Origin of the sequence: Photorhabdus hindustanensis, from assembly GCF_002968995.1 — a bacterium.
In the GTDB taxonomy this organism is placed as follows: Bacteria; Pseudomonadota; Gammaproteobacteria; order Enterobacterales; family Enterobacteriaceae; genus Photorhabdus; species Photorhabdus akhurstii.
Genome location: NZ_PUWT01000027.1, coordinates 1 through 115,343, shown reverse-complemented (window position 1 = coordinate 115,343; position 115,343 = coordinate 1). Strand labels below are relative to the sequence as shown.

67 protein-coding genes and 3 pseudogenes (1 of these 70 running past the window's edge) are annotated in these 115,343 nt (G+C 45.4%); 36 read left to right on the top strand and 34 right to left on the bottom strand.

Annotation, left to right across the window (positions count from 1 at the left end; all coding sequences use genetic code 11):
* The 6 genes from C6H66_RS11200 to C6H66_RS11180 form a co-directional block, all read left to right on the top strand.
* Nucleotides 1–322, top strand: the 3' end of a protein-coding gene (locus C6H66_RS11200) for an ATP-binding cassette domain-containing protein (protein ID WP_105395627.1). 1,331 nt of this gene lie to the left of the window's left edge; the window shows 322 of its 1,653 coding nt (coding positions 1,332–1,653); its start codon lies off the left edge, out of view; the stop codon is at nucleotides 320–322.
* 91 nt (nucleotides 323–413) lie between these two features.
* The gene (locus C6H66_RS25925) at nucleotides 414–581 is read left to right on the top strand and encodes a hypothetical protein (protein ID WP_181150187.1); all 168 of its coding nucleotides are present in this window, start codon (nucleotides 414–416) and stop codon (nucleotides 579–581) included.
* Entirely contained in the window at nucleotides 565–765 is a 201-nt protein-coding gene (locus C6H66_RS11195; protein WP_046397888.1) for a hypothetical protein, read from the top strand. The genes C6H66_RS25925 and C6H66_RS11195 overlap by 17 nt, the downstream gene beginning before the upstream one ends.
* Nucleotides 758–1,477: a nucleotidyl transferase AbiEii/AbiGii toxin family protein gene (locus C6H66_RS11190; RefSeq protein WP_046397889.1), complete on the top strand. Its 720-nt coding sequence runs from the start codon at nucleotides 758–760 to the stop codon at nucleotides 1,475–1,477. Before C6H66_RS11195 ends, C6H66_RS11190 begins: the two co-directional genes overlap by 8 nt.
* Before the next feature lie 254 nt (nucleotides 1,478–1,731).
* Nucleotides 1,732–1,917 carry a hypothetical protein gene (locus tag C6H66_RS11185; protein WP_105395626.1) on the top strand — a complete coding sequence of 62 codons (186 nt, stop codon included), beginning with the start codon at nucleotides 1,732–1,734 and terminating at the stop codon, nucleotides 1,915–1,917.
* Nucleotides 1,918–2,023: 106 nt separating this feature from the next.
* Entirely contained in the window at nucleotides 2,024–3,196 is a 1,173-nt protein-coding gene (locus tag C6H66_RS11180) for an alpha/beta hydrolase (protein WP_105395625.1), read from the top strand.
* An 11-nt stretch (nucleotides 3,197–3,207) separates the two neighbouring features.
* On the opposite strand, the gene C6H66_RS11175 is transcribed toward C6H66_RS11180, so the two are convergent.
* The 9 genes from C6H66_RS11175 to C6H66_RS11135 form a co-directional block, all read right to left on the bottom strand.
* Entirely contained in the window at nucleotides 3,208–3,438 is a 231-nt protein-coding gene (locus C6H66_RS11175; protein WP_046394789.1) for a phosphopantetheine-binding protein, read from the bottom strand.
* Between the two features lie 34 nt (nucleotides 3,439–3,472).
* Complete coding sequence (locus C6H66_RS11170; RefSeq protein ID WP_105395652.1) at nucleotides 3,473–4,696, bottom strand: ABC transporter permease; 1,224 nt, start codon at nucleotides 4,694–4,696, stop codon at nucleotides 3,473–3,475.
* Between the two features lie 2 nt (nucleotides 4,697–4,698).
* Nucleotides 4,699–5,364 carry an ABC transporter ATP-binding protein gene (locus C6H66_RS11165; protein WP_046394788.1) on the bottom strand — a complete coding sequence of 222 codons (666 nt, stop codon included), beginning with the start codon at nucleotides 5,362–5,364 and terminating at the stop codon, nucleotides 4,699–4,701.
* A complete protein-coding gene (locus C6H66_RS11160) occupies nucleotides 5,348–6,514 on the bottom strand; it encodes an efflux RND transporter periplasmic adaptor subunit (protein WP_236548179.1) in 1,167 nt (388 codons plus the stop codon). Before C6H66_RS11160 ends, C6H66_RS11165 begins: the two co-directional genes overlap by 17 nt.
* Before the next feature lie 15 nt (nucleotides 6,515–6,529).
* Nucleotides 6,530–10,921, bottom strand: coding sequence for a condensation domain-containing protein (locus C6H66_RS11155; protein WP_105395624.1), 4,392 nt, complete (start codon nucleotides 10,919–10,921; stop codon nucleotides 6,530–6,532).
* A gap of 17 nt (nucleotides 10,922–10,938) precedes the next feature.
* Nucleotides 10,939–11,433 (bottom strand): hypothetical protein, encoded by a 495-nt coding sequence (locus C6H66_RS11150; RefSeq protein ID WP_036779744.1) that lies wholly within the window; start codon nucleotides 11,431–11,433, stop codon nucleotides 10,939–10,941.
* The gene (locus C6H66_RS11145) at nucleotides 11,430–12,440 is read right to left on the bottom strand and encodes a hypothetical protein (RefSeq protein ID WP_040153484.1); all 1,011 of its coding nucleotides are present in this window, start codon (nucleotides 12,438–12,440) and stop codon (nucleotides 11,430–11,432) included. The genes C6H66_RS11150 and C6H66_RS11145 overlap by 4 nt, the downstream gene beginning before the upstream one ends.
* A gap of 525 nt (nucleotides 12,441–12,965) precedes the next feature.
* On the bottom strand, nucleotides 12,966–13,970 hold the full coding sequence (locus C6H66_RS11140; RefSeq protein WP_046394786.1) for a hypothetical protein: 1,005 nt from the start codon (nucleotides 13,968–13,970) through the stop codon (nucleotides 12,966–12,968).
* A gap of 4 nt (nucleotides 13,971–13,974) precedes the next feature.
* On the bottom strand, nucleotides 13,975–15,039 hold the full coding sequence (locus C6H66_RS11135; protein ID WP_046394785.1) for a radical SAM protein: 1,065 nt from the start codon (nucleotides 15,037–15,039) through the stop codon (nucleotides 13,975–13,977).
* Nucleotides 15,040–15,293: 254 nt separating this feature from the next.
* Between C6H66_RS11135 and C6H66_RS11130 the strand changes: the two genes are divergently transcribed.
* From C6H66_RS11130 to C6H66_RS11110, 5 genes and pseudogenes are all read left to right on the top strand, one after another.
* Nucleotides 15,294–16,928, top strand: coding sequence for a (2,3-dihydroxybenzoyl)adenylate synthase (locus C6H66_RS11130; protein ID WP_046394784.1), 1,635 nt, complete (start codon nucleotides 15,294–15,296; stop codon nucleotides 16,926–16,928).
* Between the two features lie 22 nt (nucleotides 16,929–16,950).
* Nucleotides 16,951–17,571: pseudogene (locus C6H66_RS11125) on the top strand (isochorismatase family protein); the annotation flags it as partial.
* Nucleotides 17,572–17,641: 70 nt separating this feature from the next.
* Nucleotides 17,642–18,412 (top strand): 2,3-dihydro-2,3-dihydroxybenzoate dehydrogenase, encoded by a 771-nt coding sequence (dhbA, locus tag C6H66_RS11120; RefSeq protein ID WP_046394783.1) that lies wholly within the window; start codon nucleotides 17,642–17,644, stop codon nucleotides 18,410–18,412.
* A 97-nt stretch (nucleotides 18,413–18,509) separates the two neighbouring features.
* A complete protein-coding gene (locus C6H66_RS11115; protein WP_011146947.1) occupies nucleotides 18,510–18,962 on the top strand; it encodes a DUF441 domain-containing protein in 453 nt (150 codons plus the stop codon).
* 5 nt (nucleotides 18,963–18,967) lie between these two features.
* Nucleotides 18,968–21,016, top strand: coding sequence for a tRNA(Met) cytidine acetyltransferase TmcA (locus C6H66_RS11110; protein WP_105395623.1), 2,049 nt, complete (start codon nucleotides 18,968–18,970; stop codon nucleotides 21,014–21,016).
* Here C6H66_RS11110 and C6H66_RS11105 read toward each other — a convergent pair.
* From C6H66_RS11105 to C6H66_RS11085, 5 genes and pseudogenes are all read right to left on the bottom strand, one after another.
* Nucleotides 20,967–21,155, bottom strand: coding sequence for a YpfN family protein (locus C6H66_RS11105; RefSeq protein ID WP_036779759.1), 189 nt, complete (start codon nucleotides 21,153–21,155; stop codon nucleotides 20,967–20,969). The genes C6H66_RS11110 and C6H66_RS11105 overlap by 50 nt on opposite strands.
* Nucleotides 21,155–21,817 (bottom strand): M15 family metallopeptidase, encoded by a 663-nt coding sequence (locus C6H66_RS11100; protein ID WP_046394793.1) that lies wholly within the window; start codon nucleotides 21,815–21,817, stop codon nucleotides 21,155–21,157. Before C6H66_RS11100 ends, C6H66_RS11105 begins: the two co-directional genes overlap by 1 nt.
* An 11-nt stretch (nucleotides 21,818–21,828) precedes the next feature.
* Nucleotides 21,829–22,956, bottom strand: coding sequence for a succinyl-diaminopimelate desuccinylase (gene dapE / locus C6H66_RS11095; RefSeq protein WP_046394781.1), 1,128 nt, complete (start codon nucleotides 22,954–22,956; stop codon nucleotides 21,829–21,831).
* Between the two features lies 1 nt (nucleotide 22,957).
* A pseudogene (locus tag C6H66_RS11090) lies at nucleotides 22,958–23,342 on the bottom strand (ArsC family reductase).
* Nucleotides 23,343–23,567: 225 nt separating this feature from the next.
* Nucleotides 23,568–24,203, bottom strand: coding sequence for a response regulator (locus tag C6H66_RS11085; protein ID WP_011146941.1), 636 nt, complete (start codon nucleotides 24,201–24,203; stop codon nucleotides 23,568–23,570).
* 592 nt (nucleotides 24,204–24,795) lie between these two features.
* Between C6H66_RS11085 and maeB the strand changes: the two genes are divergently transcribed.
* The 5 genes and pseudogenes from maeB (at nucleotide 24,796) to C6H66_RS27620 (ending at nucleotide 33,732) form a co-directional block, all read left to right on the top strand.
* Nucleotides 24,796–27,075, top strand: a complete 2,280-nt coding sequence (gene maeB / locus C6H66_RS11080) for an NADP-dependent oxaloacetate-decarboxylating malate dehydrogenase (RefSeq protein ID WP_105395621.1) — start codon at nucleotides 24,796–24,798, stop codon at nucleotides 27,073–27,075.
* A 98-nt stretch (nucleotides 27,076–27,173) separates the two neighbouring features.
* A complete protein-coding gene (locus C6H66_RS11075) occupies nucleotides 27,174–28,052 on the top strand; it encodes a ChaN family lipoprotein (protein ID WP_377312164.1) in 879 nt (292 codons plus the stop codon).
* A 277-nt stretch (nucleotides 28,053–28,329) separates the two neighbouring features.
* Nucleotides 28,330–29,130 carry an energy transducer TonB gene (locus C6H66_RS11070; RefSeq protein WP_105395620.1) on the top strand — a complete coding sequence of 267 codons (801 nt, stop codon included), beginning with the start codon at nucleotides 28,330–28,332 and terminating at the stop codon, nucleotides 29,128–29,130.
* Nucleotides 29,131–29,261: 131 nt separating this feature from the next.
* Complete coding sequence (locus C6H66_RS11065) at nucleotides 29,262–31,319, top strand: S9 family peptidase (RefSeq protein WP_105395650.1); 2,058 nt, start codon at nucleotides 29,262–29,264, stop codon at nucleotides 31,317–31,319.
* A 129-nt stretch (nucleotides 31,320–31,448) separates the two neighbouring features.
* Nucleotides 31,449–33,732: pseudogene (locus tag C6H66_RS27620) on the top strand (TonB-dependent receptor domain-containing protein).
* 31 nt (nucleotides 33,733–33,763) lie between these two features.
* Here the strand turns inward: C6H66_RS27620 and xseA are convergent.
* Nucleotides 33,764–35,137, bottom strand: a complete 1,374-nt coding sequence (xseA, locus tag C6H66_RS11055) for an exodeoxyribonuclease VII large subunit (protein WP_046396948.1) — start codon at nucleotides 35,135–35,137, stop codon at nucleotides 33,764–33,766.
* A gap of 172 nt (nucleotides 35,138–35,309) precedes the next feature.
* Between xseA and guaB the strand changes: the two genes are divergently transcribed.
* The 4 genes from guaB (at nucleotide 35,310) to C6H66_RS11035 (ending at nucleotide 39,226) form a co-directional block, all read left to right on the top strand.
* Nucleotides 35,310–36,776, top strand: a complete 1,467-nt coding sequence (gene guaB, locus C6H66_RS11050) for an IMP dehydrogenase (protein ID WP_105395649.1) — start codon at nucleotides 35,310–35,312, stop codon at nucleotides 36,774–36,776.
* Nucleotides 36,777–36,849: 73 nt separating this feature from the next.
* The gene (gene guaA / locus C6H66_RS11045; protein WP_105395619.1) at nucleotides 36,850–38,427 is read left to right on the top strand and encodes a glutamine-hydrolyzing GMP synthase; all 1,578 of its coding nucleotides are present in this window, start codon (nucleotides 36,850–36,852) and stop codon (nucleotides 38,425–38,427) included.
* 194 nt (nucleotides 38,428–38,621) lie between these two features.
* Nucleotides 38,622–38,933 (top strand): toxin HigB-2, encoded by a 312-nt coding sequence (locus tag C6H66_RS11040; protein ID WP_105395648.1) that lies wholly within the window; start codon nucleotides 38,622–38,624, stop codon nucleotides 38,931–38,933.
* A 2-nt stretch (nucleotides 38,934–38,935) separates the two neighbouring features.
* Nucleotides 38,936–39,226 (top strand): helix-turn-helix domain-containing protein, encoded by a 291-nt coding sequence (locus tag C6H66_RS11035; RefSeq protein ID WP_036805204.1) that lies wholly within the window; start codon nucleotides 38,936–38,938, stop codon nucleotides 39,224–39,226.
* 533 nt (nucleotides 39,227–39,759) lie between these two features.
* Here C6H66_RS11035 and C6H66_RS11030 read toward each other — a convergent pair.
* Both C6H66_RS11030 and C6H66_RS11025 read right to left on the bottom strand, forming a co-directional pair.
* Nucleotides 39,760–40,152: a DUF2335 domain-containing protein gene (locus tag C6H66_RS11030; RefSeq protein WP_181150186.1), complete on the bottom strand. Its 393-nt coding sequence runs from the start codon at nucleotides 40,150–40,152 to the stop codon at nucleotides 39,760–39,762.
* A 93-nt stretch (nucleotides 40,153–40,245) separates the two neighbouring features.
* Nucleotides 40,246–40,488: a hypothetical protein gene (locus C6H66_RS11025; RefSeq protein ID WP_228901878.1), complete on the bottom strand. Its 243-nt coding sequence runs from the start codon at nucleotides 40,486–40,488 to the stop codon at nucleotides 40,246–40,248.
* Between the two features lie 279 nt (nucleotides 40,489–40,767).
* Here C6H66_RS11025 and rlmA point away from each other — a divergent pair, with 279 nt between their 5' ends.
* Complete coding sequence (gene rlmA / locus C6H66_RS11020) at nucleotides 40,768–41,586, top strand: 23S rRNA (guanine(745)-N(1))-methyltransferase (RefSeq protein WP_105395617.1); 819 nt, start codon at nucleotides 40,768–40,770, stop codon at nucleotides 41,584–41,586.
* An 80-nt stretch (nucleotides 41,587–41,666) separates the two neighbouring features.
* On the opposite strand, the gene mntP is transcribed toward rlmA, so the two are convergent.
* The 5 genes from mntP to manX form a co-directional block, all read right to left on the bottom strand.
* Nucleotides 41,667–42,248, bottom strand: a complete 582-nt coding sequence (mntP, locus tag C6H66_RS11015) for a manganese efflux pump MntP (protein WP_146111044.1) — start codon at nucleotides 42,246–42,248, stop codon at nucleotides 41,667–41,669.
* A 425-nt stretch (nucleotides 42,249–42,673) separates the two neighbouring features.
* On the bottom strand, nucleotides 42,674–43,132 hold the full coding sequence (locus C6H66_RS11010) for a DUF986 family protein (protein ID WP_036781965.1): 459 nt from the start codon (nucleotides 43,130–43,132) through the stop codon (nucleotides 42,674–42,676).
* A gap of 65 nt (nucleotides 43,133–43,197) precedes the next feature.
* Complete coding sequence (locus tag C6H66_RS11005) at nucleotides 43,198–44,064, bottom strand: PTS mannose transporter subunit IID (RefSeq protein WP_046397536.1); 867 nt, start codon at nucleotides 44,062–44,064, stop codon at nucleotides 43,198–43,200.
* Nucleotides 44,065–44,077: 13 nt separating this feature from the next.
* Nucleotides 44,078–44,878: a PTS mannose/fructose/sorbose transporter subunit IIC gene (locus tag C6H66_RS11000; protein WP_036781969.1), complete on the bottom strand. Its 801-nt coding sequence runs from the start codon at nucleotides 44,876–44,878 to the stop codon at nucleotides 44,078–44,080.
* Between the two features lie 75 nt (nucleotides 44,879–44,953).
* On the bottom strand, nucleotides 44,954–45,937 hold the full coding sequence (gene manX, locus C6H66_RS10995; protein ID WP_105395615.1) for a PTS mannose transporter subunit IIAB: 984 nt from the start codon (nucleotides 45,935–45,937) through the stop codon (nucleotides 44,954–44,956).
* Nucleotides 45,938–46,512: 575 nt separating this feature from the next.
* Here manX and tnpA point away from each other — a divergent pair.
* Nucleotides 46,513–46,950 (top strand): IS200/IS605 family transposase, encoded by a 438-nt coding sequence (tnpA, locus tag C6H66_RS10990; protein WP_046394619.1) that lies wholly within the window; start codon nucleotides 46,513–46,515, stop codon nucleotides 46,948–46,950.
* A gap of 107 nt (nucleotides 46,951–47,057) precedes the next feature.
* On the opposite strand, the gene C6H66_RS10985 is transcribed toward tnpA, so the two are convergent.
* From C6H66_RS10985 to pabB, 3 genes are all read right to left on the bottom strand, one after another.
* Nucleotides 47,058–48,422: an L-serine ammonia-lyase gene (locus C6H66_RS10985; RefSeq protein WP_105395614.1), complete on the bottom strand. Its 1,365-nt coding sequence runs from the start codon at nucleotides 48,420–48,422 to the stop codon at nucleotides 47,058–47,060.
* Nucleotides 48,423–48,593: 171 nt separating this feature from the next.
* Entirely contained in the window at nucleotides 48,594–49,157 is a 564-nt protein-coding gene (locus C6H66_RS10980) for a CoA pyrophosphatase (RefSeq protein WP_046397539.1), read from the bottom strand.
* Nucleotides 49,154–50,524, bottom strand: a complete 1,371-nt coding sequence (pabB, locus tag C6H66_RS10975) for an aminodeoxychorismate synthase component 1 (protein WP_105395613.1) — start codon at nucleotides 50,522–50,524, stop codon at nucleotides 49,154–49,156. The genes C6H66_RS10980 and pabB overlap by 4 nt, the downstream gene beginning before the upstream one ends.
* 139 nt (nucleotides 50,525–50,663) lie before the next feature.
* On the opposite strand from pabB, the gene C6H66_RS10970 reads away from it, so the two are divergent.
* The 3 genes from C6H66_RS10970 to pip all read left to right on the top strand — a co-directional run bounded on the left by C6H66_RS10970 (nucleotide 50,664) and on the right by pip (nucleotide 52,352).
* Nucleotides 50,664–50,843, top strand: a complete 180-nt coding sequence (locus tag C6H66_RS10970; RefSeq protein ID WP_040153331.1) for a YoaH family protein — start codon at nucleotides 50,664–50,666, stop codon at nucleotides 50,841–50,843.
* A gap of 107 nt (nucleotides 50,844–50,950) precedes the next feature.
* Nucleotides 50,951–51,325: a protein YebF gene (yebF, locus tag C6H66_RS10965; protein WP_105395612.1), complete on the top strand. Its 375-nt coding sequence runs from the start codon at nucleotides 50,951–50,953 to the stop codon at nucleotides 51,323–51,325.
* A 73-nt stretch (nucleotides 51,326–51,398) separates the two neighbouring features.
* A complete protein-coding gene (pip, locus tag C6H66_RS10960) occupies nucleotides 51,399–52,352 on the top strand; it encodes a prolyl aminopeptidase (protein ID WP_105395611.1) in 954 nt (317 codons plus the stop codon).
* 49 nt (nucleotides 52,353–52,401) lie between these two features.
* Here the strand turns inward: pip and C6H66_RS10955 are convergent, their stop codons facing one another.
* Nucleotides 52,402–52,632 (bottom strand): DNA polymerase III subunit theta, encoded by a 231-nt coding sequence (locus C6H66_RS10955; RefSeq protein WP_040153323.1) that lies wholly within the window; start codon nucleotides 52,630–52,632, stop codon nucleotides 52,402–52,404.
* A 319-nt stretch (nucleotides 52,633–52,951) separates the two neighbouring features.
* On the opposite strand from C6H66_RS10955, the gene ftnA reads away from it, so the two are divergent.
* The 4 genes from ftnA to C6H66_RS10935 all read left to right on the top strand — a co-directional run bounded on the left by ftnA (nucleotide 52,952) and on the right by C6H66_RS10935 (nucleotide 55,414).
* The gene (gene ftnA, locus C6H66_RS10950) at nucleotides 52,952–53,455 is read left to right on the top strand and encodes a non-heme ferritin (protein ID WP_036782010.1); all 504 of its coding nucleotides are present in this window, start codon (nucleotides 52,952–52,954) and stop codon (nucleotides 53,453–53,455) included.
* A 194-nt stretch (nucleotides 53,456–53,649) separates the two neighbouring features.
* Nucleotides 53,650–54,036: a CopC domain-containing protein YobA gene (yobA, locus tag C6H66_RS10945; protein WP_036781988.1), complete on the top strand. Its 387-nt coding sequence runs from the start codon at nucleotides 53,650–53,652 to the stop codon at nucleotides 54,034–54,036.
* A gap of 2 nt (nucleotides 54,037–54,038) precedes the next feature.
* Nucleotides 54,039–54,932 carry a copper homeostasis membrane protein CopD gene (gene copD, locus C6H66_RS10940; protein ID WP_046397541.1) on the top strand — a complete coding sequence of 298 codons (894 nt, stop codon included), beginning with the start codon at nucleotides 54,039–54,041 and terminating at the stop codon, nucleotides 54,930–54,932.
* Nucleotides 54,933–55,072: 140 nt separating this feature from the next.
* The gene (locus C6H66_RS10935; RefSeq protein WP_105395610.1) at nucleotides 55,073–55,414 is read left to right on the top strand and encodes a YebY family protein; all 342 of its coding nucleotides are present in this window, start codon (nucleotides 55,073–55,075) and stop codon (nucleotides 55,412–55,414) included.
* Nucleotides 55,415–55,641: 227 nt separating this feature from the next.
* Here C6H66_RS10935 and C6H66_RS10930 read toward each other — a convergent pair whose 3' ends face one another.
* Nucleotides 55,642–55,884, bottom strand: a complete 243-nt coding sequence (locus C6H66_RS10930) for a DUF1480 family protein (RefSeq protein WP_036805241.1) — start codon at nucleotides 55,882–55,884, stop codon at nucleotides 55,642–55,644.
* 664 nt (nucleotides 55,885–56,548) lie between these two features.
* Between C6H66_RS10930 and C6H66_RS10925 the strand changes: the two genes are divergently transcribed.
* The 4 genes from C6H66_RS10925 to htpX all read left to right on the top strand — a co-directional run bounded on the left by C6H66_RS10925 (nucleotide 56,549) and on the right by htpX (nucleotide 61,158).
* On the top strand, nucleotides 56,549–57,046 hold the full coding sequence (locus tag C6H66_RS10925) for a GAF domain-containing protein (RefSeq protein WP_105395609.1): 498 nt from the start codon (nucleotides 56,549–56,551) through the stop codon (nucleotides 57,044–57,046).
* Nucleotides 57,047–57,141: 95 nt separating this feature from the next.
* A complete protein-coding gene (proQ, locus tag C6H66_RS10920) occupies nucleotides 57,142–57,849 on the top strand; it encodes an RNA chaperone ProQ (protein ID WP_046397544.1) in 708 nt (235 codons plus the stop codon).
* A gap of 19 nt (nucleotides 57,850–57,868) precedes the next feature.
* Nucleotides 57,869–59,920, top strand: a complete 2,052-nt coding sequence (gene prc / locus C6H66_RS10915; protein WP_046397545.1) for a carboxy terminal-processing peptidase — start codon at nucleotides 57,869–57,871, stop codon at nucleotides 59,918–59,920.
* Between the two features lie 350 nt (nucleotides 59,921–60,270).
* Nucleotides 60,271–61,158: a protease HtpX gene (htpX, locus tag C6H66_RS10910; RefSeq protein WP_036782002.1), complete on the top strand. Its 888-nt coding sequence runs from the start codon at nucleotides 60,271–60,273 to the stop codon at nucleotides 61,156–61,158.
* Between the two features lie 66 nt (nucleotides 61,159–61,224).
* On the opposite strand, the gene C6H66_RS10905 is transcribed toward htpX, so the two are convergent.
* A complete protein-coding gene (locus C6H66_RS10905; RefSeq protein WP_181150185.1) occupies nucleotides 61,225–62,616 on the bottom strand; it encodes an L-cystine transporter in 1,392 nt (463 codons plus the stop codon).
* Between the two features lie 187 nt (nucleotides 62,617–62,803).
* Nucleotides 62,804–63,352, bottom strand: coding sequence for a metal-dependent hydrolase (locus tag C6H66_RS10900; RefSeq protein WP_046397547.1), 549 nt, complete (start codon nucleotides 63,350–63,352; stop codon nucleotides 62,804–62,806).
* Nucleotides 63,353–63,771: 419 nt separating this feature from the next.
* Here C6H66_RS10900 and C6H66_RS10895 point away from each other — a divergent pair, with 419 nt between their 5' ends.
* Nucleotides 63,772–64,314 (top strand): YniB family protein, encoded by a 543-nt coding sequence (locus C6H66_RS10895; protein WP_105395607.1) that lies wholly within the window; start codon nucleotides 63,772–63,774, stop codon nucleotides 64,312–64,314.
* Between the two features lie 56 nt (nucleotides 64,315–64,370).
* Here the strand turns inward: C6H66_RS10895 and C6H66_RS10890 are convergent, their stop codons facing one another.
* From C6H66_RS10890 to C6H66_RS10870, 5 genes are all read right to left on the bottom strand, one after another.
* Complete coding sequence (locus C6H66_RS10890) at nucleotides 64,371–65,237, bottom strand: fructosamine kinase family protein (RefSeq protein WP_046397549.1); 867 nt, start codon at nucleotides 65,235–65,237, stop codon at nucleotides 64,371–64,373.
* A gap of 118 nt (nucleotides 65,238–65,355) precedes the next feature.
* Complete coding sequence (locus C6H66_RS10885) at nucleotides 65,356–66,243, bottom strand: metal ABC transporter permease (protein WP_046397550.1); 888 nt, start codon at nucleotides 66,241–66,243, stop codon at nucleotides 65,356–65,358.
* Nucleotides 66,240–67,115 (bottom strand): metal ABC transporter permease, encoded by an 876-nt coding sequence (locus C6H66_RS10880; protein ID WP_049581266.1) that lies wholly within the window; start codon nucleotides 67,113–67,115, stop codon nucleotides 66,240–66,242. Before C6H66_RS10880 ends, C6H66_RS10885 begins: the two co-directional genes overlap by 4 nt.
* Complete coding sequence (locus C6H66_RS10875) at nucleotides 67,112–68,008, bottom strand: manganese/iron ABC transporter ATP-binding protein (RefSeq protein WP_036775949.1); 897 nt, start codon at nucleotides 68,006–68,008, stop codon at nucleotides 67,112–67,114. Before C6H66_RS10875 ends, C6H66_RS10880 begins: the two co-directional genes overlap by 4 nt.
* Nucleotides 68,005–68,925, bottom strand: coding sequence for a metal ABC transporter substrate-binding protein (locus C6H66_RS10870; protein WP_105395606.1), 921 nt, complete (start codon nucleotides 68,923–68,925; stop codon nucleotides 68,005–68,007). Before C6H66_RS10870 ends, C6H66_RS10875 begins: the two co-directional genes overlap by 4 nt.
* 222 nt (nucleotides 68,926–69,147) lie before the next feature.
* Here C6H66_RS10870 and C6H66_RS10865 point away from each other — a divergent pair, with 222 nt between their 5' ends.
* Both C6H66_RS10865 and C6H66_RS25630 read left to right on the top strand, forming a co-directional pair.
* Complete coding sequence (locus C6H66_RS10865) at nucleotides 69,148–69,819, top strand: transglycosylase SLT domain-containing protein (protein WP_046397553.1); 672 nt, start codon at nucleotides 69,148–69,150, stop codon at nucleotides 69,817–69,819.
* A 902-nt stretch (nucleotides 69,820–70,721) separates the two neighbouring features.
* Nucleotides 70,722–115,343: non-ribosomal peptide synthase/polyketide synthase (locus C6H66_RS25630; RefSeq protein WP_146111043.1), on the top strand; the 44,622-nt coding region annotated here is incomplete at its 3' end.

The window sequence follows — 115,343 nt, the reverse complement described above, 5'->3', positions numbered from 1 at the left end:
GGCGCTGGAGGCGGTAGGTTTGACGCCCGGCTCATATGAATTGCCAGAAGGACTCGATACCGTTATTAATTCTGGCAGTGCCGGTCAATTATCTGGCGGCCAGCGTCAACGTTTAGCATTGGCCCGGATGTTATGTCGTCCCGCTGACGTTTATATTGTTGATAACTGCGATTCGTCATTAGATACAGATACGGCCCGTCGTTTATGGACTGTTTTACCTGAGTACTGGCCTGGTTTGTGGATTGTTGTCTCGCATAACGCAGATCTTCTCGCTAAAGCGGATCATATTGTTACCGTTCAACAGCGGAGAGAGTTGGCATAATCCATTGGATATCCACTCCTGGCTAAGTCGGTAGGAGTGGATGTCAATAATGAAATGGTATATATTTTTTTATATCAAACGAGGAGGGACTATGGGTAAACAAGCTGTTTTTACTATGAAACTTGAATCAGATCTGCGTGATCACTTTATGGCTGCTACTGCGGTGAATATGTGGGCATTTGCAATATGGTTGAGTTGGCAGTTCACTCTGCTATATTGTAAATATGAAAGGAGAGGTTATTATGATAAAAATCGCTGATTATCCACAAATGAAAAATTGTGCTTGGTATTTGGCTGAGGATACTGAGCTAACTGATCGTGATGCGCTTGCATTTTACGAACGCAATTGGAAATATGTCGAAGAAGATAAGCTTGAACCTCAAGAGCGTCAGCTGATTGAACGACTCATCCATGAGCAGGGGCACGGTTTTTTGAATGTCTAGTTTTCGCCTTGAGCATCATAATCGTATTGCTAAAGTATTAAGTTCTTTATCACATGGATTTCTTGATGACGCAGATTGCTATTTTGCTGGGGGAACTGCAATAGTTATGATGCTTTCTGAATATAGGGAATCGGTCGATATTGATTTTTTGTGCTCTTCACGTGAAGGTTATAGTAAGCTTCGTTCAGCCCTTTATGGGACAGATTTTTCCCCACTTTTTACATCATCTGTGCCCACCATTGGAGAGATTAAAAAAGATCAATATGGTATTAGAGGACGCATCAATATTGATGGTGTTCCTATTAGACTCGAATTTGTGAGTGAATCCCGACTGGATCTTTCGTTTGGTACCCGTATTCTTGGTGTGCCAACACTGGGTAAAGTAGATCTATTGGCAGCTAAACTCCTAGCTAACGTTGATCGTGGCCTTGATAAAGCCTCACAGAGTAAAGATCTCATCGATCTAAGCATGATGCAGTCCGAATGGGGATGTATCCCCGTTGAAGCTTGGAATAAAGCGCGCTCTGCATATGGTATTACGGTTGATAAAGCTTACGACTCTGCCATTCAAATGCTGAATAATAATCAAGCTTATTTTGATAAATGCATGAAGAATTTGGTTATTTCTGCTGAAAATAAGGAGAAGATAGTTAATACCCTGAAATTGGAATTTGTTCCCCCTGAGCGAGATAGTTATTATCACGATTATTAATCTATACCCTATGGACTTCAAGATGCATTGCGACGACAAGGGAGTGAATCTCCGGGAGCATACGAACTATGTGACCGAGGTGAGCGGGTACAGCCAACAAAGAGGTAACTTGAAAGATAACGGGTATACTTCTTCGTCATTAAGACTTTGCTTAAGAAGCAAGAGGTTCAAGAGCCTTCTGCAAACTGCTTTTCTTATTACTGTTTGTAGGTAATGAAATGGTATATATTTTTTATATCAAACGAGGAGGGACTATGGGTAAACAAGCTGTTTTTACTATGAAACTTGAATCAGATCTGCGCGAATATAAATATCGTACTTTCCTTCAGGAAAAGGTTGATATCGCACGCCAATCTGTAAAAGAGGGTAATGGTGTTGAACATAGCGACGTACAAGCGATTTTTGCGGCTCGAAGAGAACAGGTTAAGTCTCGTAAGTGAACGTAATTTGGACACTCAGGCGCTATTGACTGGTTTATGAGGACTATCTGGATTTTAGCTTTAGTACATATATCGCGGTTGTGGCCGCAAGAAGCTGAGTAATTACATGCTTATTAAGAACTTAATTACCACATTGGAAGATGAAATACAGATATTAATAACTACATTGCTTAATGAGCAATGGGAAGCCGCCAGGGAATTAATGAATGAATCATTGCGTATGGCGGCTGATGATTTGGCTTTAACTATATTGGCAGATAATCTGTATAACTCAGATATCGATATTATTTACCAGCAGCAAGGTGCTTGTCATCTGCGGCTAAATACCCTCAATGGAAAGTTCAATCTTTATATTGGGATTAAAGATCGGCAAATTGATTCTCTCACGTTATCTCGATGCCCAATACCTGATGCGTATGCAAAACAGGGTATTTTTATCGAAAAAACGTTAAAGACGTTTGGTCTTAGAGATGTCCCGGATGGTTTGGTATGTTTGCCGTTACCACATAATGTCAAAGCACTTGTTTTATTGCTTGCGGGTTCTGGTCCGCATTCGATGGATTATGATGTTGGGCCTAATCCACTGTTTCGTATGTTGGCGCATAAATTAAGTCAATATGGGATTGCGAGCGTGCGTTTTGAAAAACGTTATTACCGCATCCGGCAGGGAAATATGAACTCTGAGGTTGTCGATCTCAATACGGAAATTGTTGACGATGCTTGTAATATTCTGACCGGTTTAATGGGACATATTGAATTTCACGATATGCCAGTGTTTCTAGTTGGGCACAGTTTCGGCGGATATGTCAGCCCATTAATTGCAAAGAACTTACAGCAAAAATCGGGTTTAAATGTTACGGGTATTGCGATGTTGGCGGCGCCCTTCCGTAATTTACTCCGGGTGATTTTATCCCAATTACCCAGTGGGAAAGAGAAAGACGCAGTATCTCTTGAGAGCTTTTTGTCAGTGCCGGATAGTTATCTCAAACAGATTGAGAATTATCATGCATTTGATTGCTTAAACAGCTTGCCTGCAATGCCGTTATTTTTTGCCCAAGGGGATCATGACTTTCAGATTTTGCATAATGTTGATTTCACGATGTGGAAAACGGCACTGAAAAATAGTAGGCAGGCAGAGTTCAAGCTCTACACTGGATTGAATCATATTTTATTGCCCACAATGGGGTGCGATGGTGGCGAGGATTATCTGCAACCAGGTCAGATCCCGGTGCAGGTAATTGCAGATTTGGCTGCATGGATCATCCACCATTCGTCATGAAATAGACAGCGCTATTTATCTTTTGCGAGCAGTTTGATCCAATCGTTGATTGTCGGCCAGCGAGCTAAGTCTGCAAAGTTGATTGGATACCCTGCATCATTTAGCCGATCAACCAGCATCAGCATTTTTACCGAATCGAAACCGATATCAAAAAGATTTTCATCCTCCGGTATTGTCTCTACTTCCGGGTAAAGCGCTCTGATTTCTCGATGTAAGATCTCATGGATAAGCTGATTTTTCATTGTATCTCCAAAAAGTTTTATGAAACGGAACAAGCTACAATTCTCTGATACCTTCGATTGGCGCTGATGCGGCTGCGCGATGTGATGGATATACACCAAACACTACGGTGATAAAGCAGGCTGCTAGGGAAGCGAGTAAAAAGGAATAGAAAGAGAAGCCAACCGCAATATCAAATAGTAATAAAATTCTGAAACCGATAAATGAGAATAACAATCCTAATAGTGCTCCCAATAATGAAATCAAAAATGCTTCGGTAAGAAATTGGTAAAAAATATCGGAATAACTTGCTCCTACGGCAAGCCGTATACCAATCTCTCTTCTACGTTCTCTGACACTAATGAGAATGGTATTCATGACACTGACACCCGCGACAAAGAGGGTTACTGATGATATTGACAACAGGAAAAGATTAATTTTTGATTGAGTTTCATGCAACGTTTTTAACAATTCCGTGGTATTACGTATTTCATAGCTTTGTTGATGTTTAAACCGTGATAATCGTTGTTCAACAGCGTATTTAACCGGCTCAATATGAGTGGCGTCTTTGGCTTTCAGCACCATGCCGCCAGGAGGCGTGTGGCCGAACAGCCGTACCAGATAGCTGTTGCCTGGCAAAAATGCGGCATCATCGACACCTGCATCCATGCCTTCGCCTTTCTGTGTCAAGATACCGATAACTTGCATTGAGATGTCATTGATCTTGATGCTCTGCTCAAATGCGGTTTCTTTTTGTGGAAAAAGTCGTTCGGCCAGAGATGCTCCCAAAACAACGACATTTGCCAGAGCCGCATCGTCTTGTGGTGTGTAAAAACGTCCACGCTCAATTACCAGATTACGGATAATCGCGATATCTGCATTGGCGCCAATCAATTGAACATCAGCAGAGCCTTGTGGAGAAACTATCGTTCCTGGCGCAGTGTAAAACAGGGTGCTGTGGCTGATATGTGGATTATTTGCAAGTGACGTTATATCCTCTTGCGTCAGATAATTATTATGGGAATCGAAAGCGCCGTTTTTTTGTCCCTTGTATTTTACTGAAATGATATTACTTCCCATTGAAGAAACCATCTTAACAATATGATGCTTGGTTTCTATACCAATTGCTTGCATGATCACAATCGAAGCTACCCCGATGGCAATGCATAATAGAGTCAAGAAGACTCGTGTTTTATGAGCGGTAAGAGAGCGTACCGCCATTTTGAGGTTGAACAGGATAACGGTTAAATAAGCATTGAATTTTAAGGTTATTTTACTCATGTTCATTGAGTCACCAAACAACCATTATCCAGATACAGCTTGCGTTTGGCATATTCGGCGACAGCTTGATCATGTGTTACCAGGATGATACCGCACCCATTATGATGTAATTCAGTAAAAAACTGCATGAGATTGGTCGCATTAGTGGTATCTAACGCGCCGGTAGGTTCATCGGCAATAATAAACTTTGGGTTGTTAATCAAAGCGCGAGCTACAGCAACCCGTTGCTGTTCTCCCCCTGACAAATGGCGTGGGTATTTATCTAATAGATTATTAAGTTGGAGGCGATCAATTAAGTAATGGAAATGTTCTCTGTCATAATCGAAGTTTCTTTTTAAGTAATACATGGGCATCAAGATATTTTCATCAATACGGTAGTTTTCCAGCAAATTATAATTCTGAAAGACAAAGCCAAAATATTTTCGCCGTAGAAGCGCCAATGAGTGAATCTTTTGCTGAGTCACCGCGAGATCGTTAATAAGATATTCTCCCGCACTGGCGATATCCAAAAGCCCTATTATATTCAATAAAGTACTTTTCCCTGAGCCAGAGCGACCAAGAATAGCAACATAATCATTCTGGTCTATGGTTAAGCAAATATCTTTCAGGACAAGATGTTGTTTACTCTCATTGCCGTAGGTTTTGCAGATATTATTTAGCGTTATCATTGTTACTACCCCCAAGATTATCTTGTTTAGCAAGTACAACGATTTGCTCATTATTCTGCAATCCACTGACAACGACTGAACGTCTTCCGTCGTTATGGCCGATCAGCAATTTTCTTACTACGATGTTTCCATCTTTCATCTCACGTAAAAAATAGGTAGTTAGATCATCGTTCAAAGGTTGATGCCGTTTATTATTCAGTATGTCGCTGGATATAGTCACTACTCCGGTGCTTTCGTGGGTCACAATAGTGACATCCGCACTCATACTGGGTTTGAGCATGAAATTATCATTAGGGACATCAAATAGCACCGTATAATAAACGGCATTATTAATGAGATCGGGTTTATACATAATTTTCTTAACATTGCCGTGCCATATATGCTGATTTGCCCCATAGATCTTGAAAGAAGCTTTTTGCCCCGTCACGATTTGGTTAATATCTGCTTCGGAAACTTTTGCATAAACCGTCATGTTTTTGAGGTCGGCAATTTGCATGAGAACTGGTGTTTGTTGATTGACATTCAGCGTTTGCCCCGGATCGACATGAATTGCGGTCACTACGCCGGCAATGGGTGAATAGATTTGGGTATAACTGAGACTGACTTCTTCACTATGCAAAATATGTTCATTCTGCCTGATATCTGCCTTGAGGCTTTCAATTCTTGCCTGGCTTTTTTTGACGCCAAAAGCAGCCTCATCCAGCAGTTGTTGGCTGGTTGCGGAGCGCAGGTTAAGCTCTCTTTGGCGTTTTTCCGTGATGGCCAGAAGTTGATAGGCGTATTGTTCCTCCTGCAACATAGCCCGCAATTTTTCTAGCCGCGCTCGGCTGGCCTCAACTTTAGTACGATAAAAAGTATCATCAATGCTGGCGACCAGTTTACCTGCTTCAACGATATCCCCGACCTCAACATATAACTTGGTTAGCTGGCCTGAGATTTGGCTACCAACATTGACCTGTCTGGTTGGTTGTATAACACCGGCGGCACTCACCGTAGTAATAACGTCACCTAATGTTCCGGTGACAATTTGTTCTGCCATAACCGCAGATGTCTCTTTTTGGCGAAAGTTGTTATAAAGCACGGCAAGAAAAACGATCATGACGATGGTGATAACAACCCATTTCTTTTTTTTAACCAGCACAATCAGCATCCATTTTAATACTTGTTATCGTTCCGTATCGCCAGGCATCAGGTCATGCTGAGTGCCCATGCAATCCAATAAATCAATCAAAAATAGCCCCATATCACTGATGATATCTTCTGAGAAAATATCATCATCGTAGAGCCATTCCAGCCCTATTCCGGTTGGCAAATTGATCAGTTCGAGCGCAATATCTCCTTTAGGTTTGAGTCCCTTGATTTTTTCCTTGGTGCAGTGGGTTTCACCAAGATATAAACTGGTTTCAAATCCTATTTGAGAAGAAAAATAGTAGGTAATTTCCGGCAATTGCATACCGTGGTGGTGATGAAGGTGTTGTTTTAAATACGCTAGTGAGATATTGGAATGAGTATTCGCGTCTGCCAGAAAATCGCGGACATACCGGGATACGTTAATCAGCGAAGTTTCCGCAGTAACGTAGGGCAGCAGTAGTGTTGTCGCGAAGCTACCAACACTGTCAAACGATATGGGAGGAACGCGGTTGGCGCAAGGAATACCGACGATAATCTCATCTTTATTGAGTAATGAATTAATGGTCATCAGAAATGCGCCAATCACAATATGTTCCAGAGTCACCGCATATTTTTTTTGCGTGCTGGATAGCGCGGTAATTAATTGAGGAGATAACGGCATTGAATAACGTCGGCCCCGGCTCCTCTGATGAGCTTCTGATGTATCATTGCGCTGTCCGACAGCCGAAAGTACATTGAATAATTTTTCTGTCCAAAAATTTAATGTTTCATCCGACATGCGCTGATTGATGACATTAATACCTGTTTTCGTAGCGGCTTCAATTTTTGGTACATTATCGGCGTAAGCGGAAGATAATTTTTGCAGCACATGAGTAATCGACATGCCGTCACAAAATGCATGGTGGAAATTTAATAAAAGGTAGTGTTCATGCTCTGCTATTTTTAATAATTTAAAATATACCGGTGGATTATCTTGCAATGCCATCGGCTTGAATGCCATATCATTTAATATTTTGCGTAATGAAATCTCAATATTGATGCCGGTAGCATGAGTTAAATCAATATATTCGAAAGGCAGATTCTCTTCGGCAGCAGGTGAGAAGGTTAAAGAGAGTTGCCCATCTGTTATGGTGACTCGTTGGCAGAGGGCAGGAAAATATTGCATGATATACAGCAAAGCGTAACGTAATTTCGTTAAATCAATCTCGCCGGTCAGATGATAATATAGCGGGATATTATGAGCGCCGGATCGATTAGAGATAGTATCGATAATCCAATAATATTGGTCGTGTTGCTCTGTCAGGCAAGTGCTATTTTTATCGGTTAAAACCGGTATTTGCCCTTGTTGAATGATAGATTGTAATAGATAACCTACTCTTGGGGCGTGATAGAAATCTTCCAAGTGGAGAGAACAATTAAAGCGTTGCTGGATCTTATTAATTAACAATAATGCTTTAAGAGAAGTGCCGCCTGCGTCAAAGAAATTAGTCTCTTCATTAATAACGCTATCACTATCGCCAAAAACTTCCCGCCATAAAGTAAAAAATATTTCTCGTTTTTCCCCTTTAATCTGCGAAATATTGTCTTCTTTATTCAACTCCGACACTGAAGCAACATCGTTGGATGCTGCTAATTCGACAATAAAAGGTACCTGCAATTTTGGATAACATCCACGCAAGAATGAGACGATTTCGTGACGCGTGATTGAGTAGGAACCATCAGGTATAAATATATTAATATATTGGTACCCAGTTTCATTTTCTTTTATCGTTAAATGAATGTCATCAATATTAATTGCCGTTGTAAGTAATCTTTGCATTTCATCCAGATCAACACGTTTCCCGTCAATTTTACGCTCTTTATCCAGGCGGCCAATGAAATTTAAATTCCCTTGGTTATCGTAAAATCCACGGTCTCCAGTTAAATAATAGATTTCTCCATCGTTCAACTGTAAGAATTTACGTAAAGTTGACTGATTATCGTTAATATATCCGGTACAGATAGAATCGCCGCGAATGCATATTTCTCCATTACTGCCACTAATGATCTTATCAGTTCCATATTCCCGAATAACGATAGTGCTATTTGCTAGTGCTTTACCAATGATATTGCCGGGTTGAAATTTATCATCTATGTTGTGACAGCTAGCTACAACGCAACATTCTGTTGGGCCGTAAGAATTAATCAGGGAAATACCATATCCTACTTTTTCCAACCAATGATGAATGGCTTTATCCATTGCCAGATCGCCACCGATAATTGTCATTCTAATCGAAGGTGCGAGTTCTTTAATGGCTGCATGTAGGAAAAAGACAATTTGATGCCAATAATTGGTAGGAAAGTTAACTATAGTGACTGATTGTGCGTGGCAAAATGAAAATAGTGTCTCCAGTTCAACGATCATATTATCGTTAGCAATCGCTAATGTAGCGCCTTGATAAAAACAGCCAAACACCTCTTCAATATAAGCATCAAAAACCGGGGTGCTGAAATTGAGAATAACGTCATCTTGTTTAATACCATACTGCGCTGTCATCGCAGCTAAATAGGCATAAAGCCCCTTAAACGTTATTGGTACTGCTTTCGGTACGCCAGTGGTGCCTGAGGTAAAAAAGATATAGGCTTCGTCTTCTTGAGTCGCGGGACGTTTTATATCATTCCCCAGGAATATTTCAGAAGGGCGGGTCTCTATATCTTCAATAAAGAGAAAGTGCGTATTATTAATACCGTTTACTTTTTCATGATAGCGTCTGGCAGTAATTAATAAAGAAACATTCAGGCCATCTAATATGCTGTTAATTTCCTTTTGACTGAATGTCATATTGATTGGCACAAAACATAATCCCGCAGTATGGATTGATAATATAGATAATAATGACTCTATCCCTCTGGGTAATAATACAGCTACCCTTCGGTTTTGTAGCGGGCAGGATAGTAGTAGTTGGCTGAAAGTTAATAATTTGTGGTAAAGTTCGTGGTAATTGAGGTGATACACACTGCTTATTTCTGCTTGATCCCCATAAATGACGGATTTTTTATCCGGCGATATTTCAACGATTTGTGCTATTCTGGCAAGAATATTCTCTTTGAACGGCTGATAAGCGACAATATTTTCTGGATTCCATAGGATAGAGGTAATATTATCCATTGGTTCAATTTCTTTATATTTTTTCCAATATGTCTCGACCGTTTCATTAATATTTTCTGCAATAATGCTATAAATACGTAAATAATCGTCGATCAGAACATCAGCGGCAAAATGACTGTACAATCGGCTCCCCACATCCAATTCAACTAATGCTGATTTCTCATTAGGAGAAAATCGGATGTTAATACCATAATTATTGACTGCGCCGGAAGTCATACAACCGCGAATAGCGCGATTATCTTTCATAAGATCATGTTCAAGCTCATGCAGCAGATTAACATAAGGAGCGGCAGTGAATTGATCTGCTCGACTGATTGCTTCATCGTTTAAATCGTTTATATCAATACGGCTATGCTTGCTATGCAGACTCATTTGCGACTGCATTGCTACAAGGATCTGTTTTATTGTTGCCTGCGGAGTCAAAGAAACCATCAGAGGTAACGTGTTCATTGCCGGGCGATAATAGCGGTATTCTCCTTTATCGCGTCGATTAGAGAAAGGTAAATTGATGATACTTGTTGATAAGCGACCTCGTTTGTTCATTTGCAGACATAAAGCCAGTATCATCATTAATTTATCATTAAAGGTAAAACTACCGTTATTTACGGTGAGTGACCGGCTTACTTTAATTGCTTTTGAAGGAAATAGGCGTTTACGGGCGTAATCCTCTAATTTAGGTAGTTGGTTGAGATAATTATTCCAATACTCTTTGTTGTTGGCATAATGCGCGTTTGCTTTATATTTAACATCGTTAAGATAAGCTTGATAGGTAAAAACAGGTGCTGATGTTGGGTGGAATGTTTGCCGTTCATAGCAAGACAAAACATCGTGAATCAACTGACCTATGCCCCAATAATCTGTGGCGATATGGTGAGCGATGATTCCCCAAAAACAGCACCCAACATCATTAAAGTAAAGATAATGCTTTATCGTCACCCCTTTTTCAGGCGCTAGCGGTTGAGCTGTTCTCTTTGCAAAATCAGCTTTTGCCGCTGGTTCTACTGCTGGATCTGACAGTTTTATTGGTATAACTTCGACCGGCGTAGCGCTTTTTTCCTGAAAAATATTGTGTTCGGCAATACGGTAACGTAAGGAAAAACCATCATTGAATTGATGAATGGTAATAATGGCCTGCTTCAATTTTGCCAGGCTAATATTATCACTGAAGCTGACGAATTCACCGACATTGAAGACAGATTTATCGTCAGCAACAGTATTAGCGATAGCTAAGCGGAGCTGTGTATAATTCAACGGCCAATGATTGTCACGGTATTCCATTATTTTGTGGCTCCACGCTATATTTTATCTTGCAACTCGCCTTTTATTTTTTCAAAAATAGATTCATCTATGCATAACCCAATATTACCTTCTGAGTTAAAGCAAATCAGAGGGCGTTTGCTTACACGTAGAATGAAATATTTATTTTTTCCCTTGTGATAGTATCCAGACGAATAATGGATGATATGTATACCATTACTGCGACTAAAATCTTCCAGGGAAACGCCTTCTTCCCGGCGCAATGAGGAGATAACCCATTCGTGTGAATATACCCCGGACTTCATCAATAATTTTTCTTCCTTGACCACGGCTTTATTTGATAACAGTTGATAGCCTACAAATAAGGCAATGATGACAAAGAGAGTCGTCGCGATACTTGCCGCCAGCTTATTGGGATTATTGTTACTGAGCCAGTATGGTACAGGCAGAAAAACTAAAGCGATCAGGACGAGCATAGCGACATTCATTAATATGACTTTGAAGTCTGGATTTAATCCCACGATATTATTCATGCTGCTGCCATTCCTAAAGATAATTCGGTAAAGAGATGAATCACTTCTTTGCGTTCTTCACGTGTTGCGGGCAGATTGATATAACCACACTTTTGCGCTGCAAACAGGCAAGCGGTGATCTCCCTTCTGACAGCTTCTTTGACCAGTGTATCGACCATTTCTTGGTTGTTATAGAGTCTGGCAAGATGAAGAGAAGCCGTGCCGGTTGAAAGGTCGCTATGATCAATTTTGGGTAAATAATTTGCCATACATACAGTAACCGCTGTTTGTACCGCCAGGCTTAAGTAGGCTACTACGTTAACTGCCGCCGCCGCATTCACTGCTGCGACAACTCGGGTGCCGACAGCCACGTTGACCGCAGCGACGACATTGGCCCCTACCGCAAGGCGAGCAATCTCAATACTGGTGTCATCTTCACGGTTTAAGGGTTCCAGAATTTCTTTCAGCCGGATAAGAGGGGGACTGTTTGTATCTTGGAGCTGATAGGATTCTATGTTTTCTTTAAAATGTGCGAACAGGCTGGCATCTTGATTGAGATGGTGATTGATTCGGCTTCTCAGACTTGAGCCTCTTTCGTTTAAACCATAGGTTTTTAGGTGGGAAAAGAGGGCTTCATAGTCGTTGGTTTTTACCGCATTCATTAAGTCTTTATCATAAGTAATGAATAGCAGTAATTCTTCCGCGGAACCGGGGCTAACGATATCTTTGTCTATGCCAAATTCAGCCAACACTTTTTCCGGTGACTCCCGGTATTCTAATGCCAAATTGGGCTGCTGCTGTAGGGTTTCCCAGAATCGGTTATAGGTGATGATCTCTTCCCAAACTTCAACCGGAAGTTTGGCGTTTGACATTGACAACCTTAGCTTATTTTCTTCAACCTCTCCCGGAGAGAGTAATGAGCGTGGCACGCCAAAGAGGCGGTTACTATCAGTGCGAGCGTTAACGGTGGGTATAACACTGCCAATAGCTGCGCCGGCAGCCACGCCAATAAATGTACGTCTTTTCATAATTCATTCCTTTATAAGTTAACGGAATTCTTTTTTTATTGAGCGTTATATAAGATAAGATGTAACCTTTCCTTATTAAGTTTCTTCATTACTGAAATAATTATCTAATTGATATTTCTTACCTGCGATATTCATTGTGAGTATATATTATGATTACCATAACAGGATTTGGGTATCGTTCCTGATACTCAATGGAAAAATATTCAATAGGAAAACATGGAATAATTTACCCTCCGTTAAGTTAAAGGTCAGACGATACTAACTATTGGCTGGATGGTGACATTTTGCAATAGGTTAGTGGATTAAATTTATATTTTGAGCGTTTAGACTAAACATATTTTTTGACAAAAGGCACTTATTTAGAGTCCGATCACAAAATAGTAAATAAAAATATTCCTAAAGAAGAATAAGACCTTTCCTTGATTACCACCTCATTCAATAAAAATTTCCTAGCCGAAAAAGAGTTATTTTGCCGATATTCGTTAGTAATAACGTTAAAGTTTCGATTCAATCTTGTTGTATTTTTCATGTTGTCATCGTTTTTAAGGACAATTCAGTAAGAAGCTGCATGACTTCTTTGCGCTCTTCACGGGTCGTTGGCAAATTAATATAACCACATTTTTGTGCGGCAAACAGACAAGCAGTGATTTCTCTCTCGATTGTTTCTTTGACCAGTGTATCTACCATTTCTTGGTTATTATAGATTCTGGCAAGATGAATGGAGGCAGTATTGGCGGAAATCTCATTATAATTAATTTGAGGCTGATACTGCGCCACGCATTTTCCAGAGACCGAGACCGCTGTCAATATCAGGACATGTGCTATCACACTGGTTGTTGTTGATACATTGACGGTAGTAGAGGTGTGTGCGGTAACTACGGCCGCCATGTTAATGGTGGCTACGACACTTGCTCCTACCGCAAGATTAGTATCGTCTCCGTTGTTCAAAGGCTCCAAAATTTCTTTTAACCTGAGAAGAGGGGGAATATCTGACTCTTTGAACTTATCTGGTGCAATGTGTTCTTTAAAATGCGCGATCAGATTGGCATCTTGATTAAGGTAGTGATTAATTCGGCTTCTCAGGCTTGATTTCCTTCTATTTAAGCCGTAGCTCTTTAGCCGGGAAAATAATTCTTCATAGTCGTTGGTTTTTACCGCATGCATTAACTCTTTGTCATAAGTGATGAATAACAGTAATTCCTCTGCGGAACCGGGGCTAACAATCTCTTTATCTATACCAAATTCATCCAACACTTTTTCCGGTGATTCTCGATATGATAATGCCAAAGCCGGTTGCTGTTTTATCGTTTCCCAAAATCGGTTGTAGGTAATAAGCTCTTCCCAAACTTCAATGGGGAGTTTGGCGTTTGACATTGATAGCCTTAGCCTATTTTCTTCGACTTCTCCCGGAGAAAGTAGTGAACGTGGTACGCCGAAGAGACGGTTACTGTCAGAACGGGCGTTAACAGTGGGTATGATACTGCCAACGGCGGCTCCCGCCGCTACGCCAATAAATGTACGTCGTTTCATCAAGTTATTCCTCAGTTAAGTTAACGGCATTTTTCTCTGCTGAGTAGTAGATGAGATCCAGTCTTTCTTTAGCATTAAATTTCTTCATCACGGGAATGATTTCTTTGTGATAATTATCTAACAGATTCCGGCGTGTTCCTTCGTCTTTATGCAAATGAGCACAGGCTTGGCAGGGATGAACGATTTTTTCCAGATTAATGTTGCTATCCAGTGGGCGATATTTTTTTAGGATCTTGTATGGTCCTTCTGTCCTTAACCATACTTTCATAAAGTCTTCTTCCTGACCTTTAAAAAGTTGAGATACATCGCCTCCTTGCAAACGACCAAGTTTCATTTCGGGAATATGCTCTAATGTCAGCCCGCAACAAGCGGAAATTTCACCGTGTGGTGTTAGTACAATATTTTCAAAGACCTGATCGCACCCTTTTGCCAATTGCTGATCCCGGTTTGGCACATCTTTTCGTTCTTCACTGGTGTCATAGAACGGCATCCAGGTATTTCGTTGTAAATTAATCTTGTTTTGTTCTTTCAGGCGTTTAATGACCGGGTTCTGTGTGATTTGCGTTGCAATGGCAGAATCAGCGGTGTCCTGTTCTACTGTAATCAGTGTTGTAATGTTTTGTTCGGCCAATGCTTCTGCTGCTGCAACTACGCTGTCAAGAGGAATCCATTCACTGTGATCTTTCCCGGTGCTGATGTTCATTTCTGTGATGCCGGCATTGAGTAAATCTTGGGCGATTTTTTTCGCTTTCTCTCTATTTTTCCCCCAATAACCATTAGTCACGCAACGGGTTAATAAGCCATGATCTGAGGCAAAACGAATAGCTTCAATCAGATCTTTACCCAGTAGGAAACATTCACCACCACTGAAAACGACGAGCTTTAGCCCCGGAAAATTCGCTTTTGAGTGTGTAATAAATTGTTTGATTTCATCCAGGCTTAAACGTGCTTTTACCGAGGGATTACATTCAAAACAACATTCTTTGCAAGCTGCATTGCAAGTATATGTTGTGATCACAGTGGCAGTATTCGGATATTGCTCCCAATACCCGGGAGGAAAGCATGACATAATTTACCCCTTTTAAATTAAAGGTTATACGCTACTAACTATTAGCAGTATGAGTTTATTTTGCAATATATTTAGTCATATAAATTTGTATTTTGAGCGCTTGCGCTAAGTATGACTTGTTACGAAATGTATTTATTTAGAGGCGGCTCACAAAATAAGGATCGAAATATTTCTGGTTAAGGATAAAGTAAATATGTATAAACAGTAGTTGACGATTGTTTAAGGTGTTGAATATTATTGTAAGGAATAAAATTATGTCTATTGAATTTACACATTGGCCGGTTGAATTAGCAGAGCATTATCGTGAAAAGGGTTATTGGCTTGGTAAACCCTTAACTGACATACTTTATAAACAGTGTCAGATACAACCTGAAGCTATTGCTATTATCTGTGGTGATCGTAAATTTAGTTATCATCAACTTGATCAACAATCCTCTGCATTAGCCACAAATCTCACTTTAGCGGGAATAAAGCGAGGTGATACTGCTATCGTACAATTACCAAATATAGCTGAATTTTATATTACGTTTTTTGCGCTCCTGAAAATGGGGGTGGTGCCTATTAATGCATTGTTTAGCCATAATAAATTGGAGTTACTTGCTTATGCACAGCAAATTGATCCAAGTTTGATTGTACTTTCATCAGAACATTCACTTTTGCAGAATAATCATTTCCTGGAGCAATTAAAAATAGATTGTCCACGGCTCAGAAATATCGTCGTTGATGGTCGGAAAATACAATATAGCAATGAATTGTATACCAATGAATTAAAGCCGTGGTTAGAGCCAACAAATTTACCTTTGAATTTTGAGACGACACGTTCAGATGAGGTCGCTTTTTTTCAACTTTCAGGTGGGAGTACAGGAACACCTAAATTAATTCCAAGGACGCATGACGATTACTATTATAGCGTTAGACGCAGTGTTGAAATTTGTGAGTTGACACAACAAACCCGTTATCTTTGTGCTTTGCCGGCGCAACATAATTATCCGTTGAGTTCTCCGGGAGCACTCGGCGTATTTTACGCTGGCGGTTGTGTCATATTAGCGACAGATCCTGGGCCTACGACCTGTTTTCCACTAATACGTGAACATCAAGTCACAATGACCTCACTGGTGCCATCGGCTGTTGCATTATGGATTCAGGCGATTAGGAAATACGAATATTCACTGGAAAGTCTTCAACTATTACAAGTCAGTGGAGCAAAGTTAAGTGAAAGTGTGGCGCGAGTGATACCGAAACTTTTTTCATGTAAGTTGCAACAGATTTTTGGTATGGCCGAAGGGTTAGTATGTTATACCCGGCTTAATGACGATGATGAACGTATATTTACCACTCAGGGGCGTCCAATGAGTGAAGATGATGAGGTGCGTATCGTTGATGATAACGGCAATATACAAGCGCCGGGTTCAACGGGTATGTTAATCGTTCGTGGGCCATATACATTCCGGGGATATTATAAAAGCCCGGAGCACAATTCGAAAGTATTCGACAAAGAAGGTTTTTATTATTGCGGTGATTTAGCTTATATGACTAAAGAGGGTTATGTATGTATTATCGGTCGTGAGAAAGATCAAATTAATCGCGGCGGTGAAAAAATTGCTGCGGAAGAAATTGAATCTTTGCTACTCAAACATGAAGGTGTTATCCATAGTGCTTTAGTTGCGATGCCTGATCCTTTATTGGGGGAAAAAAGTTGTGCTTTTATCGTGGCGGCTGATCCGAATATAACCGGGTTGCAACTGCGGAAATATTTAAGGGGGTTAGGAATTGCTGAGTATAAATTGCCTGATCGCTTTGAGATGATTGATGTTATGCCTGTTACACCGGTTGGCAAGATTAATAAACTATTATTAAGAAAACTCATTCGAGATAAATTAGAAAATTAATTAATGACATGGAGGTATTGAGATGACCATTCCATCATTGAAAAATTATAGGCTACCTCAGCCGGAAGATTTTCCAGGCAATAAAGCCTCCTGGTTATTCGAACCCCATAAGGCAATTTTACTTATTCATGATATGCAGGACTATTTCTTGCAATTTTTCGGTAATAATAGCCCTTTAGTGAATAAATTAATTGAAAATATTCATTTTTTGAAACTATTTTGTAAAGAAAAAGAGATCCCCATTATATATACAGCACAACCTAAAGTACAAAGTGAGGAAGAGCGCGCGTTACTTAATGATATATGGGGAGCCGGCTTGAATAGATCACCCAATTTACAGAATATTAACCGTGATTTGGCCCCTGATAACGATGATATTGTGATAGTTAAGTGGCGTTATAGTGCATTTCAACGTTCTTCGTTGGAAAAAAATATAAAAGAGTTAGGGAGAGATCAATTAATTATTTGCGGAGTGTACGGACATATTGGTTGCATGATTACTGCGGTTGATGCATTCATGAGAGATATAAAGCCTTTTTTAGTGGGTGATGCGATAGCGGATTTTACGCTTGAAGATCACCTTATGGCTTTAAAATATGTTGCTGAAAAATCAGGCATGGTTATGAGTACTAAAGAAATAATTTCATCAGTAAATTTCGATAAATCGGATTTATAAAAAATGTGTAATAAATCGCTATCAAAGAAGAAATAATATGAAAAATAAACAAAATTTACAGATGGATTTTAGCCATAAAACCGTCTGGGTAACGGGAGCGGCACGTGGCATTGGTGAACAAATTGCCCGTGATTTTACCGCGCTTGGTGCTAACGTAATAGGTTTCGATCGCGTATTTGAGCAAGATGATTTGCCTTATCAATGTATACAACTCGATATTAGTGATCCAGAAAAGGTCGAAATGATTTGTTCCCAACAACTGTCTATCTCAGCCAAATTAGATATTTTGGTTAATGCTGCCGGTATATTGCAATTGGGAAATATTGATGAGCTAAATATTAGTGACTGGTATCGTTGTATTAATGTCAATGCTTCTGGGGCTTTTTATCTATTGCGTGCCGTGGTTCCCCATTTTAAATGTCAGCGCAGTGGCGCTATTATCAGCATCAGCTCTAATGCGGCACATGTTCCACGTGTGCGAATGGCGGCTTATTGTGCATCAAAATCAGCACTGGCAAGTTTAACGCATTGTGTTGGGTTAGAACTCGCGCCGTTTGGTGTACGTTGTAATGTTGTATCGCCGGGTTCGACGGATACGCCTATGCAGCGTTCCATGTGGAAAACCGATGATGATGAAAAAAATATGATTAACGGGTATCCTGAGCAATATAAATTGGGTATTCCCCTTGGTAAGATTGCAAGCGTTAATGAAATTTCACATACCGTACTCTTCTTGTCTTCTGATTTGGCAAGCCATATAACGCTACAGGATATTGTGGTTGATGGTGGTGCGACGTTAGCTTGTTAATTGTTTGAATCAATACGAAAATACCCGTTGTTTCTGTAATATAAGGAAAAATTGCCCTAGCCTAATAGGATTAGGCTGTTGTAGGGTATTGAAATCTATGAGTCATCTCGATCCTACTTTACTGGTGCTGCTAGTGTTGGCAGCACTGGGCATCATCAGCCACAACATGACCGTCACTCTTGCAATGCTGCTCTTGCTGGTTATTCGCATAACGCCACTAAATCATTTTTTCCCGTGGGTGGAAAAATATGGGTTGACTATTGGTGTACTTATTTTGACTGTGGGAGTAATGGCGCCTATCGCCAGTGGAAAAATTACGGTACAGGCTGTCCTCAACTCGTTTATGAATTGGAAATCGTTACTTGCGATAGTGATAGGTGTATTAGTGTCATGGTTAGGTAGTCGGGGTGTTTCACTCATGTCTAATCAACCATCGACAGTTGCGGGTTTGTTGGTCGGGACGGTATTAGGCGTTGCCCTGTTTAAAGGTGTTCCTGTGGGGCCGCTGATTGCCGCGGGGATTTTGTCATTGTTGATTGGTAAATCATAGCCGTTATGTTGTCAGAATTGAGTGTGATACAGGCGGAAATGCAGCAGCAAGGGTTTCGTCGTTTGCTGGTATTGAGTGGAGATTATCATTGGTGCTATTTACAGGCTAATGAGTTACAGCAGAGATTTACTGGTGATTGGTTATGGATCTCTCATCGTAAACAGAATGCTGTGTTGCCAGAAAAGGCGGTCAGTTTATTAGGTCAGGAATATCTACACGGAATATTTGACGCTACCGAAGGTTTTAATGCGGAAGCTCTGGCGATATTAGCAGGCACATTGAAAGCTGGGAGTTGGTTGGTGATGATGGTTCCATCTTGGCGCCAATGGCGTTATCAACCAGATAAGGATAGCGCGCGTTGGAACGAACAGTTAGATGCTATTCCAACGCCGAATTTTGTTCAGCATATTCAGCAGCAAATTGTTAGCGATTCCCAAGTTTTGCTCTGGCGGCAAAATGATCCCTTATGCATTCCTGAATTTCCACAGTACAGCGCGTGGCAACTGCCTGATGGCAACCCAACTGTCAGCCAACATGCCATTTTGGTTCGACTTTTGCGGGCAAATCGGGGGGTATGGGTCATTACTGCGCCAAGAGGGCGAGGTAAATCGACACTTGCTGGTATGTTAATGCAGCAATGGCAGGGAAATTGCTGGTTAACCGCACCGGCGAAGGCGACAACCGAAGTTATCAGGTGCTATGCGGGGGACAAGGGAAAATTCTGGGCCGTAGATAGTTTGCTCAAATATTGTAGACAAAATAGCGTATCAGATATTGATTGGTTGCTTATTGATGAAGCCGCTGCCATTCCAATGCCGCAATTATCTGAGTTGATCAGCTATTTTCCCCGAATATTATTGACCACAACGGTACAAGGATATGAAGGTACCGGGCGCGGATTTTTACTTAAATTTTGTGTTGGGGTCCCTGATAGCCATATTCTGAATCTAACGGCTCCTGTGCGTTGGGCAGAAAATGATCCACTGGAAAACTGGTTGGAAAACGCTTTACTGTTTGAGGATGCCATTCCTGCCAATAATTCTGATCAGGCGATCAGTTATCAAGTCTATCATCAGCAACAATGGATTAAACAGCCTGAATTATTGAGGCAGTTTTACGGCATATTAACCAGCGCTCACTACAAAACTTCACCTTTGGATTTACGGCGTTTACTTGATGCCAAAGGGATGCAATTTGTTGCCGCTCTTAGAAATAATGCCTTGATGGGGGCTTTATGGATGGTTGAAGAAGGTGGGTTGTCGCTTGAATTAGCCCATGAAATATGGGCAGGCAGGCGTCGTCCAAGGGGAAATCTGGTTGCGCAATCGTTAGCTGCCCATAGCGGTTTACCACAGGCGGCGGTGTTGAAATCTCAACGCATCAGCCGGGTTGCTGTACAGGCTAATAATCGCAGACAGGGTATTGCTCAGGGAATGATCGCGTATCAACGGGAAAGGGCAGAAAAACAAGGCGTGGATTTTATTTCTGTCAGCTTTGGTTATACCTCGGAGCTATGGGCATTGTGGCAGAAATGTGGCTTCCAATTAGCGCGAATGGGAACTCATCTGGAAGCCAGCAGCGGTTGTTATACGGCAATGGCTATTTTTCCCCTGAGTGAACAGGGAATTGTTCTGGGGATTCAAGCTCAGCAACAGCTTGCCCGTGACGCACATTGGCTAGAATCCCAGATTGGATTTAGCTTGCCTGTTGATTACCAGACTGACCATCATCTTAATCGGCATGATTGGCAGGAACTATCAGGTTTTGCATTTGCTCACCGGCCACTTTCCGCTTCATTGCCAGCCGTGCAACGATTGTTGCTGAACAGTGATTTGCCGTTGATTGCGCTGAGAAATCATCTCCAGCAGGAAATGAGTGTTGAGCAATGTGTCTCTGTATTGAGGTTGAGTGGTTACAAAGCATTAGTGCAACTCTGGCGGCGAGAAACCGCACAGGCGTTGTTAAGTCTTGATGAGAAACTTGCCAGAGACTGGCAAGAGTGGACTACGGCTTTTTCTGTGGCCAATCATCTTCATCATCCCACTTGTTATTGAGATCCCGATGAGGAGGCAGTTCCGGTTTGTTGTCCAGAAATTTTTTCACATCCAGGCGACGTAACTCTTTAATGGCATTGAGAAGAACGCCAACCAATAAAATTAAAATAATCCACCAGTAATCAGCTAACCATTGCATTAGGTTATCTCCTGCTCAACGTGGAGGTAATTTTCAAATATATAAGGTAAGTTAGCAGATAACCAGTCAATGCCTGCGATGTCATGCTGTTGCCATACATCCAGTAATATTTGTGGAGTCAGCAATTTTTCCAATTGCTTGGCTAATGGTTGGTAGCTGATATGCCACGGTTCATAAGCGATGCCGCTATTGTGACCGACAAAGGGACGGTAAAAACCGAAATGGGCCATATTCTCGGTTAACCAGTGAGTTAATGGTTCGAAATAACCGCCATTTTCATATTCCCAAGGCTCAAGTAATAACTTCTGGTTATCCGGTAGCATTGTTGGATCATAAATATCCAGCTCTGTTCCCCAGTGATGGCGGCTACCACCGGGCAAGGCGGACCAACGAAGAATTGCCTTACAGCGTTCTCCTTCTGATAACTGGGTGATATCCATTGGTTGGCTGTTTTCATCCAACACCGGGCGTTCACCACGAAATTTTCCATTCCAGATAGCTTGCTGACGCTGAAAATCACGGAACGTGCTGGCAGGTTGCAGATTAATGCCAGCCTTTTTAGCGGCTTGTTGCATGGCAAGAAAAGCATTGGCGGCTTCTGGTTGTAATCGGTGATTGCTGGAGAGAGAAATCAAGTGACCAGTAGCCAAGCCGGTTAACATATTTGCTGTGATCACTGGATTAGCTGCTCCATAACGCGTTGATAAATCCGGCTGAGTTGTTGCAGATCGGCGGCGCTAACAGACTCATTAACTTTATGAATTGTTGAATTGAGTGGTCCCAGTTCGACAACTTGAGCACCCATCTGAGCAATAAATCGCCCATCTGATGTACCACCACTGGTAGATAATTCAGGTTGATAGCCGCAATATTGGTCTATTGCCTGTATGACAGCATTGACTAATTCACCTTTGGCCGTCAGAAAGGGCTGGCCTGCCAGTATCCACTCAATTGTATAATTCAGGTTATGATTTTTTAGGATAGTTTCAACTTGTTCACGAATTTGGCTATCAGTCAGTTCTGTACTGAAACGGAAATTGAATTGAACTTGCGCATTCCCAGGGATCACATTATGGCTGCCTGTTCCTGCGTGAATATTGGCAATTTGCATACTGGTCGCCGGGAAAAATTCGTTTCCTTCATCCCAGTGTGTATTGACCAGTGTCTGTAAAGCAGGAAGGACACGGTGGATTGGGTTATCAGCTAAATGCGGATAGGCAACGTGGCCTTGAATACCGTGGACGGTGAGATTCGCAGTAAGGGAACCGCGACGGCCATTTTTCACCATATCGCCAAGGCGATGCTGGCTAGAAGGCTCGCCGATCAGGCAATAATCTAATCGTTCATTGCGGGACATCAACGCTTCAACCACTTTAACGGTGCCGTGGGTGGCTTTTGCTTCCTCGTCTGAAGTAATAAGAAAGGCCAGACGACCATTATGGTGGGGGTGGGCGGCAATAAAACGTTCAGCAGCGACAATCATAGCCGCTAATGAGCCTTTCATATCTGCCGCTCCCCGGCCATATAACATGCCATTGCGGATAGTTGGCTCAAATGGGGGATATTCCCATTGAGATTCATCGCCCGCCGGGACGACATCAGTGTGTCCGGCAAAGGCTAACGTCGGGCCTGCGCCGCGATAGGCCCAAAAGTTGTTCGTATCGCCAAAGGGCATCCGTTCAACGGTAAAGCCAATTGCTTGCAAGTGGGCGATCATAATATCTTGGCAACCTCTATCGTCCGGGCTGACAGAGGGTTGCTTGATGAGTTGTTGTGCAAGTTCAATTACAGGACAAGTCATTTCAGAGTGCCTCAGCAAAAAATTGCTGATATTCATCCACTTTATAGCCTAATAGGCAATCACCTTTTGCAGAAATTAATAGTGGACGTTTGATAATAGCGGGTTGTTCCAACATCAACGCTTTTGCCGCGTCAGCATTATTAATTGTCGCTCGTTGTTGATCGGTCAGTTTACGCCAAGTTGTACCGCGGGTGTTAATCAATGATTCCCAACCAAGTTTGTCAATAAATGACTGCAAAAGTGTTGCGCTTAATCCATCAACACGATAGTCATGAAACAGGTAAGTAATTTTCTGCTCTTCCAGCCAACGACGGGCTTTTTTTTATCGTGTCACAATTCTTAATCCCATAGAGAGTAAAAGCGGGTTGAGAAGATTTATCCAACATCATTTAACAGATCCTTAAAGAAAATTTAAATACCTAAACATAATGCTGGAAAATGCTAGTTTTATCCAGATGATATCCTGATTTTTATTACCGGAGATACCAAAGCAGGAGACTCAATTTTGTTGGCTGGTTTCATAGGAGGTATTTGCTGCATAACATTTGCTACATAACGACGATAAGAGCCGATCCTCGGTAATAAGCTCAAGGATCGGTTCGGGAGAAGTATTAGGCTACTCCATTTTTCCTATGTTGCAAATACATGATTGTTGCAGCCAGGCGGGAACGTACATTCAGTTTTTTTAACAAGTTTCTGATGTGTACCTTCACGGTCTCTTCAGAAATAAATAAGACATCAGCAACTTCCTTATTAGTCATGCCACTGGAAACTTCTTTTAATACATCTAACTCACGTTTAGTCAATTCAGATAAAGGATCAACATGTTTATGACGGTTAGCGAGATGTTGGTATATTTTTTCGCTAAATACAGTTTGTCCACGAGCAGCGTGGCGAATACTGCTTAATAACGAATCTAAATCGCTATCTTTAAGTAAGTAGCCATTGGCTCCAGCGTCAATAGCTGCGTAAACATCATTTCGATCATCTGAAACGGATAATACCAGTACATAGGAATTGATCCCTTTTCTACGGATAGATTTAATTGTGTCCACGCCTGAAAGACCATTCATATTGAGATCTATCATAATGACATCAGGTTTCAGCTTGCATGCAATATTTATTGCTTCTTCACCATTGTCAGCTTCTGCTGTCACGGTAAGCGCTCGATCGAGCTCTACAATCTGTTTCAAGCCATGGCGAATGAGAGGGTGGTCATCAACTATCATCACTGAATGGTTATACATTTTCCTTCTCCCTTAATAAGTAAAGCCACGAAATGCAGACTTTGAATTTGATTAAAAGGCAGTAATGAATGGGTCTGCCATAAATTAAATTGCTATGAAAAAATTTTACCAAAACCGATTGATTTACAGAATTGATAGCTCTGTAAGTCCAGAAAGCACATCCTGATATAAAAATATAAATAGCGCAAATTAGTTTGATAAGTAAAAAAAGAAGATGAGTAATTTTCACAAAAAACACATAACTTCCTGACTTAAAATGATGTTAAAAATCAATAAATTAAATTTGTGATTATTAGATTTGTTTTCTTTTATAAAATTTATTTTAATTGAATTTATATTGAGAGTTTTTTTATGTGATAATTATTTTCGTTATTATAATTTTAGTGATATTGTATGAATGATAATGTTTCTCTCTTTATTTTCCTATATAAAGTAGGGTCGTTAGTAGATAACTTGGGTAGTGTTTTTTATGAGCAAATAAAGTGCTACTTTATTGATAAGGCGCTGTCAATGTTATGATTTGACACACAGTACCTATTATACTGCTCCCGCCCTTACTCCAGATTGTAGATTGTATATAAAGGATCCGACGATGGATGAAAAATTAAAACAGAGTGCATTGGATTTTCACCAGTTTCCACAACCAGGGAAAATCACGATTACTCCGACTAAGCCCCTGACAACTCAGCGAGATTTAGCCTTAGCTTATTCACCAGGTGTTGCCGCGCCTTGCCTGGAAATTGCAGAAGATCCATTAGCGGCTTATAAATATACGGCGCGTGGCAATCTTGTGGCCGTGATATCTAATGGTAGTGCGGTCTTAGGATTGGGGAATATTGGCGCACTGGCAGGTAAGCCAGTGATGGAAGGAAAAGGTGTACTGTTTAAAAAATTCTCAGGTATTGATGTATTTGATATTGAAGTCGATGAGTCTGATCCTGATAAATTGATTGATATCATTGCGGCGCTGGAGCCGACATTTGGGGGAATTAACCTCGAAGATATTAAAGCACCGGAGTGTTTCTATATTGAGAAAAAACTCCGGGAAAAAATGAACATTCCGGTATTCCATGATGACCAGCATGGCACAGCGATAATTTGTACCGCTGCTGTTTTGAATGGCTTGCGGATTATGAAAAAAGAGATTTCAGCGGTTCGCTTAGTTGTTTCTGGTGCCGGTGCTGCCTCAATTGCCTGTATGAACTTACTGGTTGCGCTTGGGTTGCAACGCAAAAATATTGTGGTATGCGACTCTAAAGGGGTGATTTATCGCGGTCGCGATAAAAATATGGAAGAGACTAAAGCTGCTTATGCGATTGAAGACAATGGCAGCCGCACATTAGCTGATGTTATCCCAGATGCGGATATTTTCCTCGGATGTTCCGGCCCTGGCGTGTTGACTCAGGACATGGTGAAAACGATGGCCAAAGATCCACTCATCATGGCATTAGCAAACCCTGAACCGGAAATTTTGCCGCCATTGGCGAAACAAGTTCGCCCTGATGCCATCATTTGTACCGGCCGTTCTGATTATCCGAATCAGGTTAATAATGTGCTCTGTTTCCCGTTTATTTTCCGTGGCGCGCTGGATGTTGGCGCAACAACCATTAACGAGGAGATGAAGCTTGCTTGTGTTCATGCGATTGCTGATTTAGCGCTGGCGGAACAGAGCGAAGAAGTGGCTTCCGCTTATGATGATCAGGATCTGTTTTTTGGTCCTGAATATATTATTCCTAAACCATTTGATCCACGCCTGATTGTGAAAATTGCCCCAGCAGTTGCCAAAGCCGCAATGGATTCTGGCGTGGCAACCCGTCCGATTAAAGACTTTGGCGCATATATTGAGAAGCTAAATGAGTTTGTCTATAAAACAAACTTGTTTATGAAACCTATTTTTTCTCAGGCTAAGAAAGCGAAAAAGCGTATCGTTTTGGCCGAAGGAGAGGAAGTACGTGTATTGCATGCGACTCAGGAATTGATCTCTCTTGGGCTGGCTTACCCAATTCTAATTGGTCGCCCTAGTGTTATCGAAATGCGTATTCAGAAACTGGGATTGCATATTGAAGCGGGTAAAGACTTTGAAGTCGTTAATAATGAGAATGATCCGCGCTTCAAAAAATACTGGCAGGAATACCATAATATTATGAAACGTCGAGGTGTTTCTGCTGAACAAGCTCGCCGGGCGGTTATCGGTAATCCAACCCTGATTGGGGCGATTATGGTGCTGCGTGGTGAAGCTGATGGTCTGATTTGTGGTACCGTTGGCAGTTACAGTGAACATTACGAGGTTGTGAGAAACGTATTTGGTTTCCGTGATGGGGTTCATACTGCCGGTGCAATGAATGCACTGATGTTGCCAAGCGGTAATACTTTTATTGCGGATACTTATGTCAATAATGATCCAACGCCTGAGCAATTGGCCGAGATTACCCTTATGGCGGCAGAAACTATCCGCCGTTTCGGTATCGAACCAAAAGTTGCGCTGCTTTCTCATTCAAGTTTTGGTTCCACTGATTGCCTCTCAGCACGGAAAATGCGTCAGACGCTGGAGTTGGTGAATAAAATGTCGCCTTCACTTGAAATTGATGGTGAAATGCACGGTGATGCTGCATTGGTTGAAAGTATTCGCCGTGACATCATGCCAGATAGCCCATTGAAAGGGGCTGCCAATCTGTTAATTATGCCGAATATGGAATCTGCCCGTATCAGTTATAACTTGCTACGTGTCACCAGTTCTGAAGGCGTTACCGTTGGTCCAGTTCTGATGGGGGTTTCCAAACCGGTACACATTCTGACGCCAATTTCTTCTGTACGCCGTATCGTCAATATGGTCGCTCTGGCGGCAGTTGAAGCGCAAACTCATCCGCTGTAACACCTACTGCCCCTGTTTCCTGTACGAGCAGGGGCTGTTTGTTGTAAACGATTCTTATCATCTATATGATGCGCAAAACATTAATATGGATAATGGACATGATAAAATTTCTCACGACTGTAAAATCTTTTCTGATTATCTGTGGTTTACTGATCTTATCTGGATGTGTATCTGTACAACAAAAACCAACTCTCCAAACGCTTTCACCGGAACTAACTCAGCAAGGGGCTATTATCGATCTTAAAACAGGTCACGCCCTGACCCCTGATGAATTGCTCAATCGATTGGCGCCACATCAGCGGATAGTAGTGGGTGAAAAACATGATAATCCATATCATCATCAGATAGAGCTTTGGCTGGTTCAGCAACTTCCGCTCAAAAGAGAACAGGGTTCGGTTCTGTTAGAGATGATTAACCCTGATCAGCAGCAAAAAGTGAATAAAGTTAAGAGTTGGTTGCAAACTAAGCCTATTGTACGTGAAAGCCGTATAAAAGAGCTTCTTACATGGCGAGAGGGGTGGCCGTGGGAGTTGTATGGCGGATTGGTCATGGAGCTGATATCTCAGCCTTATCCGTTGCTGTCTGCAAACTTGGATCGCAGTGAAATTAAAGCGGCTTACAGTAACCCTCCGCTCCTCCAGGGGAATATTTCTGTTGCTGAAAATGTTAAAGCGCAGATTAAAGCGGTGATTGAAGATGTCCACGGTGGTGAAATAACGGAACAACAGTTATCTGCCATGACAACTATTCAGCAAATGCGGGATCGCAGAATGGCGGAACAGTTACTTAAAGCGCCGGTTCCCGCCACATTGATTGCGGGTGGATACCATGCAACGAAAGTAATGGGTGTTCCTCTGCATGTTAAAGAGCTATCGCCCCAAGAGGATCTTGTTGTGTTGATCATCGCTGAGAAAAGCAATGTACTGGATGACCAATATGCTGATTATGTCTGGTATACACCAGTAAAGAAACCATAGATATTTTAAACAAATATCCCCGTTATCTTTCAAGTTGTCTCTTTGTTGGCTGCACTCGCTCACCCCGGTCACATAGTTAGCTATGCTCCCGGGGATTCACTCCTTTGCCGTCGCGATACATCTTGAAATCCATAGGGTATAGTGGTCTTTTCCCTTATATAAAGGGCTTTGGCACAAGGATGTGCTCAAGTTAACGATACATGTAAAAATAATTTTCATTAGCATATGAAATTAATTATCATTACTAAATGATAATTAAAATTATGCGCTATCATCCATGTTGACGCTGACACACCCGGCCTTTCAAACGAGTCATTTTAAAAAAGGGCTCGTTTCTGCTATTGCTGCTCATCTCATTTTGGCTGGCTGGATTATCTACCAGCCAGAAGAAATTGCCGTTGATGAACTGATGCCGCCGCCAGCGGTGATGATGGAGCTTTCATTGTTGACAGAAGCGACGCATCAGGTACAAAAACAACCTATTGGTCTTGAACAGCAACTTTCTGTTGCCAGCCGACAGCAGGAAAGTGAGGTTAATGAGATTAAAACGCCTGAGCTTATTAAAGATGAACAGGCGCAGATTCTGGTGCATAAACCTAAAAAGCAGAAAAAGCGCCATGAAGAGATTAAAAAGATACCATTGGTGAAGCACCAGCAGGTAGAAGAACAAGAGAGTGAAAAATCTCAAAGCAGTGCTGCTATGGTAAGCAGTACTGCCACTTCCACTAATCTGACTTCGCGGGTTGCCGCTGCTTATGACAGTGATTCAAAGGCGGTTGCTGATGCGGATGCGCTATGGCGAGCGGAAGTTATCGGGCATTTAAATCGATATAAACGTTATCCAGAGGATGCACAGAGAAGAAACCGCACGGGTCGGCCTACAGTCAGATTCACGATTGATAAACAGGGCTATGTTACTCACAGTGACTTAGTTCGTCGTTCCGGAACCCATTCTTTAGACAGGGAAGCGAAGCAAGTTCTGGCAAGGGCGCAGCCGTTGCCAGCTCCCCCCAATACCGTTTTAAACGGTAATGAAATTACGATAGAACTTCCGATTGATTTTAGTTTAGTTAATTAATATTTTTGAACGATTTAAGGACAGCATATATGTTAAGGCAGCAAGCGCGATTTGCCCTGAAAACTAAAGGGCTGTTATTGATATTTTTATTGAGCGGCTGGTTGAATTCTGCCGCCGCAGAGGAAGAAATTATGCCGCCAAAGGCGATGAAGCAACCACACCATATAACTATTCACGATGATACTCGTATAGATGATTATTACTGGATGCGGGATGATACTCGTAAGGATCAAAAAGTTATTGATTATCTGACCGCCGAAAATAAATATACCGAACAGGTGTTAAAACCCGGTGAACAGTTGCGGGATACGTTATACGAAGAAATGGTTGGCAGGATGAAGCAGGATGATCAATCAGTACCCTATACTTATAATGGGTATATTTATCGGACAACTTATGAAACTGGCAAAGATTTCCCGATTTATCAGCGTAAACCTGCTGATGGCTCATCAGATTGGCAGGTGCTGGTCGATGGTAATGAGAGAGCCAAAGGGCATGAATATTATCAATTGAGTAATTTTGCGATTACTCCAGATAATAAACGTATTGCGATTGCTGAAGATACGCAGGGGCGCCGTAATTATCAGATCTCTTTTAAAGATATTGCTGACAAACAGTGGAATAACGATGTAATAAACAATACTTCTGGTAATATTGTTTGGGCGAATGATAACAATACGTTGTTTTATGTGCGCAAGCATTCACAAACATTGTTGCCATATCAGGTATTTCGTCATCAATATGGTACTAATACCAGCGAAGATCAGAAGATATATCAGGAAGAAGATGAGCGTTTTTATTTAGGCATATCTAAAAGCACTTCCCGTGATTATATTATGTTGTCGATAACCAGTAATTCGACTTCTGAATATTTGCTGATTGATGCAAACAAACCACAAGCGGAACTGCAACTCTTTTCTCCTCGTCAAGAAGGCCGAGAGTATTATATTGACCATTTCCGCGATCATTTCTACATCCGTTCAAATCATGAAAATGAAACCTATGGGCTTTATCAGACGGACGCCATCAATACGCCGTGGAAAATAGTCATTGCTCCGCAGCAGGATAGTGATCTTGAAGATTTCGATCTGTTTAATGACTGGTTAGTCGTACAGGAACGAACAAAAGGATTACCGACAATTCGTCAGATTAATTGGCAGACACAGCAAGAAAAACAGATTAAGTTCGATGATCCAAGTTATATGGCATGGATTGATTACAACCCTGAACCCGATACTGATTTTGTCCGTTATGGTTATTCATCCATGACGACACCAAGCTCAACATTCCAATGGAATATGAAAACAGGTGAGCGGGAATTACTTAAGCAGCAAGAAGTAAAAGGTTTCGATAAACATCATTATGAGAGCCAGCGTATTTGGGTGAAGGCTCGTGATGGCGTTGAAGTTCCTGTCTCTCTGGTTTATCGAAAATCACTGTTTAAAAAAGGCCAAAACCCGATATTAATATATGGTTATGGGGCTTATGGTATCAGCATGGACCCTTCATTTAGCTCACCGCGATTGAGTTTATTAGATCGGGGCTTTGTTTACGCATTAGTACATGTACGTGGTGGCGGAGAACTGGGTAAGAAATGGTATCTACAAGGTAAAGTCGAAAATAAAATTAATAGTTTTAATGACTTTATCGATGTGACTAAGGCACTGATTGCTCAGAAATATGGTGACAGTAAACGTGTTTATGCGATGGGAGGGAGTGCTGGTGGTTTGCTGATGGGCGCTGTGATTAATCAGGCACCGGAATTATATCGCGGCGTGGTTGCTCAAGTTCCCTTTGTTGATGCCGTGACAACCATGCTTGATCCTTCTATTCCTCTGACAGTAGGAGAATATGAGGAGTGGGGTAATCCTGAAAATAAAGAGGATTATTCCCGGATTAAATCATATAGTCCGTATGACAATATAAAACACCAACGTTACCCAAATTTATTGGTGACGAGTGGATTTTATGATTCCCAAGTGCAATATTGGGAACCGACTAAATGGGTAGCAAAATTACGGGATATGAAGGAAGGTAACTCTATTTTATTATTAGAAACTAATATGAGCGCCGGGCATGGTGGTAAGTCAGGTCGATTTAATCGATTAAAAGATACTGCAATGGATTACAGTTTTATTTTGATGCTGGATGATGCTAAAAAGTATTTTCCGCAATTAAAAGATAACTGAAATAAATTATAAATAATATAAATTTGTTATTTAAAGCACTGATAATAATTTATCAGTGCTAAATATTTTTATTCTCTAAAAACTGGTATGTGAGCAAATATTGATTTGTATGCATTTAGGATAATTGAAATGAAAATAATGACAAAGATAGCAGGGGCTGGTGTGGTTTTAATTGGGCTGCAAGGGTTTGCTTATGGTGAGGAAAAGCAAGAGAGGAAATCAGATAAGGTAATGAAGTTCAGTAGCCTTAAGGTTTCTGGTTCGCAGGATGATGCCGAAGTGAGGGCAATGGAAAGGCCCGGTTCTTACAGTTCTAAAGGTGAAGATACAAAACTTCAATCAATGGATAGCATATTACGTAGTATGCCAGGGACTTATACCCAAATAGATCCGGGGCAGGGAACGGTGAGTGTGAATATTCGTGGATTAAGTGGATTTGGTCGAGTAAATATGATGGTTGATGGTGTTAGCCAGAGTTTTTATGGTACATCACCCACCAGCATAACCCACGGTAATAGCCTTCAGAGTCAGTTTGGTTCATTAATTGATCCTAACTTTATTGTCGGTGTGGATATTAGCCGGGGACAATCTGATGGATCTGATAGTGTCAACGCATTAGCAGGTAGTGCTAATTTCCGTACAATTGGTGTTGATGATGTGATATTCAGTGGTAATACACTGGGAATACGTACAAAAATGCTCTATGGCGATAATGGAATTGGTCATAATGGCATGATAGCCGTCGCCAGTAAAACTCAGGCTTTTAGTTCTGAAGGATCAATTGGCGCTATGTTGGCCGCCAGTGGACATTCAATTGATGCAAATTATAAAAATGGGGATGGAATATCAAGTGATGAATTTGGTACTAATAAATATTTTAAACAGAAACCAAATTCGCAATTAATGAAATTAAATATTAAGCCAAATGAATTTCATGATATGGAATTAAATGGTCGCTTGTATCACAATAAATTTACCCATCGTCATATTGATAGCGAGGATTTTTATCTGAAATACAACTATAAGCCGTTCAGTGAATTGATTGATATGAAATTGTTGGTTAGCACTAGTGGAAGTGATCAAATATATAATACTGCACTTAATGCGTTAATAAAAAGTAAAACTAAAAATAAGTCAAACACTATTAATCTCAGTAACATCAGCCGTTTTAATTACGGAGATACAGATTTTGATCTGATATTCGGTGGTAAGTTGATGAAAACTGAATATAGTAAGACGAATGATAGTATTTACTCTGATATAGAAGAGGAAGAAAAAAAAGAAGGAATATAAAAAGAAAGATAGTGAAGCAAAAGAAAATAATAGTTTCGCACCAAGTGGTAAACAAGATATTGCCAGTATTTATAGCGGATTGAAAATTACTCGTGATATTTACCAAGCTAATATTAATCTTAATTATATTGATTACAGTGTAAAGGGCCATAAACCAGCCTGTGAGCCACGAGTTAACTGTTTCCCTCAAGGTAAAGCCGAATTGAATTTGAAAGAGCGTGGATTTAATCCAAGCGTTCTGCTATCAGCGGAAATCATTCCTGAATTCCAGCCTTTTGTGAGTTATACTCACTCAATGAGAGCGCCGAACGTACAGGAAATCTTCTATGGCAATGAAGGTGGCGCATCAATTAATCCATTCCTGAAAGGAGAAAAAGCAGATACTTATCAAATCGGCTTTAATAGTTACCGTCCAGACATGATTGTAAAAGGAGATACTTTCCGTCTGAAAGCAGCCTGGTATCATACTAAGATAAAGAATTACATCAGTAGTGATTTATATGCTCTGTGTAAAGATGGTAGGGTATGCCAATCTTCGAAATTATCAGAAGAAGATTGGAAGCATGTTGACGCAAATTTTGGTATACATATTTATAGCAATAGCATAACTCCGGTAAGAATGCGCGGTTATGAAGTCTCTGCTGATTATGATGTCGGTGTATTTTATAGCAAGTTGGCTTATAGTCGACAAAAAACAAGCCAACCGACTTCTATTTCTACATCGATTTTTGGGGCAGATCCTGCATCACAATTACCTGAAAGTTTTATGACTTTGGATACAGGGGTTCGCTTATTAGGCGAAAAACTTCGTATTGGAGCGATAGTTAAATATACCGGTAATTCCTATAAGCTAGATTCAGATCCCTATAATCAGGATAGTGATGGGCGAACGGTGATGGAAAAGGAGAAAAAAATTCCAACCGTGGTCGATTTTTACAGTGATTATAAAATAAATAAAAATGTGCTACTTAAATTCTTGGTACAGAATTTGACAAACAGAAACTATTCTGAAACGCTTAATCGTATGAATAATACGGCTGCATTAATGAATGAATCCACTTCTGCTAATCAAACCGCTCGGGGCCGGACCTATATTGCCGGTGCAGAAATCCGTTTCTGACATAGGAAAAATAAGTGGCAAAGGAAGGCCGCTATTTCAGATTTGCAGATCGTCTTTTCCGTTCTTTCTTGATTTTCAATACCTCACTCTCAATCCAGCCATCTTGTAAACGGATATTCAGGACATCACCAACATGCACTTGTTTGGTTTGTTTCAGTAATTTTCCATCCGATGTTTGATTAATGCTATAACCGCGGGCCAGGGTTGCCAAAGGGCTAACGGCTTCCATCCGTGAACAAGAAATGGCAAATTTTTCTCTGGAACGACTAATTTGCCTTTCAATTGCTTGCCTTAACCGAAAATCTTGTTGTTGAATCTGTTGGCTATACTGGTGGATCTGAGGACTAGGTTCAGCGTACCAGAGCCGTTGCTGTAATTTCTCATAAGCCAGGCTGCTTTGCTTTAAGTACCGTTGCAAACTGTCAGTGAGTCGCTGGCGTAAACTGATCAGTAAATTTTGCTGACGCGCTAATCGTAAATGAGGATGTTGTTGTTGTAAACGATGAGAGACCAGACTGAAAACACGCTGTTTCTGGGCAAAGAAGTAATCCATTGCCATTTCCAGCCGTTGTTGCTGCGACTGAATGTGACGTAACAATTCGAGCTGATTACGGCTGACTAACTCAGCCGCCGCTGATGGTGTCGGGGCGCGTAAATCTGCTACAAAGTCAGCAATGGTGACATCTGTTTCATGACCGACCGCACTGACTATCGGAATATCACTGTGAAAAATGGCTCTGGCGACGTGTTCGTCGTTGAAACTCCATAAGTCTTCTAAAGAGCCGCCTCCACGTCCGACAATCAGTACATCACACTCCTGCCGTTCATTGGCTAATTCAATAGCTCGGATAATCTGTAACGGTGCTTCTGTTCCCTGAACCGCTGTCGGATAGATGATGATGGGCAGTGATGGATCACGGCGCTTTAAAATATTCAAAATATCATGCAGGGCTGCGCCACTGGTTGAAGTAATTACACCAAGCTGTTGAGCCGGGGATGGCAATGGTTTTTTATGGCTTTGGTCAAATAACCCTTCTGTACTGAGTTTTTGTTTCAATAGTTCAAACTGTTGCTGTAACAGACCATCACCGGCGGGTTGCATACTTTCAACAATAAGCTGATAGTCCCCTCTTGGCTCATAAAGCGTAATTGCCGCACGAACTAAAACTTGCTGACCATTTTGCGGCCTGAATGTTACCCGTTGATTGCTATTGCGAAACATCGCCGCTCGCACTTGGGCACGTTCATCTTTTAGCGTGAAATACCAGTGCCCGGAGGAGGGCTGAGAAAAATTGGATATTTCAGCGCTTAGCCAAATTCTGCCCATTTCCATTTCAAGCAGTTGCCGAACCGTCTGATTAAGACGGCTGACAGAAAAAATTCCAGTATTAAAAAGTAGTGACATGTGAGAAAGATCAAATTTCAAAACAATAACTTAATGTGCTGATACTAACCTGCATCATGAAGTAAGCAAGAAATTTTTTAATAAAATGCTGGAGGCAACCGATTACGTTCTGTATAATGCCGCGGCAATATTTTATCCCTTAAATTTTCAGCAGCTTGGTGAGATATTGCTTATGTTACGAATTAAAAAAGAAGCTTTAACCTTTGATGATGTTCTGTTAGTTCCTGCTCACTCTACTGTTCTACCTAACACTGCTGACCTGTCTACTCAACTGACCTCCACCATTTGTCTAAAAGTTCCAATGTTGTCTGCCGCTATGGATACTGTCACTGAATCCGGTTTGGCTATCGCATTGGCTCAAGAAGGTGGCATGGGTTTCATCCATAAAAATATGTCTATTGAGCGTCAGGCAGAAGAAGTTAGCCGAGTCAAAAAACATGAGAGTGGTGTTGTGACAGATCCAGTCACTGTGGCACCTGAAACAACGCTGCGTGAAGTTAAAGAATTGACAGAACGTAATGGTTTTGCGGGTTATCCGGTTGTCACTGGAGGAAATGAGTTGGTTGGTATTATTACTGGCCGTGATGTCCGTTTCGTTACCGATTTGGATCAGCCTGTTACTGCGGTAATGACGCCTAAAGAGCGTCTGGTGACAGTAAAAGAAGCTGAAGCCCGTGAAGTTGTGTTGCAGAAAATGCATGAAAAACGTGTTGAGAAAGCGTTGGTAGTTGATGAAAACTTTCATCTGCTGGGCATGATCACAGTTAAAGATTTTCAGAAAGCAGAACGTAAACCTAATGCCTGTAAGGATGAACGTGGTCGTTTACGTGTTGGTGCCGCGGTTGGTGCTGGTGCTGGCAATGAAGCGCGTATTGATGCATTGGTTGCCGCTGGTGTTGATGTTCTGCTTATTGATTCCTCGCATGGTCATTCAGAAGGGGTACTGCAACGTATCCGTGAAACTCGTGCTAAGTACCCAAATCTACAAATTATTGGTGGTAACGTGGCGACTGGGGAAGGTGCAAAAGCGCTGGTAGCGGCAGGCGTCAATGCGGTTAAAGTCGGTATTGGTCCCGGTTCTATCTGTACTACCCGTATTGTTACCGGTGTAGGAGTGCCGCAAATTACCGCTATCTCTGATGCTGTTGAAGCGTTGGAAGGCACTGGTATTCCAGTTATTGCTGATGGCGGCATTCGTTTCTCTGGCGATATTGCCAAAGCTATCGCAGCGGGAGCGTCGTGCGTTATGGTGGGTTCTATGTTGGCAGGGACAGAAGAATCACCAGGAGAAATTGAGCTGTACCAAGGACGTTCATTTAAATCTTACCGTGGCATGGGATCATTAGGGGCGATGTCCAAAGGCTCTTCTGATCGATATTTCCAAACTGATAATGCCGCAGACAAACTGGTACCGGAAGGTATTGAAGGTCGTGTTGCCTACAAAGGCTTGCTGAAAAACATTGTCCATCAGCAAATGGGAGGCTTGCGCTCCTGTATGGGACTGACCGGCTGTGCAACTATTGATGAATTGAGAACCAAAGCAGAATTTGTTCGCATTAGTGGTGCTGGCATTCAGGAAAGCCACGTTCACGATGTCACCATTATCAAAGAGTCTCCAAACTACCGGTTAGGTTTGTAATCCATATTTATTGTGGCCCATATAAGGGCCGCTTATCTTTATTTGTTACTTGTTTTTTTGGAATTCACCGCACATGACAACTAATATCCATCAGCACCGCATTCTTATCCTTGATTTTGGTTCGCAATACACTCAATTGGTTGCTCGCCGTATCCGTGAAATCGGGGTTTATTGTGAACTTTGGGCATGGGATGTCACTGAAGAGCAAATCCGCGAATTCAACCCAAGCGGTATTATTCTTTCCGGTGGTCCGGAAAGTACTACAGCACAAGGAAGTCCACGGGCTCCTGAATATGTTTTTAACGCGGGCGTTCCGGTTCTGGGCGTTTGCTATGGCATGCAAACGATGTCAGTACAATTCGGTGGTAAGGTAGAAGATTCTACTGAACGTGAATTTGGTTATGCTCAGGTTGAGATTAAAGCGGAAAGCGCATTATTCCGTGGAATTCAAGATTCATCAAATGAGCAAGGTAAACCATTATTGGATGTATGGATGAGTCACGGTGATAAAGTTACGGCAATTCCTGAGGACTTTATCACTATCGCCAGCACTGATACCTGTCCATTTGCCATTATAGCGAATGAAGAAAAACGTTTTTATGGCGTGCAATTCCACCCGGAAGTCACCCATACCCATCAGGGGCAGCGTATATTGGAACGTTTTGTACTGGATATATGCCAATGTGAAGCGTTGTGGACACCTGCTTCTATTATCGAAGATACCGTTGTACGCCTGCGTGAACAGGTTGGTGAAGATCACGTTATTCTGGGGCTGTCCGGTGGTGTTGATTCCTCTGTCACCGCATTGTTACTGCATCGTGCAATTGGTGATCGCCTGACCTGTGTATTTGTTGATAACGGCTTACTGCGTCTGAATGAAGCTGATCAGGTAATGGAAATGTTTGCCGGCAAATTTGGGTTGAATATCATTCATGTCCCAGCAGAAGATCGCTTCCTTGCTGCACTGGCCGGTATCCATGATCCGGAAGAGAAACGTAAAACGATTGGTCGTGTATTTATTGAAGTCTTTGATGAAGAGGCAAGTAAACAGACTCAGGTCAAATGGCTGGCACAAGGTACTATTTATCCAGACGTCATCGAATCAGCGGCATCTGCGACAGGCAAAGCACACGTTATCAAATCTCATCATAACGTAGGTGGTTTGCCGGAAGAGATGAAATTGGGTCTGGTGGAACCGCTGAAAGAGCTGTTTAAAGATGAAGTACGCAAGATTGGTTTGGAATTGGGATTGCCTTATGACATGTTGAACCGTCATCCATTCCCTGGCCCAGGTTTGGGTGTTCGTGTATTGGGTGAAGTGAAGAAAGAGTACTGTGATCTGCTACGTCTGGCTGATGCTATCTTCATCGAAGAGCTGCACAAAGCTGATTTGTACAATAAAGTCAGCCAAGCGTTTACCGTATTCTTGCCGGTTCGCTCTGTGGGCGTAATGGGGGATGGTCGTAAATATGACTGGGTTGTTTCGTTACGGGCAGTAGAAACGATTGATTTTATGACCGCACATTGGGCGCATTTACCATACGATTTCTTGGGCCGGGTTTCTAACCGGATCATCAATGAAGTCAATGGGATATCAAGAGTTGTCTATGATGTCAGCGGTAAACCACCTGCGACTATTGAGTGGGAATGATTTAAAGCCTCCCCATATCATGCCAAATCGTCACATTTCGTTAATTCAAGGTCCTGACTTTAGGGCCTTTTTATTTCCAACGCTCACCAAATTAAACCATATCAGCATTGTTTTTTAGAGACATCTATGCGTCATTGACTTACTGTGTGATGGGGTATATGATGGCTTCACATACACTTATGACGCACTTAAATATGATATTTATTGAAACTGATATTTTTACTGAGGACTGTAAAGAGTTATTAAGTGACGATGAATATCGTGAGTTTCAGCAATATCTTGCAGATAATCCCACGGCTGGAGATATTATCCAGCGTACTGGCGGGTTGCGTAAAGTCAGGTGGGTCTCTTGTGGTAAGGGAAAGCGTGGTGGTGTACGTATTATTTATTACTACAAAGTGGACGTTTCACATATCCGATTGTTGTTGATTTATAAAAAAGGTACAAAAGACGATCTGAGTGAATCAGAGAAGAAAATCCTGAGAGACTTAAATGAGAGGTGGTAGAGATGGATAGTAAATTATTTGCCAGGCTGACTGAAAGTATGACTCAGATGAATGAGATTATTAATGGTGAACGTGCGCCCTCTCGTGAAATTAATGTTGAGGCGATAAAAGTAAAAAATATTCGCCAAGCGACAGGATTAAGTCAAACTGGTTTTGCTAAATTGATTTCCGTTAATGTTGGGACTTTACGCAATTGGGAGCAAGGAAGACGTGAACCAACCGGGCCAGCAAAAGCATTGCTGAAAGCAATAGAAAAAGATCCGATTCATGTTTTAAAAGCGTTGTCTATGTAAATTAATTATTCGTAAGGTATCAAACCTCGTCCCAAGCGGGGTTTTTTCATATCTAGCCGCTTAACTGTGTTTTTTTATTTTTAACCAATCTGCTCCGACAGGTTTTTTATAAGTGAAACATGGCAATAAAAGAATTTATATCCGTCATCTTTCAAGTTGCTTCTTTGTTGACTGCGCTCGCTCACCCCGGTCACATAGTTCGCAATGTTCCCGGAGATTCACTCCTTTGCCGTCGCGATGCATCTTGAAATCCATAGGGTATATTAAGACATTTCAATCATCAATTTATATGATATTTGTAACTATTCTATTAATGAAGACGATGAAATTAATGATAAAAATTTAATATAAAAACATTATATTAATTTCTTATGAAATAAAATTTTCATAAATGATGAAATAATAGGGTGATAATGATATATAATCATTAATAATTTACTGATGGTGATTTTCTTTTACTAAGCCTAATTATTAGGTAGAGTAAAATTTTATGACAATATAAAAGAATACATTTTTCCCTGACCTATATTGATTCATTTTACAAATGGTTGTGGATTTCTATTTAAAACATAAATAACTAGAATCGTTGTTACAGTACCGCATCCGATAATCCCTGCTAACCAATTATGCCCATTTAAGCCCAAGATTAAAGCGACAAACAGAGAGGTAAAAGTGAGTAATAATCCATAACTGTGTCCTCTTATACTTTTTCTTACCATTTGCTCTAAGGCAACTCTTTCTATCTCGTGTCTGTGCTTCTGTTGTTGTTCGATCAGAGTTAGAAATCGGTCAGCAGCTCCTTTGGTGTGTTGTTCATAAAGCGTTAATATCTCTGAATCAAGCAATTGATAATATAATGGATTGATATCACCTTGATTAGATTGTTTAACTATTTTCGGATGTTTTCCGGTGGCTCTTTGGCTCATATATTGTCTCTTTCCCTGTAGATAATATATACCCGTCATCTTTCAAGTTGCCTCTTTGTTGGCTGCACTCGCTCACCCCGGTCACATAGTTTGCTATGCTCCCGGGGATTCACTCCCTTGCCGTCGCGATGCATCTTGAAATCCATAGGGTATAATTTCGTCATTGAATTGCTTTAGTACAGCGGCAAAGTCCGCACGGACTTTATCCAGATCATCCGCTAAAGTATCAACGTCACTTTTCTGTGGGATAAAATCCAAATAGTTTGTATTGGGCATAATATCGAATTTCGGTGAAATTGATCTTAATTTATTAAAATATTGTATGAAAATATTCATTATATTATCCGCATTATTAGTTGTTTCTATTAGTTAAGTAATTTATTAGCAATGATGTTTTCTTAAGTTTTGATTGAAGAATCATACCTGATAAATAGATTTATGCCATAGAAATATTGCGAGCCGTTTCAAAAAAAGGACTGAAAATAATGGAATATAATTTCATTCAAGATAATGATTAGTCGTTTATATAGAATCATTAATTAGTATGATTTACGACGAAAAGTATCAGAATATGCTATAGTGCCGGCTGGTTTTTGCTTATATTTTTGGAATCTTATGTCTTATCAATGTCCTTTATGTCATCAATCTTTATTGCTCGCTCGACAGCAATGGCGCTGTGAGAATAATCATCAGTTTGATTGTGCTAAAGAAGGGTATGTTAATTTGATGCCCGTTCAGCATAAAAAATCCAAGGAACCGGGGGATAGTCCGGAGATGATGCAATCAAGAAGAGCGTTTTTAGATTCAGGGCATTATCAACCATTACAACAACGGGTTTCGGAATTACTGGAAAAGTATCTGCCAGAAAATGTAGAGAGTTTGTTGGATATAGGATGCGGTGAAGGTTATTACACCGCTGCGGTTGAAGCGCAATTAAGCAAGAGACGTAATCTTAAAATCTATGGGTTAGATGTTGCTAAGATCGCAGTTCGTTATGGAGCTAAGCGTTATCCGGCTGTTAGCTTTTGTGTTGCGTCGAGCCATCGTTTGCCATTTGCCGATAAATCGCTTGCCGGGGTATTAAGGATTTACGCGCCTTGCAAAGCGGAAGAACTGGCAAGGGTGGTTAAGCCACAGGGAATTGTTTTGACAGTCACCCCTGGTCCTCGCCATCTTTATCAGCTCAAGGAGTTGATTTATCAAAATATTCATCTTCATCTATTGAAGGCAGAACCGTTGGAAGGATTTGAATTGATAACCGAGGAATTGTTATCTTACCCAATGAAATTAGATGGCCTGCAAGCGTATCATTTATTACAGATGACACCATTTGCCTGGCGAGCAACGGAAGATGTGAAAAAAGGATTGGCAGATAGAACTCTGTTTGAATGTGAAACTGATTTTATATTGCGGGTCTATCAACGCCTTAATTGATCAAGATTTCAGCCCAAAATATAGCGTTTAACAGATATACCCTATGGACTTACGGGCATAAATATTTTGGGCTGGCGGCGCTATTTGGCGTACATAAATAATTCGAGATGTTCAAACAAGATATTGAAGCCAATTGCAATCAGAATTAGCCCACCAATAAGTTCAGCACGTTTGCCTAACCGTGGGCCAATATAACGGCCAATTAACATGCCCAATGTTGCCATAATCATTGTCATCATTCCGATAGCCATCGCAGTATGCACGATATTGACTTCAAGGAACGCTAGCCCAATACCAATTGCCATTGCATCCAGACTGGTGGCAATGGCTGTTGTTATCAACACAATTGAATTATGGCGGCAGGGTGATTCACACTTTTTTTCCTGCTTTGCTTTGAAACTCTCTGTAATCATTCTACAACCCAGAATGAATAACAGAGTGAAAGCAACCCAGTGATCCCACTCCATAATATATTGGCTGGCATAAAGCCCTAGAGACCAGCCAATCAATGGGGTACAGGCTTCTGCCAAACCAAATATTAAACCTGTACGGATTGCTTCACGAAAATGCGGTCTATGTAGTGCGGCCCCTTTACAAATTGAAGCAGCAAAGGCATCCATTGAAAGTGCTAAAGCTAGGATGATGGTTGCGTACATATTCATTAATATAGCCTCGGTTGGGTGTTTCCATATACATATAACCCACCCCCAACCAATGATGGTGCTATATGCAATGGTCTTGCCAACCGAGTTAATAGCTATCTCATTAGACTATTTCATTTGCTATTTTGAGCAACAATAATGCCTATTAAGATAGCAATAAGGCTACCCGCACCACGTTTATTTTGTAACGAGCGTGTTGATACGGGCTTTTCAGAGAAATTAACTAAATCGCTTCTCTGAAACAGGCTACTCCCCATGACAATTTAAAAGATAGCACAATAATTCAAAAAGGGAAAATAATATTATTTTTAGGGTTAATCAATGATATTGATAATAATTATCATTATCTATTTTATGGGAAAAATAAAAGCCAGCGTATAGCTGACTGTTTATTATTTATTTCTTTATATATTATTATTTCTTATCTATCTATTTTCGATGAGGAATTTGTAAATTCTTTCTAAATCATCAATTTGGCTTACTGATATATATAATTTCTTGTTTTCTAAACCAATAACCAGGATGCCATCTTCAGATAAATTCATGGTTTTTATCCGGTTATAGGAAATAAAGGTGTTTGCATAGAAGAAACCGTTATTCTTAAACAATAATTTAGGCGAACGTATATAGGAAATATAAATAGTCACCAGGGTAGTAAACAACAATAAATATGTGGTTAAACGGCTACCATAGGTGGTAATATTGTTATAAACAACAATAAGAATAAGGATAATAAAGATGAGTGCATCAATTTTGTGTTTTCTTTTTAGCTGTATTTGTAAGTAGGTTTTCCCTTTCAGCAAATTAACCACGAATTCATCATAAACAGCAAAAGCTAGCATTAGTACGATTAAACCAGCTAATACTATATCATTAAGGCTCATTCCTTATCCCTATATTGTTATAAAAAAGAAAAGATGGGGAGGAGCTCCTCCCCGAATGATATTTACTAGAGACCAAGGAAACCAAATCTGGCGCCAATAATCCCTAGAATAAAGAAGCCAATAATGATCCACAGGGCATTGACTTTATGCCGTAATAGCCACATACAGGCAAATGTCAGCAAAAGGGGTACCAGGCCCGGCATCAACTGATCGAGGATATTCTGAACTGTGGTTATTGTCGTTTCACCCGTCTGTTGGTTAGGAATTTCTGATACAACCAACGGGATATTGACTTTCGTCCATTTATTGACTAATGCCCCCATGACAAATAGGCCAAGGATTGACGCTCCTTCCGTCATTTTTTGCAGGAAGCCACCACCCATATCCTGAACGATATTGATTCCTTTCTTATAACCATAAGAGATACCTGAATAGAGAACCAACAGGCGTACAAGGTTGAATAAGAAGAAGAACAAGACAGGCCCAAGCCAGCTACCGCTCATTGCGAGGCCAGCACCCAAAGCAGCAAATACTGGGCGGGCTGTTCCCCAGAAAATAGGGTCGCCAACACCGGCCAATGGTCCCATCAGACCAACTTTGATACCGTTGATTGCACCATCATCGATGGTTGCACCGTTAGCACGCTGTTCTTCCATTGCCATAGTGACACCCAGTACAGGCGCAACGACGTAGGGGTGGGTGTTAAAGAATTCAAGATGGCGTTTGAGTGCCTGTTTACGTTCATCGGTATTTTCTGGATACAAACGACGAAGAGCTGGCACCATAGAGAAGCAGAAGCCTAGGGCCTGCATACGTTCAAAGTTCCATGAACCTTGAAACACATTAGAACGGAGAAATACACCGCGGATATCACTGGGCGTCAGTTTTTTCTGGTCTGCTGTCTGAGCAGCCGTTTTTGTTGTATCTAACATGTTGCTCATCCTTTTAATCTAATTCGTTATCAAGATCGTTATTGGTGTGTCCGGGGGCAGCAACTACCTGAGATTTGTTATATTTAGGGCTTAGCTGAATGTACAGCACGGCCATAACAATACCAATAATGCCCAATGCAACCAGGTTAAATTCAGTGAATGCCGCTGTGACGAAGCCGAGGTAGAAGAAAGGCATTAGGTAGCCGGCACGCATCATGTTGATAACCATTGCATAACCTACAACGACGATCATCCCTCCTGCGATGTTCAAGCCATCTGTTACCACTTTTGGAATAGAGGCAAGTAACTGCTGGACTTCGTTGGTGCCAACCGATAGTGCGACGATCAGGGCAGGGATGGCGATACGCATAGCCTGGAGTAGTAATGCGGATAGATGGATAAAGCTAATCGCACGCAGGCTGCCACGTTCTGCTGCATTGTCAGCCGCATGCTGGAAGGCGACTGTGATGGTACGTACAATGATAGTCAGAACTTGTCCTGCTGCTGCTAGTGGAATGGCCAAGGCGATACCTTCACCGATATCACGACCACCGGCGATGACCAGAATCGTTGAGATGATTGATGCTAAGGCCGCATCCGGGGCAATTGCAGCACCGATATTCATCCAGCCAAGGGCGATCATCTCTAGCGTACCACCGATAATGATACCAGTTGTCATATCACCAAGAATGATCCCGATTAAGGTGCAGGCCACGAGTGGGCGATGGAATTGAAATTCATCAAGAATGGAATCCATTCCCACTATACAAGCTACGATGAATATCAATGTAATTTGAACAACGGTAATTTCCATTGTTTGTCTCCTGTAACCAAATTAAATTTGGTGAGAAATTTTTATCATTGAGAAATTTTTGTCATTGAGTAATAGTTAAATTGCTCTGATCTGGTTTTCGTTTTTAACCTTCTGGAGTAGATCCATCATTTGTAGACGGCTGTCACTGGCAACCTTACGGGCTTCAAGCTCAATACCTCGTTCATCTAGTTTTTTGAAGGCTTCAATATCGGTTTCATCAACGGATATTGCGTTGTTAACTTGTGTTTTCCCCTGACGGAAAGCCATTCCTCCGATGTTGACAGAAGTGATAGCGACACCATCCTTGACTAAACGCAAAACATCTGTTGGGTTTGTAAACAGCAACATGACACGTTCATTGGCATATTTCGGGTTGTTATAAACGCGAACACATTTTGCAACATCAACAACGTGAGCACTGATCCCCGGTGGAGCAACTTGTTTTAGCAAGGTGGTACGAACAGTATCAGCAGCAACTTCATCGCTGACGACAATGATTCGCTTGACATTGGTTTCTTTTGTCCAACGAGTAGCGACCTGACCATGAATGAGGCGGTCATCAATTCGGGCCAGTGCGATTTTCATATGACCACCGGTTGATGGCGCAAATGAAGGCGCCGCAACGGATGCTACAGGCTTTGCTGGTTCAGTTTTTTGAGGTTCTTCTGTTTTCAGGGCCCGGATGCCTTCTTTCCCTGTTTCCAGAGCAACAGAAACCAGTTCTGCCAGAGATGGGTCATCATCTCGACACATAAAGGTTTCAACCAGCATTGGAACGTTAACACCGGTGATGATTTCGTAATTCTTTTTATCTACGGCGATACGGCTAGCCGCATTGAATGGACTTCCTCCCCATGTATCGACAAGAAACAGTACACCTTGCTCTGTATTAAGCGTTTCGAGTTTACTGTTGTATTTTTCAAATAAAGTATCGGCATTTTCACCAGGAACGAAGTCAATGTAGGAAACATTTTCTTGCTCTCCAATTAACATCTCTGCGGTACGAAGCAGTTGCTCAGCCGCAGCCCCGTGCGTGCCAATCATAATGGCTATACTCACTTGTTTTCCCCTCTGTTAACAATATAAACGCAGGATTATTACAAAGTTACTGCAATAATTTTGATGAATCATTCCTCCAATAAAAATCTTATTTGTATGAATAATGACCTTTTATCAATATGATACCTAAATATTTGACTTGATTTAGACTTTATCTCTTATTGACTGAAAAAATCGGCTGTTAGATTAACATTAGAAATACCGAAGGAAAATTGCTGTCAGTCAGAAAAAATGAAATAGATAAAAATGTTAACCACAAAACAATTTAATAAGCTAAAAATTGTAAAATTAATTTATAATTATCTATAATTTGTTTATTGTTAGATGTTTATTCTGTTCTCGGTAACATCTTATTAATTTAAAATCGAAAACATATTCATCTTTTTAGATCAAAAGATGATCATTTTAAGTTTTGGCTAAAAAATATCCCAACCATAAGGTAGGGATATTTTCATTGTCATCCTTAAACCACCTCCTAGGGAGGTGGTGATTGTCCCTGTGAGGCTCTAGCCTGAAGGAAACCCATGTTGGAATATATCCACTTACTCACCACAAGTAAGAAGGAAATCACCATCATGGGTCTCTATAGAAGTTCATCACATGTATTTTGGCGTTGCAAATATCACTTGGTCTGGACCCCGAAGTATCGATTTAAGATACTTCGGGATAAAATAGGCAAGGAGCTTTATAGATCAATGTATATACTTTGCAACATGAAAGATTGTGAGGTATTGGAGTTAAATATTCAACCGGATCATGTTCACTTGGTTGTGATGATCCCGCCGAAATTATCGATATCGACGTTAATGGGAGTCCTGAAAGGGCGTAGTGCAATAAGGCTTTATAATAAGTTTCCGCATATACGTAAGAAGTTGTGGGGGAATCATTTTTGGGCGAGGGGTTATTTTGCGGATACAGTAGGCGTAAACGAAGAAATAATCAGACGGTATGTAAGGCATCAGGATAAAAAGGACCAAGAGTTTGACCAACAAATGGAGTTGTTACAGGATTAACTCGGATATAGCCCCCTTTTAGGGGGCCCAATGTAAAGCCACCTCCTAGGGAGGTGGTCTTTTACTACAGAAGTATTTATTGATTAAAAAACAGGTTATTTATTTGATTAATCACACTGAACTTTAATTGCCAGACCACCGCGGGATGTTTCACGATATTTAGCGTTCATGTCTTTACCTGTTTCGTACATGGTTTCAATAACTTTATCGAGAGAAACACGTGGTTCACTGGTACGGCGCAAAGCCATGCGTGCAGCATTGATTGCTTTTACTGAAGCAATGGCATTTCGTTCGATACAAGGTACTTGTACTTGGCCTGCCACCGGGTCACAGGTAAGGCCGAGGTTATGTTCCATACCGATTTCAGCCGCAATACAGACCTGTTCAGCGCTGCCGCCAAGCAGCTCAGCAAGGCCGGCTGCTGCCATCGAGCAGGCAACACCTACTTCCCCCTGGCAACCCACTTCAGCTCCAGATATTGATGCATTCATTTTATAGAGAATGCCAATAGCGCCGGAAGCGAGGAAATAGCGGATATAGAGTTCTGGCGTTACAGGTTCAATGCAATGGTTGTAATAAGCGAGTACAGCAGGAACAATGCCACAAGCGCCATTGGTTGGTGCGGTAACAACACGTCCACCCGCAGCATTTTCTTCATTGACTGCCAGAGCGAACATGTTCACTAAATCCACAACATTCATTGGATCATTGGACAGATTGTTTGATGAGGTCAGCATGCGATGTAGTGCCGCTGCCCGGCGTGGTACACGCAGTGGGCCAGGTAAAACCCCTTCTGTGTTCAAACCACGTTCAATACAAGCCTGCATGGTATCCCAGACATCGGTAAAATAGGCATTAATTTCTTCTTTGCTGTGGAGATCCAGCTCATTTTTCATCATTAAACCGGAAATAGATAACCCGGTTTTATTACAATTCATCAGTAATTCTTTTGCTGAATTGAATGGATAGGAAACGGGTTTGGTATCCTGGGAAGGTTTACCAAAGTGTTCTTCATCAACAATAAAACCACCACCAATTGAGTAGTAGGTTTTGCTATAAACTTTTTTGTCCCCCGCGAATGCGTGAATTTGCATGCCGTTTTCATGTAATGACAGGTTATCACTACGGAAAACCATGCCGCTATCACGTGGGAAATCGACTTCATGTAAACCGTTGGCTAACTTAATACGCTGTGTTTGCTCTACATCACGAATAAAACCGGGGATCGAATCAATATCAACGGTGGCGGGTAAATTGCCTGCCAGACCCATGATAATGGCGATATCCGTATGGTGACCCTTGCCAGTTAATGAGAGTGAGCCGTAAACATCGACGGCTACACGCGTGATAGAAGGCATTAATCCCTGGTTTACCAGATCGTCGACGAACTGTTTGCCGGCTTTCATCGGGCCAACCGTATGAGAGCTAGATGGACCAATACCGACCTTAAACATGTCGAAAACGCTAATCACGCCAGACTCCTTAAAAAAGATAGAGATATAGTTATATATATTGGGGTACGCTACTTTACTGTGATTTAGTAGTGTTGATAAGGGAGTTTACAGTTTTTTTTGAATTATGATAGCAATAGTAATAAAAATGGGCAAAAAAAGCACAAATTAATTATCCTTAAATAATTTAGATCAAACTTGAACTTGTTGAGCTAATTGATGAATTATCGTTGCTGTCAGCCCCCAGATGAGGTGTCCCTGGTACCAGTAAAAATAGATACGATGCTGCTGACCGCGGCGGTTAATATCAAGATAATGATAACTCGAAAGTGAAAGCGCTTCTGATAGAGGAACTTCGAATATTTTGGCAACCTCTTCCGGGTTGCTGTGAAGGGATAATCCAGGGGGCAATAATCCGACAATAGGTGTCACCAGATAGCCACTGGTGCTATTTAAAGGGGCGAGTTGTCCCAGAACCTGAACTTTCTGATGAGGTATGTTAACTTCCTCTTCCGCTTCTCGTAGCGCTGTCGCGATTATTGATTTATCTTTAGGATCAGCAACCCCTCCTGGAAAGGCGACTTGACCGGCATGTGATCGTAAAGTGGCGGAGCGCCGGGTTAATAATAGTGTTGGTTTCGGTTTGCAGATGATGGGTAATAACACCGCGGCATGGCGGTTGTTATCTAGAAGTCGTTTAGGCGGTGGTGGAAGTTGTAACTGAAATCTGTTGACGAAATCAGACAGCGATATCATATGACTTTTATTTTCCCTAGTTGTGGCAAAATACAATTCAACTTATCAAATGTTTCTTGATACTCTTTTTCGGCAATGCTGTCGGCAACGATCCCGCCGCCAGCCCAACAATATATTTTTTCTTTCTCAGTTAAGAGGGTACGAATGGTGATATTGCTATCCATTGTGCCACAGAAACTAATATAACCAATTGAGCCACAATATCCATGTCGGCGGTGAGGTTCAAGTTCTTCTATTATCTCCATCGCTCTGATTTTAGGCGCTCCGGTAATAGAACCTCCGGGAAAACAGGCACGTAATAGATCCGTGGCATGTTGTTCATTTGGCAGTGTTGCGGTGATTGTGCTAACCAGATGATGAACGGCAGGGAATTGTTCAACCACAAATAATTCAGGAACTTTAACTGACCCAGGTGTGGCTACCCGGCCAATATCATTCCGCAATAAATCGACGATCATCAAATTTTCAGCTTGGTCTTTTTTTGAAGCTGCTAATTTTTCAGCTTGCAGGGCGTCCTTTTCTGCATCACCTAAGCGCGGTAATGTTCCCTTGATCGGGCGAGTTTGAATTTGTTTATTTTCCAAGAGTAAAAAACGTTCGGGAGAGACACTGATAACGCTGTTTTCCGGTAAACGAATAAAGGCTGAAAAAGGTGCGCGGTTGCTCTCATTAAGTTTTATGAATGCTTGCCATTCATCTCCTTGGTAATCGGCGCAAAATCGTTGTGCCAGATTAACTTGATAACAATCGCCATTTAACAGATAGTGATGAATGCAGTTAATTTTCTCGTTATATTGTTTGGCACTCATATTTGACTGCCATTCACTGGTCAACGTAAAAGCTGCTTTTGGTGAAACTTGGCGAGATGTAAGCCAGTTCAGACGCGTGTCAACATTACTGTAACTGAATAAAATCACCTCTTTTTTATGATGATCAACAATGAGTGCCCAGTCATAAATACCTATTGCCATATCTGGAAATGACAGCTCATTTTTGGCTTGTGATGGTAATTCTTCAATATAACGCCCTAGATCATATCCCCATAGGCCCAGTGCGCCACCTTGAAATGGCAAATCAGTATCAAGCTTTGCTGTGATATTTAATTTCTTTAGTTGTTTTTTTAACAGGTGAAAGGGATCTTCCTCAGTAATATAGATATCACCATCTTCGTTTATTTCAGTCGATTTATTATGACTGAGCAGTGTTATCCGTGGTTCTGCAACCATAATATCAAACCGGTTATGGGGGTGGTTGGCAGAACCAGAATGGAGCAGCATTGCCCAAGGCTGGTTTGAAATCGGCGCGAAATAGTTGATGGCAGCGTCTGGCTGATAAGGTAATTGCCGTTTTTGTAGTGAAATACTCATTATGATGTTGGTTTAGCAGTTGTAACGCAAAAGTTAGTCTTGATTTTAATCCTTACAGATTAACATAGAAATCCATTCCTTACTTGAGTTAAAAATCGCTATACTCCTCGGCATAGATCACTTTATAGAGGTTATTATCATGTTTTCGGATATGCCAGCTTTATCCCATCAGGAACAGCAACTAGCAGTGGAAAAAATTCAGCAATTGATGGTTGAAGGAATGAGTAGTGGGGAAGCGATTGCGTTGGTTGCTCAAGAAATTCGTGAACAGCATCGAGGAAAAGAACAGGTTAATGTAGTGTTTGATGATGAAAAATGAACATAATTAAATTATTTATTTAACAATAATCACACATTTGTTTTACCTGACATGCTAGGTTAGCTCCATATTTAATCTCTTACTTTGAGATATTAACGGGAGGTAGTATGAAAGCATGTCATATCATTAACAGAGTTGGCCTATCGGGTGCTGCACTTTTGCTCACTGTTTCATTCACAGTATCTGCTGTATCGGAGAACAAACGTGTTGGTAAATTTATTTCTTGCGATAATTTAACCAAATCGCAAATTGCCGCTCAAGTAAAGCGTGATTTTCTGCAAAACCGCATTAACCATTGGTCGGAAGATAGGAAGCAGTTGGGAACTTCTAAACCAGTGGTGTGGGTAAAGGCGGAAAATATTACTGGCGATAAAGATATCTTAAAAATTCCGCTGACTGTTCGTGGTTCTAAACGTGACAAAGGTTACCGTGTTGTCGTTGATTGTCAGCAAAATACGATTAGCTATAGCGAATCGAAATAACATTTTCTGCTAGTTATCTCTACCCGTCGTTAGACGGATACTGGGTTTGGTGTTAGTCAGTAAAGGAAATGTTATGTCAGAATTGAGAAAATTATATCCGGCTTGTGAAGCTTATCGCTCGGGTTATTTGGATACAGGCGATGGTCATCAAATTTATTGGGAATTGTGCGGTAATCCTGTAGGTAAGCCTGCTGTATTTATTCATGGCGGGCCGGGCGGTGGTATTGCCTCTTATCACCGTCGGTTATTCGACCTGAAGAAATATCATGTCATGCTATTCGATCAGCGTGGTTGTGGACGTTCAAAACCTCATGCCAGTTTGGAAAATAATACCACTTGGCATTTAGTTGAAGATATTGAGCGTTTACGTCAATTGATGGGGGTGGAAAAATGGCTGGTATTTGGTGGCTCGTGGGGTTCAACTTTATCTTTAGTTTATGCCCAGACTCATCCTCAACGCGTTTCTGAATTAATTCTTCGGGGAATTTTCTTGCTGAGACCACAAGAGTTGCACTGGTATTATCAGGATGGCGCTTCTAATTTCTTCCCTGACAAATGGCAACGCACAGTATCTATTTTATCGGAGGAAGAACGAAAGGATGTGATCGGAGCATATAATAAGCGGCTGACCAGTGATGACCTTCGCGTGCAATTAGAAGCCGCTCGTCTCTGGAGTTTGTGGGAAGGGGAGACGGTGACATTGCTTCCTTCAAATAGTGTGGAGTGTTTTGCAGAAGATGAGTTTGCTTTGGCATTTGCTCGGATTGAAAACCACTATTTTATCAATGAAGGTTTTATGAATGAGGAGCAGCAACTGTTGAATAATATTGACGTTATACGGGATATTCCGGCAGTTATCATTCATGGCCGATATGATATGGCTTGCCGGGTGCAAAATGCTTGGGATTTAGCGCAGGCATGGCCGGAGGCGGAATTACATATTATTGAAGGAGCAGGGCATTCATTTGATGAGCCGGGTATTTTACATCAGCTTATTAGTGCAACTGATAGGTTTGCCGATCAGTGATTGGATATAACCACCGGTTATCCGGTGGTTACCCATGCTTACTGGCTGATTAGCGGCTTTTGGGTTCGTAGGGTAAACGGGAAAATTGTTTGGATAATTGGCGATAATACACTAAACGTTGTTGAAAATATTGCCGCAGATACTCGGGTTGCTCTTGTTCAACGGTATCAGGCAGTACTGGCATATTGTAACGCTCCTTAAAAGCTACGCCGGAGGCTGCCAAATCAACATTCACTTTATCCATGTTCTCTGTGGAAAGCTCGGCCAGATTATGTTTCATAAGTGTCTTTCTCATTCACACACAAAGTGATAAAACTAATCCAGAAGAGTTTTTCTGGCAAGGTCTGAATTGATTATTTTATAAATATAAATAATATTCATTATCATTAAATATAAAAATTCCTTGATGAAGATTATTTTGTAAATGTAATTCATTTTCATTTGAATATATTAAATGAGATTCATTTTCATTTTATTTATCAGGAAATATATTTATATTTCAATATGATATGTATATTTAATTTATTTTCTCTTATTGGGTTTTATTATTCTAATTTAATTGGCATAATATAGGTGAATTAATGACTGGAGTATCTATTATGTTAAACCGAGAAATGATTGATAAATTAAATGAGCAGATGAATCTGGAGTTCTATTCTGCGAATTTATATCTACAAATGAGTGCATGGTGCGGTGAACAAGGATTACCTGGCGCTGCTGCGTTTTTTAAATCACACTCCCAGGAAGAAATGCAGCATATGCATCGTTTGTTTGATTATCTGAGTGATACAGGTGCAATGCCACGTTTGGGGCAAATTGATGCGCCTTCCGCCGATTATGAATCTATAACCCATGTACTCAATAGAACTTATGAGCACGAGAAGTTTATTACTGCCGAAATTAATAAACTTGCTCATTTGGCGATAACCACGCAGGATTATTCTACTTTTAACTTTCTGCAATGGTATGTAGCGGAACAGCATGAAGAAGAGAAATTGTTTAAATCTATCCTTGATAAATTAGGTATGGTTGGCGAGGATGGTAAAGCACTTTTCCTATTGGATAAAGATCTGAAAGGTCTGGCTGCTGCAAATCCTGTCTAATGAAATGGAATTAATTAGCCGCAGTAGTCGCAATAACTTTAGGTATTTAAAGTCAATGCTGCGGTTTTCCTTTATTTTTGCGCGATAGTTCACAAGACGAAATTCTCATTGTAAGTTATCGCAGATAAAATAACTCTTTTGATATAAAATGATGACAACTTATCGAGATTCATTTGAAAATTAAGAGGTTATTGATGACTATTAGCACAATTCGCTCTTTTTGCCGAAAATTATCTGCTCTAATTGTTCTTTTCGTTGGCATATCCTGCCAGCAAGCTTTGGCCCATGCCCATTTGACAGAACAAATTCCGGCGGAAGATACTACTGTAGAAAATACACCGCAGGTAATCACATTAAGCTTTTCTGAAGGTATTGAATTGAATTTTAGTAAAGTAAAAGTGACTGGTCCGGAAAATAGACCCATTAAAACCGGAAAATTGAAGCTTGATCCGGCAACTAATACAAAACTGATTCTTCCTATCGAAGATAAACTAACGACAGGGAGATATGATGTGAACTGGAGCGTGGTCTCTGTTGATGGGCATAAGACCAAAGGTGTCTATAGCTTTACAGTGAAATAATTATGTCTCTGGCGGCGCTGTATATTCTTTGTCGCTTCACCCATTTTGTGGCAGTTATGTTAATGTTTGGCTTTAGCGTATTTACTGCCATCTTGGTTCCTGAGCGTTTATCTGTTCTGATTGATGCACGCCTTCGTTTAGGGGTAATTATCAGTACCGTTGTGACATTAATAACAACAATTGGATGGTTGGCAATTCAAGCGGGAATAATGGGTGATGGCTGGCAGGATATTTATAATCTAGAAATCTGGTTGGCAGTACTGGGAACAACTTTTGGTAAAGTTTGGCAATGGCAAATACTGATTTCAATAGTTGCTACGGGGTTTTTGTTTATCAGTAAACAAAAAGCTAGAAATATTCTGATGTTAATCAGTTCTACGGTTTTACTCTCCTGCCATGCCTTTATAGGTCATTCGGTAATGCATGATGGGATAACAGGCGTTTTTTCTCAGGTCAATCAGGTAATTCACTTAGTGAGTGTTGGGTATTGGTTTGGTGGATTATGGCCTTTTTTGTTATGTCTGCAATTTTTACGGATACAAAATGAATTGGCTATGGGATTGGATAAACAGATCATGGTTTCTATGATGCGTTTTTCCACGTATGGGCACGTTGCTGTAACTTTGATTATTATAACGGGTATCATAAGCAGCTTAATTTTGCTGCCGAACTGGCCGAAATATAGCGGCAGTGAATATCAATCCATGCTATGGCTGAAGATAGCATTAGTGGCGGGCATGGTGATGCTAGCATTAATTAACCGCTATATCCTGGTTCCCAAACTGAAACAACCTGGCCGTTATCAGTTGTTGATTATCAATAGTTGGATTGAAATTATCCTCGGAGCATTGGTTTTATTATGTGTTGCTGTTTTTGCCACTTATCAACCAGTTTGATTTTCTTAAGTAATTATCTGTCTCGATAGGTGCTATTGGTGTAGCCTATTCTTGACACTAAATATATAGTGAATATGGAAAAAGCTGGAGTGTATAAAAGATCCACTTCGCTCGCTTTTATATCTACATTGGTAACTATTATGAAACGTTTACTCTTATTACTTTCCTTGTTTTGTCTCTCTTTTCAAAATGTTGCTGCGCCGATTGAAACGGTGAGTAAGCACCAATTTGGTGATAAATGGGCATTTACACGGGAAGAGGTGATGTTGGATTGCCGAGCAAATAAGGCTCTGTTTGTGATTAATCCAAGTACGTTAGTGCAATACCCATTGAATGATATAGCCACAGAGATGATGCAGGTAGGGAAAGTGAATGCTAAGTCTTTGGATATTATTTTATTGGATGATAGCAAAAATCCAACTCAAAAAATGAGTATAGAGCCATTCCAACAAGCAGCTTTAGCATTGTGCGATAAAAAATAATGTCATTGAGTAAGCGATAGCGTCTATATTTGTCTTAATGGAAGATGTTGTTTTTGATTATTTATTATCCAAAAAGTTGGTAAAATGCAAGTATGTCAGCTACGCTTTAAGTTGTAAGTTGTTTTTCGTCTCAATGACACTTTTAGCGCACGGCTCTTAAGAGCCATTTTCCCTAGGCCGAGTAGAGGAGTCAACTCGGCCTTTTTTTGTCACAAGCTTTGTGGACATCAGACCACCCTCATAACCCATGCATGTTTTTGTCTATCATAATGCTTTCTGTAGAGAAGAATGTGTTTATCGTTTAATAAGGCGGGAATACTGGTGTGTTCATCCCATCCATCCAACTGCATACAGAGTTCGCGGTCGGAATTACAGGGAATGCTGATGGTGATATCATCCTCTTCAGAAGGTGAAGAGAGAATAGCATCATCAATTTCGTAGCTGGAAATTCTTAATATTGTCTGGTTCATGATCGCTCCTTAACTTTTAGATAACAGGTAAGACCAGTGTGGCCATCATTGAGGATAGATCAAATAGCTGAGATTTCCAGTAATAATATTTTCTGTGTTGGATAATTGGTAGATGATATTGCTGTTATAATTATCTGTTCTAAAACTTACTATCGTCATATTGCTTTTTTTATCTTTGTCATTCTTTGGCCTTTTATACATTCAGTAGGAAATATTTATTTGGTGTGGTAGTAAGGAGTAAAAGTGTTAGTGATGGTGTAGTAAATGCAATAATTCTACGGATAAATTGTTTGAATGTTTTGTTTTTTACTACACAACCAGTCAATTCTCAAATGAAAGAGGCTAATGAGCGACACTGTTATCAGATAATTGATCTTTATAATTGTGGAAAAGTTCAATTTAATTTTATTGTATGGGAACCTGGAGGTGCTGACGGTGAATCATATTCATACTGGTTGCGCCCCTGATAATGTTTTGGTAAGTAGTGTGATATCTCACAAGCTTTTGCAAGTATTCAATAAATATATTAAAGAATATCTTATTAAAGATAGTAAAGAATTTACGTCAGTGTGACAGACTGTTAACCTTATTGTTATGGGCATTTGATATTTTTTTGATATAAAAATAGAGATGCGTTTTGTGAATTTCATCGGATAGGTCAATTATGAATAAAAATGAGTTCTATCGGGAGCTTACGGGGGACTTAAAAGCTCTGTTGTCTGGTGAGTATGACTTAATAGCAACGCTGGCTAATGCCAGTGCATTGTTGTATGAACGCTTGCATGATGTTAACTGGGTTGGTTTTTACCTGATTGGTGGCGATACGTTGGTGTTAGGGCCATTTCAGGGAAAAGTTGCTTGTGTCAGAATACCTGTTGGCAAGGGGGTATGCGGAACGGCTGTATTAGAAAAGCGCATCCAGCGTGTTGATGATGTTCATGCGTTCCCAGGCCATATCGCCTGTGATGCTGCTAGTAACGCTGAAATTGTGTTGCCGTTGATCGTAAGCGATAGAATCATCGGTGTATTGGATATTGATAGTACGGTCTTTAATAGGTTCGACGAGAAAGACGAATTTGGCTTACAAGCCCTTATTGATGGGCTTTGTGCTCATTTAGAACAGTGCGTTATGCCTAAATATGTTGAATTGAATGTAACTTAACATATGGATAACGTGGCATTTATCAGCAACGCTATTATAATGACGCCAGTTCATGCCTATGCTGGTTGGCAAAACCGTTGTAATCAGGAAATTTCATGGAAAATCAACCTAAGTTGAATAGTAGTAAAGAGATTATTGCATTTTTAGCTGAGCGTTTCCCGCTCTGTTTCGTAGCAGAAGGTGAAGCTCGTCCTTTAAAGATCGGTATTTTTCAAGATATCGTTGAACGTATTCAGGACGAAGAGTGTTTAAGTAAAACACAACTGCGCTCCGCCTTACGTCTGTACACATCAAGTTGGCGCTATTTGTATGGTGTTAAAGAAGGTGCACAGCGTGTTGACCTTGATGGTAATTCATGCGGTGAACTGGAAGCGGAACACATTGAGCACGCTCTCCAGCAACTGACTGAAGCCAAAGCACGGGTTCAGGCACAGCGTGCGGAGCAAAGAGCTAAGAAACGTGAAGCTGAAAATGCGGCGGCTGGTGAAAAAAATGAACGGCCCGCAGCCAAGAAACCTGCACCTCGTCGCCGTGCTAACAATACTGAGGGGGAAAAACGGCAGCAACAGCCACGCCAACAAAAGCGTCCTCAGCAAGCACGTAAGCCAGTTGCTAAACCTGCTCAACCTTCACCTACTCAGATTATCGATGTTTCATCGCTGAAAATTGGTCAGGAAATTAAAGTAAGAGTGGGTAAGAGTTCAGTGGATGCTTCTGTGCTTGAGATCGCCAAAGATGGTGTACGAGTACAATTGCCTTCCGGTTTGGCAATGATTGTACGCGCAGAACATTTACAGTTCTGATACGGAGGCCAACCTGGGCATGAACAAATTCGTCAGACTGGCTTTTGTCTTAGGTGTTTCAATTTTTGGTACTTGTTATGCAAATACAAACAGTCCAGTGGCTGTTCCTGTTGGTATTGAACAACTACCTATATTGAAGCAGGAACCTCAGCATTCAACAGTGAGCGAGCGGGTAACATCCCGCTTCACTCGTTCTCATTATCGCCAATTTGATTTAAATGGTGATTTTTCGGCAAAAATATTTGACCGCTATCTCAATATACTGGATTACAGCCATAACATATTATTAGCGTCAGATATTGCTCAGTATGCCGATAAGAAAAAGTTGTTAGGCAAGGAATTGGAAAGTGGGAATCTGGAAATTCCATATGACTTGTTTAATTTGTTACAGAAACGTCGCTTTGAGCGTTATCAGTACGCTTTATCGCGTCTTGAACAGCCAATGAATTTTGATGGTAACGATACAATTGATATTGATCGTTCCAAAGCCCCTTGGCCACAGAGTGTGGAAGAGCTAAATAAACTTTGGGATGCTAAAGTTAAGTATGATTGGCTCAACCTCAAGCTCAGTGGCAAAGAGGACAATAAAATCAAAGAGATGCTCACCAAACGTTATCAATCTGCGTTAAAACGTCTGACACAAAGTCAAAGTGAAGATGTTTTCCAATTGATTATGACTGCGTTTGCTCGTGAAATTGATCCTCATACTAATTATCTTTCACCACGCAATACTGAACAGTTTAACTCAGAAATGAGTCTTTCCCTGGAGGGGATTGGTGCTGTTTTGCAAATAGATGATGACTACACGGTTATAAATTCTTTGGTTGCTGGTGGGCCTGCCGCCAAAAGCAAAGTATTAAACGTGGGCGATAAGATTATTGGTGTCGCTCAGTCTGGGAAGTCTATGGTGGACATTATTGGCTGGCGTCTGGATGATGTGGTTGCGCTGATTAAAGGTCCTAAAGGGAGTAAAGTACGGCTTGAGGTTATTTCTGATACCAAAGGAGCAAAACCACGTACTGTTACTTTAACTCGTGAACAGATCCGTTTGGAAGATCGGGCTGTGAAGATGTCAGTTAAGACAATGGGTCAGGAAAAAGTGGGCGTTCTTGATATCCCCGGTTTTTATGTTGGTTTGACTGATAATGTTAAAACGCAATTACAAAAACTGACCAAACAGCATGTCAGTGCTATTGTCATTGATTTGCGTAGCAATGGCGGTGGTGCGCTGACAGAGGCGGTTTCTTTATCAGGCTTGTTTCTCCCAAGTGGCCCGATTGTCCAAGTTAGAGATAATAATGGAAAAATCCGTCAGGATTCTGATACCGATGAAGTGGTGTACTATAAAGGACCTTTGGTTGTTCTGGTAGACCATTTTAGTGCTTCTGCTTCTGAAATTTTTGCCGCGGCAATGCAGGATTATGGGCGAGCGTTGATTGTTGGTGAACCGACTTTTGGTAAAGGCACAGTTCAACAATATCGTTCTTTGAGTCGTATTTACGATCAAATGATGCGTCCTGATTGGCCATCACTGGGTTCTGTCCAATATACGATTCAGAAGTTCTATCGCGTGAATGGCGGTAGTACTCAGCGTAAAGGGGTTACTCCTGATATTGTAATGCCGACGGGGGTTGATCCGGCAGAAACGGGGGAAAGTTTCGAAGATAATGCTTTGCCTTGGGATAGCATTCCTCCTGCCCGTTATACAGGGTCTAAAATTGTTGCTGCATTGGTTCCTCAGTTGAATGTCGTTCACAATGCTCGCATTACAAATGATCCAGAATTCAAGTACATCAATGAGGATATTGCTCACTATAAGGCGATGAAAGAGCATAAAAATCTTGTTTCTTTGAACTACGCACAAAGAGAGAAAGAGAATAAGGAAGCGGATGCTCTGAAGTTGAATCGCATAAATGATCGCTTTAAACGCGAAGGTAAAAAGCCATTAACTTCACTGGATGATTTACCTAAAGATTATCAGGGGCCAGATCCCTATCTTGATGAGTCAGTGAAGATTGCACTTGATTTAGCACACCAACCTGCTGAGAAAATGTTAGCTAAATCTAAATAAAATAATGGGTTAAAGCCTGTCAATGATTAATGCCCAATATCGTTCGCTTGAGATGTTTTGAGTGAACGGTATATTGGGTTTTCAATAAAATAATATGAACAGCCTTTTTAAGGTGTTTTTTCTTTTCAGAAAAGATGAATTGTTTCACATTTTCTCAGCATTACTAGGTGTTGGAGTATTTTGTTTAACCAATTGGTGTTAGGCTAATGCGGGTTTTTTTATGATTTTGTAAAGTTGTATTGATCTTATCGCTTAACAGGTTAAAAGCCTTGAATACAGTAAGAACAGCCTTATTTATAGAGTAGTTCTGAAAGTGCATTTATGATTATTAATAAAGGAAGCCGGTTTTTATGATGCGAATTGTTTTGTTCCTCCTCACTAACCTCGCTGTTATGTTGGTGTTCGGGATAATACTTTCTTTGACAGGAATTCAGAGGAGTAGTGTACAAGGTCTGATGATTATGGCTGGCCTGTTTGGTTTCGGGGGAGCATTTGTTTCCCTGTTGATGTCCAAATGGATGGCTTTGCGCTCTGTGGGTGGTCAGGTCATAGAACAGCCAGCAAATGAAGTTGAACATTGGTTAGTTGAAACTGTTCGTCGTCAAGCGGAACAGGTCAATATTGCCATGCCCCAGGTTGCGATTTATGCCGCGCCTGATATTAACGCATTCGCTACCGGAGCGCGTCGTAATGCTTCTCTGGTAGCTGTCAGCACTGGTTTATTGGACAACATGAGTAGGGCAGAAGCAGAAGCCGTTATTGCTCATGAGATTAGTCATATTGCTAATGGTGATATGGTGACGATGACTTTGTTGCAAGGTATCGTAAATACTTTCGTTATCTTTATTTCTCGTCTGTTGGCTCAGGCTGTATCAAGTTTCCTGTCTGGCAACAGTGATGAGGAAGAGAGTAACTCCTCTGGTAATCCGATTGTTTACATGGTTGTTTCAATGGTGCTGGAAATAGTATTTGGTATTCTGGCGAGCATTATTACAATGTGGTTCTCCCGTTACCGCGAGTTCCATGCAGATGCAGGTTCTGCCAAATTGGTCGGCCGTGAGAAAATGATTGCTGCTTTACAGCGTCTGAAAACCAGTTATGAACCGCAGGAAGAAGGCAGTATGATGGCGTTCTGTATTAATGGTAAAGCAAAAACATTCAGTGAGCTGTTCATGTCTCATCCACCATTGGACAAACGTATTGAAGCACTGCGTAGTGGACAATACCTGAATAAATAACATTGTGAATAAAATAAAAAGCCGGAAAATCAACTCCGGCTTTTTTGCAACTTTTGAAGTTTTAAATTATAGCTGACTTAATTCAACCTGTTCTTCTTGATCGAAGATAGTTTTATCAGTTTGTCCCATCAGTTGGCTGGTAATAGTACCAGCGGTCATTGAGCCACTTACATTCAGTGCCGTACGGCCCATATCAATGAGAGGCTCAACAGAAATCAATAAAGCAATCAACGTCACAGGTAATCCCATTGCAGGTAAGACAATCAGTGCCGCAAACGTAGCACCGCCACCTACACCCGCCACGCCAGCAGAGCTGATAGTGACAATACCAACGAGTGTTGCAATCCACATCGGGTCAAGAGGATTTATGCCCACTGTTGGAGCAACCATTGCTGCCAACATGGCGGGATAAATCCCGGCACAGCCATTCTGACCAATTGTTGCTCCGAAAGAGGCTGAGAAACTGGCGATAGATTCTGGCACGCCAATACGGAGTGTCTGAGTTTCGACATTCAGTGGAATACTGGCCGCACTGGAACGGCTGGTAAATGCAAAGGTCAACACCGGCCAGGTTTTTTTGAAAAATCTAAGTGGATTGATGCCGATGAGAGAGAGCAGGAACCCGTGAACAACAAACACGAGTGCTAATGCAATGTAAGATGCGATAACAAAGGTTCCCAGTTTTGCAATTTCATGGATATTAGAGTTGGCGACAACTTTGGTCATTAAAGCCATAACACCATACGGCGTTAAGCGCATAACCAGACGAACCAGTTTCATTACCCATGCTTGTATAGTATCGATAGCGACTAATATGCGTTCACCTCTTTCATTGTCATCTTTCAGCATTTGCAGAGCTGCGATACCTAAGAAGGTTGCAAAGATGACAACGCTGATCACAGAGGTTGGGTTAGCGCCGGTTAAATCTGCAAATGGATTTTTAGGAATAAAAGATAAAATCAATTGTGGTACAGATAAATCAGAGACTTTGCTGGCGTAGTTGTTTTCGATAGCAGACAGGCGGTTCGTTTCTTGAGGACCTTGGATCAGACCTTCAGCAGTCAGGCCGAACAGGTTGATAATTATGATACCGATAAGCGCTGCAATCATTGTAGTGAATAGCAATGCTCCAATGGTCAGAAAACTGATTTTTCCTAAAGAAGATGCTTTGTGTAATTTGGCAACTGCACTCAAAATAGAGGCAAATACCAGAGGCATAATGACCATTTGTAGAAGCTGTACGTAACCATTACCGACAATGTTGAACCATAATATGGATTCCTTCACTATGATATTATCAGAGCCATAAACTAGTTGCAGTGCCAGGCCAAAAATAATGCCAATGGCAAGGCCCGCAAAAACCTTTTTCGACAAGTTCCATTGCCGTGAACTAGCTTTTGACAATAGCAAAAGCAGTGCTACGAAGACGAGCACATTCGAAATGAGTGGTAAATTCATCCCCAAACTCCAGAATTCAATTTAGTTGAGTCATAAGTTGTATCGAATCGTGTAAGTTTGCAAACGAACACATTACAACAAGCAGTTGGGGAATATAGTATCAGCTTAAATTATTCTCATTTATAACTATATAGAATTTGTTATAACAAATGTGACTTTTAAGATTTATTTTTAGTCAATTAGAGTATTATAAATAGAGATCTTTGATGCGATTGATATAAAAAAGTATAGAGTATTCAATATCTTTTGGTAGAAAAATGGCAATGACAATTAAGAGAGCAGAAATAAACCTTTCTGCTTTCTTATTTCCTTGCTTGCCAAGCACCGGTAGACAGAAACGTATTTTGATTGGCCATAATAACGGCACACCTGCGGGCGTTAGCATATCTGCAATCAGATGGCTTAAATAGCCAACAATCATGGCATGGAAAAAATCAGTTGGGATTAGCCACTCTTCCGGTATTTTTAGCCAAAATAAAGTGATTCCTAATATGAGAGCAAGTAAGCTGTGAGTAAATCCTCTATGACCACAAAGTTTGGCTACGGGAATGGAGATAAATCTGAATAATCTACCCAAAGTTGAATTAGGATGATCGATATCAGGTAACAAGGCAGTAAGCAGCACCCCTGGTAGCATATGCAGCCAGTCTCCATTAGCTATCTCTGGTGTTATTTCTAGCTTGTGTGCCAAGATAATGCTGGCAACTGAAAACAAAAGATGCCCTTCTGCGGTCATAAATTCCTCTGACTAATAACTGTCTATCCATACAGTTGGCGAAGTATAGAGGGTTTTACGTGGGTAAGATAGAGGGTGAAAAGCAAAAATATCTTATTTATTAATATATAACGTTAATATCTAATTAAATTTTTATTTGACAGAATAAGATATAAGCGCTGCGGCTGTTATGTGAACAATTGAGAAGCTGCCATCGATATCAAAAAATGGCCGCTTTTATTGGTAAATGAAAAGACATTTAGTATCTCTCTCTGGTCAGACAGTTAGCGAAAGCTGATTGTAACAACCTCAGTGAATGAAATCTTTTCCTGATCGGGAACATGGTAAGAAATCCTTAATTAAATATAAAGTTAAATTTGGTGATTGATGGGCTATGATTAGCCAAAAATAAAATCTGCTGATTGCTATGAGGGATATCGATGACTTACCAAAAAGCCGGATACATCGCTATTATTAAGCGAGTTTTAGGTTGGATGATTTTTATTCCGGCACTTTTATCGACCATTGTTTCTGTGATCAATCTTGCCTGGGTGCATGGTATTAAAGGTGATGGTATCAATGCTGTTTTGGATGATTTGCTGAAAATGATGGCTGAAATGGTGCGTTTTAATACTCCATTTCTGGATTTTTTCTGGAAAAATTCACCTACACCTGATCATCTGGCTGATTTTACCGGGTCAACGCTTGGTTTCCTGATTATCTATTTTCTTATTTTTTTCGGCCTTGCTATGAATGCATCAGGTCAACGTATGTACAGGCAAGTGAAGTTTGTACGCGAAAATATTGAAGATCAGCTTATTATTGAAAAAGCTAAAGGCAATAATGGACTGACGAGAGAACAGATTGAATTAAAAATTAAACTTCCTCGTCATACACTGTTCAGTCAGATTTATATCTTATATATTTCACCGGTAATTATCGGTGCAATTTTTTATTTTCTATTGAAAATCTTAGGCTGGTAAACGCTCCGGTTGGCTATAGCTGCGGAATAAGGGTTTCGCAGCTTGATTACCACTGATTAGCTATTTTTAGTCAAAATATTATCAATAATATTTTGAACCGCAATAAGATTATCACCACCAAACAGATTACACCGGTTAAGCAAATAATAGAGCTGATACATAGGCTGTCGTTCGATAAAGTTGGCAGGGAGTGGCCATACGCTCTGATAGCCATCAAAAATTTGCATCGGTAAATCAGGGTATAACGGTAACATAGCGAAATCACATTCACGATCTCCCCAATAACAGGCTGGGTCGAAGGCAACGGCTTGATCATCTAACGAAGCACAATTAGCTGGCCAGAGATCGCCATGTAAGAGAGAGGGTTGTGGCTGATGGTGTTGAAGTTTGTTACTTATGGTTTGAACGATATTATCAATGTCGCCAAATATCATGTTTTTTTCTGCTGCGATTTGTAATTGCCAACCAATCCGCTTTTCCGCATAAAATTGGTGCCAACGTCGTTGCCAGCCATTGGGTTGTGGTGTTGTTGCCAGCATATTGTCAAAATCAAAACCGAATTGAGGTTGCTCACTCCATTGATGAAGTTTTGCCAGTTGTTGACCGAAGCAATAGGCACTGTGAGGGTCAAAAGATTTTAAAGGCAGAAATTCAAGCAAGAGAAAGCTATGGTCACGGGTGTTGCCAATACCATAAACAGTTGGAACACGGATAGTCTGGCTGCGTGCCAAGAGTTCAAGTTGTTCTGATTCTGCTTTGAAGACAGGGAGCATTTCCCGCAGGTTTGATTTGACAAAAATTTGTCGTTTTCCATGTGTGATTCGCCAAGCTTGGTGGATGTCCCCTCCGGCTAACTCAGTTTTATCGTGAATTTCAGCAACACCGAAATGTTCGTTTAACAAACGATTTATTGCTTGCCACATGGTTCACCTCTCTACGTCGTCAATTACTTTATGAACAATTATAGTCAGAGAAAATATATGATCAGGTAAAAAATATGATTAACAGGGTTATATCTCAAAACAGATATAACCCTTTTTGTTATTGGTTGGGTTCGTTAGAGATTTGTAGAGCAGCTTGATACGTTTTACGTTTAGATTTTGTTCTTACAAGTTTTATCTGATTGTAAGCCAGTGCTAGTGTAAAGAAGATAGCCTGAACAATAACAATGCATGGCCCCGTTGCGCCATCAATGTGGAAACTGATCAGAGTACCCAGGACACAGGAACTGACCGATGCAATGATAGCGACAATTAACATTCGGTCAAAACTGCGGCATAACATGAAAGCGATAATGCCTGGTGATATCAACATTGCAATAACCAAAATCATTCCCACTGCTTGCAGGGAAGCGACGATGGTCATGGACAGCAGGCAAAGCAAACCATAATGCAAAAGCTTAACAGGTAATCCCACAACGCGCGCTTGGTTCGGATCGAAGCAGTAAAGCATAAAGTCTTTGCGCTTTAGCAGTACCACCGCCATAGTGATACTGGTAATCCATAATGTTTGGTTCAACTCATCTTTAGTGATCCCTAGTATATTTCCGAACAGAATATGAGTGAGATGTTGGTCGGTATCCATACGGGCAAAAAGAACTAAACCGAAGGCAAACATGCCTGAAAAGACAATTCCCATGACAGTATCTTCTTTTATCCGGCTATGTTCTTTCAGATATCCCGTTGCGACAGCACAAAAAATACCGGAAAGAAATGCGCCAATAGCCAGTGGTATACCGGCAGCGAAAGCCAGCACAATACCTGGTAATACAGCGTGAGAAATGGCGTCTCCCATTAACGACCAGCCTTTAAGAACCAGATAGCAAGAGAGCATTGCACATACCGCACCTGTTACAATCGCGGCGAATATCGCTCGTTGCATAAATGGAAACATAAACGGCTCAGTGAGAAACTGTATTAACTCATTCATGGTTGTGTCTCCTGAGCCAATGCTGAGGATTCTTTTTTGGCGCGTATACGTGAAGCGAATAGCCCATGTTTTGGCGCAAAGAAGAATGCCAGTAGGAAAATAACGGTTTGCAGTGTGACAATGACACCACCAGTAGCGCCGTTAAGGAAGAAACTTAGGTAAGCCCCAAATGCACTGGTCAGAGAACCAATAGCAACGGCAATGATCAGCAGATGCTTAAAACGATCGGTTAATAAGTAAGCTGTTGCGCCTGGAGTGACTACCATTGCAATCACCAGAATAGCGCCGACAGTTTGTAAGGCTGCGACAGTACAAGCACTCAACAAAGTAAAAAAAATGATTTTCATCCGCAAGGGAGATAAGCCGATAGAGCGTGCGTGCGTTTCATCAAAAAAGACAATGAGCAAATCTTTCCAGATAAACATGAGCACGATAAATGAAATTGCGATAATGATTTCAACCTGGAGAACATCTTCATCAGCGATGCCAAGGATATTGCCGAAAATAATGGTTTGTACGTTAACAGAAGTAGGATTGAGAGAAACGATTAACAACCCGGCGGCAAAAAAAGTGGAAAAAATGAACCCGATTACCGCATCTTCACGTAAACGAGTGATATGACGAACCAGAGTCATGGATAGCGCTGCCAGCATTCCGGTAAAAAAAGCCCCACCTGCATAAGGGAGACCTAATGCGTAAGCACCGGCGACGCCAGGCACAACTGAGTGAGAGAGAGCATCTCCCATCAATGACCAGCCTTTTAGCATCAGGTAGGAGGAAAGGAAAGCACAGACGGCACCGACGATAGCACTAACCCAGATGGCTTTTACCATGTAATTGTAGTGAAAAGGTTGCAGCAAAAGTTCTGTCATGATTGGCGCTTCTCCTTATGCTGACTCTGCCGCGGCGGAACATGGTGATCATGACCATAAAATACGGCTGCGCGTTCATCATCAGTAATAACCGTCAAGGAGCGTGGATCATCATCATCATGTAATTCCGGGCCGGATAGATTAATATGACGAAGTACTCCACCAAAAGTCATCTCTAAATTTTTTTGGGTGAACGTTGTTTCTGTTGGGCCGCTTGCCAGAACAGTCCGGTTGATTAAGATAACATGATCGCAGAATTCAGGCACGCTACCAAGGTTATGTGTGGAAACTAGAACCAGATGGCCCTCATCACGTAAATCACATAGTAGATCAATGATGGCATTTTCTGTTTTTACATCAACACCAGTGAAAGGCTCATCCAGTAATAGGACTTTGCCCTCCTGAGCTAGCGCTCTTGCAAGAAAAACCCGTTTTTTTTGCCCACCGGAGAGTTCGCCAATTTGCCGGTTGCGTAGGGCGGTTAAGCCGACACGTTCAAGGGCTTTATCAACCGCTTGGTGATCTTTTTTACTTGGGATTCTCAGGAATCCCATTTTCCCATAGCGGCCCATCATAACGACATCAGAAACCAATACGGGAAAGTTCCAGTCGACTTCTTCTGTTTGAGGGACATATGCAATAATATTTTTCTTCAAAGCATTTTTGACTGGCATATCACTCAGAGTTACTTTTCCCTGAGATGGGCTTACCAGCCCCATGATGGTCTTAAACAGTGTGGATTTACCACTACCGTTAATGCCCACCAATGCACAGATAGTTCCACCGGTGATAGAAAAACTTGCATCATAAATAGCTGTGTGACCGTTGTTATAAGTCACAGTGGCGTCATCGACGACTAAATGAGGACGTTCAAACAGCATATTGCTATTCATTGATTAAATCCTTTTGCGATTGTATCTACAGTTTTGTTCAGTAAATCAATATAAGTTGGTACTGGGCCGTCACTGCCGGAGAGTGAATCTACATAAAGAACGCCACCATAACGGGCATCTGTTTCTTTACTGACTTGTTTAGCTGGTTTATCTGAAATTGTACTTTCGCTAAATACAACTGGGATTTTGTTTGCCCTTACAGTATCAATGACATGACGAACTTGTTGTGGTGAACCCTGTTCTTCCGCATTAATCGGCCATAGATAAACTTCCTTGAATTGGTAATCTTTAGCCAAATAGCTAAAAGCCCCTTCACTGGTAACTAACCAACGTTGATCCTGTGGAATACGGGAAAGACGTTCTCGCAGTGGAGAATCTAGTTGGGCGATTTTTTCAGCGTAGGCTTTGGCGTTCCTATTATAAATTTCTGCATTTTCAGGATCGTATTTCACAAATGCTTGGCGGATATTCTCGATATAGACCAAAGCATTTGTGGGTGACATCCAGGCGTGAGGATTAGGGTTCCCGTTGTAAGGCCCTTCACGGATAGGGAGTGGTTCAATGCCGTCAGTAATGACAACGGCAGGTACATCTTTAAGGTTTTCAAAGAAGCGTTCAAACCAGCGCTCTAGATTTAGCCCATTCCAAAGGATCAAATCAGCATGTTGAGATTTTATAATATCTTTGGGGGTAGGTTGGTAATCATGGATTTCGGCGCCAGGTTTAGTAATTGATTCAACAATCGCTGCATCACCTGCTACGTTTTGTGCGATATCTTGAATGATAGTAAAGGTAGTGACGACTTTAAATTGTTTAGCGGCAGATGCCTGATGGCTAAATAAAATTATAGATAAGAGAATCAACATAATTCCCAGAGCAGGAGGAGAAAGTAAAAGCAGAGAAAGTTTTTTCTTCATCAATTCAAACCTTACTTGTTATAAATATATATATGATAACGATTATCAATATCATCTAAGTAAAGTCAAGATTATAAAGTTCGGGAACAGCGATTGTTGCAATAGTTATTCCATATGAATATGAACACGAATACAGTGAAAAGTTAAGTAAAAATATTTTTAGATTGTAAACGAAATTGTATATGCTGCGCTTTAGTAAAATTTGATCCAGAGGATTATAGGGTGAAATTAAGACTGAGTTTTATGGCACTGATCGTGCTGTTAGTCGGTTGTGCTGAGAGAAATGTTCAGCAAACAAATGCGGGTAAACAGTCCGGTCAGCAACGTATGCTTAGTGGCAATACTGCTAATGCAGCTAGAATTTCTTCTTTCCCGCCAACGCCTTTTGATACATTTATTCAACAGGCATCCAATCGGTACGGCGTTGATGAAACGTTGATCAGAGCGATTATTCAAGTTGAATCCGATTTTCGCCCTGATGCGGTCAGTAAATCGAATGCAATTGGTCTTATGCAGATTAAAGCATCGACAGCAGGGCGAGATGTGTATCGACAAAAAGGGCGTCTTGGTCAGCCGACAACTCGTGAGTTGAAAGATCCTAAAACCAATATCGATCTTGGCACTGCTTATATCAGTATTCTGAAAGAGCAACATCTGGCAGGTATTGATAACCCTGAGACCCTCTACTATGCCACTATTGTTGCCTACGTAAATGGTGCGGGTGCTCTTTTGCGTACTTTTAATGTGGATCGTCAGTTAGCCGTTAATAAAATAAACCGCATGACGCCGGATGAGTTTTATCAGTATGTTCAGGATAATCACCCAGCACCTCAGGCTCCACGCTATTTATGGAAGGTAAAAAAGGCTTATCGTTCGTTAGTAATGGCAGATTGAGTTGCTGATAAAAATGACGATTCCATTTGCGACATCCTCGCATTGGTCGGGGATTTACGGCGGTTTTTGCTAAATTTAACTGTGCAAGACTTCTCTTAATCTGTGATGGATTCTGAGAGATAAAATGTCCCTCTTTTAATATTGATTGTGGAGGAGGGGATTTTAATATATGTGTTCACTAGTGTTTACAAGCTAAACGGTATAGGACCTCATTTCAATTTACATCATGCGATGGTAAATATCATCTGATATCCGATAATTCATATCTTATGTTTCTTATGAGCAATACGGTATTCCATCAATGTTGATCTTAACTACATTATTATAAGATAATATATAGTTAGATTGATTTTAATTGGAAATTGTTTTCTTATGAAGTTAAAGATAATTAATTTTTACATTAGTTGCATAAGATTATTATTATAAAATAATGACAAGTGAAGTTAATTTTAGTTTAAACTTATGTTTTAAAGTGATTAAATATACAAGGTTTATTTGTGAATGTTTAATGAGTTGTATTTAATATGGCATTTTACCTGCTCCTTGTTTGAAGGAGTGGTGTTATTTTTCAATAAATTATCGAAGTTTTCTTGTGTTAATAATGGAATTAAGTATCAATCAAAAGTGCTTATCCAAAAAAATAAGGGTGAAATAGAACATATATTTACGTTTCATAAATGACCATTTCCCGGGTTTAGGAAAGTTATCATCACAGAATTGCTAATAAATAAGTTATTTACATCCAATTCCAGAGAGAAAACATTGCCTGAGTATTTTAGTTGATGTTTAACGTGCCCATTTTTATTCCGCCTGGGATAAGTGGGGCAAAAATAAAAAAACACTTGTGATGATTGCTAAGAATGATAGTTGCCAAATATCTAACAGATTTATTGAGGTAGTAGATGAAAGATAGTATTACTAAAAAAGCGGAAAGTATCCTTAAAGCCGAACTTCTCTCTCAGACATCAGAAAATATAGCCAATAACGTAAAGAATATACCTGCTCTGTCACGTAATTGCGTCGTGGTCGGGGGAACGACCCTTGCAATATTCTGTGCCGAACAAATCCAGGCGGCCGGGCATACAATACAAGCAATACTGACGACTGATACCGTCCTGCAAACATGGGCTGCCCGGAAAGAGATTATTTGTGTGAACTCTGTCGAGGCATTACAAGCGCAAATTGCACAACATCCTGTGGACTGGCTGTTCTCCATCGTTAATCCGATTATCCTGCCTGTGTCGCTGATTGGGCAGATTCGCTGCGGTGCTTTTAATTATCACAATAGCCCCTTGCCACGTTATGCGGGAAGTCATACCACTTCTTGGGCACTGTTAGCGCGGGAGACACATTACGCCATTTCGTGGCATTGTATTGAGGCGGGGGTGGACACTGGTGATATAGCGGTGCAATGGCCGGTATCTATTAAGGAACACGATAATGCATTTTCATTGAATCTGAAATGTTATCAGGCAGCTCAGGAAGGGTTTATCAAATTGCTTCGGGATCTTGAGCAGGAAAAGTTGGTGACTTATCCGCAGGATCTGACACAACGAAGTTTTTATGCTCAGTCTCGTCGTCCCGATAGTGGGGGGTATCTGTGTTGGCAGCAGTCGGGTGAGGTACTTTCAGCTTTAGTACGAGCATTAGATTTTGGCGAAAATTATTTAAATCCACTGGGTTGCCCGAAATTGTTGCTGAAATGGGGCACAGTGCGAATTTCCTGGCTTCAACGGCTGAATCACTATTCTGGAGGGGCACCCGGTACGTTGATTGCTGTAGAGGAGGATGCCTGGCAGGTAACAACCGGAAGTGAGGATGTTAGGATCGGAGGGTTTGCCACACTTGAAGGTAAATTACTTTCCGCCGGGGAACTTGCTGATATATCAGAACTTGGACCAGGCAAGCAGTTGCCTCTGCTTTCTTCACAACAGACTCAGAATGTAAAAGATATCCTCCAGGCATTGGCACCCAGTGAATCATTCTGGCGTGAACGTCTTGCCTCTTTTCTGCCACTCCAATTACCTTTCGAAACTGCCGGGAAGTCAGCAGCACCGGAATGGGCATTAAGTGCCTGGCAATCTCCGTTGTTAGAAAATGGTGAAAAGTTAGAAAATGGTGAAAAAAGACCATTGCAGACATTGTTACAGACATTTGCTATCTATCTTGCACGTTTGACTCATCAAACCGAGTTCCAAATCGGCTGGTGTGTGGATAGGGTAAAAGATGAATCGGATGTGTTGTCTGTTTTGGCGCCAGTGGTGCCAATGACTGTTAAGGTGGAGTTTGATCAGCCGTGGTATGCGGTAGCGAATTGGATGGAGGATGAGCTTGTACGGCTGACGCAACATCGTACATTTTGTCGTGATCTCCTTTCTTGTTCTCCTTCACTGTGTGTTATCCCGGCATTAACAGCAAGTCGCCCGTGGCGAGTTGCCGTCTCTTTCATGCCGGATAACAAACCGTGGGAGCAGAATGCATTAGGTGAATTGCTGACACTCCAGATAAATACTCAGGGTGGTTTTCGCTGGATTTACGATATAAACCGTTTGAGTACGGAAGTGGTTCAGCGGATGAGTGAACATTTACAGGTGTTGGCATTATCGGCAGATGAACGGAATGACATTCCCGTCTGGCAACTTAATTTGTTGCCTGAAGCTGAACGCACGCTGCTGCTGGAAACCTGGAACGCGACTGAAACGGTATATCCTGACCGGTTATGTATTCACCGGCTGTTTGAACTACAGGTGGAGAAAACCCCTAACGCTATAGCGCTGATGTATGAAGAACGCGTTCTCAACTATGCTGAATTAAATGCCCGTGCTAATCGGCTGGCGCATCAACTGATTACGTTGGGAGTCTCACCAGAGCAGCGGGTGGCAATTTGCGTCGCGAGTTCGCCAGCGCGGATAGTGGGTCTGCTGGCAGTATTGAAAGCCGGGGGTGCCTATGTACCGCTAGACCCGGCTTATCCGGGGGAACGTCTGGTTCATATTTTAACCGACGCAGCGCCGACTATTGTACTGGCAGATAATACTGGACGTACCGCGTTAGGCGAAAAGGTGCTGGCAGCGTTAACTGTATTGGACCCGAATTCATTGCCCGACCAATCGGATAGTAACCCGCACATATCGGCATTAACCCCACGCCATCTGGCGTATGTGATTTATACCTCCGGTTCGACCGGCATACCAAAGGGCGTGATGGTCGAACATCATGGGCTGGTTAACCTGATTCAGGAAAAAATCGTTCAGTTTGATATTCATCCGGGTAGCCGGATGTTGCAGTTTGCCTCATTTGGCTTTGATGCGAGTGTCTGGGAAACCATGATGGCATTGTGCAGTGGGGCTGCTTTGGCGATCCCGGACGACATGATTCGTCAGGAACCTCGCTATCTCTGGCATTATCTGGAAGAGCAGGCGATAACCCATGCCTGCCTGACACCGGCCTTACTTCGGGAGGGGACCGATCTGCCGGTGATGACAATTAGACCGACGTTGATACTCGGTGGTGAGGCGCCCAGCGCAACACTGCTTCAGGCACTGAGTCGTCGGGCAACGGTGTTTAATGCGTATGGCCCAACGGAAATCACGGTGTGTGCAGCTACCTGGTGTTGTCCGTCAGACTACACTGAGGGAGTCATTGCGATTGGACGTCCGACAGCTAACACACAAGTTTATTTGCTGAATACTGACGGCCAGCCAGTGCCGTTAGGCGCGGTCGGTGAGCTGTATATTGGCGGTGTGGGGGTAGCACGAGGCTATCTCAACCGCCCTGATTTGACAGCGGAACGTTTTCTGGCCGATCCGTTTAGTGGTGAACCCAATGCCCGTCTGTACCGGACCGGGGATTTGGCCCGCTACCTGCCGGATGGCAATCTGGAATTTTTGGGCCGTAATGACCAGCAGGTGAAAATCCGTGGTTTCCGTATTGAACCGGGGGAGATTGAAGCCCGATTGCTGGAACACCCGGCTGTGAACGAAGCACTGGTGCTGGCTCTGGGCGATGGTCAAAATAAACGGCTGGCGGCTTATGTGGCGGCAGAAGCAGATGACGGGCTAGTTAATAGCTTGCGTGCCTATCTGAGTGCCATTTTGCCGGATTATATGGTACCGGCGGCCTTTGTACGCTTGGATACCTTTCCGTTGACGCCAAACGGCAAACTGGATCGCCGAGCGTTGCCCGCGCCAGGGGCGGAAGCCTTTGCCCGTCAGGTTTATGCCGCGCCGCAAGGGGAGACAGAAACTCTGCTAGCCGCTGTCTGGAGTGAATTGTTGGGTATTGAGCAGGTCAGTCGGCACGACAGTTTCTTTGCTTTGGGCGGTCATTCGTTGCTGGCGGTACGAATGATTGAACGTCTGCGTAATGTGGGGTTAACACTGGCAGTACGTGATTTATTCCAATCCCCGGTGTTATCTGAATTTGCCCAAACAGTAGGGCAATCACCGGCGCTATTGGTGCTGGCGAATGTTATTACTCCGGCAACCTCGGTACTTACACCTGAAATGTTGCCGTTGATTGATCTGACTCAGACTGAAATTGACCATATTGTGGCTCAGGTACCGGGTGGGGTTGCCAATATTCAGGATATTTATGGTTTGTCACCGTTGCAGGACGGTATTCTGTTCCATCATCTGCTGGCGAATAAGGGTGACCCGTATCTATTTGTTAGCCAGATGATCTTTGCTGACCGCGCCCTGTTGGACAGCTATTTAGTGGCAGTGCAACAGGTGGTTAACCGTCACGATATTCTGCGTACCGCCTTTGTTTGGCAAGGATTATCAGCTCCGGTTCAAGTGGTTTGGCGTCAGGCTCAATTATCAGTCACTGAACTGACACTAGACCCGATTGATGGGCCGGTCCGTGATCAGTTAGCTCAACATTTTGACTTACAACATTATCGCCTTGATTTGAACCAAGCACCCTTATTGCACTTTGCGGTAGCGCAGGAAGAGGACGGTCGTTGGAGCGTACTGCAATTGCTGCATCATCTGATTGGCGACCATACGACGCTGGAAGTGATGAATGGTGAAATTCAGGCTTATATTGCCGGGCAGGAAGGGAACTTACCTGTACCGATCCCTTTCCGCAATCTAGTGGCTCAGGCCCGATTGGGGATGAGTGAGGCTGAACATACCCGCTTCTTTACTGACATGTTGGCTGAGGTGGATGAACCAACGCTGCCATTCGAGTTGATGGAGGTTCATCGGGATGGTTCACGGGTGACGGAATCGTACCGGATGTTACCCACTGAGTTGAATGATCGCCTGCGCAGTCAGGCCCGGCGTCTGGGCGTCAGTTTGGCGACTTTGTGCCATTTGGCTTGGGCACAGGTGTTGTCACATACCAGCGGACAGACGAAAGTGGTGTTCGGTACCGTATTGTTTGGTCGGATGCAAGCGGGGCAAGGCGCTGACAGCGGTATGGGGCTGTTTATCAATACCTTGCCATTACGGCTGGATGTGGATGATACCCCGGTACAGGACAGTGTACAGGCAGCACATACTCGACTGGCGGAATTACTGGATCATGAACATGCGTCACTGGCATTGGCCCAGCGTTGTAGTAGTGTGCAGGGGGAAACCCCACTCTTTAGTGCTTTGTTGAACTATCGACATAATGATCAGTCGGCGATGCCAAATAAGGTAGTGCCAGGTATTGAATTCCTTGGTGCGCAGGAACGAACCAACTATCCGTTTGTGCTGTCAGTAGAGGACGGCGGTTCTACGTTGGGATTGACCGCTCAGGTGGTGCAGCCATTTGAGTCAGAACGTGTATGCGGTTATATGCAACAGGCGCTGGAAAGTCTGGCAAAGGCCCTTGAACAGCGTCCGGAAACACCGGTACGAACACTGAATATCTTGCCGGCAGCGGAAAAAAAGCTGTTGCTGGAAACCTGGAATACAACCGAAACGTCGTATCCAGATCACGGTTGTATTCACCGACTATTCGAGCAATGGGCAGAGAAAAGTCCGGATGCCACAGCACTGGTGTATGAAGAACAGATCCTCAGCTATGCCGAGCTCAATGCCCGCGCCAACCGTCTGGCGCATCAACTGATAGCGTTGGGCGTTACACCGGACCAGCGGGTGGCGGTTTGCGTGTCACGTTCACCGGCAATGGTGGTGGGGGTATTAGCGGTGCTGAAAGCCGGGGGGGCCTATGTGCCGCTGGACCCGGTCTATACCGGTGAGCGCCTGGCATATATCCTGACCGATGCGGCCCCCGCTATTTTGCTGGCGGATAACGTCGGGCGTGATGCGCTGGGAGAGGACGCGCTGGCAGGGCTGACGGTACTTGACCCGAATAATCTGCCAGATCAGCCGGACAGTAACCCGCAAGTGCCGGCATTGACGGCACAGCATCTGGCCTATGTGATTTACACCTCGGGTTCGACCGGTACGCCGAAAGGGGTGATGGTGGAACATCGTCATATCCTGCGTTTGTTTGACGCGACTAAATTATGGTATCACTTTAACCGGCAAGATATTTGGTGCCTGTTCCATTCCATAGCGTTTGACTTCTCGGTGTGGGAATTATGGGGAGCGTTACGCTACGGCGCTAAACTGGTGCTGGTTCCGCACGCGATTGCCCGTTCACCTCAAGAGCTGCACCAATTCGTGTGTCAGCATGGCATCACGGTGTTGAATCAAACCCCCAGTGCTTTTAAAGCCTTTATTGCCAGTTATGTCGCCAATCCGTTACCGGACTGTTTGCGCTATATCATCTTTGGCGGGGAAGCCCTCGATCCGAGTATTTTGAAGCCGTGGTATGCCCTGCGTGAGGAGACGTTGCCTCAGTTGGTGAATATGTACGGTATCACCGAGACCACGGTTCACGTCACTTACCGGGCTCTGACTCGCTATGATGCAGAACAGACAACGAGTCCTATTGGCATGCGTATCCCGGACTTAACCCTCTATCTGTTGGATAAGTACGGTCAGCCAGTACCGTTAGGCGCTGTAGGTGAGTTATATATTGGCGGGGCTGGTGTGGCACGGGGTTATCTCAATCGTCCTGAGCTGACGACAGAACGTTTCTTAGCAGACCGGTTTAGTCATATTCCAGATGCCCGAATGTACCGTACCGGGGATTTAGCCCGTTATTTGCCAGACGGCAATCTGGAATTTCTGGGCCGTAACGACCAACAGGTTAAGATCCGCGGTTTCCGTATTGAACCGGGGGAAATTGAAGCCCGACTGATGGAACACCCGGCGGTGAATGAAGCGGTCGTGCTGGCGCTAGATGATGGTCAGGATAAACGGCTGGTGGCTTATGTGGCGGCCGAAGCGGATGAAGCATTGGTTAATCGTCTGCATACTCACTTAAGTACGGTACTGCCGGATTATATGGTGCCGGCTGCTTTTGTGCGTCTGGATGCCTTCCCATTGACACCGAATGGCAAACTGGATCGGCGGGCATTACCGGTGCCGGGGGAAGAAGATTTTGCCCGGCAGATTTACGCTGCGCCGTTAGGAGAGATAGAAACCACATTGGCGACTATCTGGCGTGAATTACTGGGTGTCGAGCGGATTAGCCGATATGACCACTTTTTCGCTTTAGGCGGCCATTCGTTGTTGGCAGTACGAATGATGAACCGGCTAGCGGCGTTGGGGATTGAATTGCCCTTGTCCACGCTGTTTAGATTCCCGTCTTTGATGGCCTTTGCTGAAGTGATGCGCACCCGGTTTGATGAGTCAGACGAGGTATTGCCCGCTATCGTTCCGCTATCCCGTGAGGGTAAATTGCCGTTGTCATTTGCGCAACAGCGTCTGTGGTTCCTGGCCCAGTTTGAGGGAGTGAGTGAGACCTATCATATTCCGTTGGCCCAGCATTTGCGTGGTCGACTGGATATCGTCGCCTGGCAACAGGCGCTTGATACGCTGTTTGCCCGCCATGAAGCGTTGCGTTCCGTTTTTGTGGCTGTTGACGGTCAGCCGCAGGTGAAATTGTTGTCGGCGGCATTGGGCCTGCCGATGAAAAAATATGGTCTGCGTAACACGCCTGATGTGGATGAACAGCTTGCGTTCCTTTCTGCTCAGGAAGTTGAAACACCGTTTGATCTTGCCAGTGGTCCATTAATTCGTGCCAGTCTGATACAGCTGGCTGACGATGATCACGTTTTCTTGCTGACCCTGCATCATATTGTTTTCGATGGTTGGTCTGTCAGCGTGTTGATGCGTGAATTGAGCACCCTTTACACCGCGTTTCTGGCGGGGCAGTCAGATCCGTTGCCGCCATTGACGATTCAGTATCCTGATTACGCTGCCTGGCAGCATCAATGGCTGTCGGCTGAACGCATACAGTCCCAATCTGATTATTGGCGTACAAGGCTGGTCGATGCACCGGTTCTGCTGGATTTACCTACTGACCGGCCACGTCCGCCTCAGCAGTCATTTGCCGGGGCCTTATTGCCTGTCAGTCTGGATGCGGAGTTAACTCAATCTCTTAAGCGCCTGAGTGAGCAACAGGGCGTCACGTTATTTATGACCGTGTTAGCTGCCTGGGCAGCAGTGCTGTCACGTCTGTCAGGTCAGGAAGATCTGGTTATCGGTACGCCAAGTGCTGGCCGCAGTCGGCAGGAAGTGGAATCCCTGATCGGTTTTTTTGTGAATACGCTGGCGTTGCGGATAGATTTATCCGGTACGCCGAATGTGGCGGAATTGCTGGCGCGGGTGCGGCAAACCGCGCTGGCGGCACAGGAACAGCAGGACCTGCCATTTGAACAGGTGGTGGAAATCGTGCAACCGCCGCGCAGACTGGCGCACACCCCGTTGTTCCAGGTGATGTTTGCCTGGCAGAACAATGAGAACACGGAATGGCAACTGCCGGGAGTGGCGGTTTCTCCTGCCGATCAACTCATCAATATCGCTAAATTTGATCTTGAATTGAGCCTGTCTGAGGTGGACGGCCGAATTGTCGGTTATCTGAATTATGCCACCGCTCTATTTGATCAAGCGACCATTGAGCGGCAGGTGGGCTATCTCCATACCGTATTGCGGGCGATGGCGGCTAACCCTCAACAGGCGGTCGGGAAAATCGATATCCTGACCGTGGCGGAATGCAAGTTGTTATTGAAAATCTGGAACACGACCGAAATGTCGTATCCAGATCACGGTTGTATTCACCGACTGTTTGAACAATGGGCGGAGAAAAATCCGAATGCCACAGCGTTGGTGTATGCAGGACAAGTCCTCAGTTATGCTGAATTAAATGCCCGTGCTAATCGGCTGGCGCATCAACTGATTACGTTAGGAGTGGTACCGGATCAGCGAGTGGCAATTTGTGTCGCGAGTTCGCCGGCGCGGATAGTGGGGCTGCTGGCAGTACTGAAAGCGGGAGGTGCTTATGTACCGCTAGATCCGGCTTATCCGGGGGAACGTCTGGTTCATATTTTAACCGATGCTGCGCCGGTTATTGTACTGGCAGATGATGCTGGATATGCCGCGTTAGGCGAAAAAGCGCTGGCGGCGTTAACTGTACTGGACCCAAATTCATTGCTTAACCAACCGGATAGCAACCCGCAGATATCGGTATTAACTCCACGCCATCTGGCGTATGTGATTTATACCTCCGGTTCGACCGGCATACCAAAGGGCGTGATGGTCGAACATCGTGGGCTGGTTAACCTGATTCAGGAAAAAATCGTTCAGTTTGATATTCATCCGGGGAGCCGGATGTTGCAGTTTGCCTCATTTGGCTTTGATGCCAGTGTCTGGGAAACCCTGATGGCATTGTGTAGTGGAGCCATTTTGTCGATCCCTGTCGATGCGGTGCGTCAGGATCCTCGCTATCTCTGGCATTATCTGGAAGAACAGGCGATAACCCACGCTTGCCTGACCCCAGCCTTGCTCCGGGAAGGGAGTGATGTACCGGAGATGACAATAAGACCGACGTTGATACTCGGTGGTGAGGCGCCGAGTGCAACACTGCTTCAGGCATTGAGTCGTCGGGCAACGGTGTTTAATGCCTATGGACCAACAGAAATCACGGTGTGTGCTGCTACCTGGTGTTGTCCGTCAGACTACACTGAGGGCGTCATTGCTATTGGGCGTCCGACAGCTAACACACGAATTTATTTGCTAAATACTAACGGCCAGCCGGTGCCGTTAGGCGCGGTTGGAGAAATGTATATTGGCGGTGTGGGGGTAGCACGAGGTTATCTCAACCGCCCTGATTTGACGACAGAACGTTTTCTGGCCGATCCGTTTAGTGATGAGCCAGATGCCCGCCTGTATCGCACTGGGGATTTGGCCCGCTATCGGCCGGATGGCAATCTGGAATTCCTAGGCCGTAATGACCAGCAGGTGAAAATCCGTGGTTTCCGTATTGAACCGGGGGAAATCGAAGCTCGATTGCTGGAACACCCGGCGGTGAGTGAAGCGCTGGTGCTGGCTTTGGGCGATGATCAGGATAAACGGTTGGTGGCTTATGTGGCGGCAGAAGCGGATGACCGGTTGGTTAACAGCTTACGTGTCTATCTGAGCGCCATTTTGCCGGATTATATGGTACCGGCAGCTTTTGTACGCTTGGATACTTTCCCGTTGACGCCAAATGGCAAACTGGATCGCAGGGCGTTGCCTGCGCCGGGGGAGGAAGCTTTTGCCCGTCAGGTTTATGCCGCGCCGCAAGGAGAGACAGAAACCTTATTGGCCGCTGTCTGGAGCGAGTTGTTGGGTATTGAACAGATCAGTCGGCATGACAGCTTCTTTGCTCTGGGCGGTCATTCGTTGCTGGCGGTGCGGATGGTTGAACGTCTGCGTAATGCCGGGTTAACTCTGGCGGTACGGGATTTATTCCAGTCCCCAGTGTTATCTGAATTTGCCCAAACAGTAGGGCAGTCACAGGCGGTGATAGTACCGACAAATGTCATTACCCCGGCGACCACGGCGCTCACACCTGAGATGTTGCCGTTGATTGAGCTGACCCAGCTTGAGATTGACCATATCATTGAACAGGTGCCGGGTGGAGTTGCCAATATTCAGGATATTTATGCCCTGTCACCGTTGCAGGATGGCATCCTGTTCCATCATCTGCTGGCGAATAAAGGTGACCCGTATCTGTTAATCAGCCAGATGAATTTTGCTGATCGTCCATTGCTGGATCGTTATCTGGCGGCGATGCAACAGGTGATTAACCGTCACGATATTCTGCGTACCGCCTTTGTTTGGCAAGGGTTATCGGCACCGGCTCAAGTGGTTTGGCGACAGGCTCAATTGTCAGTCACTGAACTGACATTAGATCCGGTTGATGGGCCGATTCGTGACCAGTTAGCTCAATATTTTGACCCACGTCATCATCGCCTCGACTTGAACCAAGCACCTTTGCTGCGCTTTGCGATAGCGCAGGAGGAGAATGGCCGCTGGAGCGTACTGCAATTGTTGCATCATCTGATTGGCGACCATACGACGCTGGAAGTGATGAACGGTGAGGTTCAGGCTTATCTTGCCGGACAGGAAGATAGCTTGCCTGCGCCGGTCCCTTTCCGCAATTTGGTGGCTCAGGCCCGGTTGGGGGTGAGTCAGGCCGAACATACTCGCTTCTTTACTGACATGTTGGTTGAAGTGGACGAGCCAACGTTGCCGTTCGGGTTGACGGAGGTACATCGGGATGGTTCACAGGTAACGGAATCGCACCGGATGTTATCCATTACGTTAAATGATCGTCTGCGCAGTCAGGCTCGGCGTCTGGACGTCAGTTTGGCTGCGTTATGCCATCTGGCTTGGGCACAGGTGTTGTCGCGTACCAGCGGACAGACGAAAGTGGTGTTCGGCACCGTGCTGTTTGGGCGGATGCAGGCAGGGGAAGGGGCTGACAGCGGCATGGGGCTGTTTATCAACACCTTGCCGTTGCGGCTGGATATGGATGATACCTCGGTGCAGGAGAGTGTGCGGTTAGCCCATACCCGGTTAGCTGGATTGCTGGAGCATGAACATGCGTCATTGGCGCTGGCTCAACGTTGCAGTGGGGTATCGGGGGAAGCGCCTCTCTTTAGTGCTTTGCTGAACTACCGGCATAGTGCGCAGCCAGTTACCACGGATGCAATCATCAGCGGTATTGAAGTCCTTAGCGAGCAAGAGCGCACGAACTATCCGTTTGTCTTGTCGGTGGAGGATTTTGGTCACGCGTTGGGATTGACTGCGCAAATTGTTCAACCGATTGATCCAGAGCGGATATGTGGTTATATGCAACAGGCGCTAGAAAGCCTGGCAGAGGCCCTTGAGCAGCGACCAAAGACACCAGTACGGGCATTGAATATCTTGCCGGCAGCAGAAAAAAGGTTGTTGCTGGAAACCTGGAATGCGACTCAGGCGCCATATCCGGACCTGCGTTGTATTCACCAGCTATTTGAACAGCAGGTAGAAAGCGCTCCTGATGCGATAGCGCTGGTGTATGGAGAACACATTCTCAACTATGCCGAATTAAATGCCCGTGCCAACCAACTGGCTCACTGGTTAATTGGGCAGGGTATCCAGCCGGATAACCGGGTCGCCGTGCAGTTAGAACGTTCTATTGAACTGGTGGTGGCTCAGTTGGCTATCCTCAAGGCCGGGGCTGTTTATGTGCCGATCGATCCCAGAGTGCCGGATGAGCGGAAGCACTGGCTGATGACCGACTGTTCAGCCAAATTATTGCTTACTGATATCCCGGTTGACCTAGCCGATGAGATCGGCGCTATCAGGACGGAGGATTACCGCAATCCTGACTTGCCCCGCTCCAGTACTGAGCTGGCTTATATTATGTATACCTCCGGCTCGACCGGTACACCCAAAGGGGTCATGGTGCCGCATCGTGCGGTAGTTAGACTGGTCATCAATAACGGGTATGCCGAAATTGGGCCGGATGATCGGGTGGCGTTTGAAGCTAATCCGGCTTTCGATGCCAGCACTTTTGAAGTTTGGTCGCCGTTGCTCAATGGCGGTACGCTGGTGGTGATTGATCATGCGACTTTGTTGACTTCTAAAGAATTTGCTCAGGCATTACAGAGTTACCGCATTACCGTACTGTGGCTGAGTGTCGGGCTATTTAACCAGCTGGCGGCAGAGTTGTCCCCGGCTCTCCCGCAGCTCAAAACCCTGATTGTCGGCGGCGATGTGCTGGAGCCACATGTGATTAAGCAGGTTCTGTGTAATAACCCGCCGCAACAGTTATTAAATGGCTATGGACCAAGTGAGGGCACTACCTTTACCACCACCTACCGTATTACAGCGTTACTGTCGGAAGTGGTGAGAATCCCTATTGGTCGACCGATAGCCAATACGCGAATTTATCTGTTGGATACAAGTGGTCAACCAGTACCGTTGGGTGCGGAAGGGGAAATTTATATCGGCGGAGATGGGGTTGCCTGTGGTTATCTTAATCGTCCTGAACTGACCGCAGAACGTTTCCTGCCGGATCCATTTAGTGACGAACCGGATGCCCGGATATACCGAACCGGGGATTTGGCCCGCTATCTACCGGATGGCAATTTGGAATTCCTGGGCCGTAATGACCAGCAGGTGAAAATCCGTGGTTTCCGCATTGAACCGGGGGAAATTGAAGCTCGATTGCTGGAACACCCGGCGGTGAATGAAGTTGCTGTACTGGTTCTGGACGACGGACAGGACAAACGGTTGGTGGCTTATGTGGTGGCAGAAGCGAATGACGAGTTGGTTAACCATCTGCGTACTCACTTAAGTGCGGTGTTACCGGATTATATGGTGCCGGCCGCTTTTGTCCGCCTGGATGCTTTCCCGCTGACCCCGAATGGCAAGCTGGACCGTCGGGCGCTACCGGTACCGGGGGAAGAAGATTTTGCCCGGCAAATTTACACCGCGCCATCAGGAGAGATGGAAACCACATTGGCGGCTATCTGGCGTGAATTACTGGGCGTTGAGCGGATTAGCCGGTATGACAACTTTTTCGCACTGGGCGGCCATTCGCTGTTGGCGGTGCGAATGATAAACCGGCTAGCGGCGTTAGGGATTGAATTACCGCTGTCCACGCTGTTTAGATTCCCGTCGTTGATGGCCTTTGCTGAGGCGATGCGTGCCCGGTTTGATGCATCAGGCGAGGCATTGCCTGCTATCATTCCGCTGTCCCGTGAAGGCCAATTGCCGTTGTCATTTGCGCAACAGCGTCTGTGGTTCTTGGCGCAGTTTGAGGGGGTGAGTGAGACTTATCATATTCCGCTAGCTTTGCGTTTGCAGGGTCGCCTGGATATCGCCGCTTGGCAACAGGCGCTTGATACTCTGTTTGCCCGTCACGAAGCGTTGCGTTCTGTTTTTGTTGCTGTTGACGGCCAGCCGCAGGTGGAATTGTTGTCGGCGGCATTGGGCTTGCCGATGAAGCAATATGATCTGCGTAACACACCTGATGTGGAGGCGCAGCTTGCGTCTTTCTCTGTTCAGGAAATTGGTACGCCGTTTGATCTTGCTCGTGGCCCGTTAATTCGTTCCGCTCTGGTACAACTGGCTAATGATGAACACGTTTTCCTGCTGACTCAGCATCATATTATTTTCGATGGCTGGTCTGTCAGCGTATTGATGCGTGAATTGAACACCCTTTACACCGCTTTTCTTACCGGGCAACCGGACCCATTGTCTCCGTTGACGATTCAGTATCCTGATTACGCCGCTTGGCAGCGTCAATGGCTGTCGGCTGAACGTATACAGTCCCAATCTGATTATTGGCGTGCGAGACTGATCGATGCGCCGATTCTCTTGGATTTGCCTACTGATCGGCCACGTCCGTCTCAGCAGTCATTTGCCGGAAATATCTTACCCGTCAGTCTGGATGCGGAATTAACCCAATCCCTTAAACGCTTGAGTGAGCAGCAGGGCGTCACGTTATTTATGACCCTGTTAGCGGCTTGGGCGACGGTTCTGTCGCGTCTATCAGGCCAGGAAGATCTGGTTATTGGTACGCCGAGTGCCGGTCGTAGTCGGCAGGAAGTGGAATCTCTGATTGGTTTCTTTGTGAATACGCTGGCGTTGCGGATGGATTTATCCGGTGAACCCAATGTGGAGGAAATATTGGCGCGGGTGCGACAAACCGCGCTGGCGGCACAGGAATATCAGGACCTGCCTTTTGAGCAGGTGGTGGAAATCGTGCAACCGCCACGCCGACTGGCGCATACCCCGCTGTTTCAGGTGATGTTTGCCTGGCAGAATAATGAGAACACGGAATGGCGGCTGCCGGGATTGACGGTTTCACCTGTCGAGCAACTCATCGATATCGCTAAATTTGATCTTGAATTGAGCCTGTCTGAGGTGGACGGTCAAATTGTCGGTTATCTGAATTATGCCACCGCGCTATTTGATCAAGCGACCATTGAGCGACATGTGGGTTATCTCCATACCGTACTGCGGGCGATGGCGGCTAACCCTCAACAGCCGGTCGGGAAAATCGATATCCTGACCGTGGCGGAACGCAAACTGTTATTGGAAACCTGGAACACGACCGAAATGTCGTATCCAGATCACAGTTGTATTCACCGACTGTTTGAGCAATGGGCAGAGAAAAATCCGGATGCCACGGCGCTAGTCTATGAACGGCACATCCTCAGTTATGCTGAATTAAATGTGCGTGCTAATCGGCTGGCGCATCAACTGATTACGTTGGGTGTAATGCCGGATCAGCGAGTGGCGATTTGTGTGGCACGTTCGCCAGCAATGATAATCGGGTTGTTAGCGGTGCTGAAAGCCGGGGGCGCCTATGTGCCACTGGATCCGACTTATTCTGGCGAGCGTCTGGGGCATATTCTGGCTGATGCCGAGCCGGCTATTTTGTTGGCGGATAATACTGGACGTGCTGCGTTGGGTGAGAAGGCGCTTGCAGACCTGATTATGCTTGATCCGAATATCCAGTTTGACCAGGCGGACAGTAATCCGCAGATACCTGAATTGACTGAACGACATTTGGCCTATGTGGTTTACACCTCAGGTTCGACCGGCACGCCGAAAGGGGTGATGGTGGAACATCGCGGGGTAGTTAACTTGGCTCTGGCTCAAATTACCCGATTTAGCGTTGATGAAACCAGTCGGATATTGCAATTTGCTTCATCAGGTTTTGATGCCAGTGTCTCGGAAATCATGACCGCGTTAAGTGGCGGGGCTTGTCTGGTTATTCCTACCGATATCATCCGTCATGATCCGCGTCGTCTTTGGTCTTATCTCGAAAAACAAGCAGTAACGCACGCTTTCCTGCCACCGGCTCTGTTCCGGGAAGAGAGCGATTTACCGGTAATAACGATAAAGCCTACGTTAATATTTGCAGGAGAAGCGCCAGGTTCAACCCTGTTCCGGACGTTGTGTGATCGGGCAAATCTATTCAATGATTATGGCCCGACGGAAATTACGGTTTGCGCCACCTCTTGGTCTTGCCCATCAGACTATACAGATGCATGGGTTCCTATTGGACGCCCAACAACCAACACACGGGTTTATCTGCTGGATGCTTATGGTCAGCCGGTACCGTTGGGGGCGGTGGGGGAATTGTATATCGGTGGCGTGGGTGTTGCTCGTGGTTATCTCAATCGTCCTGAGTTGACCGCTGAACGTTTCCTAACAGATCCGTTCAGTAATGAACCTGATGCCCGCCAGTATCGCACTGGGGATTTAGCCCGTTACCTGCCGGACGGCAATCTGGTATTTGTTGGCCGTAACGATCAGCAGGTTAAAATCAGGGGGTTCCGTATTGAGCCGGAGGAAATTGAAACGCGGCTGACGGAGCATCCTGCGGTAAGTGGCGCATTGGTGCTGGTGTTAAGTGACGGGCAGGACAAACGGCTGGTGGCTTATGTGGTGGCAGAGCCAGATGACGGATTGACGGCGAGCCTGCGCGAATATTTGAGCGCCATTTTGCCTGATTATATGGTGCCGGCCGCTTTTGTACGCCTGAATGCCTTCCCTCTGACCCCAAGCGGTAAGCTAGATCGCCGAGCACTGCCAGCGCCGGGGGCGGATGCTTTTGCTCGTCAGGTTTATGCAGCGCCGGAAGGGGAAACAGAAACCCTATTGGCCGCCATCTGGGGCGAGTTGTTGGGTATCGAACAGATCAGTCGGCATGACAGTTTCTTTGCCTTGGGCGGCCATTCTCTGCTTGCGGTGCGAATGATTGAACGTCTGCGTAACGCGGGATTAACGCTGGCGGTGTATGATCTGTTCCAATCTCCGGTGTTGTCCGCATTTGCCCAAACAGTAGGGCAGTCACAAGCGGTGGTGGTGCCGGAGAATGTCATCACCCCGGCCACCACGGCACTCACACCTGAAATGTTGCCGTTGGTTGAGCTGACCCAAACTGAGATTGACCATATCATTGCACAAGTACCATGTGGGATGACTAATATTCAGGATATCTATGCTTTGTCACCGTTGCAGGACGGGATTCTGTTCCACCACTTATTAAGCAATGAAGGCGATCCATATCTATTGGTCGGCCAGATGGTCTTTGCTGATCGTTCATTGTTGGATCGTTATCTGGCGGCAGTGCAACAGGTGGTTAATCGCCACGATACTCTACGTACTGCTTTTATCTGGCAAGGATTATCTGCGCCGGTTCAGGTAGTCTGGCGTCAGGCGCCGTTATCAGTTGTGGAACTGATATTAGATCCTGCTGACGGGCCGGTTTATGAGCAATTGGCTCAACGTTTTGATCCGCGTCAGCATCGTCTCGATCTGGGCCAGGCGCCACTGTTACGTTTTGTTATTGCACAGGAAACGGATGGTCGCTGGATTGCACTGCAATTACAGCATCATCTGATTGGCGATCATACCGCAATGGATGTGATGAGCCGCGAAGTTCAGGCGTACCTTACCGGGCAGGAAGAGAGCTTACCGGCACCGGTCCCTTTCCGCAATCTGGTGGCTCAGGTTCGTCTTGGGGTGAATCAGGCAGAGCATACCCGTTTCTTTACTGACATGTTGGCAGATGTGGATGAACCGACGTTGCCGTTCGGATTGACGGAAGTACATCGGGATGGTTCTCAGATGACCCAATCGTACCGAATGTTGCCCGCGATACTGAACAACCGCTTGCGTAGTCAGGCCCGGTGTTTGGGTGTCAGTCTGGCCGCGCTGTGCCATCTGGCTTGGGCACAGGTATTGTCGCGTACCAGCGGACAGGAGAAAGTGGTATTCGGCACCGTATTGTTTGGGCGTATGCAGACAGGACAAGGTGCTGACAGCGGTATGGGGCTGTTTATCAATACCTTGCCGTTACGGCTGGATATGGATGATACTCCAGTACGGGGGAGTGTACAGGCAGCACATGCCCGGTTAGCCGAATTACTGGAGCATGAACACGCTTCACTGGCGCTGGCTCAACGTTGCAGTGGGGTACAAGGTGAAGTTCCACTCTTTAGTGCTTTGTTGAACTACCGGCACAGTGCGTTATCTGCGACTTCGAATGAAATCATGAATGGTGTTGAGTTTCTTGGCGCGCAGGAACGCACTAACTATCCGTTTACTCTATCGGTGGAGGATTTTGGTAATGCGCTGGGGCTAACAGCGCAAATTGTTCAGCCATTTGATCCGGAGCGGGTGTGCGGTTATATGCAACAAGCGCTGGAAAGTTTGGCAGAAATACTTGAGCTGGCCCCGGAAACGCCGGTACGGACATTGGAAATTTTGCCCGAGTCTGAACGCACATTGTTATTAAAAACCTGGAATGCGACTGAAACTGCCTATTCTGATCCGTTGTATATCCATCAATTATTTGAACAACAAGTGGAGAAAAAACCGGATGCCACGGCACTGGTGTATGAAGAACAGAGGTACAGCTATGCGGAATTGAATACTCGCGCTAACCGCTTGGCCCATCAACTGATTGCGCTGGGTATTGCGCCAGACCAACGAGTGGCGATTTGTGTTACACGTTCACCGACGATGGTCATGGGCTTGCTGGCTGTATTGAAAGCGGGGGGAGCCTATGTTCCATTGGACCCGGCTTATCCGAGGGAACGTTTGGCACATATTTTGACTGATGCAGCACCGGCTATTGTGCTGGCGGATAATGCCGGATGTGTCGCACTGGGTGAGAAAGCGCTTGCAGGATTCACTGTACTGGATCCGAATACTTTGCCGGATAAGCCGGACAGTAACCCGCAAGTGACCGCACTGACTGCACAGCATCTGGCGTATGTGATTTACACCTCGGGTTCAACTGGCACACCAAAAGGTGTGATGGTTGAGCATCGTGGGCTAATCAATCTTATCCGGGATAAAATCACTCAGTTTGGCATTCACTCGGATAGCCGGATGTTGCAGTTTGCCTCGTTGAGTTTTGATGCCAGTGTTTGGGAAATCATGATGGCGTTGGGAAGTGGGGCCTGTCTGGTTATTGCTGTCGATATCGTCCGTCAGGACCCGCTTCGCCTCTGGCATTATCTGGAACAACAGGCAGTGACCCATGCCTGTTTGACCCCGGCTTTGCTTCGGGATGGGGGAGATTTACCGGCGCTGACGATAACACCGACAGTGATATTAGGCGGTGAAGCACCTAGTGCTGCACTATTTCAGACACTTTGTCGTCGGGCGACGGTGTTTAATGCCTATGGCCCGACAGAAATCACGGTGTGTGCGACGACTTGGCGTTGCCCGCCAGACTACACGGATACGTTAGTGCCTATCGGCTATCCGACGGCGAACACCCAGATTTATTTGTTGGACACCTACCGCCAGCTTGTGCCATTGGGGGTAGTGGGTGAGTTGTATGTTGGTGGGGAGGGTGTGGCGCGTGGCTACCTTAATCGACCTGAACTGACGGCTGAACGCTTCTTAGCTGACCCGTTTAGTGAGATGCCGGATGCGCGGATGTATCGGACCGGGGATTTGGCCCGTTATCTGCCAGATGGCAATTTAGTATTTGTTGGTCGTAATGACCAGCAGATTAAAATTCGGGGCTTCCGGATTGAACCGGGTGAAATTGAGACCCGGTTGATAGAGTACCCGGCGGTGCGTGAAGCGGTGGTGTTAGCGCTGGGTCAGGGGCACGATAAGCGTTTGGTAGCCTGGGTGGTGGCAGAAGAAAACGATGAGTTGGCGAATAGCCTGCGTACTCACCTGAGCGCAATTTTGCCGGATTATATGATGCCGGCGGCTTTTGTCCGTTTGGATACACTGCCGTTGACGCCAAATGGAAAACTGGACCGTCTAGCTTTACCGGCACCGGACGAAGAAGCATTTTCCCGTCAGATTTACGAAGCGCCACAAGGCGAAACAGAGATAGCACTGGCGGCTATCTGGCGTGAGTTACTGGGGATTGAGCAGGTGGGGCGGTATGACAGCTTCTTTGCCCTAGGAGGCCATTCGTTGTTGGCGGTGCGAATGATGAACCGAATAGCGGCTTTAGGCATTGAATTGCCGCTGACCACGTTATTTAAATCACCGACATTGGCAGCCTTTGCTGAGGTAATGGGGATTCAGCTTGGTGAACAGAACAATAGCGTGTCTGCTATGGTACCGATATCCCGCGAGGGCGGCGCATTACCTTTGTCATTTACTCAACAGCGTCTATGGTTCCTGGCGCAATTTGAGGGGGTTAGCGAGACCTATCATGTCCCAATGGCCCTGCGTTTACATGGTCAGTTGGATATCGTCGCCTGGCAGCAGGCGCTGAATCGCTTGTTTGCCCGTCACGAGGCTTTGCGTTCCATCTTTATCTCGGTGGATGGTCAGCCTAAAGTCGAATTGTTGCCGGCTGAATTGGGTTTGCCGATGAGCAAACACGATTTGCGCAAAGTGTCTGATGCAGATAAACAGTTTGAGCGTTTATGTGTACAGGAAGCGGAGGCGCCGTTTGATCTTGCTGGTGGTCCGTTAATCCGAGCGGGTCTGATACAACGGGCTGACGATGATTACGTCTTTTTGCTGACTCAGCATCATATTGTGTCAGACGGCTGGTCGGCTGGCGTATTGATGCGCGAATTAAGCGCCCTCTATACCGCTTTTTCAATGGGGCTGCCAGATCCGTTGCCGCCACTGGCAATTCAGTATCCTGATTATGCCGCCTGGCAGCGTCAGTGGCTGTCGGCGGAGCGGTTACAAATCCAATCTGACTATTGGAGAATGAGTCTGGCAGACGCGCCGGTTCTACTGGATTTGCCTACTGATCGATCACGTCCATCTCAGCAGTCGTTTGCCGGGGCTTTATTGCCCGTCAATCTGGATGCGGAATTAACCCAATCTCTTAAACGTTTGAGTGAGCAACAGGGCGTCACGTTATTTATGACGTTGCTGGCTGCTTGGGCAACAGTCTTATCACGCCTATCAGGTCAGGAAGATCTGGTTATCGGTACGCCAAGTGCCGGTCGTAGTCGGCAGGAAATGGAGTCCCTGATCGGCTTTTTTGTGAATACATTGGCGTTGCGTATGGACTTATCCGGCGTCCCCAATGTGGCAGAATTGCTGGAGCGTGTGAGACAAACTGCGCTGGCGGCACAGGAGCATCAGGATCTACCGTTTGAACAGGTAGTGGAAATCGTACAACCACCACGTCACCTGGCGCATACTCCGCTGTTCCAAGTGATGTTTGCCTGGCAAAACAATGAAGGCATGGAATGGCGGATGCCGGGACTGACGGTTTCACCGGCCGATCAATACATTGATATTGTTAAATTTGATCTTGAGTTGAGCCTGTCTGAGGTGGACGGTCGAATTGTCGGTTATCTGAATTATTCCACTGCGCTATTTGATCAACTTACCATTGAGCGGCAGATGGGCTATCTCCATACCGTACTACGAGAGATGGCGACTAACCCTCAACAGCCAGTTGGGAAAATCGATATCCTGACCGTGGTGGAGCGCAAGCTGTTACTGGAAACTTGGAATGCAACCCAGACGCGATATCCTGACCAGACATGCATTCATCGGTTGTTTGAACAGCAGGCGGAGAAAACCCCTGATGCAGTAGCGTTGGTGTATGAAGAGTACATTCTCAGTTATGCCGAATTAAATGCTCGTGCCAACCGACTGGCCCGCCAGTTAATTAAGCGAGGGGTACAGTTGGATGATCGGATTGTGGTGTTGTTAGAACGATCTATTGAGCTGGTTGTGGCTCAATTGGCAATTCTCAAAGCCGGGGCCGTGTATGTGCCAATCGATCCCCGTGTGCCAGATGAGCGGAAAAACTGGCTGATAAGCGATTGTTCAGCCAAATTATTGCTCACTGATATCCCGATTGATCTGGCTATTCCCACGTATTGCCTTGCTGATGAGATGGGTATTATCAGGGAGGAGGATTACCTTAATCTTGACTTGCCTAGGTCCAGTACCGAGCTAGCTTATATTATGTACACTTCCGGCTCGACTGGCACGCCAAAAGGGGTAATGGTGCCACACCGCGCTGTGGTTCGACTGGTCATCAATAATGGGTACGCTGAAATCGGGCCGGATGATCGGGTGGCGTTTGAGGCCAACCCGGCTTTTGATGCCAGCACCTTTGAAGTCTGGGCGCCATTGCTCAATGGCGGTACGCTGGTGGTGATTGATCACACCACATTGCTGACGCCTAAAGAATTCGTTCAGGCATTACAGACTTATCGTATTACGGTGCTGTGGCTGAGTGTCGGGCTGTTTAACCGGCTGGCGGCAGAATTGTCTCCGGTGTTGCCACAAATCAAGATTCTGATTGTTGGCGGTGATGTCCTTGATCCCCATGTGATGGCGCAGGTTTTACGTGATAGCCCGCCGCAACAGTTATTAAATGGCTATGGACCAAGTGAGGGCGCCACCTTTACCACCACTTACCGTATCACAGAATTATCGCCAGAAGTGACTCGTATCCCCATTGGTCGACCAATAGCTAATACACGGGTTTATCTGTTGGATACCTATGGTCAGTTAGTGCCGCAGGGAGTAATCGGTGAGATTTATATCGGTGGAGATGGGGTTGCCTGTGGCTATCTCAATCGTCCTGAATTGACCGCGGAACGTTTTCTGCCAGATCCGTTTAGTGATAAGCCGGATGCCCGTATGTACCGAACCGGGGATTTGGCCCGTTACCTGCCAGACGGCAATTTGGAGTTCCTGGGACGTAATGACCAGCAGGTGAAAATACGTGGTTTCCGTATTGAACTAGGAGAAATCGAAGCCCGATTGCAGGAACATCCGGCAGTGCATGAAGCGGTTGTGCAAGTACTGGGCGACGGTCAGGACAAACGGTTGGTGGCTTATGTGGTAACAGAAGCGGACGAGGAGTTAGTTAACCGTCTGCATACCTATCTGAGTACCATTTTACCGGATTATATGGTGCCGACGGCCTTTGTACGTCTGGATACTTTCCCGTTGACGCCAAACGGCAAATTGGATCGTCGGGCATTACCAGTGCCGGGGGAGGAAGCGTTTGCCCGACAGGTTTATGAAGCACCGCAGGGAGAAACAGAAACCCTATTGGCCGCTATCTGGAGCGAATTGTTAGGTATTGAACAGATCAGTCGGCACGACAGTTTCTTTGCCTTGGGCGGTCATTCTCTGCTTGCAGTGCGGATGATTGAACGCCTGCGCCATGTTGGACTAACGCTGGCGGTGCGTGACCTGTTTCAATTCCCGGTGTTATCGGCATTTGCCCAAACAGTAGGGCAATCACCGGCGGTGGTGGTGCCGACGAATGTCATTACCCCGTCGACCACGGCGCTCACACCTGAGATGTTGCCGCTGATTGAGCTGACCCAACCTGAAATTGACCATATCGTGGAACAAGTGCCGGGTGGGGTGGCTAATATTCAGGATATCTATGCCTTGTCACCGTTGCAGGACGGTATTCTGTTCCACCATCTGCTGGCGAATGGAGGTGACCCGTATCTATTGGTCAGCCAAATGGTCTTTGCTGATCGTTCATTGTTGGATCGTTATCTGGCAGCGGTGCAACAGGTAGTTAATCGCCACGATATTCTGCGTACCGCCTTTGTTTGGCAAGGGTTATCAGCGCCTGCTCAAGTGGTTTGGCGTCAGGCTCAATTGTCAATTATTGAACTGACATTAGACCCGGTTGATGGGCCGATCCGTGACCAGTTAGCTCAACATTTTGATCCACGTCGCTATCGTATTGATCTGCAACGAGCTCCATTGTTGCACTTTGTGGTAGCACAGGAAGAGGATGGTCATTGGCGCGTACTGCAATTGCTGCATCACCTGATTGGTGATCATACTGCAATGGAAGTGATGCATGGCGAGGTTCAGGCTTATCTTGCCGGACGGGAAGAGAACTTGCCTGTGCCGGTCCCTTTCCGCAATTTGGTGGCTCAAGTTCGTCTGGGAATGAGTCAGGCCGAACATACCCGTTTCTTTACTGACATGTTGGTTGAGGTGGATGAACCAACACTACCATTTGGGTTCACGGAGGTACATCGGGATGGTTCGCAGGTGACGGAATCGCACCGGATGTTACCCGCTATGTTAAATGATCGTCTGCGCAGTCAGGCCCGACGTCTGGGGGTCAGTTTGGCGACTTTGTGCCATCTGGCTTGGGCACAGGTGTTGTCACGTACCAGTGGGCAGGAGAAAGTGGTGTTCGGCACCGTGCTGTTTGGGCGAATGCAGGCAGGACACGGAGGTGACAGCGGCATGGGGCTGTTTATCAATACCTTACCGTTGCGACTGGATATGGATGATACCTCGGTGCAGGACAGTGTACGGGCAGCGCATGCCCGGTTAGCTGGATTGCTGGAGCATGAGCATGCCTCACTGGCGCTGGCTCAACGTTGCAGTGGAATACCGGGGGAAGCGCCCCTCTTTAGTGCTTTGCTGAACTACCGACATAGTGCGCAGTCGGTTACTACGGATACAATCATCAGCGGTATTGAATTCTTGGGCGGACAAGAACGCACTAACTATCCGTTTGTCTTGTCCGTAGAGGATGTTGGTTACGCTTTGGGATTGACGGCGCAAATTGTTCAACCGATTGATCCGGAGCGGATATGTGGTTATATGCAACAGGCGCTGGAAAGTCTGGCGGAGGCTCTTGAACAGCGTCCGGAAACACCGGTACGAACATTGAATATCTTACCGACAGCGGAGAAAAAGCTGTTGCTGGAAACCTGGAATGCAACCGAAACGTCGTATCCAGATCACGATTGTATTCATCGACTGTTTGAACAATGGGCAGAGAAAAGCCCGGATGCCACAGCACTGGTATATGAAGAACAGAGTCTCAGCTATGCTGAGCTCAATGCCCGCGCCAACCGTCTGGCGCATCAACTGATAGCGTTGGGCGTTACGCCGGACCAACGGGTGGCGGTTTGTGTGTCACGTTCACCGGCAATGGTGGTGGGGGTATTAGCGGTGCTGAAAGCCGGTGGCGCCTATGTGCCGCTGGATCCGGTCTATACCGGTGAGCGCCTGGCACATATCCTGACTGATGCTGCCCCTGCTATTTTGCTGGCGGATAAAGTCGGGTGTGATGCGCTGGGAGAGGACGCGCTGGCAGGGCTGACGGTACTTGACCCGAATAGCCCGTTTGATCAATCGGACAGTAACCCGCAGGTGCCGGCATTGACGGCACAACATCTGGCGTATGTCATTTACACCTCGGGCTCGACTGGCACGCCGAAAGGGGTGATGGTGGAACATCGTAATATTCAGCGTTTGTTTGATGCGACTGAATCCTGGTACCATTTTAATCGACAAGATGTTTGGTGCCTGTTCCATTCCATTGCGTTTGACTTCTCGGTATGGGAATTATGGGGGGCCTTACGCTACGGCGCTAAACTGGTGTTGGTTCCGCACGCGATTGCCCGTTCACCCCAGGAGCTGCATCAATTCGTGTGTCGGCATGGCATCACGGTGTTGAATCAGACCCCCAGTGCTTTCAAAGCCTTTATTGCCAGCTATATCGCCAATCCGTTACCGGACTGTTTGCGCTATATCATCTTTGGCGGGGAAGCCCTCGATCCGAGTATTTTGAAGCCGTGGTATGCCCTGCGTGAGGAGACGTTGCCTCAGTTGGTGAATATGTACGGTATCACCGAGACCACGGTTCACGTCACTTACCGGGCTCTGACTCGCCATGATGCAGAACAGACAACGAGTCCTATTGGCACGCGTATTCCGGACTTAACCCTCTATCTGCTGGATAAGTATGGTCAGCCAGTACCGTTAGGCGCGGTAGGAGAGCTCTATATTGGCGGGGCTGGAGTGGCACGGGGTTATCTCAATCGTTCTGAGCTGACAGCGGAACGTTTTCTGGCAGACCCGTTTAGTCATATTCCAGATGCCCGGATGTACCGCACCGGGGATTTAGCTCGCTATCTGCCGGACGGTAATCTGGAGTTCCTGGGCCGAAATGACCAGCAGGTGAAAATCCGTGGTTTCCGCATTGAGCCGGGGGAAATCGAAGCTCGGCTGATAGAACACCCGGCGGTGAGTGAAGCGGTCGTGCTGGCGCTCGGCGACGGTCAGGACAAACGGCTGGTGGCTTATGTGGTGGCCGAAGCGGATGAGGAGTTAATTAATCGTCTGCGTACTCACTTAAGTGCGATTTTACCGGATTATATGGTGCCAGCCGCTTTTGTTTGTATGGATGCCTTCCCGTTAACACTGAACGGCAAACTAGATCGCCGGGCGCTACCAGCACCGGGAGAAGATGCCTTTGCCCGTCAAGTTTATGCGGCACCACGAGGGGAAACAGAAACTCTGCTAGCCGATATTTGGAGCGAGTTGTTGGGTATTGAACAGGTGAGTCGGCATGACAGCTTCTTTGCATTGGGAGGACATTCGCTGTTGGCGGTTCGGATGATTGAACGTTTGCGTAATGCGGGGTTAACGCTAGCAGTGCGTGATTTATTCCAATCCCCGGTGTTATCGGCATTTGCCCAAACAGTAGGGCAATCACCGGCGGTGGTGGTGCCGACGAATGTCATTACCCCAGCGACCACGGCACTCACACCTGATATGTTGCCGTTGGCTGATCTGACTCAACCTGAAATTGACTATATCGTTGTACAAGTACCGGGTGGGGTTGCCAATATTCAGGATATCTATGGTTTATCACCGTTGCAGGACGGTATTCTGTTCCACCATTTGTTGGCGAATAAAGGCGATCCGTATCTGCTGGCTGGTCAGATAGTTTTTGCTAACCGCGCCTTATTGGACAACTATTTGGCGGCAGTACAACAAGTGGTTAATCGCCACGATATTTTGCGTACCGCTTTTCTCTGGCAAGGATTATCCGCGCCGGTTCAGGTAGTTTGGCGTCAGGCTCAATTGTTAGTCACTGAACTGACACTAGACCCGGTTGATGGATCGGCCTGTGACCAGTTAGCTCAACATTTTGATCCGCGTCGCTATCGTATTGATCTGCAAAGAGCACCACTGTTGCACTTTGCAGTGGCGCAGGAGGACGATGGCCGTTGGAGCGTACTGCAATTGCAGCATCATCTGATTGGCGACCATACCACAATGGAAGTGATGCATGGCGAGATTCAGGCTTATCTTGCCGGACAGGAAGAGAACTTGCCTGCGCCGGTCCCTTTCCGCAATCTGGTGGCTCAAGTCCGGTTGGGGGTGAGTCAGGCCGAACATACCCGCTTCTTTACTGACATGTTGTCTGAAGTGGATGAACCGACGCTGCCGTTCGGGTTGACGGAAGTCCATCGGGATGGTTCACAGGTGATGGAATCGCACCAGATGTTAACGCCTGAACTGAATGATCGTCTACGTAGTCAGGCCCGGCGTCTGGGTGTCAGTTTAGCAACTTTATGCCATCTGGCCTGGGCGCAGGTTTTGTCGCGTACCAGCGGACAGGTAAAAGTGGTATTCGGCACCGTGCTGTTTGGACGGATGCAGGCAGGGCAAGGGGCTGACAATGGAATGGGGCTGTTTACCAATACCTTGCCGTTGCGACTGGATATGGATGATACCCCGGTGCAGGACAGTGTACGAATAGCCCATACTCGGTTAGCTGAATTGCTGGAGCATGAACATGCCTCACTGGCGCTGGCCCAACGTTGCAGTGAGGTGCCGGGGGAAACGCCCCTCTTTAGCGCATTACTAAACTACCGGCATAGTGCGCATCCGGTTACCACGGATGCAACCATCGGCGGTATTGAATTCCTTAGCGGACAAGAGCGAACTAACTATCCGTTTGTCTTGTCGGTGGAGGATTTTGGTCACGCACTGGGGCTGACGGCGCAAATTGTTCAATCGATTGATCCGAAACGCGTGTGCGGTTATATGCAACAGGCGTTGGAAAGTCTGGCAGAGGCGCTTGAGCAACGGCCGGAGACACCGGTACGGGCACTGAATATCTTGCCAGAAGCAGAGAAGAAACTGTTATTGGCAACCTGGAACGCGACTCAGGCACCATATCCTGACCAGAGTTGTATTCACCGGCTGTTTGAACAACAGGCAGAAAACACTCCTGATGCGATAGCATTGGTGTATGGAAAGCACATTCTTAACTATGCCGAATTAAATTCTCGTGCCAACCAACTATCCCATTGGTTAACTGGGCAAGGGGTTCAGCCGGATAACAGGGTTGCTGTGCTGTTAGAGCGTTCTGTTGAGCTGGTAGTGGCTCAATTGGCTATCCTCAAAGCCGGGGCCGTTTATGTGCCGATTGATCCCCAGGTACCGGATGAGCGGAAGCATTGGCTGATAAGCGACTGTTCAGCTAAGTTATTGCTTACCGATATCCCGATTGATTTGGCGATCCCCCGGTTTTGTCTGGCCGATGAGATGGATGCTATCAGGCAGGAAGATAACCGCAATCCTGACTTGCCACGTTCCAGTACTGAACTGGCCTATATCATGTATACCTCCGGCTCAACGGGCACGCCTAAAGGAGTGATGGTACCGCATCGGGCAGTGGTTCGGCTGGTGATTAATAATGGGTACGCCGAAATCGGGCCGGATGATCGGGTAGCGTTTGAAGCTAACCCGGCTTTCGATGCCAGTACCTTTGAAGTTTGGTCGCCGTTGCTCAATGGTGGCGCACTGGTGGTGATTGATCACGCCACGTTGCTAATGCCTAAAGAATTTGTTCAGGCATTACAGACTTATCGCATTACCGTGCTGTGGCTAAGTGTCGGGCTATTTAACCGTCTGGCGGCAGAGTTGTCCCCGGCTCTCCCGCAGCTCAAAATCCTCATTGTCGGCGGCGATGTGCTGGATCCACATGTGATTAGGCAAGTTCTGCGTGATAATCCACCGCAACAGTTATTGAATGGTTATGGACCAAGTGAGGGCACTACCTTTACCACCACCTACCGAATCACGGCATTATCGCCAGAAGTGGCGAGAGTCCCCATTGGTCGACCGATAGCTAATACACGGGTTTATCTGTTGGATGCTTATGGTCAGCCGGTGCCGCAGGGAGCAACCGGTGAGATTTATATCGGTGGAGATGGAGTTGCTTGTGGCTATCTTAATCGTTCTGAATTGATGGCTGAACGTTTCCTGGCAGACCCGTTTAGTCATATTCCAGATGCTCGGATGTACCGCACCGGGGATTTGGCCCGTTACCTGCCGGACGGCAATCTGGAATTTCTGGGTCGTAACGACCAGCAGGTTAAGATCCGCGGTTTCCGCATTGAACTGGGGGAAATCGAAGCCCGATTGCTGGAACACCCAGCAGTGCATAAAGCGGTTGTGCTGGTGATGGATGACGGTCAGGATAAACGGCTGGTAGCTTATGTGGTGGCAGAAGTGGATGAGGGATTGGTCAATTGTCTGCGTACTCACTTAAGTTCGATTTTACCGGATTATATGGTGCCGGCCGCTTTTGTACGTCTGGATAACTTCCCGCTGACGCCAAATGGAAAACTAGATCGGCGGGCATTACCAGCTCCAGGGGAAGAAGATTTTGCCCGGCAGATTTACGCTGCACCGTCAGGGGAGATAGAAACCACATTGGCGACTATCTGGCGTGAATTACTGGGTGTCGAGCGGATTAGTCGATATGACAACTTTTTCGCTTTAGGCGGCCATTCGTTGTTGGCAGTACGAATGATGAACCGGATAGCGGCATTGGGGATTGAATTGCCATTGTCCACGTTGTTTACATTCCCTGTTTTGACCACTTTTGCTGAAGCGATAAGCGCCCAGTTTGGTGAATCGGACAGGATATTACCCGCTATCGTTCCGTTATCTCGTGAGAGCCAATTGCCGTTGTCATTTGCGCAACAGCGTCTGTGGATCTTGACCCAGTTTGACGGAGTGAGTGAAGCTTATCATATTCCGCTGGCTTTACGTCTACATGGTCGGCTGGATATCTCCGCCTGGCAACAGGCGCTTGATACACTGTTTGCCCGCCATGAAGCGTTGCGCTCTGTCTTCGTTGCTGTCGATGGTCAACCGCAGGTGGAGTTGTTGCCAGCGGCATCAGGCTTGCCGATGAAAAAATATGATCTGCGTGACACGCCTGATGCGGATGCGCAACTTGCGTCTCTCTCTGCTCAGGAAGTTGAAACGCCGTTTGATCTTGCCTGTGGCCCATTAATTCGTGCCAGTCTGGTACAACTGGCTGATGATAATCACATTTTCTTGCTGACCCTGCATCATATTGTTTTCGATGGTTGGTCTGTCAGTGTGTTAATGCGTGAATTGAGCACTCTTTATACCGCGTTTCTGGCGGGGCAGTCAGATCCATTGCCACCGTTGACGATTCAGTATCCTGATTACTCTGCCTGGCAGCATCAATGGTTGTCGGCTGAACGCATACAATCTCAATCTGATTATTGGCGTGCGAGACTGATTGATGCACCGGTTCTGCTGGATTTACCTACTGACCGGCCACGTCCGCCTCAGCAGTCATTTGCTGGGGCCTTATTGCCCGTCAGTTTGGATGCGGAGTTAACCCAATCTCTTAAACGCCTGAGTGAGCAACAGGGCGTCACGTTATTTATGACTGTGTTAGCTGCCTGGGCAACAGTGCTGTCACGCCTGTCAGGTCAGGAAGATCTGGTTATCGGTACGCCAAGTGCTGGTCGCGGGCGTCAGGAAGTGGAATCCCTGATTGGCTTCTTTGTGAATACGCTGGCGTTGCGGATGGATTTATCCGGCGCGCCAAATGTGGTGGAATTGCTGGCACGTGTACGACAAACTGCGCTGGCGGCCCAGGAACATCAGGACCTGCCATTTGAACAGGTGGTGGAAATCGTGCAACCGTCGCGCCAACTGGCGCACACCCCGTTGTTCCAGGTGATGTTTGCCTGGCAGAACAATGAGAACACGGAATGGCGACTGCCGGGAGTGGCGGTTTCACCGGTTGAGCAAGCTTTTGATGTGGTTAAGTTTGATCTTGAGCTGAATTTGTTTGAGGTGGAAGGCCAGATTGTCGGTTATCTGAATTATGCCACCGCGCTATTTGATCAAGCTACCATTGAGCGGCAGGTGGGCTATCTCCATACCGTACTGCGAGAGATGGCAGCTAATCCTCAACAGTCGGTCGGGGAAATTAATATCCTGACCGTGGCGGAGCGCAAGCTGTTATTGGAAACCTGGAATGCAACTGAAATGCCGTATTCTGCTCACTGTTGTATTCATCGGCTGTTTGAGCAACAGGCAGAGAGAACCCCGGATGCCACGGCACTGATGTATACAGGGCAAGTCCTCAGTTATGCCGAATTAAATGCCCGTGCTAATCGGCTGGCGCATCAACTGATTACGTTAGGAACGGTACCGGATCATCGGGTGGCAATCTGTGTCGCGAGTTCGCCAGCGCGGATAGTGGGGCTGCTGGCAGTACTGAAAGCCGGGGGCGCTTATGTGCCGCTAGACCCGTCCTATCCGGGGGAACGTCTGGTTCATATTTTAACCGATGCTGCGCCGGTTATTGTGCTGGCGGATGATGCTGGACGTACCGCGTTAGGCGAAAAGGTACTGGTAGGTCTGACTGTACTGGACCCAAATTCATTGCCTGACCAGCCAGATAGCAACCCGCAGATATCGGTATTGACTCCACAACATCTGGCGTATGTGATTTATACCTCCGGTTCGACCGGTATACCCAAAGGGGTGATGGTCGAACATCATGGGCTGGTTAACCTGATTCAAGAAAAAATTGTTCAGTTTGATATTCATCCGGGTAGCCGAATGTTGCAGTTTGCCTCATTTGGTTTTGATGCTGGTGTTTGGGAAACCATGATGGCGTTGTGTAGCGGGGCTATTTTGTCTATCCCTGCCGATACGGTTCGTCAGGACCCCCGCTATCTCTGGCATTATCTGGAAGAACAGGCGATAACCCATGCTTGCCTGACCCCGGCCCTACTTCGGGAGGGGACCGATGTGCCGGAGATGACAATAAGACTGACGTTGATACTCGGTGGTGAAGCGCCCAGCGCAACGCTGCTTCAAGCACTGAGTCGTCGAGCAACGGTGTTTAATGCGTATGGTCCAACGGAAATCACGGTGTGTGCAGCTACCTGGCGTTGTCCGTTAGACTACACTGAGGGTGTCATTGCTATTGGGCGTCCGACAGCTAATATGCGGGTTTATTTGCTGAATACTGACGGTCAGCTGGTACCGTTAGGCTCAGTCGGTGAGCTCTATATTGGCGGTGTCGGGGTAGCGCGAGGTTATCTCAACCGGCCTGACTTGACGGCGGAACGTTTTCTGGCCGATCCGTTTAGTGGTGAATCCGATGCCCGGATGTACCGGACCGGGGATTTGGCCCGCTACCTGCCGGATGGCAATCTGGAATTCCTAGGCCGTAATGACCAGCAGGTGAAAATCCGTGGTTTCCGTATTGAGCCGGGGGAAATCGAAGCTCGATTGCTGGAACACCCAGCGGTGAGTGAAGCGCTGGTGCTGGCTTTGGGCGACGGTCAGGATAAACGGTTGGTGGCTTATGTGGTGGCAGAAGCAGATGAGGCGTTGGTTAATCATCTACGTACTCATCTGAGTGGGATTTTACCGGATTATATGGTACCGGCCGCTTTTGTGCGTTTGGATACCTTCCCGTTGACACCGAACGGTAAACTGGATCGCCGGGCGCTACCGGCACCGGGGGGAGATGCCTTTGCCCGTCAGGTTTATGCCGCGCCGCAAGGGGAGACAGAAACGCTGCTAGCCGCTATCTGGTGCGAGTTGTTGGGCATTGAACAGGTCAGTCGGCATGACAGTTTCTTTGCTCTGGGCGGTCATTCGTTGCTGGCGGTACGGATGGTTGAACGTCTGCGTAATGTAGGGTTAACCCTGGCGGTGCGGGATTTATTCCAATCTCCAGTGTTATCTGAATTTGCCCAAACAGTAGGGCAATCACAGGCAGTGGTGGTACCGGCGAATGTCATTACCCCGGAGACTACGGAACTTATACCAGCGATGTTGCCGTTGATTGAGCTGACCCAACTTGAGATTGACCATATCGTGGAACAAGTGCCGGGTGGAGTGGCTAATATTCAGGATATCTATGCCCTGTCACCGTTGCAGGATGGCATTCTGTTCCACCATTTGCTGGCGAATAAAGGCGACCCGTATTTGCTGGCTGGTCAGATGGTCTTTACTGACCGAGCCCTGTTGGATGGCTATTTGGTGGCAGTGCAACAGGTGATTAACCGTCATGACATTCTGCGTACAGTTTTTATCTGGCAAGGATTGTCCACGCCGGTTCAGGTGGTCTGGCGTCAGGCTTCATTGTTAGTCACCGAACTGACATTGAACCCGATTGATGGGCTAGTCCGTGACCAGTTAGCTCAACGTTTTGATCCGCGTCGATATCGTATTGATCTGCAACGAGCACCTTTGCTGCATTTTGTAGTGGCTCAGGAGGAGGATGGCCGCTGGAGCGTATTACAATTGTTGCATCATTTGATTGGCGACCATACGACGCTGGAAGTGATGAACCGTGAAGTTCAGGCTTATCTTGCCGGACAGGAAGATAGTCTGCCCGCGCCAGTCCCTTTCCGCAATTTGGTGGCGCAAGCCCGATTGGGGGTGAGTCAGGCCGAGCATACCCGTTTCTTTACTGACATGTTGGCTGAAGTGGATGAACCAACGCTGCCATTCGGGTTGACGGAAGTCCATCGGGATGGTTCACAAATGGCGGAGTCGCACCGAATGTTGACGCCTGAGTTGAATGACCGCTTGCGTAACCAGGCCCGGCGTCTGGGTGTCAGTTTGGCTGCGTTGTGTCATCTGGCCTGGGCACAGGTGTTGTCGCGTACCAGTGGACAGGCGAAAGTGGTGTTTGGCACCGTACTGTTTGGGCGGATGCAGGCCGGGGAAGGGGCTGACAGCGGCATGGGATTGTTTGTCAACACTCTGCCGTTGCGGCTGGATATAGATGATACCTCGGTACAGGAGAGTGTGCGGTTAGCCCATACCCGGTTGGCCGGATTGCTGGAGCATGAACATGCGTCACTGGCGTTGGCTCAACGTTGCAGTGGGGTACAAAATGAAATTCCGCTCTTTAGCGCCTTATTGAACTACCGGCATAGTACGTCGCCGATAGCCACGGATGAAATCATCAGCGGTATTGAATTTCTGGGCGGGCAAGAGCGAACGAACTATCCGTTGGTGCTCTCAGTGGAGGATTTTGGTGATGCACTGGGATTGACGGCACAAATCGTTCAACCGATTGATCCAGAGCGGATATGTGGTTATATGCAACAGGCATTGGAAAGTCTGATACAAGCGCTTGAACAGCAGACGGAAGCTCCAATACGGTTACTGAATATTTTGCCGGCAGCAGAAAAGAGGTTGTTACTGGAGACCTGGAATGCGACTGAGGCGCCATATCCTGACCAGTGTTGTATTCACCGGTTATTTGAACAACAGGCAGAAAATACCCCTGATGCGATAGCGTTGGTGTATGGAGAACACATTCTCAACTATGCCGAATTAAATGCCCGTGCCAACCAACTGGCTCACTGGTTAATTGGGCAGGGGATCCTGCCGGATAACCGGGTCGCTGTGCAGTTAGAGCGTTCTATTGAACTGGTGGTGGCTCAGTTGGCTATCCTCAAGGCCGGGGCCGTTTATGTGCCGATCGATCCCCGGGTACCGGACGAGCGGAAGCACTGGCTGATAACCGACTGTTCAGCCAAGTTATTGCTTACTGATATCCCGGTTAACTTGGTTGATGAGATCGGCGCTGTTAGGGCGGAAGATTACCGCAATCCTGACTTGCCCCGCTCCAGTACTGAGCTGGCTTATATTATGTATACCTCCGGCTCGACCGGTACACCTAAAGGGGTAATGGTGCCGCATCGGGCGGTGGTTCGGCTGGTGATCAATAATGGGTACGCCGAAATCGGGCCGGATGATCGGGTGGCGTTTGAAGCTAACCCGGCTTTTGATGCCAGCACCTTTGAGGTTTGGGCACCATTGCTCAATGGCGGTACGCTGGTGGTGATTGATCACGCTACTGTGCTAACGCCCAAAGAGTTTGCCCAGGCATTACAGACTTATCGCATTACCGTACTGTGGTTGAGTGTCGGGCTATTTAACCGACTGGCGGCAGAGTTGTCTCTGGCTCTCCCACAGCTCAAAATCTTGATTGTCGGCGGCGATGTGCTGGATCCGCATGTGATGGCGCAAGTTCTGCGTGATAGCCCACCGCAACAGTTATTAAATGGCTATGGACCGAGTGAGGGCACCACCTTTACTACCACCTACCGTATTACCGCGTTACCGTCGGGAGTGGCGAGAATTCCCATTGGCCGACCAATAGCCAATACGCGAGTTTATCTGTTAGATGCTAATGGTCAGTTAGTACCGTTGGGGGCGGAGGGGGAAATTTATATCGGCGGAGATGGGGTTGCCAGTGGCTATCTTAATCGCTCTGAATTGACCGCTGAACGTTTCCTGCCGGATCCGTTCAGTGATGAACCGGGTGCCCGGATGTACCGGACCGGGGATTTGGCTCGCTATCTGCCGGATGGCAATCTGGAATTTCTGGGTCGTAATGACCAACAGGTGAAAATCCGTGGTTTCCGCATTGAGCTGGGGGAAATCGAAGCCCGATTAATGGAACACCCGGCGGTGAATGAAGTTGCTGTACTGGTGCTGGACGACGGGCAGGATAAACGGCTGGTGGCTTATGTGGCGGCCGAAGCGGATGAAGAGTTGGTCAATCGTCTGCGTACTCATTTAAGTGCGGTGTTACCGGATTATATGGTTCCGGCCGCGTTTGTCCGTCTGGATGCCTTCCCGCTGACCTCGAACGGTAAACTGGACCGTCGGGCGCTACCGGCGCCGGGGGAAGAGGCTATTGCCCGGCAGATTTACGCTGCTCCATCAGGGGAGATGGAAACCACATTGGCCGCTATCTGGCGTGAGTTACTGGGTGTTGAGCGGATTAGCCGGTATGACAACTTTTTCGCACTAGGCGGCCATTCGCTGTTGGCGGTGCGGATGATGAACCGGCTAGCGGCGTTGGGGATTGAATTACCGCTGTCCACGCTGTTTACATTCCCATCTTTGATGGCCTTTGCTGAGGCGATGCGTGCCCGGTTTGATGAGTTAGGCGAAGTATTGCCCGCTATCATTCCGCTGTCTCGTGAGGGCCAATTGCCGTTGTCATTTGCGCAACAGCGCCTGTGGTTCCTGGCGCAGTTTGAGGGGGTGAGTGAGACCTATCATATTCCGCTGGCCCTGCGTCTATATGGTCAGTTGGATATTGTGGCTTGGCAGCAGGCGCTTAATATGTTGTTTGCCCGTCATGAAGCGTTGCGTTCTGTTTTTGTTGCTGTTGACGGCCAGCCGCAGGTGGAATTGTTGCCGGCGGCATTAGGGCTGCCGATGAAGAAATATGATCTACGTGACGTACCGGATGTAGATGCCCAACTTGCCTCTCTCTCTGCTCAGGAAGCCGGGGCACAGTTTGATCTTGCCTGTGGCCCATTAATTCGTTCCAGTCTGGTACAACTGGCTGATGATGATCACGTTTTCTTACTGACTCAGCACCATATTGTTTCCGATGGTTGGTCTTTAGGGGTATTGAAATCAGAGCTGGAGACGCTTTATTCGGCTTACTTGAACCAACAGCCGGATCCGTTGCCACCGTTGACGATTCAGTATCCTGATTACGCCGCCTGGCAGTGCCAATGGCTGTCGGCAGAACAGATACAGTCCCAATCTGACTATTGGCGTACCAATCTGGTTGATGCGCCGGTTCTGTTGGATTTGCCTACTGACCGGCCACGTCCATCTCAGCAGTCATTTGCCGGAAATATCTTGCCTGTCAGTCTGGATGCAGAGTTAACCCAATCCCTTAAACGCTTGAGTGAGCAACAGGGCGTCACGTTATTTATGACTCTGCTGGCGGCTTGGGCAACGGTTCTATCGCGTTTGTCAGGTCAGGAAGATCTGGTTATCGGTACGCCGAGTGCCGGTCGCAGTCGGCAAGAAGTGGAATCCTTGATCGGCTTTTTTGTGAATACGCTGGCGTTGCGGATGGATTTATCCGGTGAACCCAATGTGGCGGAATTACTGGCGCGGGTAAGACAAACCGCGTTGGCGGCCCAGGAACATCAAGATCTGCCGTTTGAACAGGTGGTGGAAATCGTGCAACCACCACGCCGACTGGCGCATACCCCATTGTTCCAAGTGATGTTTGCCTGGCAGAACAATGAGAACACGGAATGGCGGTTGCCGGGACTGGTGGTTTCACCTGTCGGGCAAGCTTTTGATGTGGTTAAGTTCGATCTTGAGCTGAATTTGTCTGAGGTAGAGGGCAATATCGTCGGTTATCTGAATTATGCTACCGCACTGTTTGACCAACCGACCATTGAGCGGCATATGCAATATCTCCATACCGTACTGCGAGGGATGGTGACTAACCTTCAACAACCGGTCGGAAAAATCGATATTCTGACAGTGACAGAGCGCAGACTATTGCTGGAAACTTGGAATGTAATTGAAACAACATATTCTAATCAGTTATGTATTCATCAATTATTTGAACAACAGGTGGAGAACGCGCCTAATGAGACGGCTGTGGTGTATGAAGAACAGATCCTCAGCTATGCCGAGCTCAATGTCCGTGCCAACCGTTTGGCGCATCAACTGATAGCGTTGGGAGTCACACCGGATCAACAGGTGGCGGTTTGCGTGTCACGTTCACCGGCAATGGTGGTGGGGGTATTAGCGGTGCTGAAAGCCGGGGGGGCTTATGTGCCGCTGGATCCGGTCTATACCGGTGAGCGTCTGGCACATATCCTGACCAATGCGGCCCCCGCTATTTTGTTGGCGGATAACGTCGGGCGTGATGCGCTGGGTGAGAATACGCTGGCAGGGCTGACAGTACTTGACCCGAATAATCTGCCAGATCAGCCGGACAGTAACCCGCAGGTGCCAGCATTGACGGCACAGCATCTGGCGTATGTGATTTACACCTCGGGCTCGACCGGCACGCCGAAAGGGGTGATGGTGGAACATCGTCATATCCTGCGTTTGTTTGACGCGACTGAATCCTGGTATCGCTTTAACCGGCAGGATATTTGGTGCCTGTTCCATTCCATAGCGTTTGACTTCTCGGTATGGGAATTATGGGGGGCATTACGCTACGGCGCTAAACTGGTGCTGGTTCCGCACGCGATTGCCCGTTCACCCCAGGAGCTGCATCAATTCGTGTGTCAACACGGCATCACGGTGTTGAATCAGACCCCAAGTGCCTTCAAAGCCTTTATTACCAGTTATGTCGCCAATCCATTACCGGACTGCTTGCGTTATATCATCTTTGGCGGGGAAGCCCTTGATCCGAGTATTTTGAAGCCGTGGTATGCCTTGCGAGAGGAGACGTTGCCTCAGTTGGTGAATATGTACGGTATCACCGAGACCACGGTTCACGTCACTTACCGGGCGCTGGGCCGCCATGATGCAGAACAGACAACGAGTCCTATTGGCACGCGTATTCCGGACTTAACCCTCTATTTGTTGGATAAGTATGGTCAGCCAGTACCGTTAGGCGCTGTAGGTGAGTTATATATTGGCGGGGCTGGTGTGGCACGGGGTTATCTCAATCGTTCTGAGCTGACGGCGGAACGTTTCTTAGCAGACCCGTTTAGTCATATTCCAGATGCCCGGATGTACCGCACTGGGGATTTGGCCCGCTATCTGCCGGACGGCAATCTGGAGTTCCTGGGCCGTAATGACCAGCAGGTGAAAATCCGTGGTTTCCGCATTGAGCCGGGGGAAATCGAAGCCCGACTGATGGAATACCCGGCGGTGAGAGAAGCTGTTGTGCTGGCGCTAGATGATGGTCAGGATAAACGGTTGGTGGCTTATGTGGCGGCAGAAGCAGATGAGGAGTTAATTAATCGTCTGCGTACTCACTTAAGTGCGATTTTACCGGATTATATGGTGCCGGCCGCTTTTGTGCGTTTGGATACCTTCCCGTTGACACTGAACGGTAAACTGGATCGCCGGGCATTACCGGCACCGGGGGAAGATGCCTTTGCCCGTCAGGTTTATGCCGCGCCGCAAGGGGAGACAGAAACGCTGCTAGCCGCGATTTGGAGCGAGTTGTTAGGCATTAAACAGATCAGTCGGCATGATAGTTTCTTTGCCCTGGGCGGTCATTCATTGCTGGCGGTGCGGATGATTGAACGTCTGCGTAACGCGGGGTTAACACTAGCGGTGCGTGACCTTTTCCAATTCCCGGTGTTGTCCTCATTTGCTCAAACAGTGGGACGGTCACAAGCGGTGGTGGTGCCGACGAATGTCATCACTCCGGCAACTACTGCAATCACACCTGATATGTTGCCGTTGGCTGATCTGACTCAATCTGAGATTGACCATATCATTGCACAAGTACCGGGTGGGGTTGCCAATATTCAGGATATCTATGGTTTATCACCGTTGCAGGACGGTATTCTGTTCCATCATTTGTTGGCGAATAAAGGCGACCCATATCTATTGGTCAGTCGGATGGCCTTCGCTGACCGAGCTCTGTTGGACAATTATTTGGCGGCAGTGCAACAGGTGATTAATCGCCATGACATCTTGCGTACTGCTTTTATCTGGCAAGGCTTATCCGCACCGGTTCAGGTGGTTTGGCGTCAGGTGCCGCTATCAGTAACTGAATTGACGTTGGATACCGTTGATGGACCGATTTATGAACAACTGCTTCAACGTTTTGGCCCGCGTCAGCATCGTCTCGACTTAAGTCAGGCTCCCTTGCTGCGCTTTATGGTGGCACAGGAAACTGATGGCCGCTGGATTGCACTGCAATTGCAGCATCATCTGATTGGCGATCATACCGCAATGGAAGTAATGCACCGCGAAGTTCAGGCGTACCTTACTGGGCAAGAAGACAGATTGCTTGCGCCGATCCCTTTCCGCAATCTGGTGGCTCAGGTTCGGTTGGGCGTGAGCCAAGCCGAGCATACCCGTTTCTTTACTGACATGTTGTCTGAGGTGGATCAACCGACGTTGCCATTTGGATTGACAGAGGTACATCGAGATGGTTCGCAGGTGACAGAGTTGCACCGGATGTTGCCCGCCATATTGAATAACCGCTTGCGTAGCCAAGCCCGGCGTTTGGGCGTCAGTTTGGCGACTTTGTGCCATTTGGCTTGGGCACAGGTGTTGTCGCATATCAGCGGACAGGAGAAAGTGGTATTCGGTACCGTATTGTTTGGGCGGATGCAAGCAGGACAAGGGGCTGACAGCGGCATGGGGCTGTTTATCAATACTTTGCCGTTACGGCTGGATATGGATGATACTTCGGTGCAGGACGGTGTACGATTAGCCCATACCCGGTTAGCCGGATTGCTGGAGCATGAACATGCTTCATTGACGTTAGCTCAACGTTGCAGTGGGGTTGCTAGTGGTACACCGTTGTTCAATGCATTGCTTAACTACCGGCATAATGCGTTGCCAGCAGCTCCAGATGAAACCCTGAACGGTATTGAATTTCTTGGCGCGCAGGAGCGTACCAACTATCCGTTTGTCTTGTCGGTGGAAGATTTTAGTGATGCTCTGGGGCTGACGGCTCAAGTAGTACAACCGTTTGAGCCGGAACGGATATGCGGCTATATGCAACAGGCGTTGGAGAGTTTGGTGGAAGCACTTGAACAGGCGCCGGAAACACCAATACGGATATTGAATATTCTGCCAGAAGTGGAACGCCGGTTGTTGCTAAGAACTTGGAATGCGACTGAAACTGCCTACTCTGAGCAGTTATGTATCCATCAATTATTTGAGCAACAGGTGGAGAAAAATCCAGATGCTACGGCGCTGGTGTATGAAGAACAGAAGTACAGCTATGCGGAACTGAATACCCGCGCTAACCGACTGGCCTATCAACTGATTGCGTTGGGTATTGCACCAGACCAGCGAGTAGCGATTTGTGTTACACGTTCACTGACGATGGTCGTGGGCTTGCTGGCGGTGTTGAAAGCGGGAGGGGCCTATGTTCCACTGGACCCGGCTTATCCAGGGGAACGTTTGGCACATATTTTGACTGATGCAGCTCCGGCTATTTTGCTGGCGGATAATGTCGGATGTATCGCACTGGGTGAGGAGGCACTGGCAGGACTCACTGTGCTGGACCCGAATATTTTGCCTGATCAGCCGGACAGTAACCCGCAAGTGACCGCACTGACTGCGCAGCATCTGGCGTATGTGATTTACACTTCGGGTTCAACTGGTACACCAAAAGGCGTGATGATTGAGCATCGTGGGCTAATTAATCTTGTTCAGGATAAAATCGCCCAGTTTGACATTCGCTCGGATAGCCGGATGTTGCAGTTTGCCTCGTTGAGTTTTGATGCCAGTGTTTGGGAAATCATGATGGCGTTGGGGAGTGGTGCTAGTCTGATTATTGCTGTCGATATCGTCCGTCAGGACCCGCTTCGTCTCTGGCATTATCTGGAGCAACAGTCGATGACTCATGCCTGTCTGCCCCCGGCACTGCTCCGGGAAAGGATCGATTTACCGGAAATATCGATAAGACCTACGTTGATACTCGGTGGTGAGGCACCTAGCGCAATGCTGCTTCAGGCACTGAGTCGTCGGGCGACGGTGTTTAATGCCTATGGCCCGACAGAAATCACGGTGTGTGCGACGACCTGGCGTTGTCCGCCAGACTACACGGATACGTTAGTGCCTATCGGCTATCCGACGGCGAACACCCAGATTTATTTGTTGGATACCTACGGCCAGCCAGTGCCATTGGGGGCCGTGGGTGAATTGTATGTGGGTGGTGCGGGGGTGGCGCGTGGCTACCTTAATCGTCCTGAACTGACGGCTGAACGCTTCTTAGCTGACCCGTTTAGTGAGATGCCGAATGCGCGGATGTATCGGACTGGGGATTTGGCCCGTTATCTGCCAGACGGCAATCTGGAATTCCTGGGCCGCAATGACCAACAGGTCAAAATCCGTGGTTTCCGTATTGAACCGGGGGAAATCGAAGCCCGCCTGATGGAATACCCAACTGTGCAAGAGGCTGTTGTGTTGGTGCTAGGTGATGAGCAGGGCAGACGGTTGGTAGCTTATGTGGTGGCAGAAGCGGATGAGGAGTTAGTTAATCGTCTGCATACACACTTGAGCGCAATTTTACCGGATTATATGGTGCCGGTGGCTTTTGTACGCCTGAATGCCTTCCCACTGACCCCGAACGGTAAGCTGGATCGTCGGGCATTACCGATACCGAGGGAAGAGGCTTTTGCCCGGCAGATTTACGCCGAGCCGTTAGGAGAGATGGAAACCACATTGGCCGCTATCTGGCGTGAATTACTGGGTGTTGAGCGGATTAGCCGGTATGACAACTTTTTCGCTTTAGGCGGCCATTCGCTGTTGGCAGTGCGGATGATGAACCGGATAGCGGCGTTGGGGATTGAATTACCGCTGTCCACGTTGTTTAAATTCCCGACCTTAGCCGATTTTGCTGAAGCGATGAATACTCGATTTGATGAACAGAGCAGCAAATTACCAGCTATTATCCCGCTATCCCGTGAGGGTAAATTGCCGTTGTCATTTGCACAACAGCGTCTGTGGTTCCTGGCCCAGTTTGAAGGAGTGAGTGAAACTTACCATATTCCGGTGGCATTGCGTTTACGTGGTCGGCTGGGCATCGCTGCTTGGCAGCAAGCGCTTAATACGCTGTTTGCCCGCCACGAAGCGTTACGTTCTATCTTCGTTGCTGTTGATGGTCAGCCACAGGTGGAGTTGTTGCCGGCGGAATCAGGCTTACTGATGAAAAAATATGAGCTGCGGGATACACCTGATAGAGATGCGCAGCTTGCGTTTCTGTCTACTCAGGAAGCCGAGGCGCCGTTTGATCTTGCTTGCGGCCCATTAATTCGCGCCAGTCTGGTACAACTGGCCGACGATGACCACGTTTTCTTGCTGACTCTACATCATATTGTTTTCGATGGCTGGTCTGTCAGCGTGTTGATGCGTGAATTGAGTACCCTTTACACCGCTTTCCTGGCAGGGCAATCAGATCCGTTGCCACCGTTAACGATTCAATATCCTGATTACGCCGCTTGGCAGCATCAGTGGCTATCGGCTGAACGCATACAGACTCAATCTGACTATTGGCGCACAAGGCTGGCTGATGCGCCGGTACTGTTGGATTTACCTACTGACCGGCCACGGCCACCTCAGCAGTCGTTTGCCGGGGCTTTATTGCCCGTCAGTCTGGATACGGAGTTAACCCAATCCCTCAAACACCTGAGTGAACAGCAGGGCGTCACGCTATTTATGACCCTGTTGGCTGCCTGGGCGACAGTTCTATCGCGTTTGTCCGGTCAGGAAGATTTGGTTATCGGTACACCAAGTGCAGGCCGAAGTCGACAAGAAGTGGAATCGTTGATCGGTTTCTTTGTGAATACGCTGGCGTTGCGGATGGATTTATCCGGTGCACCCAATGTAACAGAATTGTTGGTGCGTGTGCGGCAAACCGCGCTGGCGGCACAGGAGCATCAAGATCTGCCGTTTGAACAGGTGGTGGAAATCGTACAACCACCGCGTCAACTGGCGCATACCCCATTGTTCCAAGTGATGTTTGCTTGGCAGAGCAATGAAAATAAGGATTGGATATTACCCGGACTGACTGTTTCACCCGTTGGACAAACTTTTGATGGGGCCAAATTTGATCTTGAACTGAGTTTATCCGAGATGGATGGCAGAATTGTCGGTTATCTGAATTATGCCACTGCCCTGTTTGATCAACTCACCATTGAGCGACAGGTGGGATATCTCCATACCGTACTGAGAGAGATGGCAGCTAACCCACAACAGCCGGTCGGGAAAATTAATATCCTGACCGAGGCGGAACGCAAGCTGTTACTGGAAACCTGGAATGCAACCCAGGCGCCGTATCCTGACCAGTTATGCATTCACCGGCTGTTTGAGCAGCAGGCAGAGAAAACCCCTGATGTGGTGTCGTTGGTGTATAAAGAACGCATTTTCAGTTATGCCGAATTAAATGCTCGTGCCAACCGGCTAGCTGGCCGGTTAATCGAGCAGGGGATACGGTCTGATGATCGGGTTGCTGTGCTGTTAGAACGCTCCATTGAGCTGGTTGTGGCTCAGTTGGCTATTCTTAAGGCCGGAGCTGTTTATGTGCCTATCGATCCCCATGTACCGAACGAACGGAAAAACTGGTTGATAAACGATTGTTCAGCCCAATTGTTGCTCACCGATATTCCGGTTGATCTGGCGGTTCCATTGTATTGCCTTGTCGATGAGATGGACACCATCAGGGCGGAGGATTACCACAATCCAGACTTACCTCGTTCCAGTACCGAGCTGGCTTATATCATGTATACCTCCGGCTCGACTGGCACGCCTAAAGGGGTGATGGTGCCACATCGTGCCGTGGTTCGGCTGGTGATTAATAATGGGTACGCGGAAATCGGGCCGGATGATCGGGTGGCATTTGAAGCGAATCCGGTTTTTGATGCCAGTACCTTTGAAGTCTGGGCGCCGTTGTTAAATGGCGGCTCATTAGTGGTGATTGATCACGCCACCTTACTGACGCCTAAAGAATTCGTCCAAACACTACAGAGTTATCGTATTACGGTGCTGTGGTTGAGTGTCGGGCTGTTTAACCGGTTGGTGACAGCGTTGTCTCCGGTGTTGCCACAAATCAAGATTCTGATTGTTGGCGGTGATGTCCTTGATCCCCATGTGATAGCGCAGGTTCTGCGTGATAGCCCGCCTCAACAGTTATTGAATGGTTATGGACCGAGTGAGGGTACCACCTTTACCACCACCTATCGTATCACGACATTGCCATTGGGAGTGACTCGGATACCTATTGGTCGACCGATAGCCAATACGCGAGTTTATCTGCTGGATGTTTATGGACAGCCTGTGCCACAGGGAGTAACCGGTGAGATTTATATCGGTGGAGATGGAGTGGCTTGTGGCTATCTCAATCGTCCTGAACTGACCGCGGAACGTTTTCTGCCTGATCCATTTAGTGGTGAACTAGATGCTCGCATGTATCGAACCGGGGATTTGGCCCGTTACCTACCGGATGGCAATTTGGAGTTCCTGGGCCGCAATGACCAACAGGTGAAAATCCGTGGTTTCCGCATTGAGCCGGGGGAAATCGAGGCTCGGCTAATGGAACATCCGGCGGTGAGTGAAGCGGTTGTATTGGTACTAGGTGACGGTCAGGACAAGCGGTTGGTGGCTTATGTGGAGGCAGAA

Bases quoted from the DNA above. Each gene is read 5' to 3' on its own strand.
- C6H66_RS11175 (WP_046394789.1), bottom strand. From the start codon at position 3,438: ATGAAAAATCAGCTTATCCATGAGATCTTACATCGAGAAATCAGAGCG.
- yobA (WP_036781988.1), top strand. From the start codon at position 53,650: ATGACTATTAGCACAATTCGCTCTTTTTGCCGAAAATTATCTGCTCTA.
- C6H66_RS11000 (WP_036781969.1), bottom strand. From the start codon at position 44,878: ATGGAAATTACCGTTGTTCAAATTACATTGATATTCATCGTAGCTTGT.
- C6H66_RS10895 (WP_105395607.1), top strand. From the start codon at position 63,772: ATGACTTACCAAAAAGCCGGATACATCGCTATTATTAAGCGAGTTTTA.
- C6H66_RS10935 (WP_105395610.1), top strand. From the start codon at position 55,073: ATGAAACGTTTACTCTTATTACTTTCCTTGTTTTGTCTCTCTTTTCAA.
- C6H66_RS11130 (WP_046394784.1), top strand. From the start codon at position 15,294: ATGTCTATTGAATTTACACATTGGCCGGTTGAATTAGCAGAGCATTAT.
- C6H66_RS11070 (WP_105395620.1), top strand. From the start codon at position 28,330: ATGTTGACGCTGACACACCCGGCCTTTCAAACGAGTCATTTTAAAAAA.
- C6H66_RS11040 (WP_105395648.1), top strand. From the start codon at position 38,622: ATGATATTTATTGAAACTGATATTTTTACTGAGGACTGTAAAGAGTTA.
- C6H66_RS10925 (WP_105395609.1), top strand. From the start codon at position 56,549: ATGAATAAAAATGAGTTCTATCGGGAGCTTACGGGGGACTTAAAAGCT.
- C6H66_RS11190 (WP_046397889.1), top strand. From the start codon at position 758: ATGTCTAGTTTTCGCCTTGAGCATCATAATCGTATTGCTAAAGTATTA.
- C6H66_RS11075 (WP_377312164.1), top strand. From the start codon at position 27,174: ATGATAAAATTTCTCACGACTGTAAAATCTTTTCTGATTATCTGTGGT.
- dhbA (WP_046394783.1), top strand. From the start codon at position 17,642: ATGAAAAATAAACAAAATTTACAGATGGATTTTAGCCATAAAACCGTC.
- C6H66_RS11155 (WP_105395624.1), bottom strand. From the start codon at position 10,921: ATGGAATACCGTGACAATCATTGGCCGTTGAATTATACACAGCTCCGC.
- C6H66_RS11140 (WP_046394786.1), bottom strand. From the start codon at position 13,970: ATGAAACGACGTACATTTATTGGCGTAGCGGCGGGAGCCGCCGTTGGC.
- C6H66_RS11180 (WP_105395625.1), top strand. From the start codon at position 2,024: ATGCTTATTAAGAACTTAATTACCACATTGGAAGATGAAATACAGATA.
- C6H66_RS11165 (WP_046394788.1), bottom strand. From the start codon at position 5,364: ATGATAACGCTAAATAATATCTGCAAAACCTACGGCAATGAGAGTAAA.
- C6H66_RS11035 (WP_036805204.1), top strand. From the start codon at position 38,936: ATGGATAGTAAATTATTTGCCAGGCTGACTGAAAGTATGACTCAGATG.
- proQ (WP_046397544.1), top strand. From the start codon at position 57,142: ATGGAAAATCAACCTAAGTTGAATAGTAGTAAAGAGATTATTGCATTT.
- C6H66_RS10870 (WP_105395606.1), bottom strand. From the start codon at position 68,925: ATGAAGAAAAAACTTTCTCTGCTTTTACTTTCTCCTCCTGCTCTGGGA.
- C6H66_RS11110 (WP_105395623.1), top strand. From the start codon at position 18,968: ATGTTGTCAGAATTGAGTGTGATACAGGCGGAAATGCAGCAGCAAGGG.
- C6H66_RS10875 (WP_036775949.1), bottom strand. From the start codon at position 68,008: ATGAATAGCAATATGCTGTTTGAACGTCCTCATTTAGTCGTCGATGAC.
- guaB (WP_105395649.1), top strand. From the start codon at position 35,310: ATGTTACGAATTAAAAAAGAAGCTTTAACCTTTGATGATGTTCTGTTA.
- C6H66_RS10900 (WP_046397547.1), bottom strand. From the start codon at position 63,352: ATGACCGCAGAAGGGCATCTTTTGTTTTCAGTTGCCAGCATTATCTTG.
- C6H66_RS11100 (WP_046394793.1), bottom strand. From the start codon at position 21,817: ATGTTAACCGGCTTGGCTACTGGTCACTTGATTTCTCTCTCCAGCAAT.
- prc (WP_046397545.1), top strand. From the start codon at position 57,869: ATGAACAAATTCGTCAGACTGGCTTTTGTCTTAGGTGTTTCAATTTTT.
- C6H66_RS11160 (WP_236548179.1), bottom strand. From the start codon at position 6,514: ATGCTGATTGTGCTGGTTAAAAAAAAGAAATGGGTTGTTATCACCATC.
- pabB (WP_105395613.1), bottom strand. From the start codon at position 50,524: ATGAGTATTTCACTACAAAAACGGCAATTACCTTATCAGCCAGACGCT.
- mntP (WP_146111044.1), bottom strand. From the start codon at position 42,248: ATGAATATGTACGCAACCATCATCCTAGCTTTAGCACTTTCAATGGAT.
- C6H66_RS10930 (WP_036805241.1), bottom strand. From the start codon at position 55,884: ATGAACCAGACAATATTAAGAATTTCCAGCTACGAAATTGATGATGCT.
- C6H66_RS25925 (WP_181150187.1), top strand. From the start codon at position 414: ATGGGTAAACAAGCTGTTTTTACTATGAAACTTGAATCAGATCTGCGT.
- ftnA (WP_036782010.1), top strand. From the start codon at position 52,952: ATGTTAAACCGAGAAATGATTGATAAATTAAATGAGCAGATGAATCTG.
- C6H66_RS11025 (WP_228901878.1), bottom strand. From the start codon at position 40,488: ATGAATATTTTCATACAATATTTTAATAAATTAAGATCAATTTCACCG.
- C6H66_RS10880 (WP_049581266.1), bottom strand. From the start codon at position 67,115: ATGACAGAACTTTTGCTGCAACCTTTTCACTACAATTACATGGTAAAA.
- xseA (WP_046396948.1), bottom strand. From the start codon at position 35,137: ATGTCACTACTTTTTAATACTGGAATTTTTTCTGTCAGCCGTCTTAAT.
- C6H66_RS10890 (WP_046397549.1), bottom strand. From the start codon at position 65,237: ATGTGGCAAGCAATAAATCGTTTGTTAAACGAACATTTCGGTGTTGCT.
- C6H66_RS10905 (WP_181150185.1), bottom strand. From the start codon at position 62,616: ATGAATTTACCACTCATTTCGAATGTGCTCGTCTTCGTAGCACTGCTT.
- tnpA (WP_046394619.1), top strand. From the start codon at position 46,513: ATGGGTCTCTATAGAAGTTCATCACATGTATTTTGGCGTTGCAAATAT.
- C6H66_RS11085 (WP_011146941.1), bottom strand. From the start codon at position 24,203: ATGTATAACCATTCAGTGATGATAGTTGATGACCACCCTCTCATTCGC.
- C6H66_RS11065 (WP_105395650.1), top strand. From the start codon at position 29,262: ATGCCGCCAAAGGCGATGAAGCAACCACACCATATAACTATTCACGAT.
- C6H66_RS11185 (WP_105395626.1), top strand. From the start codon at position 1,732: ATGGGTAAACAAGCTGTTTTTACTATGAAACTTGAATCAGATCTGCGC.
- C6H66_RS11150 (WP_036779744.1), bottom strand. From the start codon at position 11,433: ATGAATAATATCGTGGGATTAAATCCAGACTTCAAAGTCATATTAATG.
- yebF (WP_105395612.1), top strand. From the start codon at position 50,951: ATGAAAGCATGTCATATCATTAACAGAGTTGGCCTATCGGGTGCTGCA.
- C6H66_RS11030 (WP_181150186.1), bottom strand. From the start codon at position 40,152: ATGAGCCAAAGAGCCACCGGAAAACATCCGAAAATAGTTAAACAATCT.
- pip (WP_105395611.1), top strand. From the start codon at position 51,399: ATGTCAGAATTGAGAAAATTATATCCGGCTTGTGAAGCTTATCGCTCG.
- C6H66_RS11135 (WP_046394785.1), bottom strand. From the start codon at position 15,039: ATGTCATGCTTTCCTCCCGGGTATTGGGAGCAATATCCGAATACTGCC.
- C6H66_RS10955 (WP_040153323.1), bottom strand. From the start codon at position 52,632: ATGAAACATAATCTGGCCGAGCTTTCCACAGAGAACATGGATAAAGTG.
- C6H66_RS11105 (WP_036779759.1), bottom strand. From the start codon at position 21,155: ATGCAATGGTTAGCTGATTACTGGTGGATTATTTTAATTTTATTGGTT.
- copD (WP_046397541.1), top strand. From the start codon at position 54,039: ATGTCTCTGGCGGCGCTGTATATTCTTTGTCGCTTCACCCATTTTGTG.
- guaA (WP_105395619.1), top strand. From the start codon at position 36,850: ATGACAACTAATATCCATCAGCACCGCATTCTTATCCTTGATTTTGGT.
- rlmA (WP_105395617.1), top strand. From the start codon at position 40,768: ATGTCTTATCAATGTCCTTTATGTCATCAATCTTTATTGCTCGCTCGA.
- C6H66_RS10980 (WP_046397539.1), bottom strand. From the start codon at position 49,157: ATGATATCGCTGTCTGATTTCGTCAACAGATTTCAGTTACAACTTCCA.
- C6H66_RS11195 (WP_046397888.1), top strand. From the start codon at position 565: ATGATAAAAATCGCTGATTATCCACAAATGAAAAATTGTGCTTGGTAT.
- htpX (WP_036782002.1), top strand. From the start codon at position 60,271: ATGATGCGAATTGTTTTGTTCCTCCTCACTAACCTCGCTGTTATGTTG.
- C6H66_RS10885 (WP_046397550.1), bottom strand. From the start codon at position 66,243: ATGAATGAGTTAATACAGTTTCTCACTGAGCCGTTTATGTTTCCATTT.
- C6H66_RS11145 (WP_040153484.1), bottom strand. From the start codon at position 12,440: ATGAAAAGACGTACATTTATTGGCGTGGCTGCCGGCGCAGCTATTGGC.
- C6H66_RS11170 (WP_105395652.1), bottom strand. From the start codon at position 4,696: ATGAGTAAAATAACCTTAAAATTCAATGCTTATTTAACCGTTATCCTG.
- C6H66_RS11005 (WP_046397536.1), bottom strand. From the start codon at position 44,064: ATGTTAGATACAACAAAAACGGCTGCTCAGACAGCAGACCAGAAAAAA.
- C6H66_RS10970 (WP_040153331.1), top strand. From the start codon at position 50,664: ATGTTTTCGGATATGCCAGCTTTATCCCATCAGGAACAGCAACTAGCA.
- dapE (WP_046394781.1), bottom strand. From the start codon at position 22,956: ATGACTTGTCCTGTAATTGAACTTGCACAACAACTCATCAAGCAACCC.
- C6H66_RS11010 (WP_036781965.1), bottom strand. From the start codon at position 43,132: ATGAGCCTTAATGATATAGTATTAGCTGGTTTAATCGTACTAATGCTA.
- C6H66_RS11115 (WP_011146947.1), top strand. From the start codon at position 18,510: ATGAGTCATCTCGATCCTACTTTACTGGTGCTGCTAGTGTTGGCAGCA.
- maeB (WP_105395621.1), top strand. From the start codon at position 24,796: ATGGATGAAAAATTAAAACAGAGTGCATTGGATTTTCACCAGTTTCCA.